A 115,343-nucleotide genomic window follows, 5' to 3' on the forward strand; every position below is an offset into this window, starting at 1 on the left:
GAGCTTCAGGTTGCACTGGACAAGCTCGGCAGCAAGGAACTGTCGGTGTTACTGTCCGAGCAACAGCCGGAGCAACTGGCTGTGAAACTGGACGTAGGTGTGCCTACATTGCGTGACATTCTGGACAGCTTGCAGCGTCCGGGTCGTGACCCGCGTGAGGAGATGCCGTTGCCAATCTTCCGTACAGATGTATTGAAAATTGAGGATCTGGTGGAAGGCATGGAGCTGCAAGGTACAGTTCGGAACGTTATTGATTTTGGTGCCTTTGTTGATATTGGGATTAAGAGTGATGGGCTTGTCCATATCTCACAGCTCAGCAACGGATATGTTAAACATCCGATGGATGTTGTATCTGTCGGGGATAATGTAACGGTGTGGGTCATGAATGTGGATACCAAAAAAGGCCGTGTCGGCCTTACGATGAAGAAGCCTGCTTCTGCGCAACAGTCTTAATAAGCAACAGAATTGGAGAACAGCCTTCCCTGAACAGGGAAGGCTGTTTGTTGTCGACAGTAATAGTCCCGTTGTCCGTTCTAATTCCTCTGATAAGTACGGTGGGAATATGTGCATTTTCTTAAAGTGCGTGTTCTAAAGGCCATCCTTCATAATCCAAAGCAGACTTTAGGAAACCTTTTAAAGTTCGTTCTCTGCACTGCGTGGTGTGCTATTTGCTGGTTTGTTGCGATAAAAGAACCAGCATTCGTTCAGCAACTTGATTTGGCGGCTATCCTTTTTGTGAAATGCACGCATCAGTTGATTGCAAAGCCATTGAGGCAAGGGTATCTCCTCCTCTTGCATAATTCATCTGTACGTTAGCATATGTGGCAATAGCCTGGACTGTGCGGCTTAAGTGAGGAGCTCCGCCAAATCATTATCTTAATCGCCAAAAAGCACAATTCCCAATGCTGGGAGTTGCGCTTCTTGAACTTGTCATTTTAAAATGATACCTCAGATGAATTAGAGAGCTTCCATCTCTTCTTCATACCATTGTTCCAATTGAGCCTGGAGCGCCCGGATTTCAGTAAGCAAGGAAATCAAGGGATAATGGCTCTCACGTAGTACTGCAAAAGATTCTTCAAGCCCATTGATATAATCAAGGCCGCCGATGATCGTAAGATTTTCGTTCAGAAGATCGAGGTTGTCACATTCGGCGATTGCCCAAGGCAGGACAGGGACATCTGCTGCCGTGAGTTTATCTATCTCCTTGTGAAGGCGCAGATTGAGCGCGCTAAGTTGATAGGCGTAATCCGCCGGCATTTCCACGAACTGCAATTGTTGTTCCTGCTGCAGGATGACATAGCGCATTGTAGGCATAACGAGTAATAATCTCCCCTCATACATTCTACTTGACAGTGTAGCCTACGAAACGGTTAAAATTCAAGTATTATGCCGGAAAAACAAATGCTCCGAGGGGGTGCAAGGAGAGGACACCGATGGAAAATGAGGAGTTGCAACAGTGGATTGAACAGGTATCACTGGATCATTTCGGAGTACCGTTCACCCATGAAGCGTTGTTTAACAGTCGTCTGACCACGACGGGAGGGCGTTATATGCTCAAAAGTCACCGGATTGAGATCAATCCGCATCAACTCGAAGCCTACGGGCGAGATGAGGTTGAAAAAATTATCAAGCATGAGCTGTGCCACTATCATCTGCATATTCGTGGACGCGGCTATCAGCATCGTGACCCGGAATTCAAGGCTTTATTGCAGAAGGTGGGCGGTTCGCGTTACTGTCAATCTCTGCCTGATGGCAAAGGCAGAAAGCCGCTACCTTATCGTTATAAGCTGGTGTGCAAGAGCTGTGGGACGGAATATTTGCGCAAACGGAAAATAGATCCGAAGCGTTACCGGTGTGGTCGTTGCGCGGGAAAGCTGGGCCTTCAGAATATCTGATGTGAGTATCATTCAATGTATTGGAGAAAGTGATGGAAGGCATGTTGACTTGGATTATTAATCATGATAAATTAATCTTATTCAAGTTAATTTTCCCTGATAGCTCAGTTGGTAGAGCACTCGACTGTTAATCGAGTTGTCACAGGTTCGAGCCCTGTTCGGGGAGCCATTTCTTGGAGAGATACCCAAGTGGCTATAAGGGGACCCTCTGCTAAGGGGTTAGACTGCGTAAGCGGTGCGAGGGTTCGAATCCCTCTCTCTCCGTTCTGAATTAAACTTCTCTGCAAAGGGATGAGAACCCTAAAGGTTCGTCGGAGCATAAGCTTCGTTAGCAATACTCCGCAGTCTCGAACGAAGTGAGAGTATCCCTCTCTCTCCGTTCTGATTCAACCCAAAATCCCCTTCACATTTGACCGGATAACGGTTCAGTGTGAAGGGGATTTTTTGCGTTCTCATCTTGGAGTATCCTTCGTATATTTTTCTGTATCGCTAAAGTGAAATATCCAGCACCTCGTATAAACCTTTCTTGCCTGCTTCCGTTACTTCGACAGAGCGACTTCCTGTTTTTTGGCGAATCCAGTCCAGTTCCGATAATCGATGTCTGAGTTGTTCCCCAAGCATGCCTGAGAGATGATGACGGCGTTCGCTCCAATCCAGACATTTGCGAGCGATGGCACGGCGTGATCCTGGCTTCATCTGAAGTTTAATTCCAAACGTAGTGAACCACTGTGTTCCTTTTTCTGTAACTTGATAATCCTTGCTGTGTGCCTCTTCGGGCTCTTCAAGATAACCCTTCTGTAGTAAGGCTTCACAGAGCGAGATTCCTAATTTCCCGGCCAGATGCCCATAACAGGTCCGTGCATAACTCAGTTGTTGAAGCTGATTGGATTGTTTGAGAGAGCGGATCTGTACAGGCGGAGCAATACTGGCCATGGTTTCAATCAGATTAGCAATTTCCTTGTTTGCAAGACGGTAGTATCGGTGACGGCCTTGCTGTTCAACTTCCAGTAATCCTCCCTCTACGAGTTTGGCGAGATGACTGCTTGCCGTCTGGGGCGTGACACCTGCCATATGAGCAAGCTCTCCTGCGGGCAACGCCCGGCCATCCAGTAAGGATGACAGAAAAATGGAGCGACTTGGATCAGCGATTAACGACGCAATAACAGTGATATTCGGGTATACATTCATACTTCGATCATATCTGAACTATTACTGTATTACAATTCGGTTGTATCGTCCCATACGGATCAGACGAAGCTTATAAACGAATGGATTGGAACAGGAGAGGTACAAAATGAACAAGGTGAACAAGATAATGAAACCGGAGGCTGCTACTGGGCAGCTGAACAAAAATTCCACAGTGGTACGACATGAAACGATTAATCCCAGTATTTTATATTATGGTACCCCTGTATTGCTGCTAAGTACATTAAACGAGGATGGGTCAACCAACGTGTCTCCACTGTCCTCATCCTGGGCGCTGGGGGACTGTCTGGTGCTAGGTATAGGTACACAGGGGAAAGCCTATGAAAATCTGATTCGACATCCGGAGTGTGTGATTAATTTACCAGATGCGACCATGTGGAGACAGGTTGAGGCATTAGGCCGTTATACGGGAGTTAACCCGGTTCCTGAGGAGAAAAGGCAGATGGGCTATGAATATTGTCATGATAAATTCACTGTAGCTGGACTGACATCCGAATGCTCCGTTCAGGTGGCTCCAGATAAAATAGTCGAATGTCCGCTCCAGATTGAAGCGGCTGTACAACACATACGCATTCCCGAACATACACCGTTCATGGCGATTGTGGAAGTGAAAGCGTTGAAGGTGCATGCACACACACGACTGATATCTGGACCAAACAAGATTAATCCAGAAGAATGGCATCCGCTGATCTATAATTTCAGACATTATTTCGGATTGGGAGAGAGACAAGGGAGCAATTTTCGGTCAGAGAATTGACCAGAGTAAAGGCTTTTTATTGTATAAGATGAATTAATCATTTACACGATAACGAAGAGGACAGAAAAAAACTGAAGAAGCGAAGCGTTCGCCTTTATCACCGGATTTTCCCTTTAGAAAAGGGAATCGAAAAAATCTGGGGATAACAGCGATTGGAAGGTTGTTCTGTCATCGTAGTGCCAGTGTAATAATCTTTAATTCAACTTATGTAGTCAGTGAAAGATTGGGTAATAGTAAAGATAGCAAATGTAAGCATATACATAGTAAAAGAGGTGATGTGCATGGAATTGGAATATTTGATGCGTGTACTCATAGCTGGAATATGTGGTGTGTTAATCGGATATGAGCGCAAGAATCGAATGAAAGAGGCGGGAATTCGTACTCATTTTGTAGTCGCTGTCGGCGCGGCCCTGATGATGATTGTATCGAAGTATGGATTCCAGGATCAGGCGGGCTGGGCCAATCTGTCGCTTGATCCATCAAGGATTGCGGCACAGGTCGTTAGCGGTGTGGGGTTCATTGGAGCAGGCATGATCTTCACACAGCGCCACACGGTCAGGGGATTGACCACAGCGGCTGGCATATGGGCTACGGCAGGCATGGGACTTGCTGTCGGTTCAGGTCTGTATTGGACAGGTGCAGGCGTGACACTGCTTATTGTCGTAGCACAGATGTTACTGCATAGGCCCACACGCTGGTTGGTATCCGCTCGAACAGAGACGTTAACCATCCATCTGCAGAATGAGGGAGAGGCCCTGAAACGTGTTTTGGCACTGCTGGGGCAAGAGAAGATCTCGGTCATCGGATTTAAGACAGAACAGCATTCAAGCACAGACTCCATAGAAGAGACTGTGCTTGAGTTCACGTTGCAACTGCCGGGTTCATATCGGGGCGAGCAACTGATTATTTTGTTACAGGACGTGCCTCACGTTCGATCTGCTGAGTTGAAATGAAACGAAGAGAAGCTGCATGGATCTACAGGCGACCATGCAGCTTCAGTATTTAATTCCGTTGCGGGATTACTGTCCTTCTCCAACAATCGTTTCCGGACGGGCTACCGGTCTACCTTCAAGCAGGCACTCAATGGCATGTGCAACGCCGTTCTCCACATTGGTCAGCGTTATGGCTTTGGCTAATGCCTGGATTTCGGGTTCGCCATTACCCATGGCGATGCCGAGTCCTGCCATTTTTAACATGGAGACATCGTTGAAGTTATCCCCGATCGCTGCTGTATCTTCCATGGAGATGTTCAGGTGAGCCGCCAGTTTGGTGAGGGCATTCCCTTTGGATACGTCCGGGTGCTGCATTTCGAAGTTGTGCTCAAAGGATACAACCATAGCGACATCCGTTCGGGAAGCGAAGTGTTCTCGTCCTGTTTTTACTTTGTCCGGATTCATGGAGAAGGCCATAATATTATAGATATAGGCTTCTGCCGGAATTTCGAGGTGGCTGTTTACCCGGTGGTAGTCTTTTTTTTGATAATGTTTCTTAATGCCCCGAATCATGCGTGCAATGTCCTCACCAGGGTTCGAACCAAGAACACGTTCCATCTCTGCGAGCAAGGTTTCATGACTGCTAAGTGGGGCATAGATGCCTTGTTGCGTTGAAGCTTCATAATAGACATCATGATCTTCCAGCCACTGCATAACGGAAGCAGCTGTGTCGCGCTCAAGCGGAAGATGGAATAGACGTTCACCGTCTGCATCATGAATCGTAGCTCCGTTAGAGCCGATAATTGGGGTTTTGATCCCGCCTTCACGGCTGATGGTCACCACATCGGAATAGACGCGTCCTGTAGCAATGGTAACTTTCATACCGGATTGCTGGGCCTTTTGGATGGCTGCGGCATTCTCCGGGCTAATCTGGCTATCTCTGTTCAACAAAGTTCCATCTAAATCTGTGGCAAATAATTTCATATATTTACAACTCCTTATCATCTGTAGGTTCAGGAATGAGAATCTCAACCTGTTGTTCGGCTAGAAAAACAAGCCATTCTTGGGTTGGCCATTGATCCGTAATCAATACATCCACCAATGACCAGTCAGCAAAACGATAACCATATCGTTTATCAAACTTGGATTGATCTGCAAGAACAATGACTTTCTTGGCAGCTTTCATCATTTGGTGTTTAATTTTACCTTCCTCTTCGGAAGCACTGAAGCCGTCCATAGTGATACCGCCAATTCCGATAAAGGCTTTATCTACATAATAGTGGGAAAGTGTCTCGATCACAGAGGTACCATAGACATAACGTTGTTCCTTATCCACTTTGCCACCGAGCAAACGAATCTGGACAGCCGTGTGATTGGAGAGAAGATCAGCGGAATGAATCGAATTGGTAATGACGGTACAGGATTTGCCGTTCAAATTCTCGGCACAAGCCTGCACGGTCGTGGAAGAATCGAGAATAATGATCTCGCCTTGTCTTACTATAGCGGCAGCGAGTTTGCCAATGGCTCTTTTTTCCTCAGATACATCGAGTAAACGGTCTTTGTAGGATCTGAACTTTTGCGGAGGAGGGGGGAGAATTGCACCGCCACGTGTTCGAATGATGGCATCCTGTTCCTCAAGCTTGATCAGATCCCTGCGAGCAGTATCCCGTGATACATCAAACAAAGTGACAATATCATCAGCTGAGATGCGATTGTGTTTGTGAAGATGTTCAACAATGAGCTGCATTCGTTCTTCTTGAAACAAACATGTCACCTCCAAGGGTATGGATGACCGTACTTATCATGATACTTTAATTATAAGTATTCCTAATGCGATTTGCAATGTTATAAGTCAACGTAAGGTTTTGTAAGTTTTTTGATGAGGAATTTACTTTTTCCCCGTACAGGTGTGACATTGGCGTGCATGTGGAGGTCGACTAAAATGCTCTATGAAGAACAGTTTGAAATGGACAAAAAAGCCTGAAAAATAAATTTTAAAAAAAGTATTGCAAGTTTAAATTGTCCTGTGGTATACTCATTCTTGTCGCCAAGAAAGACAACTTGTTATTAAGGCCCGTTGGTCAAGGGGTTAAGACACCTCCCTTTCACGGAGGTAACAGGGGTTCGAATCCCCTACGGGTCATATCTTCACCACCTCATGAGATTTATATTTTCGTTGAGAAATCCTCAAAGTCATTGCTCTTATAAACAAGAATGAAGCATGGCACATCCGGTGAAGTTTACAGCAAGAGCCATTAGCTCAGTTGGTAGAGCACCTGACTTTTAATCAGGGTGTCGAAGGTTCGAGCCCTTCATGGCTCACCATTTTTACAATTGAATATGCGGTCGTGGTGGAATGGCAGACACGCTATCTTGAGGGGGTAGTGGGTGTATACCCGTGGAGGTTCGAGTCCTCTCGACCGCATCACAGCAACAACGTTATAAGATAGACTTTCATGATCATTCATGGAAGTCTATCTTTGTGTTATACGCTATACCTTATCCTGTTCCAGGTATATAAAGGCTGAGCATTCAGGAATAATGTGGTATAATTCAAGCAGATGAGTTGATTATTACGGTTGGAAGGCGGTTCTTGTATGCAGTCGATCTATGAGCGAATTGAACACCTGATTGCCGAACGAGGAATGACCAAGAAGGCTTTCTGCCAACAGCTGAAGATTAGCACAGGCAATCTGGGTGACTGGAAACGTGGCAAGTCTATTCCGAGTACGAATAAATTAATTGAGATTGCTTCGTTTTTTGATGTGAGCCTTGACTGGCTCATGATTGGTCGTCCATCGAAGGAAGCGATGGTTCGGGAAAAACGGGAGGATTATTTTTTTGACGTTTTGCGGCAATTGAATTGCCAGGAAAGTGAATTATCGACTGTGGAACAGTCTTTTATCAGCGAATATATTGAATTCACCCGTTACCGCAAATCCAAGGAAAGCAAAGACGCAGGAGACTATCGTTATAAGTCTGAGAACAGATCAGAGATTAATTCTGAAGAGAACGAAGCGTAACTGATATGAGCAGCATCCATAGACTGAATGAACAAAAACCTCTGGACTAATCCGAACATACTCGGAGATAGTTCAGAGGTTTTTTGTATTAACCATGCATGTTTCATGCTCTTATTTACGAAAGACAAGAGTTTCTTTGCCTAGCAGTTGGGAACGGAGTGTGTTCCAGATCTGAAGACACTGCTCCTGAAGCTCCCAAGCGGCCATGCCAAGGATTCGAACGCCGATGCCTCCCGTTGCCAGTAAACTTGCACCTGCGAGCATCCGTCCATCGGGTGGCAGCGCGGATCTGACTTGTTCCAACTCCGCAGTGCCAAGCCCCGGAGCGATTATCCACAATGCAGCGGTATGTGTGTAGTGAAGGAGAGATGCTGAGTGTTTGGGGTCATCGGTTGCCGGTTCGAGTCCGAAACGATCCCAGACAGCCAGTTGCTTACCTTGCCATATCTCCGTCAAGCTGCGGTAGCGCTCGAACTGGAATGCTTCTCCCCGGTGAATCCGTCCGGCAGACCAGATATCTGCATAGGCAAGAATGGCCTGTTCATCCAGCTCAAAGGTTACTGCGAGTGAAGAAGAACTCCCTTTGAAGGGAATGACGCATTCCGGGAAGTATTCCAGCGTAGCTCCTTTTCCCAACCGAAAGTGATGATTAACGGATGAGGGAATGGAAGGTGTGGGATGAAGTCTGGTCGCTGATGTGCTGCTCAGCATGACATGTGTGCCTTCACCTAATTCCCACTCGGAATGATAATGATCCCCGTTAAGGACTCCGGGAGAGACGTCTGATGTGTACACGCATAACTCGGTCCCGCCTCCGGGAGGCCGAAAGGATCGGCTAAACCGGAGAGGGGCGCTGTAATAACGATCGGTCATAACCGTCCGCTCGCCTTGAAAGGCAAAGGTGGCCCGAAGCTCGCTGCGGCGCGTGACAGGCTCACCTGTACTTTCGTTCCGATTCATCTCTGTCCCGGTGGGCACAGAAGGTGAATTAATGTGAGTGAGTGCCATGTTCATGGCTGTGTGAATGCAGATGTGCAGCGGAAGCATCGTCATCCATGTATTGATGTTCGAGCCAGTGGACGATCTCGGATACACCTTCACCGCTCATTAGATTAGACATGACATAAGGGCGGCCTTCGCGTACCCGCTCGGTATCATTTTTCATCACTTCCAGGCTTGCTCCAACGTAAGGGGCGAGGTCGGTTTTGTTGATCAACAGCAGGTCTGAACGCGTGATGCCAGGTCCGCCTTTGCGCGGGAGTTTCTCTCCTTGGGCAACGTCGATAATGTAGATGAATACATCAGCGAGTTCTGGACTGAATGCAGCGGAGAGATTGTCACCACCGCTCTCGATAAAGATCAGTTGCAGATCCGGGAAACGTTCAATCAACTCGTCAACTGCTTCGAAATTCATGGAAGCATCCTCACGAATAGCCGTGTGCGGGCATCCGCCTGTCTCTACACCGATAATACGCTCTGGTGCCAGTGCATTCTGACGCAGCAAGATCTCGGCATCTTCCTTCGTATAAATGTCATTGGTGATGACAGCAAGGCTATAACGTGTACGCAGTGCCTTGGACAGCTTCTCGACAAGGGCTGTTTTGCCTGAACCTACGGGTCCGCCAATGCCAATTCGCATCGGACGACTCCGATCAAATGCCTTACGTTCCCACTCCGGATGATGCGTATGATTAGCTCCTCCACACATAACAATTCCTCCTAAGTTAGATAAAGTTGTAGTTAAGACATAAACAGCCGTGCGGGTAAGGTCTCGTGCCGCATAGCATAGATTTCCTGGGCGATTCCGAAGCTGTGCATATCTTCCGGGTCATTTTCCCGAATGAGTGCCCATTCTGCTTCGATATCATCGAGTAGCTTCTGAATCAACATCTGCGCCTCGGTTTGACCGATGGGCAGAAGGCGAAGTGCACTGTTCACATAAGCGTTAACTGAGGTATACAGATGCCCGGTAACGGCTTCATCCAATGCAATCTCCAATTGATAGTTGATATAACCGTGAATGGTCGTGATACCGCAATACGCGCCGTGTTCCCGTATGGCCTCATCAATCAGGGTGAAGTCCATCCATGGATAGAGTGAACGGGCCAGCTTGAGTAGTCGCTTTCCCATTTTGTGGCCGCTTTCCCTGAGTTCCCGAGGGGAGCGCTGGGCGTGGACACGTTTGTCATACAGGGCAAGTAGAGCGGCATCCTGCTGATGTATTGCCTGATAGACGCCTTTGATGGCAAGACCATCTAGTCTTACAAGACTGGAATGAAGCTGACTGCGAATAAACTGTTCGAGCTGCGCAGTATTTTGTACCGTGCCATCATGTGTATAAGCCTCTAGACCGAAGGAATGGGAGAACCCACCGATAGGCAGGGCTGAATCCAACAGCTGAACGTAACGGAGCAGCTTCGTGCCACTATTCATCATGAGTGCCCCCTTATCAGCTAATCCGTATTCAGATCAAAACATAAAGTAGCGCTGTGCCATAGGCAACTCGTCTGCGGGTTCACAGGTGAGCAGTTCGCCGTCGGCGCGTACCTCATAGGTTTCGGGATCGACCTCAATGACAGGGGTGACGTCATTGTGGATCATGTCTTTTTTGCTTACCGAGCGGCAGCCTTTAACAGGCTCAACCCGCTTTTTCAGCCCTAATGTCTCTTTGATTCCCGCATCTGCTGCGGCTTGGGAGACAAAGGTGATCGATCCGCTGGCAATGGCGCTTCCATAGGCTCCGAACATCGGTCTGCCAAATACTGGCTGAGGGGTCGGGATGGATGCATTGGGATCACCCATCTGGGCGAATGTAATCATGCCACCCTTGATGACAATCTCGGGTTTTACACCAAAGTAGGCCGGTTTCCATATGGTTAGATCTGCCAGCTTGCCGACTTCCACCGAACCGACGAGATGTCCGATTCCATGGGCGATCGCCGGATTGATGGTGTATTTGGCGACATATCGCTTGATCCGATCGTTATCGGAAGGTGAGTCTGGGTTGAGTTCAAGTTTGCCGCGCTGTTTCTTCATCTTGTCGGCTGTCTGCCAAGTGCGTATAATGACTTCGCCCACTCGGCCCATGGCCTGTGAATCGGAACTGATGATGCTGAACACGCCAAGATCATGCAAAATGTCTTCGGCCGCAATGGTTTCGGGACGAATCCGCGAATCGGCAAAAGCGACATCTTCCGGGATGGAAGGGTCCAGGTGATGGCACACCATCAACATATCCAGGTGCTCTTCTACAGTGTTGCGTGTGTACGGTCGTGTTGGGTTGGTGGATGAGGGGATAACGTAGGACTCCCCAGCGGCCCGAATAATGTCCGGTGCATGTCCGCCACCAGCGCCTTCCGTATGGTACGTGTGGATTGTCCGGCCATTGATCGCGGCCAGTGTGTTTTCGAGAAATCCGGTTTCGTTCAGTGTATCGGTATGAATAGCGACTTGAACATCATGTTCACCGGCGGCAGTCAGGCAGGCATCGATAGCGCTCGGAGTAGTACCCCAATCCTCGTGCAGCTTCAGACCGATTACACCCGCTTCAATCTGTTCGATTAAAGGTGCAGTACTGGAGCTGTTGCCTTTGCCGAGGTAACCGATGTTCATGGGAAAAGCTTCTGCGGACTCCAGCATCCGGTGAATGTGCCAGGCCCCTGGTGTGCAGGTGGTGGCTTTGGTTCCTGTTGCTGGTCCTGTTCCGCCGCCAATCATGGTCGTTACCCCGGAGGATAATGCAGTCTGAATCTGCTGTGGACAGATGAAATGAATATGGGTATCAATGCCGCCAGCGGTTACGATCATGCCTTCACCAGCAATGATTTCGGTGGAAGCGCCGATGACCAGCGCGGGGTGAACCCCATCCATTGTATCCGGGTTACCGGATTTGCCAATGGCGCAGATGTGACCATCCCGAATGCCGATGTCTGCTTTTACAATGCCCCAATGATCAATGATGATGGCGTTGGTAATAACGGTATCAGGAGTACCGTCACTGCGCAGGGCAGAGGTGGACTGGCCCATCCCGTCGCGGATGACTTTGCCACCCCCGAACTTGCTCTCATCTCCGTACACAGCATAGTCATGTTCGATCTCTGCCCATAGTTCGGTATCTGCGAGCCTTACGGCATCACCGGTTGTGGGTCCGAACATCGAAGCATATTGCTCGCGACTCATTCGTTTCATGAAGGCTCACCTCTATCCTGTATGGGAGGGGAGAACGTCTTCAGGAATGCCTCCAGTTTCTGTGGATCGGGTTGTTGATCTGCTGAGCCTTCCGTTAATCCATTGAATCCGTGAATCTGGCGTTTGCCGCCAAAGGTCGTGAGTTCGACGGGTTTCTCTTCACCGGGTTCGAAACGGACGGCGGTGCCTGCCGGAATATGCAGACGATGTCCAAAAGCTGACGTGCGATCAAAGTCCAGTGCGGCATTAACTTCATAGAAGTGAACGTGAGAGCCGACCTGGACGGGACGGTCGCCGCGGTTCAGGACAATCAGGCGTAGAGTTGGGCGATCCGGATGACAGATGATATCGTCATCTGGCTTCAAGCGATATTCACCAGGAATCATGGTTTCTCCTGCCTTTCTCAGCGTATAGGTTCATGTACAGTAACCAATTTGGTACCGTCAGGAAATGTGGCTTCTACCTGTACTTCAGGGATCATATCAGGAACACCATCCATACAGTCTTCGCGTGTCAGGATGGTACCTCCGTGTCTCATTAAATCGGCAACACTCATTCCATCCCGTGCCCGTTCCATGAGTTCGGAGGTCAATAAAGCGATGGCTTCGGGAACATTTAACTTGAGTCCGCGTGCTCTTCGTTCGCGGGCGAGGTTAGCGGCCACGGTAATCAGGAGTTTTTCCTTTTCCTGTTCAGTCCAGTGCAAGGCAATCCGACCTTTCGCTTATAATGTCTGATATATTCGTGGAACATATTGTATGTTAAATATACTCACACAGGGTGGATCCTTTGTCAATAAGCTTCAAAGCTTATTAGCAACATGCATGAAATGAGTAGGCATGAAATAAAATTATGTAAGCTATATTGACATGAAGAGTGTAACACTCCATAATTTGGATCAACGAACATTTCAGGTGTAAATGACCTTAATGTTCGGCAATAGACTAAAAAAAGGGAGTGTAGGCTATTGAAGAAGAGGTCGGTCAAGTTATGGAGTGTTTTGCTCGGTGCGGTCATTGTCATGACGGGATGTGTGGAGGGTGCTGCGCCGCCTGAAGCCTCAGGTTCGGGTGGTACAGGAGAGCCGGCTGCATCCAATGATACGATTAAAGTTGGCATTCTTCACTCCCTCAGCGGAACGATGGCAATCAGTGAGGTATCTGTTAAAGATGCCGAGATGCTTGCTATTGAAGAGATTAACGCCGCGGGCGGAGTTTTGGGTAAGCAGATCGAGCCAGTAATTGAGGATGGCGCTTCGGATTGGCCTACTTTTGCGGAGAAGGCTGGAAAGTTGCTGCAACAGGATAAGGTCGCTGCAGTATTTGGTGGATGGACCTCTGCAAGTCGGAAGGCTATGCTCCCGGTGTTCGAACAGAACAAAGGTCTGTTGTTTTACCCGGTACAATATGAAGGATTGGAATCGTCGCCAAATATTTTTTATACAGGAGCAACAACCAATCAGCAGATCGTTCCATCCGTAACCTGGTTACTGGAGAACAGGGGCAAGACGTTTTATCTGCTCGGTTCGGATTATGTTTTCCCGAAAACGGCCAATCAGGTCATTAAGGCACAACTCGCAGCTGAGGGTGGCGAAGTGGTGGGTGAGGAATACACACCGCTGGGACATACGGATTACAGTACCATCATTAGTAAAATCAAGGCTGCGAAGCCGGATATTGTATACAATACACTGAACGGGGATAGCAATGTGGCCTTCTTCAAACAATTGAAGGACGCAGGAATCTCATCGGATCAGATGACAACCCTGTCGGTAAGTGTAGCGGAGGAAGAAATCCGTGGTATTGGCGCAGACGTATTGAAGGGGCATCTCGCTTCGTGGAATTATTATCAGACAACGGATACACCTGAAAATGCCACATTTGTTGCCAAGTACAAAGAAAAATACGGTGCTGATCGGGTGACAGCAGATCCGATTGAAGCGGGATATGTGGCAGTTTATCTCTGGAAGGCAGCGGTGGAAAAAGCAGGATCAACCGACGTGGAGAAGGTTAAGGCAGCTGCGAAGGGTCTGGAGTTTGATGCACCGGAAGGTAAGGTGACTGTGGATGGAGAGAATCAGCATATCTACAAAACCGTACGGATCGGTGAGGTACAGGAAGATGGACAGTTCAAGGAATTGTGGAATTCTGGTGCGCCTGTCAAGCCGGACCCTTATCTGAAAACGTATGAATGGGGAGCTTCCCTTAGCGCCAAATAACATAGAAACCCCGTAATAAACATAGATAACTCGCTTCAAAGCAGCCGAAACAGAAACGAGGGTGTGACAACACATCCTCTAACCGTATCGCGGTAAAGCGTTGATGTGATGAGTGTATGTATTGGATGTGTAGTGACTGAGACGGATTGAAATCATGCGCATTAGCGAGAGTCACGGTATGGAGGAGGGGATCACGATGGATATGTTTATCCTGCAGGTGTTCAATGGTCTGAGTATCAGTTCAATTCTATTGTTGATTGCACTCGGTCTGGCGGTAACGTTTGGGTTGATGAATGTCATCAATATGGCTCACGGTGAACTGATCATGATCGGTGCATATGCAACGTATGTAACACAAAATCTGTTCATGTCCTATGCTCCAGCGGCGTGGTTTGGTGCCTACTTTGTTGTGGCTTTGCCGATTGCGTTCATTGTAGCTGCTCTGATTGGCTGGTTGCTAGAAGTCGTACTGATCAGGCATCTATATGGTAGGCCGCTGGACAGTCTGCTTGCGACATGGGGCGTAGGGATGATGCTGCAACAGCTGGCCCGCACGATATTCGGAGCGCCGAATGTGGGGGTATCCAGTCCGGCTTGGCTCAATGGGGGATTGGCGATCTCGGATGGCATTGTATTTCCGTACAAGCGAATTTTCATTATCGCATTGGTTGCGGTTGTGCTGTTGTGTATGTATCTCTATATCTATCGAACATCATCCGGAAGACGAATGAGAGCTGTGATGCAGAATCGGAGTATGGCAGGATGCCTTGGAATTTCGACTCGGCGGGTGGATGGCATGACCTTTGCCATTGGTTCGGGCATCGCGGGTATTGCTGGCTGTGCATTAACGCTCATTGGTCCGATTGGCCCTTCCCTTGGCACGTATTATATTGTGGATGCATTCATGGTCGTTGTTCTGGGTGGCGTAGGGAAATTGGTCGGAACCGTGTGTGGTGCACTGGGAATTGGTATGTTCAACACGCTGTTCGAAACGTATACCTCTGCCTCCATTGGCAAGGTGCTGGTATTTGTGTGTATCGTTGCTTTTCTGCAATGGAAACCACGTGGCCTGGTTGCAATGCGTACACGGAGTCTCGATTAACGTGAAGAAGGGGGTTAGTTCATGTCGGCATTACTCAAGACTGGCAGTCTGAAAATGAGGATCATCTGGGCGGTTGTGCTCATCATGATGTGTCTTGCTCCACTGATCTCCACGGAGTTTCGTCTGAGTCTGTTAGCCAAGTTTTTGGCGCTGGCGATCCTGGCCATTGGTCTCGATCTGATCTGGGGATATGGGGGTGTGCTGAGTTTAGGGCACGGTGTGTTCTTTGGACTGGGTGGTTACGCGATGGCAATGTATCTGAAGATCCAGGCCAGTGGAGCAACGCTTCCTGACTTCATGGGATGGAGCGGTCTCAGTGGTCTGCCATGGTTCTGGGAACCATTTCGCTCTTTCCCCGTGGCCCTCCTATTGGGGATAGCCCTTCCAGCATTGCTCGCCTTTGCTCTGGGGTGGTTTACGTTCCGTAACCGGATCACTGGTGTTTATTTTACCATCCTGACTCAGGCTTTGGTTCTGATCACAGTGACATTATTTATTGGTAAACAGGAATGGACGGGTGGGACGAATGGCATTACCGGATATAATTCAATCTTTGGTTTTACACTTCATTCCGCTGGAACAACAATTGCTCTCTACTATATAACCCTTGCTGTTCTGGTGATTGCTTATGTGCTCTGTCGTCGAATGGTGAACAGTCGGTTCGGCCAAGTGCTCGAAGCTGCGCGTGATGGAGAAAATCGGGTGCGATTCCTCGGATATGATCCGGCAGGATATAAAACGCTGGCTTTTGCTTTTTCTGGTGCGCTTGCAGGCATCGCGGGCATGTTGTTTGTTCTTCAAGTCGGTATTATCTCGCCATCCATGATGGGGATTGTGCCCTCCATTGAGATGGTTCTGTGGGTTGCGTTGGGTGGTCGCGGTACGCTTATCGGTGCGGTCATCGGAGCGGTGGTACTGAATGCAGCCAAAACAGGTATAAGCGAGGCTTACCCTGAAGGATGGTTGTTTGTCATTGGTGGGCTCTTTGTAACGGTAGTTTTGTTCATGCCGAACGGTATTGTGGGTGTGTATCGTCATGTTGTTCGCTTGCTGAAGCGGAGAGGAGAGAGTGCGCATGTCCAAGTCACTCGGGAAAAACCTGAAGTCTACTAAGGATTCGGCAGTCCTTGTAGCTGAGGATATTACAGTGGCCTTTGGCGGGTTCGTTGCTGTCAAAGGCATGAATCTGAAGCTGCATGAGCATGATCTGCATTTTCTGATTGGACCGAATGGTGCAGGGAAAACGACGATGCTGGATGTGATCTGTGGTAAAACCAAACCGTTGTCCGGCTCGGTGAAGATGGGGGATGGCACGGACTTGACGAAACTGAGAGAACACCAGATTGTTCGCAAAGGTGTAGGGCGCAAATTTCAGGCGCCATCAATCTTCGCGGGTCTGACGGTGCAGGAAAATCTGACGCTGGCGGCGGAGACTCGACGTTCCCCTTTGCAAGCCATTGGTATTCGTCGATATGGGGAAATGAGTGCTGCCATGGAGCGTGTTACCCTCCAGATTGGTCTGCAAGATCGCGTTGAGACTCGTGCAGGAGCGTTATCGCATGGGGAGAAGCAGTGGCTGGAGATCGGCATGTTGCTTCTGCAGGAGCCACGTGTGTTGTTGCTGGACGAACCAGCCGCAGGCATGACGGATGAAGAAACGCACAAGACAGGGCGACTCCTGCAAGAGATTGCGCGTGAACGCTCAGTTGTGGTGGTGGAGCATGATATGGAGTTTGTGCGAGAGTTCGCATCCAAGGTAACGGTAATGCATGAAGGGAAACTGCTGAAGGAAGGTACGATGGCGGAGGTGCAGGCAGACCCGAAAGTGGCAGAAGTGTACCTAGGCAAAAGGAGGGATGACCATGCTGTCGCTGCAACGAATTGAATCCGGCTACGGGGAGAGCAATGTGCTCCGCGGTGTGAACCTTGACGTACAGCCTGGACAGGTGGTGTGTCTGATGGGGCGTAACGGTGTGGGTAAAACCACGTTGATGAAAACATTAATGGGGCTGCTCAAAACACGCAAGGGCAGTATTCAGTGGCAAAATCAGGAGTTATGCACCTTGGACACAGCCAAGCGGGCAAGGGCAGGGATCGGTTATGTACCGCAGGGGCGGGAGATTTTCCCGCAGCTTACGGTGAAAGAAAACCTGTTGCTTGGTCTGGAGACAAGTGCTCCGGGATTAAAAACGTTCCCGGAGGATGTGCTGGCGATGTTCCCGGTGCTTGCTACGATGTATGGACGGCAGGGCGGGGATCTGAGTGGTGGACAGCAGCAACAATTGGCATTCGCCCGGGCATTGGCTTCACGTCCGGGGTTGTTACTGCTTGATGAGCCGACAGAAGGCATCCAGCCTTCTATCGTGGAGGACATTCGGCAGGTTATTCTGCAGCTCAAGGCGAAGGGAGACCTCTCTGTTCTGCTGGTGGAGCAAAGTATTGATTTTGTAAGGAGTGCCGCCGATTATATCTATATCATGGACAAAGGCACCATCACCCTGCATGGGACACCGCAGGAACTGGATATGTCGCAGTTTGAACATCATCTGTCCGTGTAGTGTTAATTAGCGTGTTGAGTAGTTAGGTTTCAGGAACGCTTGTCCAGGATATTCGAGTATTTCGGATATAACCGCCGGATGCATTCAGGACAGATATCATGGGTGAATTCGGCGTGGGTATGCTTCTCCAGATAATTCTCAACGGAGGTCCACTGTTCCTCTTCGTCCTTGATTTGTTTGCAGACAGCGCAAATAGGCAGCAGTCCACGCAATGTGCGCACTTCAGACAATGCCTTCTTCAATTGGTGTTCTGTCTTCCTCTGTTCGGTAATATCCATGTGTGCAATCAAAGCTAGATCGGTATCCAGAATTGTATTCGTGTGAGACAGAGGGGTGAGTTCCACGCGAAACCACCTCTCTTCGTTGTATACAGTATACACGCAGATATCATATGTATGATTTCGATTAAAGGGTATTCCGCGTTCTTTCAAATTCTGTGCGACAAGTGCCGTGTTTGCGTTCTTGCTTCGTATTGCCCAGGCTTCCGTCAGATGCAGGTAATGTGCATGATTAATATTCGCATCCGGGTATGGTGGTGATTGGCCGAGCCCCTGTTGCCAGGCGCGGTTACAACTGTGAATGATCCAATTATGATCAACGATGATGAGTTGGTGACGTATGGACTGGAACGACAGTCTCTCCAGATCGGATGTAACATGTCTCATGGATGGGACCCTCCTTTGACAGAAATCTTATCTCAGTTCATCTGGAATATCCAAAATATCAGCGACCATGTGCCTGAATCGGGTTGCTTTGCGTGTGCCGTGGATGAGATTGGATAAACGGTAGGGTGGGATGCCGTGCTGTTCACAAAAGGTCTTCTGGTCCACTTGTAGTTCGGTTAGCCGTCGTTTGATGGCCCATCCGAACGGAGTGACTGGTTTTTTCTTGTTCTTGTTCAAAAGGGTTCACCCCTGGTTAGAATGTAGTATTCAGTCGCCCTTTCTTCATGTAGAATATATAGAAATGCGAGCTGTATATTTCATTATATACGTAAATCCGTCATCTAACAATTAAAAAAGACGGAAAAAAGTGTATTTTGTGATGTTAAATGGCGTAAATACGTTAAATAAACAAATAAGATGACAAAAAACACGTCGGCAAGGAGGTTGCCGGCGTGTTTTTTAGTTTGTTTGATGAAGGGAAGGGGGCGGGTTTGTGGATCAAGAGGACTAGGCTCTGTAGGCATGAAGTCCAGCTCCAAGCATATGGAAACTGGGGAAAAATGATTTCATGGACATTGAGGTTGGCTGTGCCAGTCCATCCGCAGCCGAGGCGCTTACGGTATTCCATTCAGTCTCCAGATCTGAGGCCAGGCGTACCATCAGATCTTTGGTTATATCGTTATTCAGGGGAATGACTTTGGAGGCTTCGGTTATGCAGGCATTCATGGCTGAATGCAGGTAACCAAGGACCGCTTCCTCGACCGGGATGTCGAGGTGGTGGTTAATCCAGGCGTGAACAGTGGAGAGGCAGCCAACCGAATCATATTTGGCGAAGATCTGTTCGAGCTGGCTAAAATCAATCCAGGGGTGCAGAGCGCGTGCCAGTCTGATCAATCGTTTTCCCATGGCGGCAGCTTGTTCTCTGAGATCTCCAGGAGTTCGCTGAACATGGACCAGTTTATCGATCAGAGCTATCCGCCATGTATCCTTGTGATCTGCTGCGGTATAGATGCCTTTGATGGCCATGCCTTCAAGACGAACAATGCTGGGATGCAACTGACAACGCATGAATGATTCGAGATCTTCAGCATTACGAATGGTACCCTCCCTGATATGGATATCCATGCCGAAGGAATGGGTAAACCCTCCAACCTGAATAGAGGAATCAAGCAGTTTGACATAATCGAGCAGCTTATTCCCACGGTTCACATCATTCGCCTCCTGTGTTCGTTAAATGTCATGTTAGATGACATTTATATTCCTTTTTGTTAACTTTATGTTTGAAAATCCGAATTATATGATAGTTATCATCCCATAAACGTCCGCTTTTTGTCAATAGTATCCGTTGAATTTAATGAATAGATTCTGTTATTTAATATTTGTGTCATTTTATATAACTTATTATGTTATTTATGTGACGAAGTGCAGGGAGGAATATATATAAGGAAGGACTATATATAAATGAATCAACAAGATCGGCTCTTACCGAAAAAGAGGGGATCAAATCTAATAATATGCAGTTCATGGGTAAACATGACGAGAATATGCGTTTTTTGAGGAAAATGCCTAGCTAAAAAAGAAGGTTTAAAAAATGCTTTACTTTTATTTCTGAACCCTGTATAATCAATTCTGTTGCCGATTATTTACGACATGCGGTCGTGGTGGAATGGCAGACACGCTATCTTGAGGGGGTAGTGGGCGTATGCCCGTGGAGGTTCGAGTCCTCTCGACCGCATCATATGAACGATGAAGAAGAAGCTTTCCATTAATGGAAAGCTTCTTTTTTTGCCTTTTTGAACAGTCTGGTACCAGAAGTTGAAAAAAAGGCCATCCATTACCGGGGGTAAGGGTGCTCTACCTTCCGGCAAAGGGTGGCCGATGTACTATTTTTGCAGCAAGTTCTTGATATCTTCTTCAATCTTGTCAGGTGTTGTTTTGGGAGCATAACGTTTAACTACCTGTCCGTTCTGATCCACAAGGAATTTGGTGAAATTCCATTTGATTGCTTTGGAGCCGAGCAGGCCGGGTGCTTCTTTGCTAAGGTGTTGGAAGAGCGGGTGAGCACTTGAGCCATTCACATCAATTTTCTCAAACATAGGGAAGCTCACGCCATAATTCATCTGACAGAACTCCGCGATATCGTCGGAAGAACCTTTTTCCTGGGCAAACTGGTTGCTTGGAAATCCAAGGACTTCAAATGGCGCATCCTGGAACTTGTCTTGCAGTTCTTGCAGACCTTTGAATTGAGGTGTAAGTCCGCATGAGCTTGCCGTATTCACAATCAGTAACACTTTATCACGGTAGTCGGACATTTCAACTTCTTGACCGCGAAGGGTATTCACTTTGTAATCGTAGACTGTCATCTCAATCGCCTCCATGATATCATCTGATACCTTTCATTATATTGGTTACAATTAAATAATGCAAAACTAATATGGTGTTAAAAGAATCAAAACTGGCAAGTTGTGCAGAATGCGTGAATGAATTGCGAAGTGATTTACGCCAGAGTGAGAATTAGATAGCCTTGACGAGGTGGATAGCGTATAACCGTATTGTAAGCGTTATTATATATGAATAATGGCGAAAATCTGCCGATTCGGTGATCTGTCCGGACTTTACACCGCCATGGCACGGGTGTATGATTCATATCGTAATTTCAATTTAAAACTAAATTGTACCTGAAAAACGAAACAAACGATAATATCGCTCAATCTTAACTTAAGATATACGAACGATGTTTTAATCGCTGAGTTTCCATTCATTCATGAGTGGGAAACGGGGGAACCAACGGAATGCGCTGTCCAGGACAGTAGGCATTCATGGGGTGAATTTTCCGGTGACAGCCGGAAATAGGGCGACTCTCGCGCCCGAATCCGTCAGCTAACCTCGTAAGCGTTAAAGGGAGAGGCAACAAGCCGTACGCTGGTTCATGGCGATTTCGCCATGGATTCTTTAAGAAGCGTTCGGGAGGCCTTGGTCCCCCACGCTTCTTTTTTGTTGTCTTTTCACGCCAAGGGAGGAACGAATGATGGATAATGAGATGATCTTAGTGACTGCTCCTAATGAAGCAGGACGCAAATTTATCAAATTGCTGATGTACAAAAAAATGCCGTTTGCCGTTCTAACCAACAGTGCAGGGGAAGAGCGCAGACTCCGTAGAATCGGAGTAGAACATGTCATTCGCATGAATACGGCTGCAGCTCAAAAATGGTTTTTGCCGCAGGCAAGCGTTGGCAACGTGTTTATTTTCGAGAACAGTCTGAATCTGACCTGTCGTTATTTACAGATCTGTCGATCGTGGACATCGAAATCCCTATGCGTCATTACGGAGCAAAGCCATCCGAAGGGGATCTATCGGGGAATGGGTGCAGACCGGATTGTATATTCACTCAATGGGGAAGTCGGCTTTCTCCTCAATGGGTAATGTCATAGCTTGAGATTGCTCAGGTGTAAGGTGCCTGTTATAATTGAATGTATCGATAAACGGAAATTTGAGGAGACTCGTGCATGATGGTGAGTCTTCTTTTTTATGGTTTTAAAGGTTAAAGGTAGTTCAAAAAGTCCGCTTTTGATTACGAAGGATGCCTAGCGGCATCATCAGCATCGAATATGTAATTCAGCCGAAATGTCCGTTGCTCACGTAGTTTTCCCTACGCTCCGCTACTCCATTTCTAGCTTCATTCCATCTTCTCGATACTGAAAACCAGACTTTTTGAACACGAACTTTTAGATTGCCTGTGGCTTACAAGGAGGAATTGGCGTGCCGGATGTGGGTGGATTGAAGTGGTTGTTTTTTGATGTTGGAGATACGCTAGTGGATGAATGGGACCCCGTTGATGATATTATCGGACAGTTCGTTCGCGAAGCCGGTGCTTTGGGGTATCCGGTGAAGATTGAGGCGGTACGTGAACTGTTCGCGAACTGTTATCAGAAATATGAACAATGGCCCATGAGAGTGGCAATTCGCACATTCATTGAAGATGAAGGACATCAGAAACAGATTCAGGACAAGCTGAAGTTTAAAAAAGATCTTGAACGACCTTTTCCTTCAGCGGATTCCGTTCTTCAGCAGTTGTCGCGGTATTATCGCATTGGCATTATCGCCAATCAGAGTCCTGGAACGGAAGAAAGACTGGAGAGTTACGGACTGCGAAAGTATGTTGATGTTCTGGCATGCTCGGCTGAAGAAGGGGTGTCCAAGCCAGATCCAGAGCTGTACGCTGTAGCCCTGAAACAGGCGGGTTGTGCACCGGAGGAAGCCGTCATGATCGGGGATCGGATTGATAACGATATCATTCCTGCCCGGAAGCTGGGTATGCGTACGATTCGAATTATGCAGGGCTACGGAAGATTCCAGCCAGACCGATCGGATGACGAACGCGCGGATTGGACTGTGGATTCATTGGATGAACTCCTGCCTTTACTGGTGCCGGATCAGGAATAGATGATTATTTGTTAGAGCTCGGAGTTTTACTACAAAAAGAAACACCTCGCTGTACTGCAATAATAAAGGCTGATCAACTTGGTATTGAATACCGGAGTTGATCAGCCTTTTTGATGTTTAGTCGATATGACGAGATTAGAATAACCGGATCGTCTGAATGATCAGATATACATTCAACACAACGATAATTGCGGCAATGACCCATGAGATGATTTTGAGCCACAATTTGTTAGCGAATGCACCCATGCTTTTTTTATCACTCGTGAACATGACCAGAGGGATTACCGCAAAAGGTAATTGAAGAGACAGTACAACCTGACTCAAAATGAGCAGTTCTTCTGTGCCGTGTTCTCCTGCAATTGCTGTGACAATTACTGCCGGGATGATGGCGATCAGACGTGTGACCAGTCTGCGCAGCCAAGCCGGAATCCGAATGTTGAGGAAACCTTCCATAACAATCTGCCCTGCGAGTGTACCTGTAAGGGTAGAATTCTGGCCTGATGCTAACAGAGCCACACCGAACAGGATACTTGCAATTGTAGTCCCTAATAGGGGGGTGAGCAAGTGGTAGGCATCGGAGATCTCGGCAACCTGCGTCATGCCGGCACTATGGAATACAGCAGCTGATACAATCAGGATGGCCGCATTGATGAACAAGGCGAGTGTTAGCGCGATTGTAGAGTCCATGGTCGAATAACGAATCGCTTCTTTTTTGCCCTGTGGTGTCTGTTCGATCTGACGCGTCTGCACAATGGAAGAATGCAGATACAGATTATGCGGCATCACGGTTGCTCCTATAATACCAATGGCAATATAGAGCATGGCAGGGTTCTGCAGGATCTCCACATTTGGGACAAAACCATGGAGAACACCGCCCATATCCGGTTTTGCCAGGAACAGGTCAATCCCGAAGCAGAGGGCAATGGTGGCCATCAGCACGATGACGAGTGTTTCCAAGGCGCGGAAGCCTTTGTTTTGCAGTACAAGAATCAGGAGTACATCAACGGCGGTGATGATAACTCCGTACAACATGGGGATGTTAAATAAGAGCTTTAACGCGATGGCAGAACCGATGACCTCAGCCAGATCGGTAGCCGCAATGGCCAGTTCACACAGAATCCATAACATGACGACAACAGGCATGCTGAAGCGTTCGCGGCAGGCTTGGGCCAGATCCCGTCCAGTGACGATGCCAAGCTTTCCTGCCAACGATTGAAGTACAACGGCCATCATGTTCGAGAGCAGGATGACGGATAACAAAGTATACCCGAACTGCGATCCGCCGGCGATATCTGTTGCCCAGTTGCCGGGGTCCATGTAACCTACGGCCACGAGATACCCTGGCCCTACAAAAGCGAGAAATTTCTTCCACCATGCCGCATTCTGCGGTACTTTCATGGAACTATGTGCTTCTCCGAGTGAAGGGGCTATGCCTGCAGTAGACAATGATTCACTTGAAGGAGCGTTGAATGGATTTTTTTTACTCATACGTTTATCACCTGACTCTTTGGAATAGTGATGCGGGACGAACCGCTCAAGATATATCTAAATTTTTATGTTTATTGTTACATTGTACTCCTTCAATAATTTTTGTCTAGTGCAACTTTTATGTATTAACACAAAAAATATGTTCTAATTTGAAAATGCTCTTTTGTATATTACCCAACCCGGGAAAAAATACAGATATGTGGATAAGATGCATGAAAATAATAAAGATGTAAAAGCTGATAAAGATATAAAATGCGTTTCAAATTGAGCCAGAAGTTTAAATTGAATTGAAGGCATTTAAAACTATACGGATAAGGGAGAGATTCTTAATGGAAGCTTTATATACAGCAGTAGCGACAGTTAAAGGTGGACGTACAGGTTCGGTGACTTCTTCGGATGGCATGCTTAAACATGATCTGAAAATGCCCAAAGAGCTTGGAGGTTCCGGTGGTGAAGGTACCAACCCTGAACAGCTCTTCGCCGCTGGATATGGAGCATGTTATGAAAGTGCCCTAGCCAATGTAGCACGCAAAGCAGGCGTGAAATTGGAGGATGTGGTCGTTACAAGTAACGTATCCATTGGTAAGGACCCTGCGGATGACGGTTTCCAGTTATCTGTTCGCTTGGACGTTAGCATGCCAGGTGTGGATCACAGTCAAGCAGAAGATCTGGCTCGCAAGGCACATGATTTCTGTCCATATTCCAAAGCGACACGTGGCAATATTGATGTTGTATTAAACGTAGTCTAAGATTTGACTACCCAATCAAAGGGGAACATATAGAGCAGGGTATCTCAGATACCTGATGTTCGTTCGTTTGAGTACAAAGCCCTGCTGGCCATCGGCAGGGTTTTGTGTTGATTATAATATAAGGGCAGGATGCAGGAGATCAGATGTCCAATCGCGTACTTTTTACATAATTGCACTCCCACTTCATGCTACACATTCCATAAAGGGGGAACGAAGATGAGTATTGAAGAGATGATCGAGCGCCGATTTGTATGTACAAAATGCAGGGGCACGGATTGTAACATTAAGGAAGTTTCCATGTCAGGAGCAGGCCTGAGCAAGATGTTCGATATACAACATAACCATTACCTGTTCGTGGCTTGTGCTTCCTGCGGCTATGTTGAAGTATTTGATCCGGATGTTTTGAAAGGTAAAAAACAAGGGCAGGTAGGGACGATTCTGGATATTCTGTTTGGTGGGTAGACATGCGCGAGTTGACATTGAACTGAATTTTCTTTAATATAACTTAGTACTGAGTAGTGTCATTGCATGAACCAAATTTGAATTAAACAGGTGATATCCATGTCTTATAGACCGCGTATTGCAGATTTAGAACTAGCTTATGGTAACAAGGAAGACGGATTGTACGAATTCAAAATGAATTTGGTAGACGGTACAAAATGCCGTGTATTCTACTCCCGTTCTCCGGAATGGAAGATGACCAATATCAGCCGTCTGCAGAAAACGCCTTGTCCAGTATGTCGCAAAGATTTCATTTGCAAATGTATGGACCAGTGGGCAAGTGACCTGCATCAACAAATGATCGATGACCAATGGATGGAAAAGGCAATTGCTGAGTAATTGTCGGACAAGATACGAGCGTGGGCACAATGCCTGCGCTCTTTTTCTTTATACTTCCTAACAATGCGTGTTCAAAAGTGGACTTTTTGAACCACCTCTATAATTAAATTTTAGAATTAGGAAACAAGATGGCTCAGATTGGGTAAGTTACTCTAACCGCAACAATAGGAGGCAGCCAATATGACAGCAAATCAAACGGATGTGCATCAGGGACATCCCATCGTACTGGTGGATGGCGTCTGTCACTTCTGCCAGGGCTTAACCAAATGGATTATCAAACGTGACCCGGAAGGGAAATATCATTTTGCTTCGCTCCAATCGGATGTGGCCAAGGAACTGCTGGTAAAGGGTAACCTGTCGACAGACAGTATGGATACTTTTGTTCTGATTGAGAATGGAAAATACTATACACGTTCAACGGCCGCACTGCGATTGGCTAAAGGTCTGAAGTTTCCTTATCCATTGTTATATGTGTTCATTATTGTACCGAAATTTATTCGCAATGCAGTCTATAACTGGGTTGCTCGCAACCGTTATCGCTGGTTTGGCAAGGATGAAGCATGCATGTTGCCTACCCCGGAGATCAAAGATCGATTTTTATGATTAATAACGGAAATAATTGGGTAATGACTACAGATCATATCTAATTTGGGAGGACAACAACTTGAAGAAGTGGACTACATTATTTATCGGGGCATTATTAGCAGTAAGCTTGGCAGCATGCGGTAACGACACAGATAATACAGCAACGCCGCCAGCCACTAACAACGAAACATCCAACGAGGGCAATACACCTGCAGAGCAGGAAACAAAGATCCCTACCTTGGACGAACTGATTACCAAAACCAATGCAGCAACGAAAGAAATGAAAAGCTTCACAACTGAAGCAAACATTGATCAGAATCTGAAATTGGATGCGGGTGAACAGTCCCAGGATCAACAGGTTAAAACATCGCTCAAGATGGATATTATCAAAGATCCAATGATGATCTATCAAGAGATGAAAATGGAAATGTCGGGACAGGAAGCTCAGAACGTGAAGCAGTATATCACTTCGGATAAAATCTACTCCCAAGTTGGGGACCAATGGGTTGCGATTCCTGAAGCTCAAACTGCTGCATTAATTGAGCAGATGAAAGCAAGCATGAATCCGGAAGGTGAATTGGAGCAATTTAAAAAGATCCAAGACGATACTGAAGTAACCGAAGAAGGCGACAATTATGTGATTAACGCTGACGTATCCGGTGATAATGTAAAAGAGTTGGCCAAATCCGTAATGGAGCAAAACGGCTCGGATGCCCAGATGCAAGCGATGCTAGATCAGATGAATATCACCAGCATGAAGATGAAATACATGATCAACAAAGAAACGTATTTGCCGGCAGGTACAGATGTAGCCATGGTCATGGAGATGGAACAGAATGAACAGAAAATGACGATGGACATGAAGATGACCAGTACATTCTCCAACCATGATCAAGTGGAAGAGATCAAGATTCCACAAGAAGCATTGGATAGCGCGAAGTAAATTGGCTGGCACAACTGCCCTAATGAAATGCTGAAGAACATAAGAAGCGATGGACGTACATCCTTGTGTACCGTTTACGCGCACCTCTGAATTAGATCTGTGTGAGCCACGAGGTTCACCGGATTCAAGCAGGGGTGTTTTTCTTTTTAAAAGAGAATATGTTCAGGTGTCAAGGTGTTATAGTATAGTCATAATGAAGCAGAGAGGGGAGACAAAAGATGATCGAATATGCACACATTCACCATGTTAGTCTGGCTGTACGAGATCTGGAAGTCGCGAAAAAATTCTATTCGGGGTTACTGGGAATGCAGGAGATTGAACGTCCGGCTTTTCGCTCCACAGGTACATGGTATGCCATCGGTAGCCAGCAGCTTCATCTGTTACAGCACCCGGAGGGTCACACGTTACGTGAGGCTGGGATTGATACAACGGACGGCCACTTTGCGATCTGGGTGACCAGTTATTCAGGGACTATCGCTTGGCTGGAGCAGCAGGGAATTGAGTACGAAGCCAGACCTGATAGTGTAGCGGGATTCGCGCAGATTTTTGTACTTGATCCCGACCGTAACATTATTGAGTTCGATTCACCCTATGAATCCTAAGGATGAAGGGTTAAAATAAATCCCTTGCTCCACCAGAAATTGTATGCTATATTATCCATACATTCATAGCACGTGACGGAAGCACCGTCCATATACTGCATATTCATGCGGTTATTGGGCGGTGCTTTTTTGTGCTTTCTGACAGGGAGGGAAGGGGAATTTGATTGTACTGAAGGTTGTTCTGGTTTCGAAGGATAGAGATTACATTAGCGCATGGCTGGATTTTGTGCAGGGGAGCTCGTCTGGTTTTCATGTTCGTTTCACGGCATTCTCCCAGGGGGATTCCTTCAGGGAGCATATGAATGAGCAAGAAGGTCGGGAATTACCGGATCTGGTTATTGCGGAACCGGAGTTTCTGAATGACTGGCTGAATAACGGGGGAGAAGGATCAGGTGTACCTTGGCTGATGCTTAGTGAAGGCATGGAAGAGGTGGATGAGGCCAAGCGGCTGTTGAAGTACCAACCTCTGCCTGCTTTGCTGGATGCTGTGATGCATGCCTGCCGGCAACCACGCCGCAAGAAGGTGCATCTTCCGGGACAAGAAACTCTCTCCATCGGTGTAGTATCCGCTTCGGGTGGAAGTGGCAAAACGGCGGTAGCCCTGCATATGGCGAAGCAACTGGGACTTGCGGGATATGCTGTTCTTTATCTGAATCTGGAGACGTTGGATAGTACGCTCCCTTTTCTGGAAAAGGGACTAACTAGAAGTGGGCAGCGCCAGCCTGATGGCGAGACGGGATTGTCACGCCTGTTATACGATCTGAAGGTGGGCAGAAAGGAATCCGGCAAGCAGTTACAGGCGCTATCGAAGGACGTGGATGGATATGTGGTCCGGCATGAAGCATTGAAATCCGATGTGTTCTGGCCATTATCGAATCGTAAAGAATTGTTGCAAATGACTCGTGAGGATACGTCGAATCTGCTTCGTTATTTAACCGATAGCGGACAATATGACATGCTGATTCTGGATGGGGACTCAGGTTGGGATGGGCGCAGTGAAGGGGTGCTGGATACAGCAGATGCATTTGTCTGGTTGGTTGAGGATGATATATCTGCCATGCATCGATGGGGACAATGGTTGCAGCATGCAGAGCGAACGAAGCCGGAGGTGTACGAAAGTATCATGGACCGATCACGTTTTGTAGTTAACAAATATCGGGACAATGTTATCAATGCACTTCCACGTCCTGATCTGCATCTGGATGCAGTGTTGCCCTATATCCCTTCTTGGAAACAACTCAGTCAGGAGGAAGTCCTGCTTAGTTCACCGATCTTCCAACGTGAAGTGAAGAGATTATGTGCCATGCTGGTACAAGATGGCGAAGAAGAATTGAAGCAGACGGGACGAATTCAGAAGCAGGATCGGTGGGCACTATGACGGATTCAACCCATAGAATACTGGATCGTGAAGAACAGTTTCAGATGATGCGCAGGGAAGTCAGAGCTGGGCTCGATTTAACCTCTTCAGCAGGAGATGATGAACTGTGGCAAGGGATAGAACGCAAAGTTCTCACCGACCCGAAGCTGGATGATCTGACCTCAGGAGAGCGTCACACGCTGGTACAGCGATTGTTTGACTCCTTTCGTGGATTGGATATTTTGCAGCCACTTGTGGATCATCCCGATATTACGGAAATTATGATCAATAGTCACAAGGAGATTTTTGTGGAGCAGGAAGGTGAAGTCAGCCAGATCACCCTTGAATTTGAGTCCAGGGAACGGCTTGAGGATATTATTCAGATGATTGTGTCTGGTGTAAACCGGATTGTGAATGAGTCTTCGCCAATCGTAGATGCCCGTTTAAAGGATGGTTCACGGGTCAATATCGTGTTGCCTCCCATTGCCTTGAAAGGCCCCACGATGACGATTCGTAAATTCCCCAGTGAACCGATGAAGATGTCCGATCTGATTGAAAAGGGAGCCCTGCATGAAGAAGCGGCAGAATTATTGCAGCAATTGGTACGGAGCAAATATAACATCTTCATTGGAGGGGGGACCGGATCGGGAAAAACGACCTTCCTGAACGCACTATCCCAGTTTATCCCTGCCGATGAGCGGATTATTACCATTGAGGATTCGGCTGAGTTACAGATTGTTACGGTACCCAATCTGGTGTCACTGGAAACGCGGAATGCCAATACCGAAGGCAAGGGGCAGATATCCATTCGGGATCTGATCAAGTCTTCCTTACGGATGCGTCCGAATCGGATTGTGATTGGTGAGGTAAGGGGCGCAGAAGCGCTGGATATGTTACAGGCCATGAACACAGGTCATGATGGATCTTTATCAACTGGGCACGCGAATACCATCTCGGACATGATTAGCAGACTGGAAACGATGGTGCTCAGTGGTGCGGATCTCCCCATTACGGTTGTAAGGCAGCAGATTAGTTCAGCAATTGATATTTTTGTACATCTGTCCCGGCTACGAGATCGCTCACGGCGGGTGACAGAGATTAGTGAAGTGATTGGCATGCAGAACGGTGAGGTTTTGCTGAACCCACTGTTTCGTTTCCAGGAGCAAGAAGAGCGTGAAGGCAAAATTATTGGTGGACTAATACAGGTTGGAAAGTTGAATCAGGTGGATAAAATTCAGATGTCTGGGCTCGGAGAATGGCTGGATGGATACATAGAACAATATAGTATGGAATCGGATTCATCAGATAACAACGTGAATTAAAGTTATTGGAAGGTGATTACTGTTGGGTGAAGCCAGACAGATGTTGACGGATTACACCGTATATACGCTTTCCCGGAGACAGCGAATGGTCTGTATGCTGATTAGCGGTCTGTTGTTTTTTGGCATCGGAATTCTGTTCTACCATCACTGGTTGGCTGGGGCAATCCTGGCTGCAGGCTGTATATGGGTACCAAAACATTGGACTAAAGTGCTGCTGGAACGAAAAAGAATGACACTCAGTTTACATTTTAAACAAGCATTATATGCATTATCTTCGGCACTTGCCGCCGGAAAATCGGTGGAAAATGGATTCAAGGAATCCGTAGAGGATCTGCGAATGTTGAACCCGGAAGCAGATACCGATCTGATTCGTGAGTTCACGATATTGCGAACACGGATGGAGTATGGACAACCGATTGAAGAGGCACTACAGGACTTTTCGGATCGGGCACAGATTGAGGATATTACGAACTTTGCAGATGTGTTCATTACTTGTAAACGAACGGGCGGGGATCTGGTTGAAGTCGTGCGCCGCACCTCGGCTGTTATCGGGGAAAAGCTGGATATTCAGCAGGATATTATGGTCGCAGTGGCACAGAAGAAATTTGAATCCAAGGTCATGTTTGCAGCTCCATTTATTTTTTTGATATTTCTCAATCTGACCGCCAAGGACTTTATGGAGCCATTATATAGCGGGATGGGATATCTCATCTCTACTGGTGCACTTGCAGTGTTGGCCTGCTGCTATCTGTGGATTAATCGCATTATGGATATCAAAGTATAAGGAGCTGAAACGATGCTGCTTCCCGTTATAGTCGCAGGGATGCTCGGAGCGGGATGGCTGGTACTGGATCGAACCCGGGGACAGACCTACCGGCATCTGCGCAAACTGGATATGGAAGGATTACGACTGAAGAAATTGCATGGCCCATTCCTGTTCATACTGGACAAGTTCGAGATTGGACGCAGATTGCCTGTGCTCATGTTTCGGATGCAACATGCCATTCAGAAAATGTATGGCATACAGCACAGTGGGGAGAAAACGATGCTCTATTGCGCTGAAATGTTAACCTACACGTGGCTTATGTTACTGGCAGGTTGTCTGTTAACACTTGTTGGAGATATGGGCATCGGAGGTATGGTGGGTGGACTGGCATTAGGAATAGCTTTACCTTTTGCACTCTATAAAGACCTCAATACCAAGGTCCAGCGGAGAGATCAGGACATCCTTATGGAGCTGCCCGAGCTATTGAACCGAATTGTTCTATTAGTAGGCGCCGGGGAGACCGTTCAGCGTGCCATCGTCCACTGTGTCACAAGCCAGGGGGAACGAGATCATCCGCTGTACAACGAACTCAGAAAAACCGTGGGAGATTGGAATAATGGCTACTCGTTTCAACAATCATTTGAACAGTTCAGTCGCCGCTGCGGTGTACAGGAAGTGACGATCTTTACAACAACGGTGCTGCTGAATTTCCGGCGTGGGGGAGGTGACTTTGTATTGGCGCTGAGGGATCTGTCACATGTGTTGTGGGAGAAACGCAAGGCTGTCAGTCGGGCGAAGGGAGAACAGGCTTCTTCCAAACTGGTGTTTCCGATGGTACTTATCTTTTTTACGATTGTGGTTATGATCGGGACACCTGCTTTTATGATGATGAATATGTAGGAGGAATTGGGATGATGGAATTGATGAAAAGAAAAGTAGCTGGATTTTGGAAGGAAGAGGACGGGCTTGGCACGTTGGAGCTGATTCTGATCATTGGGGTTATTATCATTATTGCTGTGATATTTAGAAAGCAAATAGAGGCATTGGTGACTGACCTTCTTGACAAAGTAGACACAAAAAGTAATGAATTCTTCCCGAATTCTTAGGCTGAAAAAGGAAGAAGGGAGCTTCACCGTTGAAGCCTCCCTGATCTTCCCTGTTGTGCTGTTTATTTTGGTGTTACTGCTATTCTTCACCATGTACATGTATCAAAAGACATTCCTGAATCAACATGCCTATGCAGCTTCCGAACGTGCAGCTTATAGCTGGGACAACAGTCACAAACAGGCGATGACAGGTGAATTCGTCGCTGGGGAACATGACAATCTTTACTGGAGACTGACGGATGATCGGATGCTCGGAGCACTGTTTGGCTGGGCGGGAGCGGACAACCAGGTTAGCGTTTCAATACCTGCTGGTGAAGGCGGAAGTCTCTCGGAACAGAAATTGGCACAAGCAGTTCAACATATGCCCTCAGCCATGAAAGGCACGATTGAGTATCAGAATTCTCTGATTCAGCGGAAAATAACGACCAAGCTGGAACAAGTGATTTCTTTGCCTCTTCCTTCCTTTTTGTTTGATTCAGGTAACCGGGTTCTAACTCAAGGATCATCCGCAGTTGTTGAACCGGTGGAATTCATTCGAACGGTAGATTTGGTCCGTTATTACGCAGCCAAGTTTAAAGGCAAGGGTGGTGCGGCGACCAGTACAGCGGCAGAGGCCGGACAGGTTGTGCAGCATTTTGGCAAAAGCAAAAAATGAGAAAAGGAGGAGGGGGGAGCTGTTTAGAAAAAAAGACGGTGAGTTGGGAGCCGTAACCCTTTTTTTAATATTAATATTGGCGGGAGTTTATATGTTTGTCGCCATATTTATTGATTATGCTCGTATTGCTGCCTTCAAGGTGCAGACCGAACGAATGACTCATGCTGCAATGAGATCGGTCATGTCAGCCTATGACACCTCCCTGCGGGAGTACGGTTTATTCGGGTATGGTGACAGCAGTGGGGATGCAATTATGGCGAAAGTGCTGAATGATAGTGTGAAACCCTCGTCTGTAAAAGACAAATTTCCCATTCTGGATATCCAGTGGGATACAACTTCGCTGAACATGGAGCGTGAACTGGGAAGATACGATATATTTAATCGTCAGATTCAGGAGGATATGAAGTATCGGGCTCCGGTTGATTTTACCGTTGAAGTAATCAATCGGTTCAAACCGATGTCAGACGAGATGAAGGAAGCCGCGCACACGGTAGACTTGCTGAAGAAATTACAAAAGTTATATGACAAACGTGAAGAGTTGTTGGATGAGGCCATTGCCAATCAGACGGAATCGGCAGAGAAACTGAAGAATCTTCCGAAGTTGATTATGGACCCGCCTTCACAGGCTATCTACGATGAGATGCTGGAAGATACACCAGAGACTGCTGCCGAGGCAGCGGCACGTTATGCGGATTATCTGAACAAGCAAAGGGCAGATGAGGGATTGCCGTTCAGAGAACAACAATACATATTGGAACTGGCTCGTTATCGGACGGGTGTTGGGAATGTGGTCACGGGCATCAGCATGATCATACAACCGGCGTTACAGGCCCATCAAACGAAGCTGGAGGAAGCACAGGCCAAGATCGAAGAAGCACGCAAGATCAATGAGGAAATGAAACGTGTGATCACGGAGGGGGAGAACCGTTCGGAGAACGAAAGTTACGACAACGTGGGCAATTCGAATCTGCCTGGAACGAGCCCTGCATCTACAGGATCGGGCACTGAAGCCAAAAGTGCACGTTCTCTTGCTTCGGAGCTTGTGAGGGCAGATAGCCTGTTCGATCAGTTGAAGGCACGGATGGTTTCCCAGAATTCGGACTTCTCTAACGTCAGAAGAGACAACATGGAATTGAATACACAGCTTCGCAGTGTCACGGGTATGAGCGGTGTTCCGATTAAACCCGCGGTTAGACAGGCAAGCCAGATAACAGAACGATACATGGATACTTATGTGCGCAGCGGCCCTGCCAACCTCATCGAACAGAGTAAACAGCAGCTGGAGAGTGGTCGTGTTTCGGACGCTCAGCGTAAAGCGAATGATAAGGAATCCAAAGGGAAATTAAAGGAAGTTAAACGAATCTTGTCGCAGATTCAGAGTGGAAGTTCAGGTTCCATGGACGCTTTCAAACAGCTGGAGGAGTATTACAACGCTAATATAGCTTTTAATGAGGCTAGTCGTGAGGAGTCCAAAAAGGCAGAGATTGCTGATGATCCCTATGACTCTGGTGGCGATGCCATGAAGGGAATGGACAGTTTGTTTGGCGGGATGTCAGGTCTCCTGGATAGCCTGGGTGATGAGTTATTCCAGAATGAATACGCTCTAGCCTATTTCAATTCCATGGATTTTGGTCAGCTATTTACCTGGACTGAAGGTGGTGGAGATGCGGGTGATGTTCTCAAATTGGAGAATCAGGAACTGGAGTATATCGTATACGGGTTTCATAATCCATCGGGTAACATCGCAGCGGCATATGCGGAAATCTTCGGGATGCGCCTCGCTATTCGAACCGCAGAAGGATTAATTGAACACAGCAAGTTGGGAAATCCACTTTTGGTGTTATCGGCAGCCATTTTATATGGAATTACAAACGCTATTGCGGATATGGTGAAACTTGCAAAAGAGGGCAGTGTGGAACTGTCCAAATATATCAAAGTCAAATTGACGTATAGGGACCATCTTCGATTGTTCCTCTTGATGCACAGCAACAATGAACGCAAAATGTCCAGAATGCTGGCGTTAATTCGATTGAATACGGGTGTGAATCCGGATGAGAAACAGACGTATGCTTCGGGTAACATGCGAAGTAGCATCAAGTTGTGGTTTTTGCCAGGGGTGGTTAGAAGCATAGGTGCAGTTATGAGTAGTGAGGATCAGGTTGAAGGTGGGCGATTTTTCATTGAGCGGAAGGCGGATTATTCCTATTGAGTGATCGGGATTGTTTCGGTGGAGGGATTATGGATAAGCAGCAACATTACGAAAAAGAAAACGCACAATTACAGAATCGTTTAACAAGATTAATCAGATTGCAACGTTTGAAGTCTCTGAATAAGCAGATATGTCCTCCTAAAAAGGAACAGGGCAGCATGGTTCTGGAAGCCTCACTGGTGTTACCTGTTTTTCTGTTTTTTATCATGTTTCTCATCTTCATTGTGCAAATGACTTTAATCTCCACAGCGCTACAGAGCACAGCAGGGGAAGCGGTGAAGCAGTTATCAACGAAAATATATCCTGTTTCCCTTGCATTCACACCTTCTGATTCTGCCGGAGGTGAAGGCTCTGGAGGAGGGTGGAAGATACCGGAGTTGTCTCTGACGGAATGGGCAGAAGGTTATGCTTCTTCTCTGCCCGAGCCATTAAGTGATTGGGTACGTTCAGCAGCGGCTAGTGGTGAACAACCACTACAGGAGATCAAGACATCCGTCTTGGAAACCGTGCTTGATCCCACGGTAAAACCACTGCTTCAACCCTTTATCGAGCCAACTCTGCTGAACATGGAGCGTCTTCATGTGAATGGGATTTCCATACCCGATCTCAAAAACAAAACAAATCCATATTTCCGACTGGAACTGAGTTATGAATTGCCGGTTAAAGTCCCCTTTCTCAGTAAACCGCTTCGGATTCAGGCTGCTGCGGCAGAACGGGTATGGATTGGAGATACCGGAGAAGGGGCAGATGGTAGCGCAGGGAGCGGGGATACTGCCGGTTCAGCAACGGTATTGTCTAAGCCTGACCCGGCTTACATAGGCAACAATGCAACGATCAAGGTGAAGGTAGAACCAGGAGCGAGCGCGAATTTAACGATATTTTACAAGTCAGGTGAAAGTTCTGCGAAGCACATCGGATGGGCCACCGCAGATGAGAATGGAATAATTGAATGGACCTGGTTTGTTGGCACTCGGACAACAGAAGGAACATGGAGTTTTGTTGTCGAGACAGGAGACGGTACCAAGACGGAGACTACGTTTAACGTGGCCTCCAGAAAATAAGGAAGGGGATGATAGAGTGGAGTGGTTCTACATTGCCTGTGGCATATACATTATTGCAGCTTTTATTACTGACATACGATCCATGAAAATTCCAAATCGATTAACTTTACCCGTGACTGTTGCAGGTGTACTGGCCCATATCATATGGGGAGGTTGGGATGGGTTCTTATTCTCGGCTGCTGGATTTGCAGCAGGTTTTGGTATTTTGTTTCTGATGTATGTCATTGGCGCAGTAGGGGCAGGAGATGTGAAATTGTTTGGTGCGATTGGCGCATGGACGGGGTTTGCTTTTGGCATTCATGTGATTATTTACTCTGTTTTGTATGCAGGAGCTATTGGTTTAGTGATACTTCTATTCCGCAAGGACTCAGCGAAACGAATTCGTGGCATGGCAGGCAATCTTGCCGGTTTTTTCATGCTTGGTTCCCTCAAGCTGCTGAACACAGAGAAGACATTAAAGTTTCCATTTATGCTGGCCGTATTGCCTGGATTTATCACGGTGCTTATTTCAGGACTTTTCCCTTGAGTGAAGGAGTAAAGAAGTTTTGAGAGTAACAGTGATAGAAGATGGCACTACAATTGGAGTGGCAGAGTGTAACATATTGTAACTCAACTTAGATCAACTAAACTTTTTACATTTTCTTTAGTTGATCCTATATAACAATGGAAAGAGAGGATTGGCATGTATGGATTAACGAGAGATTTTATTCGTAACGGCGGAGCGTTTATGGTTTTGGAGAAAGAGGACGGATTACGAATGGAGGAATTGAGCCGGGTACAGATGGGCATGCTGTCCTCCAATCAGATTCCGCGACTTCTTCCTGTTCATATTCGGGAAGTGGACCGAAATGTAACTTTGCAGTACGACATATCGGGGTACAAGATGTTATCCCAGATGTTAAAGTCAAGTAAAATCAAATTGCGTGTTCTGTACGGTCTGTTGTTCCAATTAGCCGATGCCTTCACGGAATGCCGACAGTATATGCTGGAGCCTCGTAAATTATTGATCCAGGAAGAATACTTGTTCATCAACGGTTCATTCGAACAGGGTGAGCTTGGCATAGTCTATGTACCAATCATGGATACGGTTGAAGTTGATCCAACGCCTCAGCAATTCCGTGAGCTGGTAATCAGGCTGATGGCCCATGTACAGGAACTGCAGGGAGAAGGAATTCAGCGTGTTCTGCAGTTATGTGACAATGAACGCTGGGATATCAGACAGTTGCGAGAGCTCTTGCTGGAATTGTACGCGGACGAGCAAGAGAATGGAGGAAGTGCAGCATTTCTCTCGTCCAGAACATCGGAAAACGTGAATGATCTACGAGGTAATTTTCATTCGTCAATTACTGGGCGGGATAACAGGCAATCCGCTAGTTATTCTCGTCCAGATCAACCTGGTGCGCCTGTTCAAAAGGCTGCTGTGGAGCCCGTGCTAAATTTCCGTCAGACACAGAAAACGAGTGAATCCGAGGTTGAAGACTTTCCGATGAGATCTCGGACCTTTTCAGGCAGGCGCTCACCTGGACAATCTTCATTGGAGAGTACAAACAGCATGGATAAGAGACGAAGTAACCCGCATAATTCTGATTCGCTAGAGCCCGTTGATATGGAAGTAGAGGAAAAGCCTGCAACCTCCAAAATAACCTATGTCATATTGGGCTGCATGGTAGCCATGGCATTGGCATGGAGATTCATATACATGGAGCAACCGGGACAGACGCAGATGATCCTGTGCATGGTACTGAGCCTTGGTTTGCTTGGTGTAGCAGGATGGACTTGGAAGCGTAAGGGAATCACTCGTAATGAACCAGAAAATAAGCGGTCTTTTTCATTCAATTTAGGTAAGAACAAAGGGAAGCAGACGGAAGAAGAAGAGGAACCGTTTCAGGAGAGTTGGCGCTGGAATACAGCTGAAAGGCCAGTGGAACGCATAAACCAAACGATTGCATCCGCGTCAGAAGGTGGTAGTGAGCATTCCCATTATCAAAGCCTGCATATGACACCTGAACACTCTGATCCACCGTTCGTTCAGCGCCATGTGGAATCGGTAGCTTCAACTTCAGAGCTAATTCGACAGGATGCAGTTGCGGAGGCAACCGTGAATCTGCAGAATCTGGCCAAAGGTAACTTTAATGGGGAAGGGCCGGTGAAGGCGTCTTATTATCTTGAACGAAGATCGGGAAGCAGTGACCAACATGAACGGATGGATGTGCAAGGAGCATCTTTTGTCATCGGAAGATCAGCCGACATGGTTCAGTGGGTCGATACAGCGACCGGTGTGTCCCGTGCTCATGTGGAATTGAGCCGGAACAAATCGGGCTATGTCATTAAGGATCTGGGTTCAGTGAATGGAACTATTCTTCAGGGTAATATTCTTGCTCCTTATAAGGAGTATCCCTTGGCGGATGGAGATACATTTACACTGGCGGAGTCTGTCTACATTTATCGGTCGGTTGGATAAGCAAAGATCAGTCCCGCAGTTGTATTAATCAGATAATCCACGATGTTTCAAGTCTTCCAGCGCTTGAGTTAACGTAGGGAAGGTGAATTGGAATCCGTGGTCGAGTGCTTTTTGCGGAATGACTCTCTGCCCTTGAAGCAAAACAACGGATAGTTCACCAACTAAGGTTTTAATTAAGAAACCGGGTACGGGGAACCAGTGAGGGCGATGATATACCTTGCCCACCGTGCGACCGAATTCATCATTGGTGACAGGGTTCGGGGAGGAAGCATTGACCGGACCTGCCACTTGTTTATTTTGAATGCTAAAATCAATGAGTCTTACGATATCCATAATGTGAATCCAGCTGGTCCACTGTCTGCCACTGCCGATTTTGCCGCCAAAACCCAGCATATAAGGAAGTTTCATCAATGGAAAAGCACCTTTTTTATGACCGAGAACCAGACTCACCCGGATTTTAACGAGTCTTACATTTTTGATTGCATCTGCAGCAACTTCCCACTGTTCCGAGACCCGGGACGGAAAATTCATGGATTTTTGCGGACTGCTTTCGTCAAAGGTTTCGTTCGGTGAGGTTCCATAGATGGCCATGGCAGAAGCCTGAACGACCACTTCCGGCTTTTGCTCCAGGGTTTCTACCAATCGGGCTACCCGCGCTACGGTCGTTACTCGGGATTCAACAATCTCCAGCTTTGCCTTGGTTGTCCAGCGTTGATTCAGCGTTTCTCCAGCAAGGTTAACGAGAGCGTCCATACCTTCAAGCAAGTGAGGTTGTTCTTCGACTTGCTCCCATGATATATATGTAAGATTTTTACTTGGATTATGCAGGTCAGGCAGTTTTCGTGTAATAACTTTCACATGGTGTCCGGCTTGCAGCCAGTAATCTACAAGTGCTCCTCCCACAAATCCGGTACCTCCACAAATGGCAATTTTCATATCAAACATCCTCTCTATATTTCACTGCCCTGATATTCACCCATGAATCGACAAACAGCCCCGTACGGTAAGCAATGCTTGTTGGGAACGACTTACCTGACGGAGCATATCTGTACATTAACCAAATCTATATATGGCTTAACTTATCTTTGTACTTTATTTAATCAAATGTTGATAAGGGGAATAATCGATTTTGTTTTTCTCCAAGAATTTTACCAAAAACTTATTATCCCGCTTCGGGGTGGCAATAATGTATCCTTTGATACAATGATCTCTCGATACTTCCGTGGCGTTGTCTTCAACTGCAATTTTACCGATCTCTGCAGCAATGGAATGTTTGGCGATGTCACGAAATGGCCCAGGTACAGGCTCGACGAGCTGATCCAAAAAAGCTTTGGCTTCATCCGTCCATAAATGACGGCTGGTTTCCACCCAATAATTTTGCCAATCCAGTTTGGACTTTCCGTCTGCTTTGGGTAGCACTTTCAAAAACTTGCGCATCATGAAAAATCCACCGATACACATGCTGCCAAGCAATAAAAAAGTCCAGAATGCGATCGTATTCATAAACCAGTTGCTGGGGGAACTGCTGGTCAGTATCATCGTGTAGGAGTCGAAAATCATTGCGGAGTCACCTCGGTTCATTGATTTTCACGGAAAGACGGATTCCGCCTACCCATGTTCCATAAATTAGCTGTCAAAAATAGCCTCTATCCCGAATTATAGCGCATTTCTAGATTTATTTCGATAATCGCGTTAGAATAAGGGATAATTCAGATTAAGGGGGATCAATAATGCTGAAAATCGGCTCCCACGTGTCCTTTTCGGACAAGGGATTATTGAGTGCAACGAAGGAAGCGTCCTCGTACGGTTCCAGTTCGTTTATGATATATACGGGTGCACCACAGAATACACGTCGCAAGCCAATTGAATCCATGTATATTGAAGAAGGTAAGCTAGCCATGCAAGAGGGTGGAATGGAAGATATCGTTGTCCATGCACCGTACATTATCAATCTTGGCTCATACAAAGACAACACGTATAGACTCGCTGTAGATTTCCTACAGGAAGAGATCCGTCGTACTCATGCCATTGGTGTCAAAAACATCGTATTACATCCCGGCGCTTTTACAGATAAAGATGCCCATTATGGGATCGGACGGATCGCAGAAGGGTTGAATGAAGTGCTGGAAGGTGTGAAAGAGACAGATGTGAACATCGCTCTGGAAACCATGGCTGGCAAAGGTACGGAGATGGGTCGCAGTTTTGAAGAGATCGCCCAGATTATCGAGAAAGTAACGTATAACGAGCGCCTGACAGTGTGTATGGATACGTGCCATATTCATGATGCCGGATACGATATCGTTAACGATTTTGACGGTGTATTGGAACAATTCGATCGCACGGTAGGACTTGACCGCATTGCCGTAATGCATATTAATGATAGTAAGAATGCTGTGGGTGCGCACAAGGACCGTCATACTCCAATTGGCTCCGGCTGGATTGGGTTTGAAGCGATTAACCGCATTGTTAACCATGAGAAGCTTCAAGGACGTCCATTTATTCTGGAGACACCTTGGATTGGCAAAGAGGCTAAAACACAGCGCCCAATGTATGAGGTGGAGATTGCATTGCTTCGTGGGGATGTTGCCGGTCGATTCGGCCAGGAATTCCTGACAGAAGTAGAACAATTGCAACACTTTTTCAAAGGTAAAGAGATTGAGTCCCGTTCGTATATTCTGGATGTGTGGACGCTGCTCAAAAATGATGCTAAAGCCAAAAAGGCAGACCCGCGTGAACCGCTGGAACGCCTCTATGACATGGTGACTGAAGCTGCGTTGTTCCCACATCTGAATGAAGAACAACTGAATCATCGCTTGATTGCATGGCTTGCGGGTTAACCCCGCAGGTCATGGCTTATATTGAAGGAGGAAGAATAACCCGATGGAGATCCACGCTAAACAAGTACGCCCTGATTCTAAAAACCGCGCCGATCGTGCGCGCATGCTCATTTCCTGTCCGGATGGTCCAGGAATTGTAGCTGCGGTATCTCATTTCCTGCATCAGCATGGAGCAAATATTGTTCAGTCGGACCAGTACACCATGGACCCTGCTGGCGGCATGTTCTTTATGCGAATTGAGTTTGATCTTCCGCAATTGTTGGTCAATTTGCCGAAACTGGAAGCAGACTTTGCAGAAGTGGCAAGCCGTTTTCAAATGGAATGGACGCTATCAGCGGTTAGCCGCAAGAAGAAATTAGCTATCTTTGTATCCAAAGAAGATCATTGTCTGGTGGAATTGTTGTGGCAATGGCAGGCAGGCGATCTGGATGCAGATATTGCGCTTGTGGTCAGCAACCATCTGGACATGAAAGAATATGTAGAATCATTCGGCATTCCATATCATCATATTCCGGTTACAGCAGATACCAAGAAAGAAGCGGAACAGCGTCAACTGGACGTGATCGGCAACGATGTGGATGTGATCATTCTGGCTCGTTACATGCAGATCATCTCTCCAATGTTCATTGAGCACTATCGCAATCGAATCATTAATATCCATCATTCATTCCTGCCCGCCTTTGTGGGTGGTAAACCGTATGCACAAGCGTATAACCGTGGTGTCAAAATCATCGGTGCGACAGCGCACTATGTTACGGAAGAACTGGATGGCGGCCCGATTATTGAACAAGACGTGCAACGTGTAAGCCACGGGGATGATGTCACCGAACTGAAGCGTATTGGACGTACCATTGAGCGTGTTGTGCTTGCACGTGCCGTGAAATGGCATGTTGAAGACCGGGTTCTCGTTCATGAAAATAAGACGGTTGTATTTTAAGTTTATACTTTAATACTGTGCAAGGTTGATTCGGAACCACATAACAGATTGAGTAAAAAGCGACCCCATTCGTTTACGAATGGTGAGTCGCTTTTTTCGCGCTGATATACTTTCCGCACAAGCCGAGCACAATACCGAATAACAGATGTCCGATTATCCAGTAGATAATGGCTGTTATATCGTAAAGGTCGGGTACACGTGAAGATAGTTGAGAGAGCGGGATGTAGAGCAGGGACGATCCAGCTCCAAGCAAGATTCCTTTGAACATCGGGTGACCTGAACGCCCTACCCACCATAGATAGAAGATGCCGATGAACACGGAAACGACGAGATGCAGAGAGAATTCAATCCATTCGGGAAGGGTTGGCGGAAGTCCAGGTACAAAATCAATATTCAGAAGCAGGGTATATACCTTTTCACCAGTGTAAAACTGAATTGTTTTGAGAAAGAATCCAAGGACAACGCCCGAAACCATACCTGTTAAAATACCCGGGAACCAGGGTAATGAACGATTTGAGTACCTAGTAGGGGGAGCAGCGGGTACAGACATGATAACAACCTCCTATGATTGATACTTACTTTGAAAAGTAAACCACAGTCCCGCTTTCGAATCCATATTCAGGATATGTTATGTAAATTTAACTTGGATATCTAAAAAGTGTATGGTTTTCGTGTTAAAGGTTATACTTCATGCGATGGATTTGCGAGGCTTAATAGGTCTGTTTATGGAATTTAATGCCTTGTCCTGATACGGTTTTTGCTTGATTGGCAAGGGATTGTTCATCACAAACAACCAATTTTTCACGAACTTCTAAAAGAAGGTTATGGAAAAGCTTCACGCCAAGTGATACAATACAAAAGTGAATAAGTCAAAATGAAACACTCAAGCGGATTCACTTATTGTGAAATTCGGTTTGCTTGTATGATGAGAGGGATTCGCTTGCGCACCCGACTTATCTAAAGACATGAGGAGGACAAACCATGACTGACAAGAACGAAGCGATTCAAAAGGATGAAAATACTACAATCGACAACCTGTCGATTACGACCGTACGTACTTTGGCGATTGATGCAATTGAGAAGGCAAATTCCGGACATCCGGGTATGCCTATGGGCTCCGCTCCAATGGGGTACCAACTTTTTGCAAAAACGATGACTCATAACCCGGACCACCCAACTTGGGTTAACCGGGACCGTTTTGTCCTGTCTGCAGGACACGGCTCCATGTTGCTGTACAGCTTGCTGCACCTGAGCGGATATGATCTTCCAATGGAAGAACTGAAACAGTTCCGTCAATGGGGAAGCAAAACACCGGGTCACCCGGAATTCGGACATACTGCAGGTGTTGATGCAACTACAGGCCCACTGGGTCAAGGTATTGCAATGGCTGTAGGTATGGCGATGGCTGAAGCTCAACTGGGCGCAACTTACAATAAAGATAAGTTCAACGTCGTTGACCACTACACTTACGCAATCTGTGGTGATGGTGACTTGATGGAAGGCGTATCGCATGAATCAGCTTCCCTGGCTGGACGTTTGCACCTAGGCAAATTGATCATGTTGTTCGACTCCAATGACATCACACTCGATGGTAAATTGGATCTGTCTTCTTCCGAAAGTATCGCGAAGCGTTTTGAAGCTTATGGCTGGCAAGTGCTGCGCGTAGAAGATGGTAACGATCTGCCTGCAATCGAAAAAGCAATTCAGGAAGGTCAAGCAGATACACTGCGTCCTACACTGATCGAAGTTAAAACGGTTATTGGTTATGGTAGCCCGAACAAACAAGGTAAAGGCGGCCACGGCGGTACTCACGGATCTCCACTGGGTGCAGACGAAGCCAAATTGACTAAAGAGTATTACAAATGGGTTTATGAAGAAAACTTCCACGTACCAGCTGAAGTTCGCGATCACTTTGCACAAGTGAAAGATCGTGGTATCTCTGCTAATAAAGCTTGGGACGAGAAATTTGCCGAGTACAAAAAAGCATACCCTGAGCTGGCAGCTCAATTCGAAACAGCGATTAACGGCGACCTTCCAGAAGGATGGGACCGTGATCTTCCTAAATATGCAGCAACAGACAAAGCGCTCTCCACTCGTGTAGCATCCGGTAACGCTCTGAACGGTCTGGCACATAACGTGCCACAACTGACAGGTGGATCTGCTGACTTGGAAAGCTCCACAATGACTCACTTGAATAACCTGGAGAACTTCACACCTGAAGATTACTCCGGCCGTAACATCTACTTCGGTATCCGTGAATTCGGTATGGCTGGAGCAATGAACGGTATGGCACTGCACAGTGGTGTGAAAGTATTCGGAGGTACGTTCTTCGTATTTACCGATTACCTTCGTCCGGCTGTTCGTCTGGCTGCCCTGATGGGATTGCCTGTAACGTATGTTCTGACTCACGACAGTATCGCTGTTGGTGAAGACGGTCCTACGCACGAACCGATCGAGCAACTGGCATCCCTGCGTATCATCCCTAACCTGACGGTTATTCGTCCGGCTGACGGTAATGAAACTTCGGCTGCTTGGGCTTACGCGCTTGAGAACAAGAGCAATCCGGTTGCACTCGTACTCACTCGTCAAAACCTGCCGATCCTCGAAGGTACCGTTGAAGGTTCACGTGAGAACGTGAAACGTGGTGCTTATGTTGTGTCTGATGCAAAAGATGGCAAACCGGTAGCACAAATCATCGCTACAGGTTCTGAAGTGCAATTGGCTGTTAAAGCTCAAGCAGCACTTGCAGAACAAGGCATTCAAGTTCGCGTAATCAGCATGCCAAGCTGGGATCTGTTCGAGAAACAGGACAAAGCTTACAGAGAGTCCGTTCTTCTTCCGGATGTTAAAGCTCGTCTTGCAATTGAAATGGCTTATCCAATGGGCTGGGAGAAATATGTTGGAGATCAAGGTGACATTCTCGGAATCAGCACATTCGGTGCTTCCGCGCCTGGCGACCGTGTTATCCAAGAGTATGGCTTTACAGTGGACAACGTGGTTAGCCGCGTAAAAGCATTGCTGTAATAGTTTCATAAGCGCTGCTATGGTTGGGAGGGCACCATGCTCTCCTGATCCATGGCAGTAAGTTATTTCCGCAGAACATGGGCGGTAACTCATTATCGCCCTGATCTGTTTTGCCTTTTGTTTTCATTAACTTCAGGGGAGCGGGTACGCATGTCACAATTCGATCAAGTCAGTGTAGTGAAAGAGGCCAACATTTATTATGAAGGTCAGGTAACCAGCAGAACGGTTATTTTGGGGGATGGCAGCAAAGTGACTCTGGGCATCATGCTTCCAGGCAGTTATGAATTCGGTACGGATTCCCGTGAAATTATGGAGATTCTGTCCGGAGATCTGAAAGTATTGCTTCCCGGAGAAGAAGAGTGGCAAGAGATTCAAGGCCAAGCTACGTTCCACGTGCCTGCCGAATCCAAATTTAAACTGGAGATACGCAGCGTTACTGACTACGTCTGCTCGTACCCGGCGGAATAACATAAGAAGGGTAAGCAGAACCGCAACCTGCGGATTCGGTTTACCCTTTTTGCTTCTTGAATACGAACGACAAAGTTCGAGCGGCAAGCTTGTCAGCCCCGTGGATTTGAAGTATCCTTAAGGCAAGTTGTTTAGAATGGAATACGGAAAACACGCACTATAACCGAAATCAGGAGGTATTTGAGATCATGGCAAAAAAAGTGACATTTGACTATAGCACAGCATTGCAATTTGTAAATCAGCACGAAGTGGATTATTTCGCAGAACCAATTCGTTTGGCTCATGAGCAGCTCCACAACGGAACAGGAACAGGGTCCGACTATCTGGGCTGGATTGACCTGCCAACGGCTTATGACAAAGAAGAGTTCGCCCGCATTCAAAAAGCAGCTGCCAAAATCCAAAGCGACTCCGAAGTACTGATCGTTATCGGTATTGGTGGATCTTACCTGGGTGCACGTGCAGCGATTGAAATGCTGACACACTCTTTCTATAACAACCTGCCAAAAGATAAACGCAAAACGCCTGAAATCTATTTTGCAGGAAACAATATCAGTTCCACATATGTAACTCACTTGCTGGATCTGGTTGAAGGCAAAGATTTCTCCGTAAATGTTATCTCCAAATCCGGTACAACAACAGAACCGGCAATCGCTTTCCGTATCTTCCGTGCAGCATTGGAAGAGAAATACGGTAAGGAAGAAGCACGCAAACGCATCTATGCAACAACAGACAAAGCGCGCGGTGCATTGAAAGAACTGGCGAATGCTGAAGGGTATGAATCTTTCATTATTCCGGACGATGTAGGTGGACGTTACTCCGTTCTGACAGCTGTAGGTTTGCTGCCTATCGCAGCAGCGGGTATCAGCATCGAAGAAATGATGCAAGGTGCGGCTGACGCATCCAAGGAATACAGCAACCCGAACGTAGCAGAGAACGAAGCATATCAATATGCAGCTGTTCGTAATGCATTGTATCGTAAAGGAAAAGGCACAGAGATTCTCGTAAACTATGAGCCATCCCTGCACTTCGTGTCCGAGTGGTGGAAACAGTTATTCGGAGAGAGTGAAGGTAAAGACTACAAAGGGATCTACCCAGCATCTGTTGATTTCTCTACAGACTTGCACTCCATGGGTCAATTCATCCAGGAAGGTAGCCGGAATATCTTCGAAACCGTGATTCAGGTTACTGAAGTTGCAGAACATATCTCGATCAAATCCGATCCGGATGACTTGGATGGTCTGAACTTCCTTGAAGGTAAAACGATGGACTTTGTTAACAAAAAAGCGTTCCAGGGAACACTGCTTGCACATACAGATGGTCAAGTACCAAATCTGATTGTGAACATTCCAGATATGACTCCATATTCTTTCGGATATCTGGTATACTTCTTTGAAAAAGCATGCGGCATCAGTGGCTACCTGCTGGGTGTCAATCCATTTGACCAACCGGGCGTGGAAGCGTACAAGAAAAATATGTTTGCATTGCTGGGCAAACCAGGCTTTGAAGAAGAGAAAGCAGCGCTTGAAGCGAGACTTTCCGAATAATTCATCGGTCTGCTCATATAGTTAAATAAGCTAATGTAACTCTATCCGGGGATGACTGTTGAGTGTAATGCAGGGTTCCCGGATATAGATAACCAGGGCAGTTCGTCCGCGTTCACGCGGGGAACTGCTTTCTTGTAAAATGGGACTTAGGAAAAGACTAGAAAGTTGGATTTGGGATGATTGAACGTTATCGCACGGTTCGAGGACCGGGCAATCTGGAAATTGTAATCAAGAAGTCGCGATTTATCGGACATATTATGCCGGTCACGACAGAGGAAGAGGCCGTTGCCTTTATTGATGATATCAAGAAAAAACATTGGAATGCGACTCATAACTGCTCTGCGTACATGATTGGGGAGCGGGATGAGATCCAGAAGCAATCCGATGACGGGGAACCTAGCGGAACAGCAGGGAAACCCATTCTTGAAGTAATTAAAAATCAGAAGTTAAAAAATGTGGCAATTGTGGTTACACGATACTTTGGGGGAATCATGCTTGGAGCCGGTGGGTTAATTCGGGCTTATACGGATGGAGCTGTAGCAGCCATTGAAGCCGGAGAAGCCATTACCAACGTGCTGCATCGTGAAGTGTTTGTTGAACTGGATTATACATGGTTGGGTAAAGTGGAAAATGAGTTAAGGAGCCGGGAAGTCCGTACAGGTGAAACTGGATTCACCGATAAGGTTACGTTGACTTGTCTTCCGCCGGATAGTGAAACCGAGGCTTTTGTAGCCTGGATCACGGATTTGACGCAAGGGCAATCCCGGATCACGGAGGGACAGCGGCTTTATTTTATTGAAGGGGAATAAAATATATGGCTAGAAGAGCAGTCGAACAGGAGTTGTCGAGGGAGCGGATACTGGAGGCGGCGAGGCACCTTTTTATTACCAAAGGATACCGCGCCATTTCGATGCGAAGCATCGGCCAGCATCTAGGCTATAGTCATGGGTCGCTGTATTATCACTTTAAGGAAAAGGCAGAGCTGTTCTATGCCATCGTGGTTGAAGATTTCAATTATCTGGGGCATTTGCTGCTGCAAGCTATGGTCAGGCCGGTTCGTGATGATGTGAGCAAGGTAGAGCACATTATGATGGAGTTTATTCGTTTTGGTCTGGAGAATCCCTATCAATACGAGATTATGTTTATGATCAGGGACGAGGAACTGTTGTCTTATTGTCGTACCGAACAGGGACGCTGCTTCGAATTATTTGCATCGATTATAAGGCAGTATATGAACGAAGCGAACTGTACGGAAGAGGATATTCAAAGGGTACCGCGTACGCTATTTTTGGCTATGCACGGATTCATTTCTTATTACATTCAGGACCGTTTAACGTTTGAGGAGATTGAATCGTCTGCGCTGTCTCATGTCAAAGTGCTGTGCCGCAATCTGGGTCAGCAGCCTGAGTCTGGCGTCCAATAATGGCGCAATTGTTGCACCCCTACACTTCAGGGCGGTGATTTGTCATAACTTTAATTCTTTATCACATTGTCTCGCGAAAGTTAATGAGCGCAGAAGACCAAGTCAGGCGGCTCCGACCCGGTAAGAGGGTGGACCGCCTGTTTGTGTGTGCAAAAACGAAAGAACAGATGCAGGCCTGTTGGCCTGGAACTAGCCTTCCATGATTTTGAGAAAGTACTCCCGCTCACGTGGTCCGTCAAATTCGCAAAAATAAATGCCTTGCCAGCGGCCAAGCAGCAACCTGCCTTCGTGAATAATCACCGTCTGTGATGGCCCTGTTGTGATTGATTTGAGGTGAGAGGCTGTATTGCCTTCGGCATGTCGGTACTTGGGATGCTCCCAAGGATACACTTCGTCCAGACGTAACAAGACATCGTGTTTTACATCCGGGTCTGCATTCTCGTTGATGGCGATACCCGCGGTTGTATGTGGGCAGTAGATGAGCACCGTCCCGTTCTGCACACCGCTACTCTGGACAACCTGCTTCACGTCCCGTGTGATATCCTTCATTTCATCTCGTGTGGAAGTGGATATATTCTTCGTATATAACATGTTTAATTCCTCCTTATCATCTCTGTTCTTACCCTCGATTGTACCTTAACCACTACATACCAAACAAACCACATATGTAAGGTGAAAAAAGAAAATTGCCTCATAACGGAGAGGATAGAAATAACCTGAAGAAGCGGAAGCTAAAAGCTTTCTGTAAGAAAGCTGCTTCGGAAGCATAAGCTTCACCTTCATCACCGGATTTCCCCTTTAATAAAAGGGGATTAAAGAAATCTGGGGATAACAGTGATCGGAAGGTTGTTCTGGCCTCGCAGTGTACAGGTGCGATTTTAATGAATTGATCTTATATCTGGCCTAATTATATTCAATAAAAGCATTGACGATTAGCACTGCAAACTGGTAAAGTATCAGAAAAGCAAAACCAAGTAGACTAATGGGAATAATAATAAAGTAATATCATCCAACTTAGGAAAATGTCATATTGAAGCCAGGAAGACTGCCGACCGGAGCTAAAGCCGGAGGCTGGGAGGGAACGCAGCAATGAATACCGTTCTTCGTCATAAGGGATGGACTTGGGGATTCCGCAGTACCGTATTGTTATATTTTATCGTACTTATTGTACTTCCAATCATCGGTGTGTACGTCAATTCCTTCTCTGAAGGATGGAGCAACTTTGTTCAGAGCATTATGGACCCCATCGCGTGGAAAGCCGTACTGCTGACGATTCGGTTGGCCGTGATTGCTACGCTGATTAATGTGGTTCTGGGCACGATGATTGCCTGGGTGCTGACAAGGTATCGCTTTGTAGGCCGATCGTTTCTTAACAGTCTGGTTGATCTCCCGTTTGCACTGCCAACAGCGGTGGGCGGCTTGATGATTATGCTGCTATTGGGTCCGGTCAGTGCCATCGGGAAACTGGCAGAATCCATGGGGTTTGAGATTGTATTTCACCAGCCCGCAATTGTTATCGCGATGACTTTTGTCACGTTTCCGTTTGTGATCCGTGCGGTGCAGCCTTTGCTGGAAGAAATCGATCCTTCCGAGGAAGAGGCCTCGTACACAATGGGGGCATCCAAGGCTCGCACGTTCATGCAAGTTATTCTGCCATCCATGGCACCTGGCATGATCAGTGGAGGGATGCTCGCTTTCTCCAGAGGACTGGCTGAATTCGGGGCTGTCGTGCTGGTGGCTGGTAACATTCCGGGAAGAACACTGACTGCTTCCGTATTTATCTACGGGGAGATTGAAAGTGATAATCCCACGGGCGCCGCTGCTGTATCCGTGTTGCTCCTAACGCTCTCCTTCCTGATCCTCTGGCTGATCAATCTGGTGCAGATGCGGGGGAGAAGACGATGAGACGACTCTTAATCGGATTGACGTTTGCGGTATTTATCGTACTGCTGATCATCCCGCTTGGACGCATTTTTATAGGTGCATTTGAAGACGGGGCAGGTGGATTCCTGACGGGGCTGATGCGCCCTGAGGCGTTACATGCTTTGATGATGACCGGACTGGTGGTCCTGGTGGTCACCCTGTTAAATACATTGTTTGGCATCATGATGGCTCTGTATCTGGTTCGTGCCGGATGGTTGAGTGAACGGATAAAAGGGCTGCTGAACAGCATTGTAGACCTGCCTTATGCTGTATCTCCTGTCATTGGCGGTTTGATGATTGTGTTGATGTTGGGACCTAACAGCATTATGGGCGCTTTTTTTGAAGGGATTGGATTCAATGTGGTCTATGCCTTCCCGGGTATGGTGATCGCAACGTTATTTGTTACCTTTCCACTAATGGTAAGAGAGGTTATGCCTGTCCTGCAGGAACTTGGTTCTCAACAAGAGGAGGCTGCTTCTACACTGGGCGCCTACGGCTGGAGAACGTTCTGGAGTGTGACATGGCCTTCGATCCGCTGGGCGGTAGTGTATGGTCTGGTCTTGACGGTTGCGCGCTCACTTGGGGAATTCGGTGCAGTGCTGGTTGTATCCGGTAATATTATGAACAAAACGCAGACAGCAACAACCCTGGTGTATCAGGATGTTGAGAATTTTAATGTGGCTGCCGCAAATGGTGTTGCATTGGTGCTGGTCACCTTCTCCGTCGGGCTGCTGCTCATGATGGAATGGGCCAAGAAGCGAAAGGAAGTGCATTGATATGCATGTAGAAGTCCGTGATCTGAACAAACATTTCGGTGATTTTCATGCGGTAAAAGATGTCTCATTCGATATTGCCAAAGGCCATCTGATCGGTCTGCTTGGACCCAGCGGAGGCGGGAAGACTTCCATTCTGCGGATGCTTGCGGGTCTGGAGAATCCAGGTTCCGGAGAGATTCGCTTTCATGGGAAAGTCGTGAACCATCTGCCTCCACAGGAGCGTGGAATCGGATTTGTATTCCAGAACTATGCCCTGTTCAAACATATGACGGTATTTGAGAATATTGCTTTTGGACTCAAGGTCAAGAAGACACCGAAGGCCCAGATCCGTGATCGGGTTATGGAACTTGTTGAACTGACCGGGTTAAAAGGTTTCGAACAGCGCTATCCACATCAGTTGTCTGGTGGTCAGCGTCAACGTGTGGCTTTTGCCAGAGCACTCGCCCCGGAGCCGCAGCTGTTATTGCTGGACGAACCGTTCGCGGCCATTGATGCCAAAATCCGTCAGGAACTGCGTTCATGGTTACGGGAGCTCATCGAGCGAGTGGGAATCACTTCGATCTTTGTAACGCATGACCAGGATGAAGCAATTGAAGTGGCGGACGAGATCATGATTATCAGCCAGGGTCGTCTGGAACAGAAGGGCACACCTTGGGATATCTACAAAAACCCGCAGACACCGTTTGTCGCTACATTTATCGGGGAGTCTACGGTTGTGGAGGATGCTTCCCAGTTGAAAGGATTCGAACATGCCGTCGAGGGTGAACACACCAAAGCGCTAATTCGACCGGAGTATATTGAGATCGGCTTGAAAAACGAGTTCACCATGTTGTCTGCAACGGAAAAAGGTACAGTCAAACATCTTCATTTCCGCGGTAGTCAATGGATGGTAGAGGTGGATGTACAAGGGCACAAGTTAATCACCTATCGTTCCCTGGAGAAAACGACCTTGGAGATTGGTCAACAAATTCGCGTTCTTGTACACCGTGCATACCTGTTCAATGACTCCAACAGTTGGGTGGTTGAGAACCGACTGAAGGAAGATCCGATGCCGGTGATGATTTAGTCAAGTGGAAGAAAGGGGCTGCCCATGCAGATGAGGAAGAAGAAAGTCATACTCTTATATGTTGCCCTCATGCTTCTGCTCGTCTGCATGACCGCTGGATGCAGCAAGCAGGAGGAGTCAAGCGAACAGAATGAGCCCGCTGGTACCGATTCATCCAATACGCTAGTGATCGGTGCTTATAGTGTAGCAAAAGACGCTGTAGGCGAGTTGCTGCCCAAGTTCCAGGAAGAGTGGAAGGCAAAGACCGGACAGACGATTAACTTCCAGGAGTCCTATGAAGCTTCGGGTACACAGGCAAGAGCCATCGTCGGTGGATTCGAGGCGGATGTGGCCTTGCTCGCGATGGAGAGTGATATCGACAAGCTGGTCAAAGCCGATCTGGTTAGCCCCGATTGGAAACAGACCCCTCATGAGGGCATGATCACCCGTTCGATTGTTGTTCTGGGCACCAGAGCTGGCAACCCGCTTGGAATTCATGATTTTCAGGATTTAACCAAGCCGGGAGTGAAGGTACTCTACCCTAATCCAAAGACATCTGGGGGCGCACAATGGGACATTAATGCCATTTATGGTGCCGGATTGAAACTGTCGGAGGAGCAAGAGGGGAAGAAAGATCCTACCGCAGCCAAAGCTTTTCTCGAACAGGTACATCGTAACGTTGAGTCATTGGACAAGAGTGGGCGTTCTTCGATGGCGGCTTTCGAATATGGCGTAGGTGATGTAATCGTCACATATGAAAATGAATTGCTTGCCCGGATCGCCAAAGGTGTAGATTACGACATCGTTATTCCGAAAAATACGATCCTCATTGAGAACCCGGCAGTCGTGGTGAATAAGTATGCCGACAAACATGGGAATCGTGAACTGGCTGAAGCCTTTGTCGCATATCTGCGTACACCAGAAGCACAGCAGATTTTCGCGAAGCATGGTTTTCGTTCCGTAGACCCGGATGTATTTGCACAGACGGAGTCGACATTCCCAACACCTGAAGGGTTATTTGATATCAACTATCTGGGTGGATGGGACGAGGTACGCAGTACGCTGTACTCCAAACGTGGCGTGTGGTATCAGGTGCTTGCGGGATTATGAGTATTGCTGATGTAATCGAATAGATAACCGAGCATGTGGATACTAAACCTTCATTTCAATGGAAGTAGAGATGAAGGTTTTTTACTGCCAATAGGATATAATAGAGGTATACTGAATCATGATTGTTACATAGTACTAACAGGAAGGCGTGAATTGGATGAGTTCAGAGATTAAATTATCCCAAAGTACAGCGATTCGACTGGAGCAGGCCCGCGGTAAGGGGATGTCCGAGGAAGATATTTTAAAAGCCATTCAAGCCAAAGACGTTTCCGCTTTTGACGCAGTGTCTGAAGAGGAATACCGATATAATGAATTTTTCTCGTATGCGGACGAGCACGGTGAAAATCTGGAGACAGCAGTGAAAGACGGCTACCGGATTACCTTTAACACGCGTGGTGGGCTCGGAATTTGGTTGGAAAAGGCCTTTAAGGTGCAGCCAGAGAAAGACTTCACGGTGGGTGAAGGAATCGTTACCGGATTACAGTTGAAACCGGAGCAGGCAGAGGTGCTGGCGAAGCGACTTGCGTCGAACTGGGTGATTACGGAGTCGAAGGATGTACCTGCGGGTAAGGAATTGACATTGAAGCTGCGCGCACTGGTGTAGTTCGAGCATTGAATTCATATGAGTTGAACGCTCCCGAATGGAGCGAAGCACGGAGATGAAGTCTGACGGTGAACAGTCAGACCACAGACTGTCCTGAATTGCAGTGCATAACTGCTGCGGGATGGTCTTTTTTTTGCAAAAATAGAGGTGCACGATTACAATTTACATATCATGAATTCAGGGGGGAATGCAGATTGAATCAGCTAACATTTCTGGGCACTGGCGATGCGATGGGCGTTCCACGTGTGTATTGCGATTGCGAAGTGTGTACAGAGGCGAGGCTTACGGGAGAGAATAAACGGAAACGTTCCTCTGTTCTGATTGACTATGATGGCGATGGTGCGAGTGAACAATTCATGATCGACTGCGGGCCGGACTGGAGATCACAGATGGAGGATCAGGGATTGCGTATGGTGCATACGCTGCTCATCACGCATGCCCATTTTGACCATATTGGAGGATTGCCGGAATGGGCAGATGCGTGCCGCTGGTTGGGTGTAAAGGGACGTTTGTATGCACCACGTGAAGTGATATCCACCATTCAGGGACAGTTTCCCTGGTTGGGGCGTCATATGGACTTTCTGGAAACGGATGATGATATTGAACTCGGGGGATGGAAGGTGAATTCCTGGAAAGTGTGCCATGGGCATAACGGGTATTCGTACGCGTATCGGCTGGATCGGGTTGGGTATAGCTGGGCGTACTGTTCAGATGCCATTGACCTGAAGGAATCCGAGAAAGAGCCGCTACACGGATTGGATATGCTGGTGCTGGGAACAAGCTTTGTACATGAACATGCGGAATTCTCCACACGTTCCGTGTACGATATGCGCGAGGCACAGGAGCTGCTGCGGGAACTGAAACCGGGTCATACCTATTTTACACATATGTCCCATGACGTTGATGTACGCCAGAATTATAATCTGGATCAAGGCATTACGATTGCTCTTACCGGGATGAAAGTGCCGCTTGGAACCCTTCGTACTTAAAAGTGGGAGCAGGGAAAAAATGATTTTAGAAGAGCGTATCCTTTGGAGGAGGTTCTTCGTTTACATAGTGTGAGTCACAATAATCAGGAACCAGCAAAGGGGGGCCCCCGATATGGCCTTTGTGAAGTCCGTGAATTGCCGCATGAACAGACCACAAGAGGATGAACTAAAAAATAAACCTGATCTGGAATCCGGTGATATCGCCGGACATCCAGTTAACCAGGACATTCATGCCGTCTTAACCGACCTGATGGGTCCGTTATATGCGTATTGCTTATCCCTGACCAGATCTGTACCCGAGACCGAGGACTTGGTTCAGGATACCTGTCTCAAAGTATTGTCGTCCACGGCGGTGCAATCTTCCGAGACGACGAAAGAGATGAACTGGGAAGCTTATCTGATCCGAATTGCTCGCAACAGCTGGATTGATATGCTTCGGAAGCAACAGAGATTGCATTCCATATTGGATGGCTTGAAGCCTGTTATGCGAGAGTTCGCAGAGGAAGAGCATTTTGAAGAGCTAGAATCTGCTGTTCAGTTATTAATTAGTGAATTACCACCCTGGCAGCGAGCCATATATGTATTGCGTGAATTAATGGGTTATAAGGCGGCAGAGACTGCGGATATGCTGGAGACGACAGAAGGCGCTGTGAAAGCAGCATTAAGTCGTGCCCGTTCAGCCATCGCTGAGGTGAGGCACAGGTTGGAACAATCGGACGCTGAATTGCAGTATGGAGAGGGCTCAGTGGAGGACAATCAACAGGAGCTGCGCAGCTATCTGCTGGCATTCCGCACGGAAGATACCGCGCGCATCATTGATCTGTGCCTGAATCGGACCGATGATCCGATGGCTGTGGCCGGCAGCATTTTGCAGCAGACTCTGCCGTCTCCATCCATGCAGCCAGTGATGTACGGGTACGCCGCTTCCGGAACGAATGCGATGTCGTATGGAGGTGGGTACACGGTCAACATGGTTGCCTAAACCAAGGAGGCGACACACATGAATGTAGTACCCTATGTAGTGGAACAGACCGCTCGTGGTGAGCGGAGTTATGATATTTATTCACGTTTGCTCAAAGACCGAATTATTATGGTTTCCGGGGAGATTGAAGATCAGATGGCAAATGCCATTGTGGCTCAGTTGTTATTTTTGACTGCCGAGGACCCGGAGAAAGATATTCAGATGTACATTAACAGCCCTGGTGGGTCGGTGACCGCGGGATTTTCGATCTATGACACGATGCAATTCGTGAAGCCGGATATCTCCACGATCTGTACAGGTATGGCGGCAAGTTTTGGTACGATATTGTTGGTGGGTGGAACAAAAGGCAAACGTATGGCGTTGCCCAACAGTGAGATCATGATCCATCAGCCACATGGCGGTACGCGAGGGCAGGCGTCGGATATGCTGATTCATGCTAACCGCATCATTCAACATCGTCAACGTCTTAACAAGCTGTTAGCCGATCATACAGGACAGTCTATTGAGCGGATTGAGAAGGACTCAGATCGAGATTATTTCCTGACTGCTGCTGAAGCAGTCGAATATGGATTGGTGGATAAAGTCATATCCAGCTCATAACAGTAGCCCGGAGGGTCATGTGACCTTTCGGGCTTGATTAACCAAGAGGACGAACAGGAAACTGACGTCCTCTTTTTTGTCGTCCAGATTTGCCAGCCCATGTCTATGGATCGAATCAGAATTGAGAATAATGTGAAAAAAGATTGACCATCGGTAGGTATAGTGTATATATTATATATACACACTATACCTACCGAAAACTATTCAACATCAATGAGGTGAGGAAAGATTAACATTTTAATATCGAACGCATCGAGCGATCCGATCTATATGCAGATTTTAACTCAGATCAGACAGAGCATCTTGAGCGGAGAATTGGTTGCTGGAGATAGTCTTCCTTCCATTAGGCAGCTCGCCAAGGATCTGCAAGTCAGTGTTATTACAACTAAACGTGTCTATGAAGAGCTGGAGAAGGAGAAGCTGATCGATTCAGTTGTAGGAAAAGGTAGCTTCGTATCTGGAGTCAATCAGGATTTTATTCGGGAGCGACGGATGAAACAATTAGAAGAGAAAATGCTCGAAGTAATTGGGGAGAGCAAAAAACTGGGTATGAGTGCACAGGATGTAATCCAACACTTTACATTGTTGTATGAGGAGGAGTAAGCATGATGAACGCCATCGAATTACGTAATGTAACCAAAACGTATCCCTTATTTAAAGTGGATAATGTATCTCTGGATGTCAAAAAAGGATATATCACAGGACTCATTGGCCCCAATGGGGCGGGAAAGAGTACAATTATCAAAATGATCACGGGGCTGATTGGTCCCGATAAGGGAAGTGTCCGAACATTGGGCAGCGAGATGTCCAATCATGAAGTTAACATCAAGCAACGCCTTGGCATTGTGTCTGATGAATGTTTTTACTATGAGCATCTAACAATCCGTGAAATGACACAAATGATCGCTCCTTTCTACACTAAATGGGACGATAAAGCGTTTAATGGCTATCTGGATCAGTTCGAACTATCTCCCAAAAAGAAGATCCAGGATCTTTCCAAAGGCATGAAGATAAAATTTTCTCTTGCCGTAGCTCTGTCACATGAAGCAGATCTGCTGATTATGGATGAACCGACATCTGGGCTTGATCCTGTGTTTAGGCGGGAACTGCTCGATCTTCTTGCGGATATGATACAGGACGAGACACGGTCCATTATTTTCTCTACGCATATTACAACCGATCTGGAACGTATTGCAGACTACATTACGTTTATTCATCAAGGAAAACTGGTGTTTAATGAAGCCAAAGATGATGTGTTGGAAAGATATACGATTGTAAAAGGGGATATGGATCTGCTTGATTCCGACATTCGGAAACATTTCATTGGAATACGCGAGACAGCCGTTGGTTTTGAAGCGTTGTCGGACCATAAGGCAGAGGCGGAACAGTTGTTTGGTAGACTTGCTCTTTTACAAAGACCTACGTTGGAAGACCTCATTTACTTTACCGCGAAGGGAGGACGCAAATATGCTTAATCTACTTCGTAAAGACTTTATTGTACTGAAAAGTTCGCTATGGACGATTGGATTATACCTTGTGGTGTTTAGTCTCGCATTTATACCAAAGAGTGAAATGTCGATGTATTTTGTAGGCATCTACACAGCTTTTGGATCGGTCATGCTGGCAACCATGATTGATATCAAAAACCATAATCATAAATTTTTGGTTACGCTCCCGATTAGCCGCAAACAGATTGTGAAAGCCAAGTACCTCTCTGCTATAATCTATACAGTATTCGGGGTGCTCGCCTCGTATGGAATTCACAAGCTTGTGAAGCTAAATTATCCTGAACTGAACAAACCGAATTTTTCACTAATGGATATTGTCATTTCGGTAGGTATGGTGCTTTTGCTAGTCTCCATATACATGCCTCTTTTCTACGGACTTAGCAAAAAAGGGGCAGGCATCATCAATGCGATCTTTATGCTCTGCATGATTATACTGGCGCAACCGGTTGCTTACCTTATGAGTGTGGCGAGCGAGAAGGGCGTGATTACCACGTCGACAATGACATTGGTTTTCGTAGGCATTATTGGCTTGTTTTCTGTGTCCTATCTCATTACGATTCGCTTGTTTGCAAGAAAAGACCTTTAAGCGCAGAGCGGATACGTATAGAAAGTATAAAAAAAGTAAAGTCGCCATAAGGCGACTTTTTTGATGTGGCTCATGTTCAAGGAGATCAAACTTTACATTTCGTTGGCTAACGTAATAAGCCTGTTCATGCCTTCCCGAATCTGCTGCTCATGTGCATAAGAGAAGGACAAACGCAGCTTGCGACTGGCTGAATGATCCGAAGAATCGAATACGGTTCCGGGTACAAAGGCAACGGATTGTTCCATGCATCGGTGAAGCAGTCTTCCGGTATCCACGCCCTTCGGAAGCTCCACCCAAAAGTTGAGTCCGCCCTCGGGTCGGGTCCACGTCCAGTCCGTTTCCAGCAGATATTGTTCCATCACTTCCATACGTAGTTGAATGGCGGTCCGCAGCTTGGACAGATGCTGATGCATACGTTCTGACTGAAAATAACGGAGAAAAAGCTTCTGATTCAGGAGAGGCGATCCGTTATCTGTCAGTGATTTTACGGCCTGTAGTCCTGGCATGAAACGCTGACGGCATATGATGGCTGCAATCCGCAGCCCGGGTGCAACATACTTGCTATAACTGCGAATGTACAAGGTGTGTCCCGTGGTGTCATAGGTGAAAATGGGTGCAGGGGGTTTCTCCTTAAAATAGATATCATAGGTGCTGTCGTCCTCGAGCAGAAAACAACCGTACTGTTCTGCAAGTTCGGGTAACTGTTTGCGCTGTTCTACTAGAACATTAATACCGGTTGGATTCTGAAAGGTCGGTGTCATATAAAAGAGGCGTGGCTTCTCACTCTTCATCAGCTGTTCGATCTGCTCCAGATCATAACCCTCGGGATGAATGTCGGTGAAGATGAGCCGGGCACCTTGTTTGCGGAAAATCTCCATTGCCGGTCCATACGTAGGCCGTTCCATCAAGACCCGATCTCCGGGCTTGACCAGTGTCCGCGAGATGACGTCAATCGCTTGCTGGGCACCCGATGTAATTAACACCTCGTCTGCGGAGAGGTAGAAGCGTTCCTTGGTTGTCAGATGGCTTGCCATCGCACTACGCAATTCCAGATCTCCTTGAATCGTGGAGTACGTTCCAAGCAGACGTGGATATTGATCCAACAGATCGCGCATCAGTTCTCCCCAATACCGATTGGGAAGCAAGGCGGGATCAATCAATGATTTGGAAAACTGGAATTCGGCTTCAAGCGATTGTACATGTGCGAGGGAGTCCCAATGCAACCAGGCAGACACGGCGGGATCATCCGCCTGATCTGTTACTGAGAATGGAGTTGCTGGACTCACATAATAGCCGGACTTGTCCTTCACATAAACATTCCCGCGCTCCTTTAACTCCTGATAGGCTTTGAAAACGGTCAGCCGATGTACGCCGAGCAGCTCGGACAGGCTTCGTACAGATGGCAGTTTTTCATGTTCAGCCCACTCTCCCGCTTCAATACGTACAACGAGATAATGGATGACTTGCTCATATAATTTCAGGCTGTTATCTGTCATCATCAAGGTTTTGCCCATCCGGCTCACACTCCTTTTGAACTCTATTGTAACAGCTAATCGGCGACAACTGTTCTGTTTTGTTCATTCTGTTCTGTAGACCATGAGATATGATGAAGAACAGATAAAGGAGTGGTTTTCATGGTGGGTATTGCATTTACGGTCATGTGTCTTATTTTCGGTACAACGTTTCTGGCTATTAAAATTGGAGTGGAGGCTGGCATGCCGCCTTTTATGTCAGCCGGACTGCGTTTTGTAATCGCGGGAGCGCTGATGTTTGCATGGATGTGGATGAAGGGCAAAGTGAGCTGGTCCCTGCTGTTCCGCAAGGAGATGCTGTTGACGGGAGCGGGTCTGACCTTCGGCACCTTTGCCACATTATATTGGGCTGAACAGCATGTGAGCTCGGGTGTAGGTGCCATTTTGTCAGCGACAGGGCCGCTGATGATTATGCTAATGCAGACGGCGCTGTTACGGCAAAAAACATCTGCCCGTATGATGGTGGGCTGCCTAATCGGGTTCACCGGTGTGGTTCTGGTTGTGCTGCCAGGTGTATCGCTTGGTGCAGGTTCCCTGTTCATGTGGGGCTGTATTGCGGTATTGGTGGGGGAAGTCTGTTATTCGGCAGGCGCATTGTACTCCAAAAAGGTCATTCATCAGTTCAAGGAGGCTAGTCCTGTAGCCATTAATGCGGTGCAGATGATGTACGGGGGATTGCTGCTGACTCTGCTCTCTGCTGGAACGGAATCGTGGAATATGTCTGTTCTGGATTGGGTGCCTGCAGTCTCGTCGGTCATCTATCTGACGGTCATTGGCTCGATGGTGGGGCATAGTCTGTTCTACTGGATTATGTCGCGTACCAATCCGTTATTCCCGGCAACCTGGTTATACATCTCACCGCCCATCGCCGTTGGGCTTGGCGCTGTTGTCTATGGTGAGCATGTCAGCTGGATTACGTGGATCGGTGTGGTACTGGTCGTTTCAGGTCTGCTGGCGATGAATGAGAAGGTGAGCGGCTGGTTGAAAAAAGGAAAGCGTGCGAGGGTGACAGTGCAGGCTTCCGAAACTGTTTTAAAATAGGTAAAGACTAATAGTATGCAGCTCCATCTCAAAATCAGTTCTTGATTTTAGGTTGAGCTGTTTGTTATTCCAACATAATGTTCTCGTTAACCAGTTGGTAGTAGTATTCATCCATCTGTTCTGCTGTAACATTTTCTTCGAAATGTTGTATCCACCACGTCACAAGTAAACGAATTACCCCCGAGCGAAACTCGGCTACCAGTTCTATGGGAAGTGAAAATTGTTTACCTCTTCTCTTCAATTCCAGAAAATCTCTTCTGAATATCTCTCCGATAAAATGTATGAAAAAGTTGTTAAAGCCCTCATCCTTCTGTTGGTTCTGCACGACGGTCTCCAGTACATTGCCAAACAAAATTTTAGATACGCTTTGCAAAGGCTGCTGTAGTCGATCTTCTACATTCATTTGTAAATAATCCCGAAGGACCCAAGTTAGGGTGGAGGACAGTAGAGCAAATTTATCCTTAAAATGTTTGTAAAACGTGGTCCGGTGAACCATAGCTTTGTCACATATTTCATTAATCGTGATGTTGCTGAATAGCTGGCCTTTCTCGCATAACAGATCGAGTAGCGCCATTGTTAACAATTTATGAGTTCGGGTAACTCTCAAATCCACCTTTTTACCAATCATTTTCATCTACATCATTTCCTTATTGTAGTTTAGCTATATAGTATCCTGATATTGATTCTTACTTGATAGGAGATTTCGAGTGTATATTGGTATTATAAGTAATTTTTTGATATAGCTATAAGTATGGATGGATTATAATGGATTAGAGAGGATGAAGTGGCGATGTCCGACATGAAAAAAGCTTTAGTAATTGGGGCAGGTATTGCAGGGTTAATCACTGCAAGGATGTTATCTGATTATTATGATGAAGTATGTATCATTGAGCGAGATGAATTGCCTTCTGAGCCGGCGAATCGGCAGGGTGTGCCTCAATCCTTTCATCCACATCGTGTATTACCGCGCGGCGGACTCATTTTGGAACATTACTTTCCCGGATACAATGATGAATTGGTCGCACTTGGCGCCATTCCTTCACAGGAAGAGAAAGTTGTGATTGCCAATCGCTACGGTACATTGGTGAATAAGGCGAATGCTGCTTCCTCATTCAAAATTGCATCGAGCAGTAGAGCCTTGCTGGAATGGGTACTGCGTCAGCGAGTCCGGAACATAGATCATATAAGCTTTTTAACGAATACAGAAGTTACGGGATTAATGGCATCAGAAGATCAGCGTTCCATTACAGGTGTGTATACCAAAGAAAGAGGCCGGGATCATCAGGAAGAAATGCTTGCAGCGGATATGGTTATAGATGCTGCGGGACGTTCTTCCAAATTAAATAGATGGCTTGGTAAGATAGGGCTGTCCGTGCCTGAGCCGGAAGTACTAAAGGTGTCTCTTGGTTACAGCACTCGCTATTATAAGATACCACCCTCTATTCAAAATAACTGGGCAACGGTCATAACAGAATCCGATCCTGCGCAAGGAATGCGTGCAGGCATGTTGTGGCGCATTGAAAATGATATCGCTGGACTATTACTGTTTAACGCAGGAGGAGATGAATATCCTTCAACCCATCCAGATGAATTCCAAGAACAAATCAAGCTTCTGTTTGCTTCGGATGATAACATAGCGTTGATAGACCAGCTGGAGCCTTTTCAAGGACCGCGGGGATACCGTATTTCCGAATCTGTCCGTCAACATTTTGAACTCATGGAGAATTGGCCCTCCGGATTACTCGTACTTGGCGATGCATTTTGCAGCTTCGATCCGATCCATGGCCAAGGCATGACGGTCGCTGCAATTGAAGCCGAGACCATAGGGAAATGTTTGGATGAGCAGCGAATGCACCTTGAGCCACAGTTTGAACGCCAAGTACTGCATCGTATGCAGCAGGCAATTGAACCGGCCTGGTGGCTTAGTTCTGTGGCTGATCTGCGTTGGAAAGGGGTCGTACATATCGGGCATTCCCGAATGAAAGGGGTCGCCTTTGCGCAGAAATATATCAATTTGTTCAACAAGCAGGCCATGAAAAAGGCGAGTCACGAAAACAATAAGCATCTCTTTATTTTGCAGTTCCTGATGAATGCTTTAATTCTTCCACCAAGAGAATTTTTTAAAGCGGACGTTCTGAATATGATCCTGAATGATAACGGTTCCGAAGAAGAATTGGAGTTAAGAGCAGAGCTTGGTGTACAGGATCCTGAGCGGTTTCAGCAAAGAATTGATGAGCTCCTTCCGTCTTTTCAGTTGGAGCCTGATGGCCGAATCAAGAAACTGCTGGAGTCTATTCAACATGCCTTGAGCAAGTAAGCAGTTTAAAAGTGGGGGGGGAGTCGGGGAGGAGGCAAAACATGAAACAAATCATTCTTAATTTCTTAGCTAGCATTGTAATCTCATTCATTGTATTTTTTATTGTTTTGTTTTTTGACGATGTCCCAGATACAGGTCGTGTCATCTTAGCTATGGCGATTACGATTTCACTACAGTTATCCCTGATCACCGCATTATTGCTCTCAAAACATAAAAAATAACAGAGAAAATATACCAAATATAATCTTATAAACAGCAAAATGACTTATTTTTAAACATCAAAAAAACAGCCCTGCACAGTGAAATTCACTGACCGGGCTGTTTGTTGACCTTATCTACTCTGCGTTCAATACAAACTTCTCAATAACCTCTTTTACACCGTCTTCGTTATTACTTGCGGTAATGTAGTCTGCCAGCTCTTTCAACGCAGGGATGGCATTTCCCATCGCTACACCAAGACCAGCAACTTCAAGCATCTCATGGTCATTCCAGGAGTCGCCGATGGCAATACACTCGCTGAGCTGGTGACCAAAGTGATCAGCCAGGAACGTAAGGGCGTGGCCTTTAGTTCCTTCATTGTGCATAATCTCGAGGAAGTAAGGTTTGGATTTGGTAATATGCACTTGAGGTCCGAGCAATTCACGCAGTTCAACAGCAACCTTATCCAAGTAGTCAGGCTCATCGATAATAAGCAGCTTCGGTGTCTTCTGTTCGATGACTTTGATGAAATCAGATTCGATATAATATTGGGTGCCGTTTAGTTTGGCATAATCACGCAGCTTGTCGTTTTCCTCACGGGCATACAGCTTGTCGTCAATGTATGTTTGAAGGTGGAGATTGTTCTCCAGGCAGTAATCATACAATTTGCGGGAAGCTTCCTGTGGAACGTAACGCTCATAAAGTACTTTTTCGTCCAGCAGGTTTTTCACCAAAGCGCCTTGATACGTAATAATTGGCACGTTAAGTCCGGTTTGACGAGCGAGGGCTTGTGCGGAAGCATAAGCACGTCCAGTCGCCAGCGTTACCGTTACACCATGGGCAACTGCTTGTTCCAGTGCAGTCTGTGTAGCAGGGGTAACTTCCTTGTTGTCGTTGATCAGGGTGTCATCAATGTCGATTGCAATCAATTTGTAGGTCATCTGTGTTTCTCTCCTTTTTTATCTGTATCTATACTAACGAACGAAAAAATAAGTTTTACACGAGGCCACTCCGAATACAGATTCATCTTTCGATCGCTGTTATCCCCGGATTTTTGATTCTATTCCCCTAAGGGGAAATCCGTTGATAAGCGTATGCTTCCGATGTAGCTTTTTTTCAAAAAGCTTTAAGCGAACGCTTCGCTTCTCCCGATAAATTCTGTCTTCTCCGTTAACGTGTAATCTTAGACTCCGTTCTAAAACTATACTTCCATCTAAATCTTACTCTTCCAGGAAAACAAGGCCAATAAAGTCTTCCAGCTCAAGGTTGCCGAAGTAATGTTTTACATCCAGGCCCTCAAGTGCAGTACGCACCTCGGATTCCTCATAACGCTTGCCGCGCAGCATATTTTCGATATCCGCCACATCGCCTACACCGAAGAAGTCGCCAAAGATTTTGATATCCTCAATGCGTCCATCCTTGATGTTCATGCGCAGATCGATGATGCCGACAGGGAATTTGCGAGTGTGCTTCACATTGCTTTCCGGAGACAAGCCATAGTTCCAGTCCCAGTTGTTATAACGCTCAGCAGAGATTTCCTTGATTTTGTCCCAGTCCTTCTCAGTGAGCGTGTACTGTGGAACGTCCTTAGGCTCCATTCTGAAAATGTGACGCAAAAGCTCATCACGGAACTGCTCGATCGTCAGGTTGGTGTCAATCAGATCCCGTATGTTGGCGACCCGGCTGCGCACGGACTTAGTGCTCTTGGATTTGAATTTCTCGGGATTGACGTTCAGGGAAGCCTGAACATGCTCCAGATTCAGATCAAACATCAAGGTGCCATGACTGAACATGCGCCCACGTGTGGAAAACTGGGCGTTGCCCGAAATTTTCTTTTCGCCCACTTGCAGATCATTACGCCCGGTCAACTCGGCATTTACACCAAGCTCGTGCAAAGCTTCAACGACAGGCTGGGTAAACTTGCGGAAATTGTGGAAGGATTGACCGTCATCCGCTGTAATAAAACTGAAATTCAGGTTGCCCAGATCGTGATATACCGCTCCGCCGCCGGAAAGACGACGAACCACCTGCACACCGTTATCCTGAACGTACTCAATATTAATTTCTTCAATTGTATTTTGGTGCTTTCCGATGATGATCGACGGACGGTTGATGTAGAACAGCAGATAGCTGTCATCCTCCATCGGCAGATGCTTCAGAATGTACTCCTCAATGGCAAGGTTTACAGAAGGATCTGTAATGCCCTGGTTGTCTACAAACAGCATGGTCATTCCTCCATTAATGTATGTGAGGGATTGCTAGTCCCTTATGTAGTGAACCTTGGATATCAAACGGAACCGAAATTCCTCTTCTATTGTAAACGAATTATGGTTGGGACACAAAGAAAACAGGATTGACCCACACCTCCCGTGCCATCCATAATAAAAAGGACATACAGAAAGGATGACGGAAGAATGACCGGTTATATCGAAGTGTTCGGACATGGCGGGGACGTGGAGACGGCTGCGTCACGATTTGGGGGGGAAGCCGCTGAATTTCTGGATTTCAGTGCCAACATTAATCCGCTCGGTCCGCCCAGAGAAGTGCTGGAGTCTATACAGCAAGGGTTGCAGTCCGTGATTCGGTACCCCGATCCGGGGCATCGAAGATTCAAAGCACTGCTGAGCGAGCGTCTTGGTGTGATGCAGGAGCAGATTTCCGTGGGCAATGGTGCAGCCGAAAGTATGGCGCTCATTCTGCTGGGGCTTTCCCCGCGCAAGGTGGGTACGGTGGAACCGGGATTCTCAGAGTATAGGGCGTTGGCACAACAATTCGGTGCCGAGGTTGTGCATACAGAGGGAAGAGAAGAGCTGGCGTGGCGAGCGGAACCCGAGGACATCGAACAGCTCATGGAAAAGGTAGACCTGTTCTTCCTCGGTCAGCCCAACAATCCGAACGGTGTACAATATCCGCTTGAGGTATTGCAAAGGCTTGCCCGCAAAGCGGAAAAAACGGGAACCGTACTCGTCATTGACGAGGCCTTTATGGATTTTATTCCGTTAGCCCGGCGCCAGTCCCTGGCAGCACATCTGAATGACTATCCCAATGTGATTATCATTCGTTCGATGACGAAGTTTTATGCCATTCCGGGCTTGCGTCTCGGATATGCTTTGGGCCGTGCGGAATACATCCAGGCACTGACGAAGAAACAGGTGACCTGGAGTGTTAACGGTCTGGCGCTTATGGCAGGTGAAGCCTGTCTGCGCAGTGGAGAACGGTACGAACAGGAGACCCTATCACAGATCACGCGGGAACGGGAACATCTCATCGCTGGACTGCAGGCGTATGGATGTGCGGTGACACCGGGAGAAGCGAACTTTATTTTGGCACGTGTACCGGCGCCTTGGACAGCAGCATCCATGCAGGAGGCGCTGGGCCAAAGGGGTATCCTGATTCGCAGCTGTGCGATGTATCCGGGACTTGATGAAGGCCATGTACGTTTCGCGGTCAAGGATGCAGACGCCAATGCCACATTACTCGAAGTGCTGGGCAGCGTGCTGGAAAGCAAGGGAGATCCGAATGCTGATCAGACTTCCATTCATGAATCAAGTCAGCAGGAGCAGACGAAAGATTCGGAACAGGAACAGGGAGGGAAACGGCAGTGACACTCCCGTTTTATAACTACTTCGCGAATGGAAAAACAGACGAGAATGAATATGCAGCCTCTTCCTGGCCGGGACTAAACATATCTGCATCTGAACGACATATCAAAGCACAGAGCCCAAGGGCTGCCCAAGCGTTGTCGAGTGCGGTATATGGCGGTGGGATGCTTGAACTGGATCGCATATTTAATATCTATGTGGACAAGCATTACCGCTGTGATGATCCGCCGCGTGATATCGAACAAGCACTGAACGAATGGCATGAGCCAGAAGATCAATGTGCCGGATTGTTGACAGCGGTAAGGCTGGAGCATACCTCCATTCAGGAATTTACAAGTGATGAATTTGGTCTTCTGTGCTGCACCACTGCGGGGGTATCGAATGCAGCACGCGCGGGTTCGGAGAGAACGGTATTTGATGCAGCGGGAAATAAGAAGATGGCTTCCGACATGAAGCGTTCTGCTCCTTCAGCACGGAATCTAACGAAGCAGCCCTATGTCCCGGGTACAATTAACATCATGCTCTGGTTGAATGGACGCATGACCACCGGGGCGATGGTGAATGCGGTGCAGACGGCGGTGGAAGCCAAAGCGGCAGCGCTGGCGGATGCAGGTGTTTTGGATTCGGAGAACGGGTTGCCCGCCACCGGCACCACAACTGATGCCATTGTGTTTGCAGTACGTCAGGCAGTGGAGGAACCACAACCGATGATCACTTATGCCGGGACGGCGACTACGGCGGGGGCGGCGATTGGCAGATTGGTATACGACACGGTGACGGAGAGCCTTCAGGCCGGACTGTTATGGAAAGAGAGGATCAGGCACAAATGACTTTTGAGATAGAGCATCTATGGACCTGGCCGTTCTGGACAGGCATGGCTGGAGCCTGGATTATTATACTGGCGTACCTGTTAGACCGATGTATCGGTGATCCGCGCTGGATTCCCCACCCGGTGATTGGCATGGGAAAAGGCATCTCGGCGTTGGAGCGTGTTATTCGCTCGCGTGTGAACACAGATTCGGGGCTGAAGAGAGCAGGGCTGTTGTTCCCGCTTGTGGTTGCGGGGGGTTCTTTTGCCATCACTTGGGGACTTGTATATGTGCTTGGATTGATTCATCCTGTCATTGCGGCGGCAGCTGAAGTGGTGCTCATCGCAACGACCATTGCTTCAAAAGGGCTGAAGGATGCAGGTATGGAAGTGTATCGTCATCTGAAGCATCAGGATTGGCCGGCGGCCAGACGTTCACTGAGTATGATTGTAGGACGTGATACGGCGCATCTGGATGAACCGGAGGTTGTGCGGGGAACGGTAGAGACGGTTGCCGAAAATATCGTGGATGCCATTGTATCCCCGTTATTCTATGCGCTTATTGGAGGCGCTCCGCTAGCCATGGCTTATCGTGCCGTCAACACACTGGATTCCATGGTCGGATATAAAAATGACAAGTATCTGCATCTTGGTTGGGCCTCGGCCCGTCTGGATGATGTGGCGAACTGGATACCCGCCCGGCTCACCGCAATGCTGTTAATCGTGGGTGCCTGGGTCATGAAATTTGATGCCAAAGGAGCAGCACGGATGGTCGCTCGGGATGCAAGACTGCATCCAAGTCCGAATAGCGGGTTTCCCGAATCAGCAGTGGCTGGAGCACTGGGCATCCGACTTGGCGGACATAACGTGTATCACGGAGTTGCTTCGTTTCGTGCCTATATGGGCGAGGCCACACGGCCGATGGAAGCCGAGGATATTGTGCGAACATCACGCCTAATGTTCTGGTCCGCAGGGGCTTTTGTTGCACTTTGTGTGTTAATATCGCTGGGTGGCTGGCTGGCAGGAGGGATGCTGTTATGGCCCTAAATGAGGGGGATGCAGGCAAGGACATACATACGGATCAACCGGCTTCAATGAAAAGAAACATTCTGTGGGTCCGTCACGGGACAACGCTATGGAATGTGGAAAAAAGATACCTGGGGCATACCGACATCGGTCTGCTGCCAGATGCCAAAGAAGAACTGGCTCCGCTTCATGAACAATTGAGCCGTGTTTCGTGGCACGAGGTATATTGCAGTGATCTGCTGCGCTGCCGACAGACGCTGGAACAGATTCTTCCTGATGCCAGCGGAGAGGTGAAGTTCGATTCGCGTCTGCGTGAAATTGATTTTGGACAGTGGGAAGGGCTAACATATGAGCAGCTCAAGGATAACCCTGAGTACCGAAACTGGATTGATGCGCCGCAGAAGGTCACTCCGCCTGATGGGGAATCGTGGCAGGAGTTTACGGGACGGTTGGATTCCTTTCTCCAAGAGATGTTGTTGGAGGGTCGTCCTTCGATGCACGTTGATGAGGGGCGCGAGTCAACCATAGTTGTGGTTACGCATGGTGGTGTCATCCGGTATGCCTTGTCCCGTCTGATTGCCGGGCTTGGATTCTGGGATACACATGTTGTCCCGGGACAGGCGATTCAGGTTCAGCTTGATCAACAGGGGAATGAGTGGTTTGGAAGCAGAGTGACTTTTCCGCCAATCGGGTTGTAAGGATGTACAATATACCCTATAATCACAACAGAAGTGTGACTTCAGCATGGATACAGATACGGTGCAGGCTGTGAAGGCTAATGCGTATATAACATGCAGAAATTACATGACAATGATATACCATATCAGCGACCAAGGGTCCCGCGTGTGAAGGCTGTTTTCATGGCAGATTAGTACGAGTCGTGAAACACACAAGGGTGAAATGGGGAAGCCGGTGCAAATCCGGCACGGTCCCGCCACTGTAAAACAGGATGATTCCTGTAAGTCAGGTTACCTGCCCTGGACGTACAAACCGGTGTTCCTTCGAGGAAAGGACAGCGTTTCGGGCTATTCTATGCGCATGGACAACCCTTGGTTGAACATGTACAGATCGCCATATGCGAGACGTCATCCCTGATCCTGGACGTATGGATTGGGGATTTTTTATTGTTCATGTAAAAGAACCGAACTTTTACACGTTAACGAAGAGTGCAGAACCGATCTGAAGAAACGAAGTGTTCGCTTAAAGCTTTCTACAAGAAAGCTACATTGGAAGCATACGCTTATCCCCGGATTTTCCCTTTCGAAAAGGGAATCAAACAAATCTGGGGATAACAGCGATCGGAAGATGGTACTGCAATCGGAGTGGATTTGTGTAAAATTGATGGGTTTAACTTGTACAGGAACACCAAGGCATGGGAGCAGGAGTTTGAGCACGATGCAAGAAAATAGCACAAATAGAGAAGGGGAGAATAACAGAATGAATTTCAAGAATTGGAAAAGCGTAGCGTCCCTGCTAAGTGCAGCGGCACTCGTACTGGCTTTGGCCGGATGTGGCAATGCAACAACGAACGAGGGCACAGGTACTTCACAGCAACCGGCACAGGAGCAGTCCGAAGGCCAGGCGCAGACGGACCTCAAAACACAATATCCACTGACCGTTACGGATGCAACGGGTGAGTCTTTCACTTTTGAAAAGGCGCCAGCCAAAATTGTATCCGTGTCTCCGGCTGAGACGGAATCCCTGTTTGCCCTTGGATTGGACGATCAAATCGTTGGTGTATCCGACTATGACGATTATCCGGAAGCAGCAACAACCAAAGCGAAAATGGGTGGCATCACCAAGCCCAACGAAGAGTCCATCATTGCATCTGAAGCCGACATTGTCTTTACAGGTATCTCGATGAGTGAGGATGCCGTGAAGAAGCTGCGCGAACTCGGTATTACCATTTTCAAAACGGATCCTAAATCCATTGACGATGTGATGAACAATATCGAAACCTTCGGTAAAATCACCGATCATCAGGAAAAAGCACAAGAAATCATCACTCAGATGAAACAGGACGTGACGGATGTAACCGAAGCGGTGAAGGCAGTTAAACCGGAAGAGAAGAAAAAAGTATACGTTGAATTCTCCCCAGGTTGGTCGGTAGGTAAAGGTGAGTTCATGGACGAACTGATCACTGTAGCCGGAGGAACCAATATCGCCTCAAACGAAAAAGGCTGGTACCAAATCAATGAAGAAAACGTGATTGCCTCCAACCCCGATGTAATCTTGTATGCCAACGATGTAATTGATGAAAACTCCAAAACACTGGATCAGATCATCAAGGCGCGCAGCGGCTGGGATCAAATTACGGCTGTGAAAAATGACGCGGTTATTGGCCTGGATGCCAACCTGCTGAGCCGTCCGGGTCCACGGGTAACTCAAGGGTTGAAAGAAGTAGCCAAAGCGATCTACCCTGACTTGTTCCAATGAGTAAAAAGCTGATCCTGTTCGGAACGACGGGCATGGTGCTGCTGGTGCTCACTGTGCTCATCTGCACGGGCATTGGTTCAGTAGCTTTGCCAATTCGGGATATTGCCGGAATCCTGATTCACAAAATTCCCTGGGTGGGCGACTGGATTACACCGGATTGGAATAAGGCAGCCGAACAGATTATCTGGAAAGTGCGTTTTCCGCGTGTACTGCTTGCTGTGCTCGTGGGGGCTTCACTGGCTATTGCGGGTGCGGGCTTCCAGGGTGTGCTGCGTAATCCGCTGGCCGATCCGTTTACGCTCGGTGTATCATCCGGTGCGTCGGTAGGGGCGGCTTTCCTGATTTTTTTCGGATTGCAGTACGCACTGATCGGAATCTGGACGTTACCTCTAATTGCATTTTTAACGGGTGTAATCACGTTATGGTTTGTGATGGCACTAGCTCGTGAAGGGCGTAAAATACCAACACACAGCCTCATTCTGGCTGGTGTGGTCATGCAAAGTTTCCTGGGAGCAGTTGTTTCCTTCCTGTCGACCATGTCGAAACAGACGATTAATGAAATTATATACTGGACGATGGGAAGTCTGGCATTACGCGGGTGGTCGTATACGGCCATCCTTTTCCCGTATTTTCTGCTGGGGCTGGTCTTTCTCTGGAGCCGGGCACGCTCGTTAAATGTGCTTGCGCTGGGAGAACGTCAAGCGGCACATATCGGGATCGGCGTGGACAGGCTTAAGCTCTCCGTGCTGGCAGTAGGCACACTGCTGACCGCAGGGGCTGTCTCGGTATCCGGTGTCATTGGTTTCGTTGGATTGGTGATCCCGCATATGTTACGGCTGCTGGTGGGGCCGGATTATCGACTGCTGGTACCTTTGTCTGCCATTGGTGGAGCGATCTTCATGGTGTGGGCCGATACCATCGCAAGGTCGTTGCTGGCGCCCACTGAAATTCCGCTCGGGGTGGTCACCGCCTTTGTTGGTGCGCCGTTCTTTGCTTACCTGCTGCACCGGAATAAAAAGTTGCAGAAGGGGATGATGCCATGAATTCCAGTACCGGTTCAAACTCAACTTCACTTATTTCCATTAAGGGAGCAGGAAAGTCATATGGTAATCATCAGGCATTGCGTACTATAGACTGGCATGTTGATGAAGGTGACTGGTGGGGAATTGTTGGTCCAAACGGTAGCGGCAAGTCCACTCTGATCCAGCTTATTGCTGGTACGGAACAGTTAAGCGAAGGTCAGATCCGTATCGATGGTCGGGATATCAGCTCATACAGCCGTAAGGACTTGTCACGCATGATTGCTGTATTGCAGCAGGACGGTTTGCCACCTATCTCCTATCCCGTACGGGACGTGGTGGAGATGGGGCGATATCCGTACCAGAACTGGCTGGGGCGGGAAACGGGTGATGGTGCACTTGTGGTAGACAGGGTACTTGAAGATCTGGGATTGACGGAGCTCGCGGACAGACCACTGGATGCGCTCAGCGGCGGACAACGGCAACGGGTCGCACTAGCAAAAGTCATGGCTCAGGAGCCACGGTTGTTGTTGCTGGACGAGCCGACCACGTTTCTGGATATTAAGTATCAATTGCAATTCATGGAATTGTTATCGGCCTGGCGACAGAGAAATAACATTACGATTGTGGCTGTGCTGCATGATCTGAATCTGGCCGCATTATTTTGCGATCACATTCTGGCGCTGCGTGAGGGCATGGCGGTGGGAAAGGGCACACCTCATACGTTAATCAACGAAGCGAATATTCAGGACATATTTCGCGTCAAACCCGCAATTGTCTCCCATCCCGACCATGCCATACCTCAACTGCTGCTACGGCGGGACATCGATTAATTGAAGCGGGGCAACCCATATTTTGATGAAGGAAGTGCTGGTTGTATGAATAATGAACAGATGTTGGAGCAAATAACCAAAAGGATTACCGCTCCTGATCAGGAAGTGGCGGCAGAAACCTCTGCGCACGTGGATTCGTTGACGAAGCCGCCAGGGAGTCTGGGCAAATTGGAAGAGCTGGTGATCCGCCTGGCTGGCATAACGGGTAATGCACGTCCGCGTTTTGATCACAGGGCGGTCATTGTCATGGCCGCAGATCACGGCGTAGTGGAAGAAGGCATCAGTGCTTTTCCTGCTGAAGTAACTCCGCAGATGGTCCAGAATTTCCTCGCTGGGGGCGCTGCGGTGAATGTGCTTGCCCGTCACGCCGGAGCTGATGTGATCTGTGTGGATATCGGTGTGAATGCCGATCTTGAACATCCAGACCTGCTTTCCCATAAAATTCGCAAAGGCACGGCCAACATGGCCCGAGGTGCAGCGATGACCCGGGATGAGGCCGTTCGGGCTATCCTTGCAGGAGCCGAAGTTGTATCGGCAGAGGTGGCGAAGGGAACACAGCTGTTTGTCACCGGAGAGATGGGAATCGGCAACACCACTGCAAGTGCTGCGGTAATGAGCGCACTTACCGGAGTTGCACCTGCCGCCGCCGTGGGGAGAGGTACCGGCATTGATGATGCAGGCTTGCAGCGCAAGGCTGCTGTAGTCAGCCGGGCACTTAGCGTAAACGCTCCGAACCCGGAAGATGCACTGGATGTTCTATGCAAAGTGGGTGGACTGGAGATTGCTGGACTCACGGGGGTTATCCTCGCAGCAGCTGCTCATCGTTGCCCGGTTGTTGTAGACGGGTTCATCTCTACCGCCGCGGCGCTGGTTGCGAGACAACTTGCACCCCTGAGCACCGCTTATATGATCGCTTCTCATACTTCACATGAAAATGGACATGGAGCGCTGCTGCGTGAACTGGACCTGAAATCGATGCTGGATCTGGACATGCGTCTGGGTGAAGGCACAGGTGGTGTGCTCAGTCTTCATCTGATTGACGCAGCATGTCTTATTCTGAACGAGATGGCGACCTTTGCAAGCGCGGGTGTCTCAGACGGGACAAGCCCTGCTTCGGACTCTGCGTCGGATGACTCATCCGTGCAAAGAGAGGGTTCCCGATGAGTGTACTGGTGACGGGCGGGGCACGCAGTGGCAAAAGCTCCTTTGCCGAACGTCTCTGCATGCAGCGTTCCTCGGAGGCCTGGTATGTGGCGACAGCCCAGGCGTACGATGATGAAATGCGTGAGCGTATCGCCATGCATCAGCAGCAGCGCGAGGCATCGGGGTATCTGTGGCATACGATGGAAGAGCCGATGCATCTGCCTGCTTTGATTAATTGCATGGGTGAAGGGCACACAGGGACTTCTGCACCCACCATTCTGGTGGATTGCCTGACGCTTTGGCTGACGAATGTTTTGTTAGCACATGAGCATGACGAGAAGCAGGTGTTACAGGGACATTTGGATGCGCTGGTTGAAGCGATTCGAATCTATCCCGGTTTGCTCGTTCTTGTTACAAATGAAGTGGGGGACGGGATCGTACCGGAATATGCCCTTGGCAGGAAATATAGGGATTTGGCCGGTGTATTAAATCAGCGCATTGCGGCGATATGCGGTGAAGTGTTTCTGGTGACCGTAGGCATTGCGACTGAACTGAAAAGCAAGGAGTATCGCTTATGAAGGATGGCACGCCTGCTCCTCAGCGCAAACATGCCGCGGCAGCCGCTTTTCAATTTTTGTCCCGTTTCCCTGTCAAAATGCACATCGATTTTGTCCCGCCGCTGCTGCGTGAAAGTGTTGTTTTTTATCCGCTGGTCGGTGCTGCAATCGGTCTGTGTGTCTGGCTCGCGGGAGCCTTAAGCGGTGCAGTGCTTCCCGCCTTTCCGGCTGCCGTCCTGACCTTGACGCTATGGGTGTGGCTCACTGGTGGGCTTCATCTTGACGGATGGATGGATACGGCAGATGGTTTGCTCAGTTATTGTACTCGTGAGCGAATGCTGGAGATTATGAAGGACAGCCGTGTGGGGGCCATGGGCGTGATCGCCTGCGTCTTGTTGCTGATGATGAAAGCGGCGCTGATCGCCGATTTCATTGCCCGGGGCCACTGGGTGTATGGTGCGCTGTTGATCCTGCCCATGATCTGGAGCCGCTGGTTCATGGTGTATGCGATGTCTGCATGGCCGAATGCGCGCGGAGATGATGGACTTGCCGTATTGTTCAAAGGACTCGGTGAGCGGAAAGAGGTCCAGCGTGCACGCAGCTCAGCCGTGGGGCTGACCTTGATCGCAGGGGCAGTTACGTTTGCCGCGGTGTGGCTTTTCAAGCCGGATATGGGGATTGCAGATGCAATGCTGAGTGGTCTGGGAACACTGCCATGGTGGCTATACCCGGTGACGGCCGTTATTATACTGCCTGTGGCGTGTTATTACATCGGCCGATTCGTGGCTGCGCGGATCAGTGAACGACTCGGCGGTTTAACCGGGGATACGTATGGTGCCATGAATGAGCTACTGGAGGCGGCTTTGTTGACCGTGCTGAGCGTGCTTCAAGGACTGTTCTGGCTTTAACTTTTGAAGTGTGAAGCAGTTTGGAGAGCGTTACGCATGAGGTTGGCAGCATGGTGATCTGGAGATAACACGTAGACAGGGGGAGAGATCGTGGAGGGTAAGCTTGTACAGCAAACAGCAGCAGTACTCATGCTGCAAGGGACGGCTTCCGATGTGGGTAAAAGTGTCATCACAACGGCATTATGCCGTATATTCAAGCAGGATGGCTTCAAGCCAGCCCCGTTCAAGTCACAGAATATGGCGCTGAATTCCTATGTGACGGAAGATGGCAAGGAGATTGGTCGGGCCCAGGGGGCACAGGCCGAAGCCTGCGGTATTGAGGCGACTACCGACATGAACCCCATCTTGATCAAGCCGGTGCGGGACATGCATTCGCAGATCGTGGTGCATGGGGTACCTTTTGCCCAGATGAGTGCTTCGGACTACCGTCAGCATTTCCTGCCAGAAGCAAAGCAGACGGTTATGGATGCGTTGAACCGGCTACGGGACACTTATGATATTGTGCTGATGGAAGGGGCGGGCAGTCCTGCCGAGATCAATCTGAAGGATCGGGATATCGTCAACATGAATCTGGCAGGTTGGGCTGATGCACCGGTAATTCTGATCTCTGATATTGATCGGGGCGGGGTATTTGCTTCCATCGTTGGCACACTGGAGCTGTTAGAGCCGCATGAGGTCCAGCGTGTGAAGGGTTTTATCATCAACAAGTTTCGCGGTGATCTGTCCCTGTTGCAGCCTGGACTCGATTGGCTCGAAGAACGGACAGGCATTCCAGTATTAGGTGTATTGCCTTACATAAGAGATATTCAGATTGAAGCAGAGGATTCAGTGGTGCTGGACTCCATGCGTCATGGGAAATCCGGCAAAACCGAGCTGGATCTGGCGGTGATCCGATATCCGCGAATTTCCAACTTTACAGACTTCGATGCACTTTCCCGTGAGCCGGATGTGAATGTGCGTTACGTGACATCGCCAGAGGAATTGGGCAGTCCGGATGCCATTCTTCTGCCGGGTACGAAGGATACGATAGGGGATCTGGGATTTCTGCGTGAGTCTGGTCTGGAGCAGGCAATCGCCAGCCAGACCGAGCGTGAGCATGTCCAAATCGTAGGTATATGTGGCGGATACCAGATGCTGGGACGTCATCTGAAGGACCCATTTGCTGTGGAGGCAAATCAGATTCAGGAAGCGAAGGGACTTGGCTGGCTTCCGCTATCGACAACGTTTCTTCAGAACAAACAGACGGTTAGAGCTTCCGGTCGAGTGCAGCCTGATCATCCTGTTCCTCTGTATAGTGAACAAGATGCAGCTGACGCTTCATTACCTATAAACGGATATGAGATTCATATGGGTGTTACGGAGTGCCACGAGCCGGAGCATGTCACCGGATTGTTTGAAATCTCCCATCCAGGTGGTGAACCATTCCATGAAGGCTGGGGCACAACGGATGGCAGGGTGTGGGGAACTTATCTACATGGTTTGTTTGAAAGTGATCAATTCCGACGTTCATGGCTGAATGGTTTGCGTGTTGGAAAAGGACTGGTTCCGCTTCAGGAGACATACAGTGCGCATGAACGTAAAGAGATGGAGTTCGATCGGGTAGCCGAATCATTGCGTTCGGCATTGGATATGCAGCGTGTGTACGAGATAATGGGTATTAAGTTACCGGAGTGAGCAGGAGAACAGAGTCAACAGCCGATCTGAGCGAGAAAACATCAAGTGATATATCAGTATGGGAATGTAATTAATACGCTCAGGTATTGATTATGAAATGGATTAAATGCATTTCATAATCGTCATAACACAGTTCTTATACAACAATACCCCCATGTCCGACAAACCGTTCTCTGGAAACGGAATGTTAGCGGCATGGGGGTATTGTATATCCTATGATTAAATAAGGTTTAAATCAGGTGATGATGGGTTAATGGTTTACCTGTTAGTTTATTTTGAATTTCTTCATGGCGGATTGCAGCTCTACAGCTTGTTCATGCAGATGGCGAACCGTATCCGAATGTGAATCCATCTCGCTGAGTTGAAGATCTGCTGTTGAAGCAATCTGTAACATGCTCTCACGGGATTTGGACGTAATCTGTGCCGTTTCTTCCACGGACGCACTTACTTCTTCAGCACCAGCGGATACTTGTTGTGTCGAAGCAGAGACGGTCTGAATGGTCAGATTGACGTTCTGGATCAATTCATTCAGTTGCTGGAAGGCTGAGCCTGCTTGTTGAACAACAGTTGTACCTGAACCAATCTCCTGGGTAACACGGTTCATGGCATCAACAGACCGTTCAGCGTCTTCTCGAATGGTGCCCAGATAATCCGAGATTTCCTCTGTGGCTGTTTTGGATTGTTCGGCAAGTTTGCGAACTTCTCCGGCAACGACAGCGAATCCGCGGCCATGCTCTCCGGCACGTGCTGCTTCAATGGAGGCGTTGAGTGACAGCATGTTGATCTGTTTGGTGATTTCAAAAATGGAAGCAACAATGGTACCTACGGCTACCGAACGTTCATTCATGGTCTCCACATACCGTAGTGATTCACTTGCTGTCTGGCCTACACGTTCCATCTGCTCAACGGCATTCTGAGCCAATCGGTTACCGTTAACTGCTTCATTGGCTGCTTCCCCAATCTGCTCGGATACTTCGGCAGAAGATGAAGCAATATGCATGATGCCCTGCGTAATTTCCTCCATGGCTCTGGCGTTCTCGGATGCGCTTGACGCAATGCTGATGCTGCCTTTCTCTGCATCTTCTGCAGAGCGGCTGGAGTTCCGTACCATACCAGACATCGATTCAACCCGTTGAAGCAGGTCATTGGAGCCTGACACCACTTCATTGGACGTGGACAAGGCACGGCTGATCATTTCTTTCAGATTATGTGTCATCGTCTGGAAGCTTGAAGCGAGCTGGGCAATTTCATCTTTGCCTTTGATCTGGAGTTCAGCGGTCAGATCACCTTGGGATATTTGTTTACTATGTTGGACAAGCTTGATGATCGGTTTGGTTACTCTTTTGATCATACTAGTGGAGATCAGCCAACCGAGCACAAAGACTAATGCTGTAATCCCAAGACATAGCCAGAAAATCTGGGTAATCTTATCCTGAATGAATTGGGCGTCCATGCTCACAGCCATAATCATATTACTACCTGCAATTGGAATGAATGCTGCTTTATGTACACCAAAGGAGTCCGAATAGACTTCGCTGATTACCATTTCTTTGCTCTCGATGGCTGTGTTCATTGCTGGCTCTACAGTGATCTCATCCTGGGCTTTCATACCTGAGGAAGAGTTGGCTACAACGACTTTGGCTGAGCCGTCCTGAATAGCAACAACGTAAGCCGCATCTAGATTATGTTCTTTTGCTTTTTCGGCCAGATACGATTCCACGGTCATGGCAGCACCTTCTGAACCGGCTCCGCCACTCTGTACCTGTAGGATTTTGGAGGCAGAAGTATTCTTGTATATATCCTGAATGGACGTGTTTAGGACTTTGTCGAACTGCGGTAGAACGTAACTTTGAATAATATTCATCGACACGGCATAGAAACTAATACTGAACAACAGAGAAGCAACCAGCAGAACGAGGAACAAGGTGCCTCTGATTTTACCGGCAACGGTGCGATTACGAAACATATGATCATCCTTTCACGTCAAGTTCATTAACATTATCGCTTTTCCGTACTCATAAGACCTATCTACCAATGAAGAAAGACCTAAATTATATGTTGAGAAAACTTGGGAATAAGCGGATATACCTATATTACAAAATTAACCGGAGGTTGAATAGAACAATTTTCACGAATTGGTGTATTTTTTTCAGAAATTGATGAATCTGTTACATACATATTACATAATATCAATTAATACCTACCAGAATAGTTTGTTATATGGTATATTGTAAAATGTCTTGTTGGAAGTACAAGAAATAGAAGAGAAAATCGGATATGTTCCGGTTACACACATGCCTGAGGAGGATTTAAAGAAATGGATACTTTTCTAATCATATTGAATGTAGTGGTGATGCTTGCTTTACTTGGCATCCTCTACTGGATGCAGAAAAAGCATATCTCCTTTACGAAACGCGTATTTGCGGGTCTTGGACTGGGGGTTGTGTACGGGGTTATTCTTCAATTGGTGTACTCATCAGGTTCTGATGTAGTTACGAAATCAGTCGATTGGTTCAATCTGGTCGGTTCAGGATATGTTCGTTTGTTGCAAATGGTTGTGATTCCATTGATCATGGTGTCGATCATCTCAGCCATCATGAATCTGAAGGGCAAGCAAAATCTCGGTAAGATGAGTGTTTCCATCATTGCCATTCTGTTGATCACCACAGCGATTGCTGCAGGGGTCAGCATTGTAACGAGCCTTAGCTTTAACCTTACTTCCATTGAAATTGAAGGTGGAGATCGTGAGATCGCCCAGGGTCAGAAGATGGAGGAACGTCTTGTTGATGTGAAGGATCAGACCATTCCGCAGCAAGTGCTGGAATTTATTCCTTCGAATCCATTTGCAGATATGACAGGAGAACGTCGTACATCCACACTGGCGGTCGTTATCTTCTCCGCGTTCATCGGTGTAGCTGTACTTGGACTGGATCGCAAAAAACCACAACAGGCGGAAACATTCCGAGGTATGGTTAATGCCGTATACGCGGTGGTTATGCGGATTGTAACATTGGTGCTCAGGCTTACGCCATACGGGATTCTGGCCCTTATCACCAAAGTGACGGCGACCACGAATCCGGATGAAATTCTCAAGTTGATCAAATTCGTCATTGCGTCCTACGTGGCCCTCATCGTGATGTTTATCATTCACCTGATCATCATCTCACTGTCCGGGTTCAATCCGATTACGTATGTGAAAAAGGTTCTGCCAACACTGGTATTTGCCTTCACCTCCCGTTCAAGTGCAGCGTCGATCCCGCTGAATGTGGAGACACAGACGAAGAAACTGGGCGTATCGGACGGTATTGCGAATCTGTCTGCAAGCTTTGGTGCTACAATTGGGCAAAACGGCTGCGCCGGGATCTATCCGGCCATGCTGGCGGTGATGATTGCTCCAACGGTCGGAATCGACCCGCTGAGCTGGGACTTCATCGTGACGTTGATCCTTGTTGTTATGATCAGTTCGTTTGGTGTGGCAGGTGTTGGCGGCGGGGCAACGTTCGCTTCCCTGATTGTATTGTCCACCATGAACCTGCCTGTAGCTTTGGCAGGATTGCTGATCTCTGTTGAACCGCTGATCGACATGGGTCGTACAGCGCTTAACGTGAACGGGTCCATGACTTCTGGACTTGTAACCAGCAAAATTTTGAAAGAAAATGATCATGACACATTCAATGATCAGAGCCGTGAGCTGGATTCAGCTGTTCAGGCTTAATAGACTGGATTGGATAGAGGCTCGTGGAAAGATAGCTAGAGCCTTTTGCAAGCCAAGTGAGAAAAGCCGTCCTTCGGAGGAATCCGGAGGGCGGTTTTTTTTGTAGCCATCACATCATCAAACCTGTGCATGTTGTGTGAATCCGTATACTTTTTGATGCTCGTGGTAAGAGAGATGGAGGTAGGAAAAGCGTAGTATGGTCGAGAGGAACACATGGAATATAGGAGGGTCGTAGTGACTCATGCACACTTGGAGTTATTTAGTTCTGTTCATGGGACGAGAAATGTGATAGAGTATTCATGTTTTGGCCCTGAGCCAAACCGCGGTTCGTAACCATCCCGCGTAATCAAAACTAGGAAGGCAGTGTATGTATTTATGTTTAACTTAGGGTGGGGAGCGGTTTTCGTTCTCGTAACTTATGGATTTTTCCTGTTGTGTTACCGCTTGTTCGGTAAAAAAGGTCTCTATGCCTGGATTGGTGTGGCTACGGTTATAGCCAACATTCAGGTGACCAAAACGATAGATATCATGGGCATTGTACTGACGCTTGGCAACACGATGTATGTCAGCATGTACCTGACCAGTGATCTGCTCAATGAGAAATATGGACCAGGTGAAGCGCGCAAAGCTGTATGGTTCGGATTCTTTACGCTCATCATGACCACGGTTCTGATGCAGATGGTGTTGTTCTTTGAGCCGGCACCGACGGACTTTGCACAGGATTCGATGAAAACATTGTTCGGTCTGCTGCCACGTCTGGCTCTCGGAAGTTTGACCGCCTATTTCATCAGTCAGTTCCTGGATGTACGATTATATTCCTGGTTACGCAAGGTGGCCCCAGGGCGCAATCAGTTGTGGATTCGTACCAACGGCAGTTCGATCATCAGTTCATTTGTGGATACACTGGTGTTCTGCACAATCGCGTTTGCGTTCATCTATCCTTGGGATGTATGGCTGGAGATCTTCCTGACCACGTATATTATCAAATTTGTATTAACTGCGGTTGGAACACCGTTCCTGTATGCTGCACGCAGCTTTAAGTTTAAGGAAGAAGTTTAAAGAATATTCAAAGAGGATCACTTAAAATCACCCTTTGTGCAGTCCATTATAATTCGGACTCTGCAAGGGGATTTTTTATAGAAAACACATGTCCCCGAAACAAGATAAACCCTTTTTACATTATTATGAAAAAGTTATAATATAAACAACCTGTCGTTATGAGCATGTATCATTATCCAACGATGATATCAACCAAAGGGGAATCGCATATGTACTCTACACTGCGTTATACACTGGAAAGCAATGGCACAACCTACGAGAATGATAGCATGAATGCCTCGTTATTGGTGGACTTGATCACCAATCTGGAATTGCAGGAATACGTAGTACTTGTACCTTCGGAGCTGGTGGAGGGAAGTATGTATATGCAGGCTGCTGCGCTTGAGGAACCAGGGCACATGGTGGCGGAGATTCGTTTGCAGGAAGGTGAGGACGGTTTCCGTCATTACAGCTACAGCACAACAGATCCGACTGCGATTATTCAATGGTTTCTGGATTATTGGGGGAAGCAACAGCTGCCACAGCTGGAATCCTGGCAAGATATCACGCATGAGTTTGACTAATGCTAAATGAGTAAGCAGGAATAAGACACGTAGGATGCCGACGGAGTAACTTAGGATATGCTTCGTATAAATAAAATCCCGCAACCCATGATATCATGGATTTGCGGGATTTTGCATTCGCGATTGTACTTGCTACTCTTTCTGTATATAGGCCTGAGGCGTACGCCTAAGGAGTATATTATTTTGAAGATACAGCTCAGCGCAGTTTCGTGCAGTGCGGTTCATGATGCATAAGATCGGCTGAACATAGATGGATATGGTGTTGTTTTGACATAGATCCAATTGGATTAGTCGCTAAGGATTTGCAGTTCTTTTGGATATGTTGTCAGAACTTCGATACCCGTCTCGGTCACAATCACATCATCTTCGATACGCACGCCGCCTGCTGCGGTATATATGCCCGGTTCAATCGTGAATACGGTACCTTCATTCAGGATGTCCATATTCTCTCCATGGAGAGAAGGATACTCATGTACGTCAATACCCAGTCCATGTCCTACTCTATGCATAAAGCGCTCGCCGTATCCTGCTTCTTCCGTGACCTGACGTGCCGCACGATCCACTTCTGCGCAGGTGATGCCTGGTTTCACGATTTGGATGGCAGCTTCGTTGGCTGCGAGCACCGTGTTATAGATGGTTTTGAGTTCGGGTGAGATATCCCCAAAGGCGAATGTACGCGTGATGTCCGAGGCATATCCACCAGCATATACACCCATATCAAACATCAACAGGTCACCATGTTGCAGTTTCCGTTCACCCGGTGTCCCGTGTGGCAGACCTGTTTTGGGTCCCGTGAGCACCATGGTATCAAAGGAAGGGCCGTCAGCTCCCAGTTTTTTCATCTGATACTCCATCTCGGCGACAAGTTCAATCTCGGTTACGCCTGTGCGAACATGAGAGAGGCCTTGACGGAGAGTTTCTTCAATCAGATGAATGGCATGGCGAATGCGGGCGACCTCATCGGGTGTTTTTTTCACACGTAATGTGCGAAGCAACGGGCCTACATCTTGGAAGCTGGCAGCACCAAGAGCGGCAGTAAGCTGCTCATAACGTGCGACCGTCACGTATTCTTTTTCAAGACCGACTCGGCCCAAGCGCCCCTGATAACGATCAAACAAAGCATACGGATTATCCGTATCCGTGTGAGTTGCAATGTTGGATACCGAAGAAGCGGCTGCCGCAGCTTCAGCGTCAAGTGCGGGTACAATCAGCAGGGGCTCTTCGCCGCGTGCGAGAACCAGACCAAGGAAGCGTTCATGCGGATTGCTCGCAAATCCAGTTAAATAGTAGATATGTTTCGGATCTGTGATCAGCATGGCGTCCAATCCTTGCCCGGACAGATCGGCTTCAAGACGGGATAAAGGGTTTTGATTCATAAGTGTAGTTGTCCACCTTTCGATTCTTACTATCTTTCTATTATAAAAGAATATGATGGAATTCCAAACTGTAGTGATTTCAGATCGGTTGAATCCCTTGAATTCTTCGTTTGAGCGGCTGGTGTGAAGGGTAATACAGGGCGAAACCGCTGTACATGAATAATAGCATCACAACTATAGAGAACAACATAAAAACAACAGATTAACCATACGTTGAGGTTTAGCTTCGTTATTTTATACAAAAGTACGATCTGCGAAGGGAGATGTAATCATGAATAATCGAGGAACCGTTCCACTGTATGCTTCATTATTAAGTGTGGCACTGTTAACAGCATCATGCTCTTCAGCCGATCCCTCTGTTAGTGGAACAGAGCAGACGTCGTCTCAGGGACAGGGAACCGGTCAGGGACAGACAGCCAATGGAGGCAACTCCGGTTCGAGTGGAAGTGAGGGTGGAGCGCAGGGAGAGGCGGTTATTCCGTATCAGGCTTCCGTTCTGGTTGAAGGATTGAATGCACCCTGGGAGATTGTAAGTGTGCCTGATGGTCGGATGTTTGTAACGGAGCGCCCTGGTGCAATTCGGATTATTGAGGATGGAAAACTGGCCCCTGAACCATTGATTGAATTCTCAGCTCCGTTTAATGAAGAAGGTGAAGGAGGGCTGTTGGGTCTTGCAGCTGATCCGGACTTTGAGGAGAACGGTTATTTGTATGCGTACCACTCCTATCTGGAAGGCGACGACATTGCCAATCGGGTGTTACGCCTCAAGGTGACTGAGGGGAAAGCCGTTATAGACAAAGAACTGCTTGGTAACATTCCAGGCGGAACGAATCATAATGGTGGGCGGATCAAGATTGGCCCGGACAAGTTGCTCTATATCACAACAGGTGAGCGGTATGAACCGGAACTGTCACAGAACAAAGATAGCCTTGGGGGTAAAATACTGCGGATTGGTCTCGATGGATCGATCCCTGCAGACAACCCGTGGCCGAATTCACCTGTGTACAGCATGGGGCACCGCAATGCACAGGGACTGGCCTGGAACCCGGACAACGGTTATCTCTATGCGACTGAGCATGGTCAACGTAATCATGATGAGATTAACCGGATTGTAGCGGGTGAGAATTATGGCTGGCCCGAGGTGGAGGGAGACGACGATGACAATGGTGCATATCAGGCTCCACTCGCACATAGTGGGAATGATACGTGGGCGCCGTCTGGTGTAGCTTTTGTTGAAGAAGGACCTTGGGCCGGCTCACTGATTGCCGCAAATCTGCGTGGAGAGCAGTTGCTGAAGATTACTCTTTCGGAAGACGGTACACAGGTGGAGAAGGTGGAACCGATCTTCGAAGATGAGTGGGGACGGATTCGCAATGTGAGTGCTGGAGAGGACGGAAAGTTATATGTGCTTACGAACAATCGGGATGGACGAGGATCGCCACGTGATGGGGATGACAAGTTGATTGTACTTACTCCGGAGAGTTAATTTATTCTAACAAACCTGACACACCTTAAATAGAGGTATAGTGGCGTTTGTAGAATGTAACGAACCTCAGCCCCGTTATAACGCCAAAATTCACTCGAAACCTGCGAGGAAATCAACGAAATGAGTAAATAAGGTGTCTGGAGTTCGTTAGAAAATCTTAAAGCTCAAAATACTACGTATAGGGTGTCTGAGATTCGTTACAAACAATTAGAGTGTTTAAAGTCTGTCTCAGATTTGTTAGAGGTGGAACCTAATCAATAAGCTTGACACTTACGTTACGAATTTTTCGGTGGATTGTTTTGCCAAACGGGAAGGAGAAAGATTCTGTGCACATGCGTGGTGAAATATAGCGGTGTAATATAAGATACTGCGTGCATATCGTGCGCAATAGGATCTGCCATACGTCAATACCAGTATGGAAGTAGATGTACATGCTTAATTAATCAAAGGAGCTGTCCCGTCAAATTCATGACTTATGGGACAGCTCCTTGATTGTAAAGGATGTGTCATCCTAATCCTGAAGAGGGTACAACGTAGGTGTGCCACACCAATCTACAAGATTTAAAAGGATGCGTTATGGTCGCCAGAACATTCACAGTTCCGCGTTCTTATTTATTCTGCGCTCTCCGCAAGTGTGGCAATACGCTGAGCCGGATCATTGTTGTACTCTCCGCCGTGATAACAGAGAACTTTATCAAGTTTAAGGTCTGTCAGTTTCTTCAAGCTTCGGAGTGCTTCAGGCATGTCCGGTGTCGCAGGTGGCGCAGGGCCAACGAGTTCATCATCAACCACACGAAGTTCATCGGCAGCAAGCAGGAACTGCTGCTCTCCGAAATACAAGCAGATATGACCTGGGGTATGTCCAGGTGTATGAATGACTTGTGTGCCTCCTTGCAGAGGTAACAGGTCTCCGTCTGCGAGCGTTCTGCTGATGTTCACTTCGGGCAGCTGCAAGAGAAGTTGGTCTGCCAGTGCCAGAACGGGCGCAGGCAGCAGAGCACGACGTTCAGGAGTGAACTTGATCAAAGGTTTCTCACCAGTTAGATATGGAATCTCATCGGCATGTGCCCAGATTTCCAGATCGGGGATAGCATCCAGAAGAGCGCCCAGATTACCGATATGATCGATGTCCTGATGTGTAATAATCACACGTTTGACGTCCGAGAGATGTACGCCCTCGTGTTCCAATGCGGATTGAAGTTCAGCAAATTGGCCAATCATGCCCGTATCCACCAAGGTCACGCCATCTTCATCACGAAGCATGACGGGGAATATGGGGCTGTTCCCGGAAGGTGTGGGAATCTGAAGATGTAGCACAGTAATCGAATGGGTTGGTTGGCTCATGGTAATCCGGACCGTAGTCCGGTACACCTCCTTTTCTTTTTTAGCGATAATTGTTGTTATTCAGGGCGATTATATTTTAAGTGTTTTCTATATTTTTTGACCGTATGGAGCAGTGATTCGAACGTTTCTTCTTCATTACTGCCATCCTTAATGATGGAGACAAACGAAAAGTTATCATGAACAAGTTTGTTCCTTGTCTGAAATACCAGACCGAGGGCTTCAGCGAAGTGTTCTTTTTCGGATTCCAGAGCAATGAACTCTTTACTCAGTTCAGCTTGAATGATCTCCATGTTGGAACGTGCCCGATAGGCAGGAGTTTTCATCAGCTGGGTCGAATTAAACTTTTTCTGATATACGTGTCTGTACAGTTGATGTAACATCTGTTCAATGATGGCGCATAGTTCGATAACCAGTGAAGCATATCTTCGGTTTTTGCGTTTTCGGGTGAACTCACGTGTTTCTTCTTTGTCCAAAATACCGTATTTTTCATACAGCGTTGAATCAACGTTTTGCAAGATCTCCTGATATTCCTGTTCGAGTAGTGCGATTTCAAGTTTGGCTTGTTTTTTAACTTTTTTGAAGTCATCTTTGGTCAGCATACTTGTCCTCCCATGGAAACCGAGATGTGATCCTATCATTATCTCATATTGTCCGTCGTCGCGCCTCTAATTTCAGAACCTTTGGTTCAGAAGGGAAGTACTCATGTCCATTCAGACAGCAATTGTAACAGGGGCCAACTCAGGGATGGGTTTGGCAACCACCATTGAACTTGCAAAGCAAGGATATCACGTAATTATGGCATGCCGCAGTGAGAAGCGCGGACAGGATGCTCTTCAGGAGGCTGTGCGTCAGTCCGGCTCTTCTGCAATTGAATTGATGTTATGTGACCTCGGCTCACTCGAAAGTATACGCCAGTTTGCCCGCACATTCCGCGAGCGTCATGATCGCCTTGACGTTCTGGTGAATAATGCGGGAGTGGTGATGATTAAGCGGAAGGAAACCTCAGATGGGTTCGAACAGAGTATCGGCATTAACCATCTGGGTCATTTTCTGCTGACTTTGCTTTTGATCGAACCTCTAAAAGCTGCAACGCAGGGACGGGTTGTAAACGTGTCGTCAGGTGCATACAAAGCCGGCAAAATCCACTTCGAAGATCCACATCTGCACAAAGGTTATAATCCTATCAAAAGCTATGCCCAATCCAAATTGGCTAATGTGTTGTTCACTCGAGCGCTGGCCCGTAAACTGTCAGGTACCTCGGTTACGGTGAACTGTCTGCATCCTGGTGCGGTGGGCACGAGTATTGGTGTAGATCGCAATACCGGATTTGGCACACGCATTATGGCGTTTGTAGGCAAGCTTCCCTTTTTTCTGTCCCCTGAAGAAGGGGCGCGAACGGCTGTTTATCTGGCTACAAGCCCAGATGTTGTCGGCATCACCGGGCGTTACTTCTATCAACAGAAAGAGCAGCAGCTGAAGGCGCATGCCGTTGATGATACTTCAGCTGAGCGTTTCTGGATGTGGAGCGAAGAACAAGTCGGGCTAAAGCCTGATGAGAAATTGTAATGCAACACAAGCTGATGATTGACCAATGAATCAGCTTGTGTTGCATTAACATTTATATTTTTGCCTTCACAGCTTGTTGAACCAGTTCAATAAAAGCTTCAATACGTTGAATGCCTTGATCTCCCTGACCGTATGCACGGACAGAGGCAGATGAGGCATTTTTCTCATTCTCACCAAGCACGAGCGAATAAGGTACTTTTTCCATCTGGGCTTCACGGATTTTGTATCCAAGTTTCTCGCTGCGCAGATCTGTTTCTACCCGAATGCCCGCAGCCCGGAGCTGGCTCTGGACTTGGAGCGCATAATCTGCGTAATGATCCGATACAGGCAGCAGCTTCACTTGCACAGGTGCGAGCCAAAGTGGGAACGCTCCTGCATAGTGCTCAGTCAGGATACCGATGAAACGATCGATGGAACCATAGATGGCACGATGGATCACGACTGGACGGTGCTTCAGGCTATCCTCACCAATGTAAGTGAGGTCGAACTTCTCCGGCATTTGAAAATCAAGCTGGATTGTTCCGCACTGCCAGCTGCGCTTCAGTGCATCAAGGATATGAAAGTCAATTTTCGGTCCATAAAAGGCACCGTCTCCTTCGTTAATGCGATACTCCACGCCCCGGCGATCCAGTACATTTTGCAATGCACGTTCCGCCTGATCCCACAGTTCTTCCGATCCCATGGAATCTTCCGGTCGAGTGGATAACTCAATCTTATATTCGAATCCAAAGATATCATACATACGGCCGATCAGTGAGATCGCCTGATTAATCTCGTCCTCGATCTGCTCTGGCATGACGTAGAGATGCGCATCATCCTGGCAGAATGTCCGCACACGCATCATGCCATTCAGGGCACCTGAGAATTCATGACGGTGAACTTGACCGAATTCCATCATGCGAATTGGCAATTCGCGGTAGGAATGGAGTGTATTTTTGAAGATCAGCATGTGCCCGGGACAATTCATTGGTTTCAGTGCAAACGTTGCATCGTCCACTTCCGAAAAGTACATATTGTCCTTGTAATGCTCCCAATGGCCGGATTGCTCCCACAGCCGGTTGTTCATCATGAGCGGAGTCCGTACTTCCTGATAACCTTCCTGTAATTGCAGCTCACGCGAGAATTGCTCCAGTTCAGTACGAACAGTCATGCCTTTAGGCAGATAGAAGGGCATGCCGGGCGCTTCTTCGGAGAACATGAATAGTTCAAGCTCTTTACCGAGTTTGCGGTGATCCCGTTTTTTCGCTTCTTCGAGCATGTGCAGATGTTCATCCAGCTGGGCTTTGTTTGGGAAAGCAGTGCCGTAGATACGTTGCAGCATCTTATTATCCGAGTTACCCCGCCAGTACGCACCAGCCACATTCAGCAGCTTGAACGCTTTGATCCGGCCAGTGGATGGGAGATGGGGACCGCGACACAGATCGAAGAACTCTCCTTGATCATAGATCGAAAGCTCGGCGTCCTCCGGCAAATCCTGAATGAGTTCAAGCTTGTAGGGGTCCTGGATTGCTCCGAAGATGCGGAGGGCTTCCTCCCGGCTAACGACCCGCCGACTGATCTTATGATTCTCCTGAATGATTTTGTTCATTTCCCGCTCAATGGCAGCTAGATCACTGATGGACAAGGCATGTTCCAGATCAACATCGTAATAGAATCCATCCTCAATGACTGGGCCGATACCCAGTTTCACTTGTTCTGCACCGTAGATGCGTTTGAGCGCCTGTGCGAGCACATGTGCTGCGCTGTGACGGTAACGATACAGGCCTTCCGCACTGTCCAAAGTAACAATGACGAGTTCGCAATCTTGCTCAAGCACCCCATTGAGATCGATATTCTGACCATCTGCAATACCGCCGATCGCCTGTTTTCCAAGACTTGTGCTGATGGATGAGGCGACTGCACCCACAGTGATGCCTGCTTCGTAAGAACGAACATCTCCACCTTGCAGACGAACCTTAATGGATTGACTGGATGGTGGCAGATCATTGGCTTGATTGTTAATTTCGTTACCTGATTTGTTGCTTGCGGAGTTACTGTTTTCCTGTTTGCTCATGTGAACCACTCTCCATTTCATCAAATGAAAGCGCAAAAAACACCCGTCCCGGAAAAGGGACGAGTGCGCTTGGCTCGTGGTTCCACCCTAATTTGGTTATGGTGCACTCTGTTCTCGGCCAGCCGCCGTGAACAGGAAACATCATAACCCTCATTGGAATCCGCTATCGGGGATCAGGCGGTGAACTCTACTGGCAACAAGCCGAACATCCCAAGGGGAGTCCGAGATGCTGAGGTTCGAGTTCACGGCTGCAGAGGGGTAATTCCGGTCCGTTCGCTGAAGAAGGTTTCACCAATCCCTTCTCTCTCTGGGCAGCACGCAAACGAAATCTTGTCTCTGGTCATCGCCAAATATGTTAGATTAACTCATTAAAGTTATCCTGAAATGTGTTGCATTCAATATCAATATATGGGAACAGGTGTTATTGAGTGTCGATTATATAGACTGAAAATGGAAAGGTCAAGCGGAACATTTTAATTCGTTACGGACGGCCCATCCCATACTAAACGAATGATCGTTCCTTCACCAGGGGTGGACTGTACCTCAATATGCCCTTTCATCGCCTCAATCAACCCTTTGGTTACGGCCATGCCCAGCCCTGATCCAACGTCCGATGTACCTGTATCTGTACCGCGATAATATCGTTCAAATAACTTCCATACCGTCTCGGGGTCCATGCCTCGTCCATTATCGGCAAACTGAATACTGAATGCATCTGCATGTTCACCAGAGTGCACACTGACCACGAGGATGGACTCGGGTGGATTATGAAGAAGGGCATTGGCGGTCAGGTTATCCACAATTCGTTCAAACGAAGGGATATGGACAAGTCCATACACAGGCACTTCGGAAGGTTGGAATATGATGCGACCTTCCCCATAAGCCGGGTTTCGTTCAGCGCGTTGGATCAGATCACGGAGTAACGTATTTACGTCAGTCTCTTCCACCACAGGTTGATATCCGCCACTGCGTAATCGATAGGTCATGGCAAGGTCATTGATAAGCCTGTCCATATACATGGATTTATCGAGCATAATGCCTGCAAATTCCCTGACTTCTTCCACGGTCCAGCTATATTTATCTGCTTCAAGCATATGGGCATACCCCTGGATGGAGGATAGAGGCGTCTTCAGATCGTGAGTTATGCCAGCAATCCATTCCTCCCGAAGTGAATCGGTCTGTTTCCGAAGTTCTTCATCTTGCTTCAACGTGTAGGATAGGGCCTGCATGGAGCGAAGCACTTCAGCATACACGTTGTATTTGCGCTTCCACTTACCGTTACGACGCTGACTGCGAGGCACTCCGAAGGCTCCGGTAGGTTCCTCGTAATGACCTCGCTCCAGACGCTGTAACCATTGGAGCATATGCAGCATGGGCGAGCCGAATCGGTTGGCATACCAGAAGGCAAGCAAGACAAGCAGAATGATGATGGACACGATCAATATAACCAATGCCGGTTCCAGAATAAAACGGTAGGGATTCGAATTCCCTGTACCATTTGCCTCGCCAGGGATGCTAATCAACCAAGTGGTTCCATTCTTCTCATCGTACCATGTAGCAGTAGACTTGCCTGATCGACTTGGATAGCGAATCTGCAAGACCAACTCCTGAAGGGTGTATTCGCTTGGTACACCCACAGCTGGTTTGTTAAAGGAGGAGAGTTCTCGTCCTGACGCATCCAAGACTTGAAGATAGGCATGAGCAGCAAGAAGGGCTTCCTGTCGGCCCGGTTGAAGAGTAAACTTCCCGTTGGTCAGAATGAGGTCTGAACGAATATTATTGATGAGCGATTTGGCCGGGTTACTCTCCCCATACAACAAAGTGAAATTCTTCCCGTTCTTCTCCCGGATGAGTATGACAATCTGATAAGGGAAAGGCTTTTGATTTTCCCAATATGCAATCAATTCTCCCGGTTTATAGTGAGTAGGAACATCAGCAGGTGCGTGGTAATCATCAATGACGTTGCCTTGTTCATCCAACACCTGGAGCCAGCCTTGATATTTATCCACTTGCTTTAACAATTTGGGGTCATATTTGATGGTATTGTCTGGCATGAATTCTGCTGTATTAATCAATTGATCCAGACCGTTAAGCGCAAAATCATCCACCAAATTCACTTCATTAACCTTTTGCACGACCCAGTAAGTGGCTACAGACCCAAGAAGAATGATCAGAATGACGGCTCCCGCAAGCATCCCGATAAACCGGGTCATTAATCTGCGACGAATACTCATGGGCGTGACACATGTTCCGGCTGAATGAGCTTGTATCCCAGACCTCGGACGTTAACGAGATACACTGGATTGGAAGGATCTGCTTCAATGCGTTCCCGAATGCGGTGAATATGAACCATCACGGTATTGTCATCACTGATGGCCTCTGAGCCCCAGACCCGCTCATACAGATCTGACTTGGTGAAGATGCGATTGGGATGTTTGCAGAAAAAGAGCAGCAGTTGAAACACAAGCGCCGGACAGGATACGGATTCTCCTTCAACTCGAAGCTCAGCGGCCCATTCCAGCACCTGAAATCGTCCAAAGTCGTACACACCTTCCGGCATGCTTGGAGATGACGTATTTACGTTCGATGGGATGTGCTCCGAGATGGCAGCTGTTTTTGAAGGCAAATAACGCTTCAGTAAGGATTTAATTCGTGCAACGACTTCTAGCGGATTAAAAGGTTTGGCCACATAATCGTCGCCACCAACAGCGAATCCCGTTAATTTGTCGTAATCGGTTGTCTTGGCCGTCAGGAACAGGATGGGCGCATCGGTGACCTGCCGTAGAAAAGGACAGATTTCCAGTCCGCTTTTGCCAGGGAGCATGATGTCGAGCACGATGCAATGATACGTCTTGTTGTTGCAAGCCTCAATGGCAGCTTCACCTGTTGTTACGGTGTCGATATCGAGAAACTGTTCTTTGAGCAGAACGGTTTTGAGCATATGCAGAATCGCTTGTTCATCATCTACAAGCAGTATTGAGACGTTATCCATAGTTAGAAAATGACCTCCTGGTACTTCCGTTGTGTGTATTGATAATCATACCATCCTATGGGGATGTATAGCGTACATGCTATCTTAACGGAGTCTTAATTATGCAACCTAAGAAGACATGGTGAGTTTAACTACTGGTAAGTTGGGGTTAGACGAAGGATAAGACTCATTCTGTACACTTAACTGGAAAGTATAATGAATTAGCAGAAGGGATGTTGAAAGAAAATGAACTGGGAAGGTCATATGAAAACAGAGCAACAGACACATCAGATCGTTAAGCATAGAAAGGGCTGGAAGGTCCTTGCAATAACCCTTGGAGCGTGCGTGATATTGTCTGCTTGCGGCAATGGCAACGCGATTACTTCCGACCAGGCGGAGCAGCAGTCAGCCGAACAGGCGTCCAATCATGAAGCGAGCGAGAACACCAATCAGGAGCAGAACTCCACTTCAGAGGTGAGCTCAGTGGTTACACCGGACAATTTCATAGATACGTTGATGAACGGTTCAAAGGATGCAATCTATAGCCAGTTTTCCCCGGAATTGAAGGAAACGGTAACGCTTGAGCAGTTTAAAACGACCGCTGATCCTTTTCTGGAGGGTGTTGAATCGTGGGAGCAAGTGGTAGACGCCGAAATGAATCAATTAACCGAGGTTGCCTGGAAGGATCAGACAGGGACGAAAGGAATTCGCGCCTATTTTTCCGACGAAAATCTGATTGAGGGTCTGTCAATTCAACCGTTGGAAGCTCATGAAGACACAGATGACAAACTCACCAAAACCGAGTTCCAATTCCCGATGAAGGGGGAATGGTATGTATTCTGGGGAGGTCAAGATGTAATGTCGAATTATCATTATGAGCATGAAACCCAGCGCTATGCACTGGATATCGTTCGGACAAAAGAACAATCAAGTTATCATGGTGATGCTAAGGAAAATGAAAACTACCATGCTTTTGGTGAACCACTCTATGCTGCTGCGGATGGAACGGTCGTCGAAATCAAGAACGATATTCCGGACAATGTACCGGGTGTGATGAATCCGGAAGAGCCGGCGGGTAACTATGTAGTTATTGACCATGGCAACGGTGAATACAGCATCACAGCACATTTCAAGAAAGGCAGTGTTTCGGTCAAAAAAGGAGATAAGCTCAAGCAGGGAGACCCTATCGGTGAGCTTGGCAATTCGGGTAACTCCAGTGAAGCCCATCTGCACTTCCAGGTATCGGACGGCCCCGATCTGTTCACATCTCGCTCGATGAACATTCGCTGGGCTGACCAGAGTCAGCAGTTAACTCGTGGCAACACCATTCAGGGACTTCCAGAGTAATTCTATATATAAGTTAAAGCATTGATTTTACACTTAACTACTACGCGGACAGAACCATCTTCCGATCGCTGTTATCCCCAGATTTTATTGATTCCCTTGTATAAAGGGGAAAATCTGGGGATAAAGGCGCACGCTGCGCTTCTTCTGATTAGTTCTGTCCTCTCCGTTGTCGTGTAAATATTTACTTAAAAATATAAAGATTTCTCTGTCAGAATGTAAGAGATGACGAAAACTTCTATTTTCCATTATAATATCCTCTATGATATAGAACGATCTGGATTAATGGAGGAGTATAGATGAAGCTGGAAGATGTGCAGATTGAATATGCGCGCCTGGAGGACTTGCCGAGGATTGTAGAAATTTATAATTCCACCATTGAGAGCCGTATGGTAACAGCGGATTTGGAACCGGTGACAGTGGAGCAACGTGTTCCGTGGTTCGAGGACCATTCACCGGATCATCGTCCACTTTGGGTGATGAAGCAGGCAGGGCATGTGGTGGCTTGGGCAAGTCTCAGCTCGTTCTATGGGCGCCCTGCGTATAATGGAACGGTGGAAGTCAGTGTATACGTGGATCAGCAATGCCGCGGAATTGGGGCTGGTGGACGTTTGCTTGAAACGGTATTTGCGGCTTGTCCTGCACTTGGAATTACGACCATTCTCGGATTTGTCTTCGGGCATAATGAACCGAGTCTGGGATTGTTGCGCAAGCATGGTTTTGAACAGTGGGGATATTATCCCGAAGTGGCCGTGCTGGATGGTGTGAACAGAGATTTGGCTATACTAGGCAAAAAAATATAAGTACCGTTCTTATTTCGTAACATAATTTATCGGAACATAAGAACACTGAAGATAACCTCCAACCTATTTTATAGGATTGGAGGTTTTTTTGTCGTACATATATTCTTCACTATGTGAAAGTGTAGCTAGTGCTTATACGCCAAGTTGATGCTTAATCTCTTGAATCTGTCCCAGATGGCGTTCCTCATGATAACTTGCGAAGTCAATCCATTGGGTAAGATCCATCTCACCGAATACGGGATGAGGAAAGGACTTGCTGCGCAGCAGATCAGGATCATGATCCAATGCAAAGTTATTTAACGCTTGGTGAGATTCGTCCAGATCGGTGCGTACGTCTTCGAGTGCTTCAGGCGCTGCTGGAGGTTGAAGATGGGGTGGTGCCTCGACGGAGCGGCTGCGGTCCAACGATAGTTCATATGGTTTTTTGTCCACAGACACCACCTGTTCCTTTTCGAGTGCAAGGCGGGCTTGCTTTCCAATTACATTTTCCATCAGATTCAGATGACGTAGTACTTGCATAATACTCCATTGTTTGGGTGAAGGCTTCCGGTTCAATTGTTCTTCTTCGAGCCCCGAGACGGCTTCCCAGATTTGGCTGCGTATATCGTCATTACGAGTAAACATCGTGTAATCCTCTCCTTATATACGTTTTCTGTGATGAGGGTGTCTGTGTATGTTCATTACCCCAAATGTGGATGCTTATTCTATAAGCATAGGGGATGGAATAAGTGAATGCGAATCCAGGCAAGATTCGCCTTGTTAGATGTATTATGTGCCCAATAAAAAAAGCCGTTCTCTCTGAACGGTTCATTTCAATCTATGCCAAGTCCAAAAAAAGATTGACGGGCGAACCCCGGCAAACTATAATCGGTACAAGTAACTTGTTATGTAAGGAGTCCTGACATGATATGTTAGTAATCGACGAGGTTTATCACCACACAGCATTGCAAATATCATCGTCCGATTTATTGTACCTTATCGAACGGCTGAAGGTCAAAAAAGAAAATGAGATTCAAACGCTCAAGCAGAAGATCGAACAGTTCGAACAGAAGCGTCGAGCGGAAGAGGTCGCTTATCAATCGTTGTCGACCGTGCGCAAATGGTTTGCGGGACGCCCTGCAACCCATCATCAGGCGGTGGAATATATGGTTCAGGTGAAGGAACGTTTTCGCAAGATGGAACAGATTCGCAGACGCATACGTGAATTGGATCAGATCGCAGAACGAATCAAGCATCCGGACAGCATTGAGCGGGACGAGATTGAGCTAGCGCCCGATACCATCCGTGAGCTCAGACAGCTTAGTGAAACGGAGGATGTACAAGCATGACTTTGGAAACGTTAAGCACCGGAATCGATACGGTCTGGGTCGTACTGAGTGCAGCGATGATTTTATTGATGGAGGGTGGATTCGCCCTGCTCGAGGCTGGCTTTGTTCGTTATAAAAATAGTGTGAACATTATTATGAAGGTTTTTGCTGACATTACAATTGGAACGTTGCTGTTTTATGCCATCGGTTTTGGACTGATGTATGGTTCGGACGTTGGTGGTTTTGTGGGAGTAACGGGATTTTTCCTGAATGGGGATTTGTCTCATCTGGACGTACCGGTATCGCTGGAGACATTCTGGTTGTTCCAGGCTGCTTTTACGATTGCTGTTATCTCCATCGTTTCAGGAGCGGTAGCTGAGCGGATCAACTTCCGTGCCTATCTACTCTATATCATATTGATGACGGCGATCATCTACCCAATTGGTGGACACTGGGCATGGGGCGGCGGTTGGCTTAGTCAGCTGGGGATGCAGGACTTTGCCGGTTCGGCTGTCATCCATGCACTCGGCGGATTCTCAGCACTGGCTGCTGCAATTATCATTGGTCCGCGTAAAGGGAAATACACGCCTCTTGGCGTAAGTGCTATTGCACTTCCGAGCAATCTGCCACTAGCATCTGTGGGTGCATTTCTGTTATGGTTCGGCTGGTTTGGCTTCAATGCGGGTAGTACACTCAGCGCCACGGATGTAAGAATTGGTCACATTGCGATTGTTACGATGTTATCCGCGGCCTCAGGTGGTGCAGTTACGTTGCTGTACACGTTATTCCGCTTCAATCGTTCAGATGCACCCTCGGTCATTAACGGTTCGCTTGCGGGACTGGTCGGAATTACGGCAGGTTGTGCTTTTGTTGGCGATGTAGCCGCGATATTCATTGGAGCAGTATCCGGCTTATTGATGATGGCTGCCACCAACTGGCTGGACCGTCGACAGATTGATGATCCAGTTGGTGCTTTCCCGGTGCATGCCGTATCCGGAATGTGGGGCACGATTGCTGTAGGTCTGTTTGCCACGGATGGTGGATTATTCATGGGCGGCGGCTGGAGGCTGCTGGGTGTTCAGGCACTTGGCCTTACAGCACTGGTTGTCTGGGGGTTCGCCATGACCTGGATCGGGTTAAAGTTGATTGGCAAAATTGTGCCTGTACGATCGACAGAGGAAGAGGAAGAACTGGGTTTGGATATCAGCTATCATGGTGTGATGGCAGCTCATCAAGCCCATGAATTCCTGGACGGTGAGGAGCATATGCGTGCTTACCAGGAACAGTCCTCTGATCCAAATCGTTAAATGGAATATAGGGTAAAGAAGTAGACTGACAAGCAATGTCAGTCTCTTTTTTTGCTAGAAGCAGGGAAAGACGGCCGGGCGGAAGAATATACAGGTGTGAACCTGAATATGTCTCAGCATAGGTGTATTGTCAAAAGGGGAGGATCTATATGATTAAGCCAGAACAATGTGAACGTCTGACCAGAAAAGCCCGTAAAACACTTGAGGAGTATGGTTTGGGAGTTGCTGCCGATCTGCTGTTGTCCTCAAGCCGCTGGGGAATTCGCCTCGATGTGTCCACACTGGACGAATATCGCAGGACAGGAAACTCACGTGTGGGTGGACATCCGGATTTGCCGAGTCACATGGAATGGCCCGTAACAAAAGAAGGCATTCCAATGACTTTCCTGGCCCAGTTAAACCTGGTGGATTTGTCGCCGTATACGCCGAATGATGGGCGCGGGACTTTGCCTGAACGTGGAATGTTATACTTTTTCGTTGGCACGGACGAATCTGCTTGTCCCATTGAACATCGTGTGATTTTTGAGCCAAGTTCTCATAATCTGATAAGGCGAGAACCTGAAGGGGATACCGCGCTGGATGGAGCACCGTTTGTTGCACATTCGGTGACTGTGCTGCCTAATCTGGAGTTTCCTACATATGCATATATTGACACCGCCGCACTGAACGAGCTCTCGCCGTCTCTGCTTGAGACCGATGAGACCGAAGCGGAAGTAAGTCTGTATGACCGATACCTTGAATTCGAGTCGAGCTGGAATCATCCAAGTACGCTGAACTGGGGTGGTATGTTTGGATATCCTGATGGGCAGCATCCGGATGCCGAGCATCGGGCCTTATTACAGATCGCACTGGGCGAAGAATATGATTATAATGAGCAGGCGTGTGAAGATAAGCTGACCAAGCATTACGGCGGAGATGAGGATCGGACATGGCAGGAATTATCCGATACGCTGCTGCTGTTGAAGATAGATACACATGACGCCATAGGTTTTCAATGGTGGGATTGCGGGGAACTGCAATTTTTCATTCGCAAGTCTGACCTGGAGGCTGGACGGTTCGAACATACGTATTGTTCGTTATACTCAAGTTGAGCAAAGATTTGAACTCATATAAGCAACAAAATGTCCTGAATCCCGTCTATAAGAAGGAGGAAGGACTTTTTTGTTCGTAGATTGTTATATAAATTGAACTAAAGAATATTTAAACTGCACACTCCGATGACAGAACAATTTTCCGATCGCTGTTATCCCCAGATTTTTTAAATTCTTTTTATAAAGGGGAAATCCGAGGTAGCGTATGCTTCCGATGTAGGTTTTTTGCAGAAAGCTTTTAGCTCCGCTTCTTCAGATCCTTTCTGTACTCTCCGTTTTGTGTATATGTTTTGTTCAATTTATATAGATTTGGGGTATATATTAGGGAGGGATATCTTGGTTGATAATAGAACATATGTTCTGTATAATGGAGTAAAAAGGAAGTGGGCTGTTGATTCAATCTGCGTTCAAACATATTGACGTGGCTGTAACATCGTTGATAGATATATGTGATCAGCTGTCGGAAGAAGATTTGGCTTTGACTCCAATTGAAGGTAAACGGCCTATTGGAGAACTACTGGCTCATCTGTCTATGATCTGCCGAGCGGATGTGTATATTTCGGAAGGTGCATCGAAGGAAGAGATGGCTCAATTCTATGCTGAGAATCAGGTGCATTCGCTCCGTGAGATCAAGCAGGCTCTGATTGATAACCAGATGTATCTATACGAACGATACAGGCAGTTTAACACGGAAGAGTTACTGCATGTGACGAATTCATATTGGGGAGCATCCTATAGTCGGCTGGAGTGGTTGCTTGAGATTATGGGACATGTATACCATCACCGAGGACAACTGTATACGATGCTGACCCTGACAGGCAAAGAACCCGAATCAGTTCTTTTTAAATAGAAATGAGTAGAATACATACTAGCATGTTATAGGAAACATTACGGGTTAAAGTAAGAATAGACCGACGATACTGCACGTTATACGTGAAATAACGGAGGATTCGGGACGTGGAACAACACAATACATGGGATGCATCGATGAACAATACGTTGATTGACAGGTTAAAACTGATTCCTGAACTTGGTCAGGCTACGCAGATGGAACCAGTTATGAAGGGGTATTCAGCGGATGCCAAATTCAAAATGTTTGTCCCTGGCCAAGGTCATGTGTTGGTGAGGGTATATGATGTTGCTGAGGAATGGATGAAGCAAAAGGAATATCAATGCTTGAAGAGCATGCAACAATTAGGTGTACTATGTCCAGCAACGTTCGGCACAGGTAGATTGGATGAGAAGAACGGTTATATGATTCTTAGCTACATTGAAGGCGAAGATGCGTCCGAGAGACTGCCTCAATTGAATGAACAGCAGCAGTGGGCCGTTGGCTTGGAAGCAGGAGCACAGTTAAGGCTGATTCACCAGTTGCCGATGGAGGAACAGGTCGAATCATGGTACACACGCAAGAGCGCGAAGCATCAACGTTACATGGAGCGCTATAAACAGTGCCCTATCGTGATGAAAGAGGATCAGGCTATTCATACGTTTATCGCAGACCATCTCGATTGGATGAAAAATCGTCCAGATGGATTTCAGCATGATGATTTCCACCCGAGCAATCTTGTCGTTCAGCAGGATAAGCTCGCAGGAGTAATTGATTTTAATCGTTATGATCAAGGTGATCCCATTCATGAATTTTTGAAGCTGGGTTTGTTTGCTTCGGAGATCAGTATTCCATATTCCATAGGTCAGATTCAGGGTTACTTCGATGGCAAAGAACCGGATGAGTTATTCTGGAGATTGTATTCACTGTATACGGCTATGGCGCTAGTGTCTTCTGTGGTATGGATTCAGCAGGTGAAGCCGGAAGAGACACATGAGATGATGACCAGGATCGAGCGTGTCCGTGAAGATCATGATGATTTTCGCAGTTTCATCCCTCGGTGGTATACTTTGAACAGATCATGAATTATGGAAGGGAAAGGAATAATGCCGTGGCACAGCCAGCAACCATTCTGCTTGTCGATGATGAGCAGGAGATTATTAAACTGATGGAAATTTATTTTGGCAACGAGGGTTATCGGATTCTCACCGCGAATGATGGGCTTGAAGCGCTGGAACAATTGAAAAGAGAGTCGATTGATCTCATTATTCTGGATGTCATGATGCCGAATATGGACGGAATAGAAGCTTGTATGAAAATTCGGGAAGAGCAGAAAATGCCGATTATTATGCTGTCCGCCAAAAGCATGGATATGGATAAAATCACAGGGCTAAGCATCGGTGCTGATGATTATGTAACCAAACCGTTTAACCCGCTTGAACTTGTCGCACGGGCGAAATCTCAGCTGCGCAGGTATCATACCTTCAATGAAGGTCGGGAGAACAAAGAGCATGAGTGGATTATTGATGATCTGGTCATTAATACCGATACACATGAAGTCTGGGTGGATGAGCAGCCGGTTCGTCTGACTCCGCGTGAATTTGCTGTTCTCGAATTACTGGCACGCCATCAGGGTTCAGTACTCAGTATGGAACAGATCTATCGTCAAGTCTGGAAAGAAGATTTCATGGAGTCTAACAATACCGTCATGGTGCATATTCGCAAGATTCGTGAGAAAATTGAACTCGACAGCAAACATCCCAAGTTCATTCAGACCGTATGGGGTGTTGGTTATAAAATGATCAAACCGCAATAAACATGCACATTCACAGGATGTCATGTGACATGAACACAGGCAGGGAGTTCCGACTATGAATTCAAAGCTGATTAATACAGTCCGATGGAAATTTATCTATGCATTTCTGCTGAGTGGCATACTGACTGCAGTTATTTTGTACGGGGGCAGTCAAGTGGGGCAGACTATTCTGGAAGCTCAGACGTATCCCGATTATTCCATTCCAGCCAAAGGGATTAGGTGGTTGGTGAATAATATCGGTTCGGTGCCTTTAATGATTGTGGTAGGTGTGCTTAGTTTTGTGCTGTTTTTTTTCCTGTTCTCTCGCAAGGTGATGCGGGTTCTGGACGAAATAACGGCAGGAATTCAGGAAGTTGCCAAAGGCGAGTTATCACATCGCATTGAAGTGAAGACCTCGGATGAATTCGGAGTGGTGGCTGCAAGCATTAATCAGATGGCTGAACAATTGCAGTTATCGCTTCAGGAAGAACGTAATGCAGTTGCTGCCAAAAATGATCTGATTACAGGGATATCACATGATCTTCGTACACCGCTCACTTCTATTCTGGGATTTCTGGAGTACATTGAGAAGGATCGCTACCAGGATGAGATTGAGATGCGCTATTACGTTAGCATTGCCTATGAGAAATCCCTGACTCTTCGTAAGCTGATCGATGACTTATTCGAATATACGCGTGTGAGTGGCGGGAGTCTTCCATTGTCTTTGCAGGCGTTGAACCTGAATTCGTTTCTGATGCAGTTGGCTGAAGAGTTTGCTCCCATGCTGGAGGATGCTGGGATGACCTACAATTTTGTTGGTGGGCAAGAGCCACTATGGATACAGGCTGCTCCGGGGGAGCTTGTAAGAGCGTATGAGAATCTGTTCAGCAATGCTATAAGATATGGTTCGCAAGGGAAACGAATGGAGATTGGAATGGCTCTTGAAGGTAAGGAGGCTGTAATCCGCATCAGTAATTATGGTGAATCGATTCCGGCACAAGATCTGCCCCATCTATTTGAACGATTCTATCGTGTGGATAAATCCCGCTCCCGTGAAACGGGAGGCACGGGTCTCGGCCTGGCGATTGCCAAATCGATGATTGAATTACATCGAGGAAGTATCGTTGCCTATAGTGAAAATGGCAGAACAGATTTTGTTACCCGATTCCCTGTCACGGCTCCTCCCCCAAGTAATTACTCAGAGGAATAATAATTAAGAATTTGGTAAGAAGTTAACTACTTCCTCATTAAGAAATATTCGGTATTCTACCTCTATTACCATATTGTTGTATAGAGGAGGATACCGAATATGAAGTCCCGATTCAGTACTGTAAGACTAAGATACATATACATTGGAGGAGCAAGCGCGTTACTGAGCGCAGCCCTCCTTTTTGTCGTCTATCACATGCTGCGATTTGCGCATAACCATGTCCTTCCTGATACAGCATGGATAACGCGTATGATGAACTGGGGAATCAACCATATCGGTACAAAGCCGTTCTTCATCTTCATTGGGGGAGCTTTGTTTGCGATCTTTTTCTGGATTCGATCCCAGAAGATTGCGGAAGATCTCAGTCAGCTTGCACGCGGAACAGCCGAACTTGCATTGGGCCATAACCCTGGAAGAATTGATGTTCTCAGTGGTGGTGAACTAAGACAGATTGCTGCCAATCTGAATACGATTGCGTCTCTCCTGCATGAGGAAGGGCTGAGCATACCAGAACGGAAACATGAGACCAGAGATATAGAGGGAGCGTCTATGTACAATGAGCAACCCGATCTAAAGCAACATGTGGAAGAAGACAAGGAGAATGCTCAGACTAGTTATGCACAGGTTGATTTACCGATAAAGCTTACCCTATACGGCGTCCGTTCCTCTCTGGATGAGATCATCCAAGGGCGCTGTCAGGACGAGGTAGAAGTTCAGCATTGGGTCAGGTTGGCGTATGAACAGACATTGCTGCTTCAACATGCTCTGGAGAGTACACAACGGGATGGACTGGAACGCGGAGTTTTAGATGAACAGGTACACAAGGAGCCTGAATGTTGAAGCACAGGGGCAAGCGATGGATGTATTACGTATTTGATGCAGCAGTGGTTGTAGTTGTGATGTTGGCGCTTTTCTATCTCTATCTGATTACTTATGGTGAAGGAGTGCTTCGCAATCGTCCAGAGGCTATGCAGGTGGCTGCTTCAACCATAATTACGAATGCAGAGGGAACCGAAATTTCGAGGTTGCTTACTCAGACCAAAGGGTATTCGGAATATGCTGAACTGCATGCCATGCCGGATTTATTAAAGAAGGCTTTTTTGGCTACAGAAGATCGACGTTTCTTCAACCATGATGGACTGGATTTCATCGGTCTCGGCAGGGCCATTGTGCAAGATATTATACATATGAATCTGAGTCAGGGAGGAAGCTCCATCACGCAGCAATTGGCAAGAAATCTGTATTTGAATGGGGATAAAACATTAAGTCGAAAGGTGAATGAGATATCAATTGCGATGGCCCTTGAGAAGAAATACAGCAAGGATGAAATTCTGGAGATGTATCTGAATCAGATCTACATGGGACGCCAGCAGTATGGTGTAAAAGCGGCAGCCTGGCGGTATTTTGGGATGAAGGATATGCACCAGTTGGAACTATGGCAGATGGCTACATTGGCTGGAATGCCCAAAGGTCCGTCTCTATACAATCCAGTAGATCATCCTGAACTTTCCAAACAAAGACGTGCCGTTATCCTTGGACTCATGCATGAACAGGGATTAATTACACGAAAGCAGATGCTTGAAGCTCGTAGCGTCGATTATACGCCGCCTGAAACCGTATTGAACACAGCAACTTCATCGGGCTTGAGCGAGCCCGCATATGTGTCTGCCATAGATGCTGTGGTTCAGGAGGCTTCCCGGATCACAGGCAGAAGTGAAGTGGAGATTCAATCGGCAGGTTGGGTTATTCAAACCGGGCTAGACCAACAGGCGCAACTGGCGATGGAAGACACATTTGCAGACACAACCCGATTCCCCGATGATCGTCAAGACGAGCAAGTTCAGGCAAGTATGGTTATTATCGACCAGCATAACGGTGAAGTGAAAGCGATGATGGGTGGACGCAATCCCTTGAAAGGGGACATCAACCGGGCGATTATGGATGCCAGGCAGCCAGGCTCTTCTTTTAAACCGATTATTGCATATGGCCCTGCGTTGGAGTTAGGGAAGTTCAAGCCAGAGAGCATACTGCCGGATAAACGCATGAGTTATGGCAACTATCAGCCCAGCAATCTGGGTGGGCGTTACAGCGGTTCAATATCGATGTCCCAAGCTCTGCAAAAGTCCATCAATGCCCCAGCCGTATGGCTGCTTCATGAAACCGGACTGAAATATGCACATCAATTTGCGGCACGACTCGGTATTGAACTGGGGAAAGAAGACCTGAACCTCTCGATTGCCTTGGGAGGTGTGCATCAGGGGGTGTCTCCAATGAAGATGGCACAGGCCTATACCGTGTTTGCGAATAATGGCAAGTTGAACAGAGCCCATCTGATACGCCAGATAACAGATTCCCGTGGACGAACAATCTACGCTCATAAGTCGGAAAATAAGCAGGTAATCTCCTCTAGCACGGCGAATGCCATGACCAGAATGCTGCAAAATGTAGTCAGTCAGGGAACAGGGAGTCGGGCACAGTTAGGTCAGCACAAGGTAGCGGGTAAAACGGGAACAACACAGGCTGCATTACCTGGTGTGGGAAAGGAGGCCAATCGGGATCTGTGGTTTGTTGGCTACACGAGTAACTGGACTGCGGCGGTCTGGATGGGGTTTGATCATACGGATGCAGAACATTATATGAGGTCAGGAAGTGGTGCTGCAGCGGATTTGTTCGCAACGGTAATGAAACGTGCGATACGATAACGTCTAAGCGAGGAGATCCTAGGCCAGACGCTCCGTTCGTCCTCTAAAATATACAGAATCCAGATTGTAATATATAATATGTTCTCTTATCTAACATAACGCGTAAACAGGAGGATGACATGGACCATAACTACAATAACTCGGATACAGATGCGGATATGAACTCGCTGCAACCTAAAACCGGTATAAGACCGGAACGGCCTGGTATCTCCGGATTAGGTGGATGGCTTATTTTAATCCAGATCAGTCTTTGGCTTGCCCTAGTGTTTCTTATCTCGGATGTATCGCAGGTGAATGTCATCATGGACCCTGCTCGATGGGAAGTCGGCCGTGGTGTTGACCCGCAGATCTACACGGAGATGATTCGTCCACTCCTGTGGTTTGGCTTCATAAGCAGTATCATTTTATTGATAATCGTTATCGTGAATCTCATTCTTTTATATAAACGGAAGCGACAGTTTCCACGTATGATGATGGTGATGTACGTGATGAATGTGATCATAAGCATCGTGACCTGGATTCTGATTGCGCGAAATGAAATCCCAAGAGAACAGCATGTGCTTGATGCAACTCCGGCTTTTCATCTGATCGTACGATCCATTCTGGTGTGTTGTATCTTCATTCCGTATTTCCTGAGGTCGGTGCGTGTGAAGAATACGTTCGTGGTAAAAAGAATAGTTTGAAAAGAAGTGATACGTAAGGCCCGCTGGCATACAAGAGTTCATCCTGTGTGCTAACGGGCCTTACGTGTGTTACATATGTGGGGAAAATAATCATTTCGATGATGATTTGGTCCGGATCGAGGCGGGAATTCGGCGTATCATCTGGTTTAACACCTCGGATAACACTAGGCCTACGGCAATAGCGCCGGATAACATGAGTGCTTTGGCGGCCATCTCCATGGCGGCACTGTAGTCATTTTGCACAAAACTCCGCATCGCATTATACGCCAGCCCACCAGGAACCAGAGGAATGATGCCTGCGACGCTGAAGATAATGACGGGTGCACGAAACATGCGAGAGAATACCTGGCTGATGACACCTACGGCTATAGTCGCTGCAAGGGTAGCAGGCACCGCATCCGCTGCATATTCAAGCACGATATAGATCATCCAGCCGATCATGCCGACAAATCCGCCGTGGAGCAGCATGCGCCGTGGTGCGTTGAAGATGATCCCAAACGCGGCTGATGCGACAAAACTGGTTAAGGCTTGTTCAATAAAATGGAGCATATCCTGCATTCCTCCGTCTTACATAAAAAGTGAAAATACAACTGCAATGCCGGTCCCTATGGCAAAGGCGGTCAGAAATGCCTCGGCTCCCTTGGATAGTCCGGAGACGAGATGTCCGGCCATCAGGTCACGTACAGCATTGGTAATCAGCAGCCCCGGAACCAGCGGCATAACCGAACCAATAATAATTTTGTCCCGTTCATGGCCCACTCCCATATAGATCAGGAGAAACGCGAGTACGCCAATAACGAAGGATGCTGTAAGCTCGGCAAAAAATTTGACCCGTACCAGCCGGTGAAAGGCAATAACGGCTGCATAACCTATGCCCCCACAGATCAGCGCAGGAAGAAAGTCGCTCCAGCCTCCGCCAAACATAATGGTAAAACAACCACTGGATAACGCCGCGGCCGTAAGCTGTACAGCCGTTGAGTAGGAGGAAGGCTTGCCTTCGATCTGTACCAACAGTTCATGGGCTTCCTGCGCGGATAGCTCACCATGTCCAATACGGCGGGAGACCGCATTCACCTCGGATACCTTATCCAGATCCGTCGTACGCTCGGAGATACGAATCAGCTTGGCGGGTTCGGTTGCATCAACAGAGAAGAAGATGCCTGTAGGCACAACGTAACTGTGTGAATGGGGTAAACCGAGCGCTGCGGCCATACGTTTCATCGTATCTTCCACACGGTAGGTTTCACCACCACTTTGCAGCATGATTTTGCCTGCGAGCAGACAGATTGCAATTACGCGGGATTGTTCAGTAGGGTTGTTGCCAATCATACCCGTCTCGACTTGTGATACGGGTGATGAATCATGACGTATGTATTCCAACCGGATCAAGCTCCGTTTCATAAGTGATATGGGGTGGTGCGACACCATTGTATCATATTTCACACGCCCGCAAGGAATCATACCGCACCATCCCCAAGACCATAAAAAAGCTTCGTTCCCAAGACTTGAAGATCTCAGGAGCGAAGCTTCTTTGAACAGGTTCGGATATAAACGGATTAACAGGAACAATATCCTACATCAACAGGGTAATAACCAACAATTCATACAGCACCAGCGGCAAAATCGTAGGTCCAAACAAGGCGCGCGGTTCAGGATATCCATGCATCGGGGTAACCTGGAGATACAAAATCCCCCGGTCTGCACTGATGATGACACCTTCCCACACTTGACCATCGATATTCTGGACTTGTACCTTCTTGCCTATATGCTGTCGGGCTGTATGATGAAGCATATTCCGCACACTTTGCACGGATTGAAGCATCGGTTGATTGGCTTGATACACGACACGCATGGATGGCGTGGATGTGGATTCAGACATGATGCACAACCCTTCCTCAAAATAAGTTCTTACTTCAAGGTATGCATCTGCCTACAAAGGGTGATTACACAAACGCCATCTCCAGGCTCCCGCGTCCATTTTCATAGGCGACTTTGCCCAATGCTCCATTCACAAAGGTTAACTGGGGCGGCATATGGCCAAGATCCACGTCATACAGTACAGGAACATCCAGATCCCCAAGTGCAGAGGAGAGAGCATCAGTGAAGTTGAAATCCGCCGTATCGGAATAACCCGCAGGTCGGCCGAACATGAAACCTTTCACGCCTGCAAACCAGCCAGCCTGTCTCATCTGCCACAGATGACGGTAAATATCCCCTGCGCTCATCTCACAGCTCTCCAGATACCAGATGGTTCCTTCTTCTGCACAATACTGATCCAAAAACGATTGCACGGGTGCATACGGGGTGCCGATCAGACAGGTGATGGTATCCATACAGCCACCGATCAGTCGACCGGAGAACGATACAGCGGTAACTGCATCTTCCGAATGGCCGAGCTGTTTCCAGCGTGAGGGTGTATCCAGGTTAAATCCAGGTAGTTCCATTTTCCATTCCGATTGATAATGCGTGGAAGACGATTGTGTAATCTGTCCGCCGTAAGGGGTCTGTAATACATCGATCCAGCGCGCAGTTACGGGATCAAGGGCGTGTGATCTTAAATCCACATAATTGGTGCCGTGCGCTGTCGCTGTGCCGGTGAGCAGGGTGTATGCGAATAAAAAGGTGCTGATATCCGAATAACCCATGACCCATTTGGGCGGCAATGTTTTCAAAGTTTCCCAATCCAGCAGGGGCAGGATATCCATGAGAAACTCCCCGCCCCATGGAGGGATAATGGCTTGAATAGTCGGATTGCGAAGAAATTCATTCATCTCTTCGGCGCGTTGCTCTTTGGAGGCACTCACACATTTGATGTTCTGGCGGAGCGATGGGCTTTCTATCACGCCAAAACCAAGGCGCTCCATGTTGCGTTTACTCTCCTCAAGATAATGGTGCAAGGATTCGCCTACACCGCTGGAGGGTGCAGCTACACCGATGGTATTTCCCGGAGCGAGTGGCTGCGGATAACGGATAGAACGTTGATTCATTGAGAAAACACCCTTTCCTGTTCACTTTGCTCATCTTCATGAATATTTCCATTATATAGATTAATCCATTTATTGAAAGCACATTGCGTTTAGATTAAGGATTCACAGGAATATCAATAGAGAACGGTGCGCGAATTTGATCAGGATAAGAGAATATTTCCATTGTCAGATTTCCTTTGGCTGCGGCCCCATTTTTAATGACAACTCTTGCTTCAAAGACGGAAGGGCTCCAGCCTACTTCACTTATGTCGAATGGGTTCCCTTTACTGTCTTCGACATTGGTAAATGATAGCCCCGAAGTAGCATTTTGAGCGTCTGCAATTGAAAACTCGAGGATCAGATTTTTGCCCTGGACTGAGCTTTTCAAAAATTTCAAATTTGATGGGCCACCTTGGATTTCACCCAATAATGGATCGATACTAATAACTAATTCATTCTTATCCACTGCTGAAAGACCAGACCCTTGGAGCGTCAGTTTTTTCGGAGTGGAAAAATACATGCTTTCGAAAAAGACGGAATTTCCAGAGCCAGAGATGGAAGATGAATCCGTTCGCCATGCTCGGCCTTGCTCATCTACCAAATGCAGATCAGGAATGCCGAAGATTTTTTTGGGGTTGTTGCGATCATATTCGATGTCAAGTACAAGGCGAGTGGGATACAGAACGCCCTGTTTTACATGAATACGCTGCCCGTCCACGGTCATTGTTTGGTTTACGGGGATGATTTTTTTCATGTCTTTCGTTAAGCTGTGATCCACTGGGAAGGTGACCTTCCACTTGTTATTCGTTTCCTTATCCTGTTCTTTAAATATAATGGTTAGCTCTTGTGGCGGTAAAGATTCGGTGAATGAGACATCGATTTTATCCTCATAAACACCACTTTCTGAAGCTGGTTTAGGTGAAGCGTAACTAAACGCAACAGGCAGATCTTTACCGTTCTCATCGAGCAGATCGATATCATAGTTGAATTTCTCGGGATCTTTCATGCCTTTCATCGTGTAAAAAATGACCATACGTGACTCGTCTGTGATAATGCCTTCAACGGTCAAGGAAGTACCATCATGCTCGTCGGTGACACCGACCTTCTGCAAGAGAGACTGATCGATCGCCATCATTAATCCTTTGTCCTGGCGAATCATGCTCACAATGCCTTCCATGCCAGGCAATTGCTCCACAAAGGATGCAAAAGCGGGAGAGACACGGATACATCCCGTAAACAGCAGGATGAGGGCAGCAGCCGAGATGGAGCTCATATACCAGCGCAGCCGGGACTTTCGCTTACGGGCAGCTTGACGAATTCCCGCTTGCACAGCCTGGGAGGCAGCATCCGGTACTGGCATGGTTTCGTATTCCGTCTTACGAGCATTCAGACGTTCTTCCAATGCGTCGAATGATTTTTGTTCATCCGTCATGAAGATGCATCTCCTTTCATTTCAAGTTGATCCCGGAGCTGTCCGAGTGCCCGATGTAATCGGGATTTGACGGTTCCGGTCGGGATTTCCAGAATATCAGCAACTTCGGTTAGGGAGAAACCTTCAAAATAACTCAGGATAATAATTTGTTTACAATCCCGATCAAGGTTGGATACGGCGGCAGCAAGATCAGGATCAGCAGGACGATCCCAGCTGCTGGGTTCATGAATCGCCGTATCGGGGCTGAAACGGCTTTTGCGTTTGCGTTCGTCTGCGCAGTAGTTGAGCAGAATGCGGATGAGCCAAGTGCCAAAGTAGGATGGCTCTTTTAATTTTTTGAGTTTACGAAATGCCCGGAAGGTTGATTCCTGAATGGCCTCCAGTGCATCACCTTCGTTGTGCAGGTAGGCATAGGCGATACGGTACAGTCGACTATGATGCAATTCCATCAAGGCTGCAAAAGCCTCGGCATCCCCTTTTTGTGCGGCGATAGTGAGCTGAGTAGGGGTCACATGGCTCCTCCTTTCATGGTTGTGTTGAGTATTAGACCGTGTAAGGTGTCAAACGGTTCTTGTTTTCTGAAAAAAATATGATGTATTGTGATTTCTATAGAAGTTGAACTACATATGTATATGAGAACGTGGAGGACAACACAAATAACCGTCAGACCTTCTCTTTGTACTCCAAAAAGAGTCCTGACGGTTATTCATGTTATTGTCCAAGCTAGCTAAACATTATTGCTGCTGAGCTGCAACGGCTGCTCGCAGACATGAAGCTGTAGACGTATTACCGCGCTCAAGTGCAATGTCCAATGGGGTCTGACCCGCTGAGTTCAGCGCATGTGGATCTGCACCATACTGGATTAACATCTCGATAAGTTCGATCTGATCCGTATGAAATGCTGCCGAGTGCAGTGCATATTGTCCATCACTGTCCAAAATGCTCGTGGATGCCCCATGTTGAAGCAAAAGGCCGATTACTTCGGAAGAACGTTCCCCCGCAAGAGCAGCGTGCAGTGCAGTATTGGACGGAATAAAGGAAATTTTCGAATGAGACAGGGCGTTAACATTGGCTCCGTGCTCCAGAAGAACACGAACTGCTCCTGCTTGTCCATAATGAGAGGCATACCCCAGCGGAGTTAACCCATCCTGATTCTCCGTATTGGTGAGTTCCGGCTGAGAAGCGAGAATTGCTGCAATGGTTACCGCATCTCCGGCCTGTGCAGCCTGAAATAATTGATTCATCTGTTCTGCATGATCCATAAGGATTACCTCCATCTGATGAGATAATTTAATTACAGGGATTCATTATATAGCTTCTTCACAGCTTCCAGCCCAGGTACGGCAAAACAAGCGAGTGGAGAAGGCAGATCATGGAGCGGGAACCAGCCGATCTCACCGATGGCTCCGCCTTCTTCCAGATTACGAGCATGGCCGCCAATCACCTTGGTGGAATAGAGCACGGATATCCAATGTTCCTGCTGTTGTGGCTGGATTGTCTCCGCCGTGCAGAGCAGGCTGTCGATGGCGATATCCAGGTTCACTTCTTCCTTGATTTCACGGATGACGGCTGTCTCCAGGGACTCATAGGGATCTACTTTCCCGCCAGGAATACTCCAGGTGTGCTGTTCAGGCTGGCGGTTCCGCCAGGCGAGAAGCACTTCGCCCCGATCATTCAGGATGACCGCGCCTACGCCAATGCGAGGTGAAAAATCAGCAGCTACCCTATTTCTGGATTCGGCAGCAGGGGCAGAACGATTAGATCCGAACGACAATGGAAGCCCAGACTGTGCCGACCATTCTTCCGCAAGGATACTCATCGAGATCAGGTCATAATGCATGCCATCCCGCAGAACTGCAGAACGCTGACGCCCCTCTTCCCGAAATCCGGCTTTTAGGTATGCGCGTCTCGCGGCTTCATTGTATTCGATGACTTCCAGCGCAATCCGGTTGAGGTTCAATTCATGGAAGCCATATCGGAGAATCAGAGCAAGGGCATCGCTGCCATATCCTTTACCCCGATCATTTTCTTCACCGATGCCAATGGCCAGACGGGCGGAGCGATTGTTCCATTCAATCCGGTAGAGGGCGGTGAAGCCAATGAATCGATTTCCCTCCAGTGTACGTAATGCAAATTCAAAGCCGTTGTCTCGACGGACAGAGGAGGAGCCTGTCTCATCCGGCGTTAATGGAACAGCAATATCGGTATCCATGTTGCGCAAATATTCGTAATCGTCCGTGAAGCGGGAGAGACGCATGCAATCTTCCGGGCATGGGGCTGCGAGTCTGACTTTTGAACCTTGAAAAGCATTTAAATGACGTGGAGCCATGTTGCACCTCTTTTGTACGATATGAAATCTTTCATTTCATTCCATTATACTACGAACAGGAGCAGATACCGAAAAATGGCACTAAACCGTCTACATTCATTGAAAAACAACAAAAAAAAGCAGCCATTTCGGGCTGCTTGTACATTCATTATTTCAGATCATTCAATAAATTCTTCATTTTTTTGTAATGTCCACTGACCCGGTCAACCATGTAGTTATACATGAGTTGGTTCTCTGAAAGGTCCGCCATTTCCTTGTCAATGTCAACGTTATTGTTGTTATTGTTCATCGTGGTTTCGTTGTTCTCGACAATTCGGTACTGTACGATGGAAGAATGGGGATCACTGACAGGGAAGTGTTTTTCATGAGTCCGCTTCATGGCGAGCTGATCTGTTTTGCCATTCTCAACGATCCGTCTCAGCTCTTCCTGAAACTCTACCGTTTTCTTTTTGTAGTTGGGCGTGTCTGCATTGGCTATGTTGTTGGTAATGGCATTGTGCTGTGCAGTAAGCGCTTGTAACAGTGATTCGTTACGTCTTGTGGTATTCGTTTCGATCACAGGCTCAGTCTCCTTCACTGCATATTAATACAGTTACTCCTATAATAAAAAATAAAGTTGCACACTGTCAACATAACATAGAAAAAGACAAGCACATGCCGGAGGCTCTTGAAGAGAACCTTGCCTTCATGAAATCTTGTCTTAGACCTTGGCTGGCTTTCTGGATCAGCCTTCCAGCAGACTTTTAAGTGGGACGATTCATATTTTTGCCGTAATAGATCTCGTCCATCTCTAGCTTCAGCCACTCCGTAATCTCCTGTTGTTCCTTCTT

The 115,343-nt window shown here is 47.5% G+C and carries 119 protein-coding genes, 6 tRNA genes, 1 pseudogene and 2 riboswitches (2 of these 128 cut by a window edge); of the genes and pseudogenes, 83 read left to right on the plus strand and 43 right to left on the minus strand.

Features of this window, described 5'->3' with window-relative positions:
* A protein-coding gene (locus MKY85_RS06975) for a Tex family protein (protein ID WP_339240369.1) crosses the window boundary here: on the plus strand, positions 1-453 show its 3' portion. 1,767 nt of this gene lie to the left of the window's left edge; 453 of the gene's 2,220 nt are visible here — the last part of the coding sequence; its start codon lies off the left edge, out of view; it ends in the stop codon at positions 451-453.
* Positions 454-633: 180 nt separating this feature from the next.
* On the opposite strand, the gene cmpA is transcribed toward MKY85_RS06975, so the two are convergent.
* On the minus strand, positions 634-777 hold the full coding sequence (cmpA, locus tag MKY85_RS06980; protein WP_342572192.1) for a cortex morphogenetic protein CmpA: 144 nt from the start codon (positions 775-777) through the stop codon (positions 634-636).
* 180 nt (positions 778-957) lie between these two features.
* Complete coding sequence (locus MKY85_RS06985) at positions 958-1,314, minus strand: hydrolase/acyltransferase (RefSeq protein WP_342572193.1); 357 nt, start codon at positions 1,312-1,314, stop codon at positions 958-960.
* Positions 1,315-1,433: 119 nt separating this feature from the next.
* On the opposite strand from MKY85_RS06985, the gene MKY85_RS06990 reads away from it, so the two are divergent.
* The 3 genes from MKY85_RS06990 (at position 1,434) to MKY85_RS07000 (ending at position 2,159) form a co-directional block, all read left to right on the plus strand.
* Complete coding sequence (locus tag MKY85_RS06990; RefSeq protein ID WP_036669054.1) at positions 1,434-1,895, plus strand: SprT family protein; 462 nt, start codon at positions 1,434-1,436, stop codon at positions 1,893-1,895.
* Between the two features lie 93 nt (positions 1,896-1,988).
* A tRNA-Asn gene (locus tag MKY85_RS06995) sits at positions 1,989-2,064 on the plus strand.
* A 6-nt stretch (positions 2,065-2,070) separates the two neighbouring features.
* Positions 2,071-2,159, plus strand: a tRNA-Ser gene (locus MKY85_RS07000).
* A gap of 225 nt (positions 2,160-2,384) precedes the next feature.
* Here the strand turns inward: MKY85_RS07000 and MKY85_RS07005 are convergent.
* The gene (locus MKY85_RS07005) at positions 2,385-3,083 is read right to left on the minus strand and encodes a winged helix-turn-helix domain-containing protein (RefSeq protein WP_339240371.1); all 699 of its coding nucleotides are present in this window, start codon (positions 3,081-3,083) and stop codon (positions 2,385-2,387) included.
* 127 nt (positions 3,084-3,210) lie between these two features.
* On the opposite strand from MKY85_RS07005, the gene MKY85_RS07010 reads away from it, so the two are divergent.
* Together MKY85_RS07010 and MKY85_RS07015 are read left to right on the plus strand one after the other, a co-directional pair.
* A complete protein-coding gene (locus tag MKY85_RS07010; protein WP_339242956.1) occupies positions 3,211-3,858 on the plus strand; it encodes a flavin reductase family protein in 648 nt (215 codons plus the stop codon).
* Positions 3,859-4,139: 281 nt separating this feature from the next.
* Positions 4,140-4,811, plus strand: coding sequence for an MgtC/SapB family protein (locus MKY85_RS07015; protein WP_342572194.1), 672 nt, complete (start codon positions 4,140-4,142; stop codon positions 4,809-4,811).
* A gap of 66 nt (positions 4,812-4,877) precedes the next feature.
* Here the strand turns inward: MKY85_RS07015 and MKY85_RS07020 are convergent, their stop codons facing one another.
* A complete protein-coding gene (locus tag MKY85_RS07020; protein ID WP_342572195.1) occupies positions 4,878-5,774 on the minus strand; it encodes a Cof-type HAD-IIB family hydrolase in 897 nt (298 codons plus the stop codon).
* A gap of 4 nt (positions 5,775-5,778) precedes the next feature.
* Positions 5,779-6,555 carry a DeoR/GlpR family DNA-binding transcription regulator gene (locus MKY85_RS07025; RefSeq protein ID WP_339259497.1) on the minus strand — a complete coding sequence of 259 codons (777 nt, stop codon included), beginning with the start codon at positions 6,553-6,555 and terminating at the stop codon, positions 5,779-5,781.
* Positions 6,556-6,861: 306 nt separating this feature from the next.
* On the opposite strand from MKY85_RS07025, the gene MKY85_RS07030 reads away from it, so the two are divergent.
* The 4 genes from MKY85_RS07030 (at position 6,862) to MKY85_RS07045 (ending at position 7,813) form a co-directional block, all read left to right on the plus strand.
* Positions 6,862-6,933 (plus strand) — tRNA-Glu (locus tag MKY85_RS07030).
* A 106-nt stretch (positions 6,934-7,039) separates the two neighbouring features.
* Positions 7,040-7,115, plus strand: a tRNA-Lys gene (locus MKY85_RS07035).
* 17 nt (positions 7,116-7,132) lie between these two features.
* A tRNA-Leu gene (locus MKY85_RS07040) sits at positions 7,133-7,215 on the plus strand.
* Between the two features lie 172 nt (positions 7,216-7,387).
* On the plus strand, positions 7,388-7,813 hold the full coding sequence (locus MKY85_RS07045; RefSeq protein WP_339240376.1) for a helix-turn-helix domain-containing protein: 426 nt from the start codon (positions 7,388-7,390) through the stop codon (positions 7,811-7,813).
* Positions 7,814-7,924: 111 nt separating this feature from the next.
* Here MKY85_RS07045 and MKY85_RS07050 read toward each other — a convergent pair whose 3' ends face one another.
* The 6 genes from MKY85_RS07050 to MKY85_RS07075 are packed head-to-tail and all read right to left on the minus strand — an operon-like array spanning position 7,925 to position 12,707.
* A complete protein-coding gene (locus MKY85_RS07050; protein WP_342572196.1) occupies positions 7,925-8,908 on the minus strand; it encodes an urease accessory protein UreD in 984 nt (327 codons plus the stop codon).
* Positions 8,802-9,521 (minus strand): urease accessory protein UreG, encoded by a 720-nt coding sequence (gene ureG / locus MKY85_RS07055; RefSeq protein WP_017690021.1) that lies wholly within the window; start codon positions 9,519-9,521, stop codon positions 8,802-8,804. Before ureG ends, MKY85_RS07050 begins: the two co-directional genes overlap by 107 nt.
* Before the next feature lie 32 nt (positions 9,522-9,553).
* Entirely contained in the window at positions 9,554-10,249 is a 696-nt protein-coding gene (locus tag MKY85_RS07060) for an urease accessory UreF family protein (protein ID WP_339259500.1), read from the minus strand.
* 33 nt (positions 10,250-10,282) lie between these two features.
* Positions 10,283-12,001, minus strand: a complete 1,719-nt coding sequence (ureC, locus tag MKY85_RS07065) for an urease subunit alpha (RefSeq protein WP_339240379.1) — start codon at positions 11,999-12,001, stop codon at positions 10,283-10,285.
* Positions 11,998-12,387 carry an urease subunit beta gene (locus tag MKY85_RS07070; RefSeq protein ID WP_339240380.1) on the minus strand — a complete coding sequence of 130 codons (390 nt, stop codon included), beginning with the start codon at positions 12,385-12,387 and terminating at the stop codon, positions 11,998-12,000. Before MKY85_RS07070 ends, ureC begins: the two co-directional genes overlap by 4 nt.
* A gap of 17 nt (positions 12,388-12,404) precedes the next feature.
* A complete protein-coding gene (locus tag MKY85_RS07075) occupies positions 12,405-12,707 on the minus strand; it encodes an urease subunit gamma (protein ID WP_253431836.1) in 303 nt (100 codons plus the stop codon).
* A gap of 261 nt (positions 12,708-12,968) precedes the next feature.
* On the opposite strand from MKY85_RS07075, the gene urtA reads away from it, so the two are divergent.
* The 5 genes from urtA to urtE all read left to right on the plus strand — a co-directional run bounded on the left by urtA (position 12,969) and on the right by urtE (position 17,879).
* Positions 12,969-14,219, plus strand: a complete 1,251-nt coding sequence (gene urtA, locus MKY85_RS07080; protein WP_339259502.1) for an urea ABC transporter substrate-binding protein — start codon at positions 12,969-12,971, stop codon at positions 14,217-14,219.
* 196 nt (positions 14,220-14,415) lie between these two features.
* Complete coding sequence (gene urtB / locus MKY85_RS07085; RefSeq protein WP_342572197.1) at positions 14,416-15,321, plus strand: urea ABC transporter permease subunit UrtB; 906 nt, start codon at positions 14,416-14,418, stop codon at positions 15,319-15,321.
* 21 nt (positions 15,322-15,342) lie between these two features.
* Entirely contained in the window at positions 15,343-16,434 is a 1,092-nt protein-coding gene (gene urtC / locus MKY85_RS07090; RefSeq protein WP_342572198.1) for an urea ABC transporter permease subunit UrtC, read from the plus strand.
* Positions 16,397-17,206: an urea ABC transporter ATP-binding protein UrtD gene (gene urtD, locus MKY85_RS07095; RefSeq protein ID WP_342572199.1), complete on the plus strand. Its 810-nt coding sequence runs from the start codon at positions 16,397-16,399 to the stop codon at positions 17,204-17,206. Before urtC ends, urtD begins: the two co-directional genes overlap by 38 nt.
* Complete coding sequence (urtE, locus tag MKY85_RS07100; protein WP_339240386.1) at positions 17,184-17,879, plus strand: urea ABC transporter ATP-binding subunit UrtE; 696 nt, start codon at positions 17,184-17,186, stop codon at positions 17,877-17,879. Before urtD ends, urtE begins: the two co-directional genes overlap by 23 nt.
* Positions 17,880-17,908: 29 nt before the next feature.
* On the opposite strand, the gene MKY85_RS07105 is transcribed toward urtE, so the two are convergent.
* The 3 genes from MKY85_RS07105 to MKY85_RS07115 form a co-directional block, all read right to left on the minus strand.
* Positions 17,909-18,544, minus strand: a complete 636-nt coding sequence (locus tag MKY85_RS07105; protein WP_339240387.1) for a hypothetical protein — start codon at positions 18,542-18,544, stop codon at positions 17,909-17,911.
* A 27-nt stretch (positions 18,545-18,571) separates the two neighbouring features.
* Positions 18,572-18,781, minus strand: a complete 210-nt coding sequence (locus tag MKY85_RS07110) for an XRE family transcriptional regulator (protein ID WP_253431853.1) — start codon at positions 18,779-18,781, stop codon at positions 18,572-18,574.
* Between the two features lie 270 nt (positions 18,782-19,051).
* Complete coding sequence (locus MKY85_RS07115) at positions 19,052-19,753, minus strand: urease accessory UreF family protein (protein WP_342572200.1); 702 nt, start codon at positions 19,751-19,753, stop codon at positions 19,052-19,054.
* Positions 19,754-20,196: 443 nt separating this feature from the next.
* On the opposite strand from MKY85_RS07115, the gene MKY85_RS07120 reads away from it, so the two are divergent.
* A tRNA-Leu gene (locus tag MKY85_RS07120) sits at positions 20,197-20,279 on the plus strand.
* Between the two features lie 148 nt (positions 20,280-20,427).
* Here the strand turns inward: MKY85_RS07120 and MKY85_RS07125 are convergent.
* Positions 20,428-20,907, minus strand: coding sequence for a glutathione peroxidase (locus MKY85_RS07125; RefSeq protein WP_215076520.1), 480 nt, complete (start codon positions 20,905-20,907; stop codon positions 20,428-20,430).
* A gap of 371 nt (positions 20,908-21,278) precedes the next feature.
* Positions 21,279-21,454: riboswitch (cyclic di-AMP (ydaO/yuaA leader) on the plus strand.
* A 115-nt stretch (positions 21,455-21,569) separates the two neighbouring features.
* Between MKY85_RS07125 and MKY85_RS07130 the strand changes: the two genes are divergently transcribed.
* Both MKY85_RS07130 and MKY85_RS07135 read left to right on the plus strand, forming a co-directional pair.
* Entirely contained in the window at positions 21,570-21,968 is a 399-nt protein-coding gene (locus tag MKY85_RS07130) for a hypothetical protein (RefSeq protein WP_342572201.1), read from the plus strand.
* Between the two features lie 336 nt (positions 21,969-22,304).
* The gene (locus MKY85_RS07135) at positions 22,305-22,988 is read left to right on the plus strand and encodes an HAD family hydrolase (RefSeq protein WP_339259509.1); all 684 of its coding nucleotides are present in this window, start codon (positions 22,305-22,307) and stop codon (positions 22,986-22,988) included.
* A 135-nt stretch (positions 22,989-23,123) separates the two neighbouring features.
* Here MKY85_RS07135 and MKY85_RS07140 read toward each other — a convergent pair whose 3' ends face one another.
* Positions 23,124-24,476, minus strand: a complete 1,353-nt coding sequence (locus tag MKY85_RS07140) for an Nramp family divalent metal transporter (RefSeq protein ID WP_339240391.1) — start codon at positions 24,474-24,476, stop codon at positions 23,124-23,126.
* 329 nt (positions 24,477-24,805) lie between these two features.
* Here MKY85_RS07140 and MKY85_RS07145 point away from each other — a divergent pair, with 329 nt between their 5' ends.
* The 16 genes from MKY85_RS07145 (at position 24,806) to MKY85_RS07220 (ending at position 39,132) form a co-directional block, all read left to right on the plus strand.
* Entirely contained in the window at positions 24,806-25,225 is a 420-nt protein-coding gene (locus MKY85_RS07145; RefSeq protein ID WP_339259510.1) for an organic hydroperoxide resistance protein, read from the plus strand.
* Between the two features lie 216 nt (positions 25,226-25,441).
* Positions 25,442-25,687, plus strand: a complete 246-nt coding sequence (locus tag MKY85_RS07150; RefSeq protein ID WP_036610816.1) for a zinc ribbon domain-containing protein — start codon at positions 25,442-25,444, stop codon at positions 25,685-25,687.
* Positions 25,688-25,786: 99 nt separating this feature from the next.
* Positions 25,787-26,065: a hypothetical protein gene (locus MKY85_RS07155; RefSeq protein ID WP_253431871.1), complete on the plus strand. Its 279-nt coding sequence runs from the start codon at positions 25,787-25,789 to the stop codon at positions 26,063-26,065.
* 180 nt (positions 26,066-26,245) lie between these two features.
* Positions 26,246-26,668 carry a thiol-disulfide oxidoreductase DCC family protein gene (locus MKY85_RS07160; RefSeq protein WP_339240394.1) on the plus strand — a complete coding sequence of 141 codons (423 nt, stop codon included), beginning with the start codon at positions 26,246-26,248 and terminating at the stop codon, positions 26,666-26,668.
* A 61-nt stretch (positions 26,669-26,729) separates the two neighbouring features.
* Positions 26,730-27,593: a DUF6612 family protein gene (locus MKY85_RS07165; protein WP_342572202.1), complete on the plus strand. Its 864-nt coding sequence runs from the start codon at positions 26,730-26,732 to the stop codon at positions 27,591-27,593.
* Between the two features lie 218 nt (positions 27,594-27,811).
* Complete coding sequence (locus tag MKY85_RS07170; protein ID WP_339240396.1) at positions 27,812-28,195, plus strand: VOC family protein; 384 nt, start codon at positions 27,812-27,814, stop codon at positions 28,193-28,195.
* A 160-nt stretch (positions 28,196-28,355) separates the two neighbouring features.
* Positions 28,356-29,573, plus strand: coding sequence for a ParA family protein (locus MKY85_RS07175; RefSeq protein ID WP_342572203.1), 1,218 nt, complete (start codon positions 28,356-28,358; stop codon positions 29,571-29,573).
* On the plus strand, positions 29,570-30,874 hold the full coding sequence (locus MKY85_RS07180; RefSeq protein WP_342572204.1) for an ATPase, T2SS/T4P/T4SS family: 1,305 nt from the start codon (positions 29,570-29,572) through the stop codon (positions 30,872-30,874). Before MKY85_RS07175 ends, MKY85_RS07180 begins: the two co-directional genes overlap by 4 nt.
* A 40-nt stretch (positions 30,875-30,914) precedes the next feature.
* Entirely contained in the window at positions 30,915-31,658 is a 744-nt protein-coding gene (locus MKY85_RS07185) for a type II secretion system F family protein (protein WP_342573292.1), read from the plus strand.
* 12 nt (positions 31,659-31,670) lie between these two features.
* Positions 31,671-32,540 carry a type II secretion system F family protein gene (locus MKY85_RS07190; protein ID WP_339259617.1) on the plus strand — a complete coding sequence of 290 codons (870 nt, stop codon included), beginning with the start codon at positions 31,671-31,673 and terminating at the stop codon, positions 32,538-32,540.
* A gap of 11 nt (positions 32,541-32,551) precedes the next feature.
* Positions 32,552-32,746 (plus strand): Flp1 family type IVb pilin, encoded by a 195-nt coding sequence (locus tag MKY85_RS07195; RefSeq protein ID WP_339240401.1) that lies wholly within the window; start codon positions 32,552-32,554, stop codon positions 32,744-32,746.
* Complete coding sequence (locus tag MKY85_RS07200; protein ID WP_339240403.1) at positions 32,724-33,401, plus strand: TadE/TadG family type IV pilus assembly protein; 678 nt, start codon at positions 32,724-32,726, stop codon at positions 33,399-33,401. The genes MKY85_RS07195 and MKY85_RS07200 overlap by 23 nt, the downstream gene beginning before the upstream one ends.
* 91 nt (positions 33,402-33,492) lie before the next feature.
* On the plus strand, positions 33,493-35,610 hold the full coding sequence (locus tag MKY85_RS07205; protein WP_342572205.1) for a hypothetical protein: 2,118 nt from the start codon (positions 33,493-33,495) through the stop codon (positions 35,608-35,610).
* 29 nt (positions 35,611-35,639) lie between these two features.
* Positions 35,640-36,671, plus strand: a complete 1,032-nt coding sequence (locus MKY85_RS07210) for a pilus assembly protein (protein WP_342572206.1) — start codon at positions 35,640-35,642, stop codon at positions 36,669-36,671.
* 16 nt (positions 36,672-36,687) lie between these two features.
* Positions 36,688-37,197 (plus strand): prepilin peptidase, encoded by a 510-nt coding sequence (locus tag MKY85_RS07215; protein ID WP_339259627.1) that lies wholly within the window; start codon positions 36,688-36,690, stop codon positions 37,195-37,197.
* Between the two features lie 156 nt (positions 37,198-37,353).
* Entirely contained in the window at positions 37,354-39,132 is a 1,779-nt protein-coding gene (locus tag MKY85_RS07220) for a DUF6382 domain-containing protein (RefSeq protein WP_342572207.1), read from the plus strand.
* Positions 39,133-39,156: 24 nt separating this feature from the next.
* Here the strand turns inward: MKY85_RS07220 and MKY85_RS07225 are convergent, their stop codons facing one another.
* Both MKY85_RS07225 and MKY85_RS07230 read right to left on the minus strand, forming a co-directional pair.
* Entirely contained in the window at positions 39,157-40,068 is a 912-nt protein-coding gene (locus MKY85_RS07225; RefSeq protein ID WP_342572208.1) for a TIGR01777 family oxidoreductase, read from the minus strand.
* 156 nt (positions 40,069-40,224) lie between these two features.
* On the minus strand, positions 40,225-40,692 hold the full coding sequence (locus MKY85_RS07230; RefSeq protein WP_339259632.1) for a DUF2621 domain-containing protein: 468 nt from the start codon (positions 40,690-40,692) through the stop codon (positions 40,225-40,227).
* 170 nt (positions 40,693-40,862) lie between these two features.
* Between MKY85_RS07230 and MKY85_RS07235 the strand changes: the two genes are divergently transcribed.
* Positions 40,863-41,969 (plus strand): deoxyribonuclease IV, encoded by a 1,107-nt coding sequence (locus MKY85_RS07235; RefSeq protein WP_149846393.1) that lies wholly within the window; start codon positions 40,863-40,865, stop codon positions 41,967-41,969.
* A 43-nt stretch (positions 41,970-42,012) separates the two neighbouring features.
* Positions 42,013-42,906, plus strand: coding sequence for a formyltetrahydrofolate deformylase (gene purU / locus MKY85_RS07240; protein ID WP_339240413.1), 894 nt, complete (start codon positions 42,013-42,015; stop codon positions 42,904-42,906).
* Between the two features lie 73 nt (positions 42,907-42,979).
* On the opposite strand, the gene MKY85_RS07245 is transcribed toward purU, so the two are convergent.
* A complete protein-coding gene (locus MKY85_RS07245; RefSeq protein WP_342572209.1) occupies positions 42,980-43,456 on the minus strand; it encodes a hypothetical protein in 477 nt (158 codons plus the stop codon).
* Positions 43,457-43,887: 431 nt separating this feature from the next.
* On the opposite strand from MKY85_RS07245, the gene tkt reads away from it, so the two are divergent.
* From tkt to MKY85_RS07270, 5 genes are all read left to right on the plus strand, one after another.
* Positions 43,888-45,930 (plus strand): transketolase, encoded by a 2,043-nt coding sequence (tkt, locus tag MKY85_RS07250; protein WP_339240415.1) that lies wholly within the window; start codon positions 43,888-43,890, stop codon positions 45,928-45,930.
* Between the two features lie 150 nt (positions 45,931-46,080).
* Positions 46,081-46,398, plus strand: a complete 318-nt coding sequence (locus MKY85_RS07255; protein WP_105408176.1) for a pyrimidine/purine nucleoside phosphorylase — start codon at positions 46,081-46,083, stop codon at positions 46,396-46,398.
* A 188-nt stretch (positions 46,399-46,586) separates the two neighbouring features.
* Positions 46,587-47,942: a glucose-6-phosphate isomerase gene (locus MKY85_RS07260; RefSeq protein WP_017689982.1), complete on the plus strand. Its 1,356-nt coding sequence runs from the start codon at positions 46,587-46,589 to the stop codon at positions 47,940-47,942.
* Between the two features lie 176 nt (positions 47,943-48,118).
* A complete protein-coding gene (locus MKY85_RS07265; RefSeq protein WP_253431918.1) occupies positions 48,119-48,751 on the plus strand; it encodes a YigZ family protein in 633 nt (210 codons plus the stop codon).
* A gap of 5 nt (positions 48,752-48,756) precedes the next feature.
* Positions 48,757-49,365 (plus strand): TetR/AcrR family transcriptional regulator, encoded by a 609-nt coding sequence (locus tag MKY85_RS07270; protein WP_339240417.1) that lies wholly within the window; start codon positions 48,757-48,759, stop codon positions 49,363-49,365.
* A 189-nt stretch (positions 49,366-49,554) separates the two neighbouring features.
* Here the strand turns inward: MKY85_RS07270 and MKY85_RS07275 are convergent, their stop codons facing one another.
* Complete coding sequence (locus tag MKY85_RS07275; RefSeq protein ID WP_339240418.1) at positions 49,555-49,956, minus strand: secondary thiamine-phosphate synthase enzyme YjbQ; 402 nt, start codon at positions 49,954-49,956, stop codon at positions 49,555-49,557.
* 498 nt (positions 49,957-50,454) lie between these two features.
* On the opposite strand from MKY85_RS07275, the gene cysT reads away from it, so the two are divergent.
* The 11 genes from cysT (at position 50,455) to MKY85_RS07330 (ending at position 59,488) form a co-directional block, all read left to right on the plus strand.
* The gene (gene cysT / locus MKY85_RS07280) at positions 50,455-51,270 is read left to right on the plus strand and encodes a sulfate ABC transporter permease subunit CysT (RefSeq protein ID WP_017689978.1); all 816 of its coding nucleotides are present in this window, start codon (positions 50,455-50,457) and stop codon (positions 51,268-51,270) included.
* Entirely contained in the window at positions 51,267-52,064 is a 798-nt protein-coding gene (locus tag MKY85_RS07285) for a sulfate ABC transporter permease subunit (protein ID WP_339259636.1), read from the plus strand. Before cysT ends, MKY85_RS07285 begins: the two co-directional genes overlap by 4 nt.
* Position 52,065: 1 nt before the next feature.
* On the plus strand, positions 52,066-53,130 hold the full coding sequence (gene cysA, locus MKY85_RS07290; RefSeq protein ID WP_091015266.1) for a sulfate ABC transporter ATP-binding protein: 1,065 nt from the start codon (positions 52,066-52,068) through the stop codon (positions 53,128-53,130).
* 24 nt (positions 53,131-53,154) lie between these two features.
* Positions 53,155-54,219 (plus strand): sulfate ABC transporter substrate-binding protein, encoded by a 1,065-nt coding sequence (locus MKY85_RS07295; protein ID WP_342572210.1) that lies wholly within the window; start codon positions 53,155-53,157, stop codon positions 54,217-54,219.
* A gap of 157 nt (positions 54,220-54,376) precedes the next feature.
* Entirely contained in the window at positions 54,377-54,823 is a 447-nt protein-coding gene (locus MKY85_RS07300) for a hypothetical protein (protein WP_342572211.1), read from the plus strand.
* A 194-nt stretch (positions 54,824-55,017) separates the two neighbouring features.
* The gene (locus MKY85_RS07305) at positions 55,018-55,812 is read left to right on the plus strand and encodes an MBL fold metallo-hydrolase (protein ID WP_339240423.1); all 795 of its coding nucleotides are present in this window, start codon (positions 55,018-55,020) and stop codon (positions 55,810-55,812) included.
* A 112-nt stretch (positions 55,813-55,924) separates the two neighbouring features.
* A complete protein-coding gene (locus MKY85_RS07310) occupies positions 55,925-56,794 on the plus strand; it encodes an RNA polymerase sigma factor (RefSeq protein WP_342572212.1) in 870 nt (289 codons plus the stop codon).
* An 18-nt stretch (positions 56,795-56,812) separates the two neighbouring features.
* Positions 56,813-57,394 carry an ATP-dependent Clp endopeptidase proteolytic subunit ClpP gene (clpP, locus tag MKY85_RS07315; RefSeq protein ID WP_017689971.1) on the plus strand — a complete coding sequence of 194 codons (582 nt, stop codon included), beginning with the start codon at positions 56,813-56,815 and terminating at the stop codon, positions 57,392-57,394.
* Positions 57,395-57,622: 228 nt separating this feature from the next.
* Positions 57,623-57,997 (plus strand): GntR family transcriptional regulator, encoded by a 375-nt coding sequence (locus MKY85_RS07320; RefSeq protein ID WP_339242960.1) that lies wholly within the window; start codon positions 57,623-57,625, stop codon positions 57,995-57,997.
* A 5-nt stretch (positions 57,998-58,002) separates the two neighbouring features.
* Entirely contained in the window at positions 58,003-58,869 is an 867-nt protein-coding gene (locus tag MKY85_RS07325; protein ID WP_342573293.1) for an ABC transporter ATP-binding protein, read from the plus strand.
* Positions 58,862-59,488, plus strand: a complete 627-nt coding sequence (locus MKY85_RS07330; RefSeq protein ID WP_339259643.1) for an ABC-2 transporter permease — start codon at positions 58,862-58,864, stop codon at positions 59,486-59,488. The genes MKY85_RS07325 and MKY85_RS07330 overlap by 8 nt, the downstream gene beginning before the upstream one ends.
* Before the next feature lie 92 nt (positions 59,489-59,580).
* Here the strand turns inward: MKY85_RS07330 and MKY85_RS07335 are convergent, their stop codons facing one another.
* Entirely contained in the window at positions 59,581-61,002 is a 1,422-nt protein-coding gene (locus tag MKY85_RS07335; RefSeq protein WP_342572213.1) for a PLP-dependent aminotransferase family protein, read from the minus strand.
* Between the two features lie 120 nt (positions 61,003-61,122).
* Between MKY85_RS07335 and MKY85_RS07340 the strand changes: the two genes are divergently transcribed.
* Entirely contained in the window at positions 61,123-62,061 is a 939-nt protein-coding gene (locus tag MKY85_RS07340) for an EamA family transporter (RefSeq protein WP_342572214.1), read from the plus strand.
* Positions 62,062-62,125: 64 nt separating this feature from the next.
* On the opposite strand, the gene MKY85_RS07345 is transcribed toward MKY85_RS07340, so the two are convergent.
* Positions 62,126-62,695: a TetR/AcrR family transcriptional regulator gene (locus tag MKY85_RS07345; protein ID WP_342572215.1), complete on the minus strand. Its 570-nt coding sequence runs from the start codon at positions 62,693-62,695 to the stop codon at positions 62,126-62,128.
* 156 nt (positions 62,696-62,851) lie between these two features.
* Here MKY85_RS07345 and MKY85_RS07350 point away from each other — a divergent pair, with 156 nt between their 5' ends.
* Both MKY85_RS07350 and MKY85_RS07355 read left to right on the plus strand, forming a co-directional pair.
* Positions 62,852-64,378, plus strand: a complete 1,527-nt coding sequence (locus MKY85_RS07350) for an FAD-dependent monooxygenase (protein WP_342572216.1) — start codon at positions 62,852-62,854, stop codon at positions 64,376-64,378.
* A gap of 41 nt (positions 64,379-64,419) precedes the next feature.
* Complete coding sequence (locus MKY85_RS07355) at positions 64,420-64,599, plus strand: hypothetical protein (protein WP_342572217.1); 180 nt, start codon at positions 64,420-64,422, stop codon at positions 64,597-64,599.
* Positions 64,600-64,713: 114 nt separating this feature from the next.
* Here MKY85_RS07355 and MKY85_RS07360 read toward each other — a convergent pair whose 3' ends face one another.
* On the minus strand, positions 64,714-65,517 hold the full coding sequence (locus MKY85_RS07360) for a Cof-type HAD-IIB family hydrolase (RefSeq protein ID WP_192134328.1): 804 nt from the start codon (positions 65,515-65,517) through the stop codon (positions 64,714-64,716).
* A gap of 279 nt (positions 65,518-65,796) precedes the next feature.
* Positions 65,797-66,801 (minus strand): lipoate--protein ligase, encoded by a 1,005-nt coding sequence (locus tag MKY85_RS07365; RefSeq protein ID WP_339240444.1) that lies wholly within the window; start codon positions 66,799-66,801, stop codon positions 65,797-65,799.
* Positions 66,802-66,990: 189 nt separating this feature from the next.
* Here MKY85_RS07365 and cobD point away from each other — a divergent pair, with 189 nt between their 5' ends.
* The 11 genes from cobD to MKY85_RS07420 all read left to right on the plus strand — a co-directional run bounded on the left by cobD (position 66,991) and on the right by MKY85_RS07420 (position 78,582).
* On the plus strand, positions 66,991-68,181 hold the full coding sequence (gene cobD / locus MKY85_RS07370; RefSeq protein ID WP_342572218.1) for a threonine-phosphate decarboxylase CobD: 1,191 nt from the start codon (positions 66,991-66,993) through the stop codon (positions 68,179-68,181).
* Positions 68,178-69,008 carry an adenosylcobinamide amidohydrolase gene (locus tag MKY85_RS07375; protein ID WP_342572219.1) on the plus strand — a complete coding sequence of 277 codons (831 nt, stop codon included), beginning with the start codon at positions 68,178-68,180 and terminating at the stop codon, positions 69,006-69,008. The genes cobD and MKY85_RS07375 overlap by 4 nt, the downstream gene beginning before the upstream one ends.
* 44 nt (positions 69,009-69,052) lie before the next feature.
* The gene (cbiB, locus tag MKY85_RS07380; protein WP_342573295.1) at positions 69,053-70,033 is read left to right on the plus strand and encodes an adenosylcobinamide-phosphate synthase CbiB; all 981 of its coding nucleotides are present in this window, start codon (positions 69,053-69,055) and stop codon (positions 70,031-70,033) included.
* Positions 70,024-70,710 carry a histidine phosphatase family protein gene (locus tag MKY85_RS07385; RefSeq protein ID WP_342572220.1) on the plus strand — a complete coding sequence of 229 codons (687 nt, stop codon included), beginning with the start codon at positions 70,024-70,026 and terminating at the stop codon, positions 70,708-70,710. The genes cbiB and MKY85_RS07385 overlap by 10 nt, the downstream gene beginning before the upstream one ends.
* A gap of 178 nt (positions 70,711-70,888) precedes the next feature.
* Positions 70,889-71,007: riboswitch (cobalamin riboswitch) on the plus strand.
* A gap of 442 nt (positions 71,008-71,449) precedes the next feature.
* Entirely contained in the window at positions 71,450-72,448 is a 999-nt protein-coding gene (locus tag MKY85_RS07390; RefSeq protein WP_342572221.1) for an ABC transporter substrate-binding protein, read from the plus strand.
* Positions 72,445-73,491, plus strand: a complete 1,047-nt coding sequence (locus tag MKY85_RS07395) for an iron chelate uptake ABC transporter family permease subunit (RefSeq protein WP_307414522.1) — start codon at positions 72,445-72,447, stop codon at positions 73,489-73,491. The genes MKY85_RS07390 and MKY85_RS07395 overlap by 4 nt, the downstream gene beginning before the upstream one ends.
* Positions 73,488-74,300 carry an ABC transporter ATP-binding protein gene (locus MKY85_RS07400; RefSeq protein ID WP_342572222.1) on the plus strand — a complete coding sequence of 271 codons (813 nt, stop codon included), beginning with the start codon at positions 73,488-73,490 and terminating at the stop codon, positions 74,298-74,300. Before MKY85_RS07395 ends, MKY85_RS07400 begins: the two co-directional genes overlap by 4 nt.
* A 45-nt stretch (positions 74,301-74,345) precedes the next feature.
* The gene (cobT, locus tag MKY85_RS07405; protein WP_342572223.1) at positions 74,346-75,464 is read left to right on the plus strand and encodes a nicotinate-nucleotide--dimethylbenzimidazole phosphoribosyltransferase; all 1,119 of its coding nucleotides are present in this window, start codon (positions 74,346-74,348) and stop codon (positions 75,462-75,464) included.
* Entirely contained in the window at positions 75,461-76,021 is a 561-nt protein-coding gene (gene cobU / locus MKY85_RS07410; RefSeq protein ID WP_342572224.1) for a bifunctional adenosylcobinamide kinase/adenosylcobinamide-phosphate guanylyltransferase, read from the plus strand. The genes cobT and cobU overlap by 4 nt, the downstream gene beginning before the upstream one ends.
* Entirely contained in the window at positions 76,018-76,908 is an 891-nt protein-coding gene (gene cobS, locus MKY85_RS07415; RefSeq protein WP_342572225.1) for an adenosylcobinamide-GDP ribazoletransferase, read from the plus strand. Before cobU ends, cobS begins: the two co-directional genes overlap by 4 nt.
* 129 nt (positions 76,909-77,037) lie before the next feature.
* Entirely contained in the window at positions 77,038-78,582 is a 1,545-nt protein-coding gene (locus MKY85_RS07420) for a cobyric acid synthase (protein WP_342573297.1), read from the plus strand.
* Positions 78,583-78,847: 265 nt separating this feature from the next.
* On the opposite strand, the gene MKY85_RS07425 is transcribed toward MKY85_RS07420, so the two are convergent.
* On the minus strand, positions 78,848-80,548 hold the full coding sequence (locus tag MKY85_RS07425) for a methyl-accepting chemotaxis protein (protein ID WP_339240457.1): 1,701 nt from the start codon (positions 80,546-80,548) through the stop codon (positions 78,848-78,850).
* Between the two features lie 351 nt (positions 80,549-80,899).
* Here MKY85_RS07425 and MKY85_RS07430 point away from each other — a divergent pair, with 351 nt between their 5' ends.
* From MKY85_RS07430 to MKY85_RS07440, 3 genes are all read left to right on the plus strand, one after another.
* Positions 80,900-82,297 carry an L-cystine transporter gene (locus MKY85_RS07430; RefSeq protein ID WP_342572226.1) on the plus strand — a complete coding sequence of 466 codons (1,398 nt, stop codon included), beginning with the start codon at positions 80,900-80,902 and terminating at the stop codon, positions 82,295-82,297.
* A 375-nt stretch (positions 82,298-82,672) separates the two neighbouring features.
* Positions 82,673-83,356: a queuosine precursor transporter gene (locus tag MKY85_RS07435; RefSeq protein WP_339259662.1), complete on the plus strand. Its 684-nt coding sequence runs from the start codon at positions 82,673-82,675 to the stop codon at positions 83,354-83,356.
* Between the two features lie 209 nt (positions 83,357-83,565).
* Positions 83,566-83,919, plus strand: coding sequence for a hypothetical protein (locus MKY85_RS07440; protein WP_342572227.1), 354 nt, complete (start codon positions 83,566-83,568; stop codon positions 83,917-83,919).
* A gap of 287 nt (positions 83,920-84,206) precedes the next feature.
* Here MKY85_RS07440 and MKY85_RS07445 read toward each other — a convergent pair whose 3' ends face one another.
* The gene (locus MKY85_RS07445; RefSeq protein WP_342572228.1) at positions 84,207-85,295 is read right to left on the minus strand and encodes a Xaa-Pro peptidase family protein; all 1,089 of its coding nucleotides are present in this window, start codon (positions 85,293-85,295) and stop codon (positions 84,207-84,209) included.
* Positions 85,296-85,566: 271 nt separating this feature from the next.
* Here MKY85_RS07445 and MKY85_RS07450 point away from each other — a divergent pair, with 271 nt between their 5' ends.
* Complete coding sequence (locus tag MKY85_RS07450) at positions 85,567-86,781, plus strand: PQQ-dependent sugar dehydrogenase (RefSeq protein ID WP_339259669.1); 1,215 nt, start codon at positions 85,567-85,569, stop codon at positions 86,779-86,781.
* 612 nt (positions 86,782-87,393) lie between these two features.
* On the opposite strand, the gene MKY85_RS07455 is transcribed toward MKY85_RS07450, so the two are convergent.
* Entirely contained in the window at positions 87,394-88,125 is a 732-nt protein-coding gene (locus MKY85_RS07455; RefSeq protein WP_342572229.1) for an MBL fold metallo-hydrolase, read from the minus strand.
* 56 nt (positions 88,126-88,181) lie between these two features.
* On the minus strand, positions 88,182-88,724 hold the full coding sequence (locus tag MKY85_RS07460) for a hypothetical protein (RefSeq protein ID WP_339259673.1): 543 nt from the start codon (positions 88,722-88,724) through the stop codon (positions 88,182-88,184).
* Between the two features lie 103 nt (positions 88,725-88,827).
* On the opposite strand from MKY85_RS07460, the gene MKY85_RS07465 reads away from it, so the two are divergent.
* Entirely contained in the window at positions 88,828-89,691 is an 864-nt protein-coding gene (locus tag MKY85_RS07465) for an SDR family oxidoreductase (RefSeq protein ID WP_342572230.1), read from the plus strand.
* A gap of 52 nt (positions 89,692-89,743) precedes the next feature.
* On the opposite strand, the gene thrS is transcribed toward MKY85_RS07465, so the two are convergent.
* From thrS to MKY85_RS07480, 3 genes are all read right to left on the minus strand, one after another.
* Complete coding sequence (gene thrS / locus MKY85_RS07470) at positions 89,744-91,744, minus strand: threonine--tRNA ligase (protein WP_342572231.1); 2,001 nt, start codon at positions 91,742-91,744, stop codon at positions 89,744-89,746.
* Between the two features lie 473 nt (positions 91,745-92,217).
* Positions 92,218-93,978 (minus strand): HAMP domain-containing sensor histidine kinase, encoded by a 1,761-nt coding sequence (locus MKY85_RS07475; protein WP_342572232.1) that lies wholly within the window; start codon positions 93,976-93,978, stop codon positions 92,218-92,220.
* Positions 93,975-94,736, minus strand: a complete 762-nt coding sequence (locus MKY85_RS07480; protein ID WP_339259681.1) for a response regulator transcription factor — start codon at positions 94,734-94,736, stop codon at positions 93,975-93,977. The genes MKY85_RS07475 and MKY85_RS07480 overlap by 4 nt, the downstream gene beginning before the upstream one ends.
* A 225-nt stretch (positions 94,737-94,961) precedes the next feature.
* On the opposite strand from MKY85_RS07480, the gene MKY85_RS07485 reads away from it, so the two are divergent.
* Together MKY85_RS07485 and MKY85_RS07490 are read left to right on the plus strand one after the other, a co-directional pair.
* On the plus strand, positions 94,962-96,062 hold the full coding sequence (locus MKY85_RS07485) for a M23 family metallopeptidase (protein ID WP_342572233.1): 1,101 nt from the start codon (positions 94,962-94,964) through the stop codon (positions 96,060-96,062).
* A gap of 296 nt (positions 96,063-96,358) precedes the next feature.
* On the plus strand, positions 96,359-96,862 hold the full coding sequence (locus MKY85_RS07490; RefSeq protein ID WP_339259684.1) for an N-acetyltransferase family protein: 504 nt from the start codon (positions 96,359-96,361) through the stop codon (positions 96,860-96,862).
* 132 nt (positions 96,863-96,994) lie between these two features.
* Here MKY85_RS07490 and MKY85_RS07495 read toward each other — a convergent pair whose 3' ends face one another.
* A complete protein-coding gene (locus MKY85_RS07495) occupies positions 96,995-97,486 on the minus strand; it encodes a DinB family protein (protein WP_339240480.1) in 492 nt (163 codons plus the stop codon).
* A gap of 284 nt (positions 97,487-97,770) precedes the next feature.
* Between MKY85_RS07495 and MKY85_RS07500 the strand changes: the two genes are divergently transcribed.
* The 10 genes from MKY85_RS07500 (at position 97,771) to MKY85_RS07545 (ending at position 107,786) form a co-directional block, all read left to right on the plus strand.
* Positions 97,771-98,190, plus strand: a complete 420-nt coding sequence (locus tag MKY85_RS07500) for a hypothetical protein (RefSeq protein WP_339259688.1) — start codon at positions 97,771-97,773, stop codon at positions 98,188-98,190.
* Positions 98,187-99,476: an ammonium transporter gene (locus MKY85_RS07505; RefSeq protein WP_342572234.1), complete on the plus strand. Its 1,290-nt coding sequence runs from the start codon at positions 98,187-98,189 to the stop codon at positions 99,474-99,476. Before MKY85_RS07500 ends, MKY85_RS07505 begins: the two co-directional genes overlap by 4 nt.
* 149 nt (positions 99,477-99,625) lie before the next feature.
* Positions 99,626-100,567: a YwqG family protein gene (locus MKY85_RS07510; RefSeq protein WP_339259692.1), complete on the plus strand. Its 942-nt coding sequence runs from the start codon at positions 99,626-99,628 to the stop codon at positions 100,565-100,567.
* A gap of 391 nt (positions 100,568-100,958) precedes the next feature.
* Positions 100,959-101,417: a DinB family protein gene (locus MKY85_RS07515; protein ID WP_339303503.1), complete on the plus strand. Its 459-nt coding sequence runs from the start codon at positions 100,959-100,961 to the stop codon at positions 101,415-101,417.
* 107 nt (positions 101,418-101,524) lie between these two features.
* Positions 101,525-102,481, plus strand: coding sequence for an aminoglycoside phosphotransferase family protein (locus MKY85_RS07520; RefSeq protein ID WP_342572235.1), 957 nt, complete (start codon positions 101,525-101,527; stop codon positions 102,479-102,481).
* Positions 102,478-103,212, plus strand: coding sequence for a response regulator transcription factor (locus tag MKY85_RS07525; RefSeq protein ID WP_342572236.1), 735 nt, complete (start codon positions 102,478-102,480; stop codon positions 103,210-103,212). Before MKY85_RS07520 ends, MKY85_RS07525 begins: the two co-directional genes overlap by 4 nt.
* Positions 103,213-103,267: 55 nt before the next feature.
* Complete coding sequence (locus tag MKY85_RS07530) at positions 103,268-104,401, plus strand: ATP-binding protein (RefSeq protein ID WP_342572237.1); 1,134 nt, start codon at positions 103,268-103,270, stop codon at positions 104,399-104,401.
* A 99-nt stretch (positions 104,402-104,500) separates the two neighbouring features.
* Positions 104,501-105,241, plus strand: coding sequence for a hypothetical protein (locus MKY85_RS07535; RefSeq protein WP_342572238.1), 741 nt, complete (start codon positions 104,501-104,503; stop codon positions 105,239-105,241).
* A gap of 20 nt (positions 105,242-105,261) precedes the next feature.
* Positions 105,262-107,103 carry a PBP1A family penicillin-binding protein gene (locus MKY85_RS07540; protein WP_342572239.1) on the plus strand — a complete coding sequence of 614 codons (1,842 nt, stop codon included), beginning with the start codon at positions 105,262-105,264 and terminating at the stop codon, positions 107,101-107,103.
* A 119-nt stretch (positions 107,104-107,222) separates the two neighbouring features.
* Positions 107,223-107,786: a DUF2569 family protein gene (locus MKY85_RS07545; protein WP_342572240.1), complete on the plus strand. Its 564-nt coding sequence runs from the start codon at positions 107,223-107,225 to the stop codon at positions 107,784-107,786.
* 90 nt (positions 107,787-107,876) lie between these two features.
* On the opposite strand, the gene MKY85_RS07550 is transcribed toward MKY85_RS07545, so the two are convergent.
* From MKY85_RS07550 to speD, 11 genes and pseudogenes are all read right to left on the minus strand, one after another.
* The gene (locus MKY85_RS07550) at positions 107,877-108,335 is read right to left on the minus strand and encodes a threonine/serine exporter family protein (RefSeq protein WP_342572241.1); all 459 of its coding nucleotides are present in this window, start codon (positions 108,333-108,335) and stop codon (positions 107,877-107,879) included.
* Positions 108,336-108,353: 18 nt separating this feature from the next.
* Positions 108,354-109,115, minus strand: coding sequence for a threonine/serine exporter family protein (locus tag MKY85_RS07555; RefSeq protein ID WP_342573298.1), 762 nt, complete (start codon positions 109,113-109,115; stop codon positions 108,354-108,356).
* 244 nt (positions 109,116-109,359) lie between these two features.
* Positions 109,360-109,665 (minus strand): hypothetical protein, encoded by a 306-nt coding sequence (locus tag MKY85_RS07560; protein ID WP_091015194.1) that lies wholly within the window; start codon positions 109,663-109,665, stop codon positions 109,360-109,362.
* A 64-nt stretch (positions 109,666-109,729) separates the two neighbouring features.
* Positions 109,730-110,773 (minus strand): S66 peptidase family protein, encoded by a 1,044-nt coding sequence (locus tag MKY85_RS07565; protein WP_342572242.1) that lies wholly within the window; start codon positions 110,771-110,773, stop codon positions 109,730-109,732.
* Between the two features lie 94 nt (positions 110,774-110,867).
* Positions 110,868-112,184, minus strand: coding sequence for a DUF4179 domain-containing protein (locus MKY85_RS07570; protein WP_342572243.1), 1,317 nt, complete (start codon positions 112,182-112,184; stop codon positions 110,868-110,870).
* On the minus strand, positions 112,181-112,696 hold the full coding sequence (locus tag MKY85_RS07575) for a sigma-70 family RNA polymerase sigma factor (protein WP_342572244.1): 516 nt from the start codon (positions 112,694-112,696) through the stop codon (positions 112,181-112,183). Before MKY85_RS07575 ends, MKY85_RS07570 begins: the two co-directional genes overlap by 4 nt.
* Positions 112,697-112,918: 222 nt before the next feature.
* Positions 112,919-113,446, minus strand: coding sequence for an ankyrin repeat domain-containing protein (locus MKY85_RS07580; protein WP_342572245.1), 528 nt, complete (start codon positions 113,444-113,446; stop codon positions 112,919-112,921).
* Between the two features lie 32 nt (positions 113,447-113,478).
* Positions 113,479-113,883, minus strand: coding sequence for an NUDIX domain-containing protein (locus MKY85_RS07585; protein WP_339242972.1), 405 nt, complete (start codon positions 113,881-113,883; stop codon positions 113,479-113,481).
* 141 nt (positions 113,884-114,024) lie between these two features.
* Positions 114,025-114,513, minus strand: a pseudogene (locus MKY85_RS07590) (GNAT family protein); the annotation flags it as partial.
* Between the two features lie 148 nt (positions 114,514-114,661).
* Positions 114,662-115,072 carry a flagellar basal body rod protein FlgB gene (gene flgB, locus MKY85_RS07595; protein ID WP_253432078.1) on the minus strand — a complete coding sequence of 137 codons (411 nt, stop codon included), beginning with the start codon at positions 115,070-115,072 and terminating at the stop codon, positions 114,662-114,664.
* A gap of 184 nt (positions 115,073-115,256) precedes the next feature.
* On the minus strand, positions 115,257-115,343 hold the 3' portion of the coding sequence (speD, locus tag MKY85_RS07600) for an adenosylmethionine decarboxylase (RefSeq protein WP_253432081.1). The gene runs 729 nt beyond the window's last position; the window shows 87 of its 816 coding nt (coding positions 730-816); its start codon lies beyond the right edge, outside the window — the gene reads right to left on this strand; it ends in the stop codon at positions 115,257-115,259.

It is taken from the genome of Paenibacillus sp. FSL R5-0749 (genome assembly GCF_038595085.1).
In the GTDB taxonomy this organism is placed as follows: domain Bacteria; phylum Bacillota; class Bacilli; order Paenibacillales; family Paenibacillaceae; genus Paenibacillus.

Bases quoted from the DNA above. Each gene is read 5' to 3' on its own strand.
- MKY85_RS07010 (WP_339242956.1), top strand. From the start codon at position 3,211: ATGAAACCGGAGGCTGCTACTGGGCAGCTGAACAAAAATTCCACAGTG.
- MKY85_RS07550 (WP_342572241.1), bottom strand. From the start codon at position 108,335: ATGCTCCATTTTATTGAACAAGCCTTAACCAGTTTTGTCGCATCAGCC.
- MKY85_RS06990 (WP_036669054.1), top strand. From the start codon at position 1,434: ATGGAAAATGAGGAGTTGCAACAGTGGATTGAACAGGTATCACTGGAT.
- MKY85_RS07225 (WP_342572208.1), bottom strand. From the start codon at position 40,068: ATGAAAATTGCCATTTGTGGAGGTACCGGATTTGTGGGAGGAGCACTT.
- MKY85_RS07425 (WP_339240457.1), bottom strand. From the start codon at position 80,548: ATGTTTCGTAATCGCACCGTTGCCGGTAAAATCAGAGGCACCTTGTTC.
- MKY85_RS07015 (WP_342572194.1), top strand. From the start codon at position 4,140: ATGGAATTGGAATATTTGATGCGTGTACTCATAGCTGGAATATGTGGT.
- MKY85_RS07245 (WP_342572209.1), bottom strand. From the start codon at position 43,456: ATGTCTGTACCCGCTGCTCCCCCTACTAGGTACTCAAATCGTTCATTA.
- thrS (WP_342572231.1), bottom strand. From the start codon at position 91,744: ATGAGCAAACAGGAAAACAGTAACTCCGCAAGCAACAAATCAGGTAAC.
- MKY85_RS07235 (WP_149846393.1), top strand. From the start codon at position 40,863: ATGCTGAAAATCGGCTCCCACGTGTCCTTTTCGGACAAGGGATTATTG.
- MKY85_RS07390 (WP_342572221.1), top strand. From the start codon at position 71,450: ATGAATTTCAAGAATTGGAAAAGCGTAGCGTCCCTGCTAAGTGCAGCG.
- MKY85_RS07260 (WP_017689982.1), top strand. From the start codon at position 46,587: ATGGCAAAAAAAGTGACATTTGACTATAGCACAGCATTGCAATTTGTA.
- MKY85_RS07285 (WP_339259636.1), top strand. From the start codon at position 51,267: ATGAGACGACTCTTAATCGGATTGACGTTTGCGGTATTTATCGTACTG.
- clpP (WP_017689971.1), top strand. From the start codon at position 56,813: ATGAATGTAGTACCCTATGTAGTGGAACAGACCGCTCGTGGTGAGCGG.
- MKY85_RS07440 (WP_342572227.1), top strand. From the start codon at position 83,566: ATGTACTCTACACTGCGTTATACACTGGAAAGCAATGGCACAACCTAC.
- MKY85_RS07400 (WP_342572222.1), top strand. From the start codon at position 73,488: ATGAATTCCAGTACCGGTTCAAACTCAACTTCACTTATTTCCATTAAG.
- cobU (WP_342572224.1), top strand. From the start codon at position 75,461: ATGAGTGTACTGGTGACGGGCGGGGCACGCAGTGGCAAAAGCTCCTTT.
- MKY85_RS07395 (WP_307414522.1), top strand. From the start codon at position 72,445: ATGAGTAAAAAGCTGATCCTGTTCGGAACGACGGGCATGGTGCTGCTG.
- MKY85_RS07210 (WP_342572206.1), top strand. From the start codon at position 35,640: ATGGATAAGCAGCAACATTACGAAAAAGAAAACGCACAATTACAGAAT.
- MKY85_RS07365 (WP_339240444.1), bottom strand. From the start codon at position 66,801: ATGCTGTTTGTAGACAACCAGGGCATTACAGATCCTTCTGTAAACCTT.
- MKY85_RS06985 (WP_342572193.1), bottom strand. From the start codon at position 1,314: ATGCCTACAATGCGCTATGTCATCCTGCAGCAGGAACAACAATTGCAG.
- MKY85_RS07020 (WP_342572195.1), bottom strand. From the start codon at position 5,774: ATGAAATTATTTGCCACAGATTTAGATGGAACTTTGTTGAACAGAGAT.
- MKY85_RS07265 (WP_253431918.1), top strand. From the start codon at position 48,119: ATGATTGAACGTTATCGCACGGTTCGAGGACCGGGCAATCTGGAAATT.
- tkt (WP_339240415.1), top strand. From the start codon at position 43,888: ATGACTGACAAGAACGAAGCGATTCAAAAGGATGAAAATACTACAATC.
- MKY85_RS07565 (WP_342572242.1), bottom strand. From the start codon at position 110,773: ATGAATCAACGTTCTATCCGTTATCCGCAGCCACTCGCTCCGGGAAAT.
- MKY85_RS07340 (WP_342572214.1), top strand. From the start codon at position 61,123: ATGGTGGGTATTGCATTTACGGTCATGTGTCTTATTTTCGGTACAACG.
- MKY85_RS07540 (WP_342572239.1), top strand. From the start codon at position 105,262: ATGTATTACGTATTTGATGCAGCAGTGGTTGTAGTTGTGATGTTGGCG.
- MKY85_RS07270 (WP_339240417.1), top strand. From the start codon at position 48,757: ATGGCTAGAAGAGCAGTCGAACAGGAGTTGTCGAGGGAGCGGATACTG.
- MKY85_RS07350 (WP_342572216.1), top strand. From the start codon at position 62,852: ATGTCCGACATGAAAAAAGCTTTAGTAATTGGGGCAGGTATTGCAGGG.
- MKY85_RS07545 (WP_342572240.1), top strand. From the start codon at position 107,223: ATGGACCATAACTACAATAACTCGGATACAGATGCGGATATGAACTCG.
- urtD (WP_342572199.1), top strand. From the start codon at position 16,397: ATGTCCAAGTCACTCGGGAAAAACCTGAAGTCTACTAAGGATTCGGCA.
- MKY85_RS07465 (WP_342572230.1), top strand. From the start codon at position 88,828: ATGTCCATTCAGACAGCAATTGTAACAGGGGCCAACTCAGGGATGGGT.
- MKY85_RS07195 (WP_339240401.1), top strand. From the start codon at position 32,552: ATGATGGAATTGATGAAAAGAAAAGTAGCTGGATTTTGGAAGGAAGAG.
- MKY85_RS07045 (WP_339240376.1), top strand. From the start codon at position 7,388: ATGCAGTCGATCTATGAGCGAATTGAACACCTGATTGCCGAACGAGGA.
- MKY85_RS07255 (WP_105408176.1), top strand. From the start codon at position 46,081: ATGTCACAATTCGATCAAGTCAGTGTAGTGAAAGAGGCCAACATTTAT.
- MKY85_RS07505 (WP_342572234.1), top strand. From the start codon at position 98,187: ATGACTTTGGAAACGTTAAGCACCGGAATCGATACGGTCTGGGTCGTA.
- MKY85_RS07445 (WP_342572228.1), bottom strand. From the start codon at position 85,295: ATGAATCAAAACCCTTTATCCCGTCTTGAAGCCGATCTGTCCGGGCAA.
- ureC (WP_339240379.1), bottom strand. From the start codon at position 12,001: ATGAAACGAATGAGTCGCGAGCAATATGCTTCGATGTTCGGACCCACA.
- MKY85_RS07130 (WP_342572201.1), top strand. From the start codon at position 21,570: ATGATGGATAATGAGATGATCTTAGTGACTGCTCCTAATGAAGCAGGA.
- MKY85_RS07420 (WP_342573297.1), top strand. From the start codon at position 77,038: ATGCTGCAAGGGACGGCTTCCGATGTGGGTAAAAGTGTCATCACAACG.
- ureG (WP_017690021.1), bottom strand. From the start codon at position 9,521: ATGTGTGGAGGAGCTAATCATACGCATCATCCGGAGTGGGAACGTAAG.
- MKY85_RS07580 (WP_342572245.1), bottom strand. From the start codon at position 113,446: ATGGATCATGCAGAACAGATGAATCAATTATTTCAGGCTGCACAGGCC.
- MKY85_RS07570 (WP_342572243.1), bottom strand. From the start codon at position 112,184: ATGACGGATGAACAAAAATCATTCGACGCATTGGAAGAACGTCTGAAT.
- MKY85_RS07155 (WP_253431871.1), top strand. From the start codon at position 25,787: ATGTCTTATAGACCGCGTATTGCAGATTTAGAACTAGCTTATGGTAAC.
- MKY85_RS07360 (WP_192134328.1), bottom strand. From the start codon at position 65,517: ATGACCTACAAATTGATTGCAATCGACATTGATGACACCCTGATCAAC.
- MKY85_RS07460 (WP_339259673.1), bottom strand. From the start codon at position 88,724: ATGCTGACCAAAGATGACTTCAAAAAAGTTAAAAAACAAGCCAAACTT.
- MKY85_RS07170 (WP_339240396.1), top strand. From the start codon at position 27,812: ATGATCGAATATGCACACATTCACCATGTTAGTCTGGCTGTACGAGAT.
- MKY85_RS07455 (WP_342572229.1), bottom strand. From the start codon at position 88,125: ATGAGCCAACCAACCCATTCGATTACTGTGCTACATCTTCAGATTCCC.
- MKY85_RS07105 (WP_339240387.1), bottom strand. From the start codon at position 18,544: ATGAGACATGTTACATCCGATCTGGAGAGACTGTCGTTCCAGTCCATA.
- MKY85_RS07450 (WP_339259669.1), top strand. From the start codon at position 85,567: ATGAATAATCGAGGAACCGTTCCACTGTATGCTTCATTATTAAGTGTG.
- MKY85_RS07140 (WP_339240391.1), bottom strand. From the start codon at position 24,476: ATGAGTAAAAAAAATCCATTCAACGCTCCTTCAAGTGAATCATTGTCT.
- purU (WP_339240413.1), top strand. From the start codon at position 42,013: ATGGAGATCCACGCTAAACAAGTACGCCCTGATTCTAAAAACCGCGCC.
- MKY85_RS07525 (WP_342572236.1), top strand. From the start codon at position 102,478: ATGAATTATGGAAGGGAAAGGAATAATGCCGTGGCACAGCCAGCAACC.
- MKY85_RS07180 (WP_342572204.1), top strand. From the start codon at position 29,570: ATGACGGATTCAACCCATAGAATACTGGATCGTGAAGAACAGTTTCAG.
- MKY85_RS07325 (WP_342573293.1), top strand. From the start codon at position 58,003: ATGAACGCCATCGAATTACGTAATGTAACCAAAACGTATCCCTTATTT.
- cobD (WP_342572218.1), top strand. From the start codon at position 66,991: ATGACCGGTTATATCGAAGTGTTCGGACATGGCGGGGACGTGGAGACG.
- MKY85_RS07355 (WP_342572217.1), top strand. From the start codon at position 64,420: ATGAAACAAATCATTCTTAATTTCTTAGCTAGCATTGTAATCTCATTC.
- MKY85_RS07220 (WP_342572207.1), top strand. From the start codon at position 37,354: ATGTATGGATTAACGAGAGATTTTATTCGTAACGGCGGAGCGTTTATG.
- MKY85_RS07430 (WP_342572226.1), top strand. From the start codon at position 80,900: ATGGATACTTTTCTAATCATATTGAATGTAGTGGTGATGCTTGCTTTA.
- MKY85_RS07300 (WP_342572211.1), top strand. From the start codon at position 54,377: ATGAGTTCAGAGATTAAATTATCCCAAAGTACAGCGATTCGACTGGAG.
- cobS (WP_342572225.1), top strand. From the start codon at position 76,018: ATGAAGGATGGCACGCCTGCTCCTCAGCGCAAACATGCCGCGGCAGCC.
- MKY85_RS07385 (WP_342572220.1), top strand. From the start codon at position 70,024: ATGGCCCTAAATGAGGGGGATGCAGGCAAGGACATACATACGGATCAA.
- MKY85_RS07510 (WP_339259692.1), top strand. From the start codon at position 99,626: ATGATTAAGCCAGAACAATGTGAACGTCTGACCAGAAAAGCCCGTAAA.
- MKY85_RS07560 (WP_091015194.1), bottom strand. From the start codon at position 109,665: ATGTCTGAATCCACATCCACGCCATCCATGCGTGTCGTGTATCAAGCC.
- MKY85_RS07295 (WP_342572210.1), top strand. From the start codon at position 53,155: ATGCAGATGAGGAAGAAGAAAGTCATACTCTTATATGTTGCCCTCATG.
- cysT (WP_017689978.1), top strand. From the start codon at position 50,455: ATGAATACCGTTCTTCGTCATAAGGGATGGACTTGGGGATTCCGCAGT.
- MKY85_RS07205 (WP_342572205.1), top strand. From the start codon at position 33,493: ATGTTTGTCGCCATATTTATTGATTATGCTCGTATTGCTGCCTTCAAG.
- urtE (WP_339240386.1), top strand. From the start codon at position 17,184: ATGCTGTCGCTGCAACGAATTGAATCCGGCTACGGGGAGAGCAATGTG.
- MKY85_RS07145 (WP_339259510.1), top strand. From the start codon at position 24,806: ATGGAAGCTTTATATACAGCAGTAGCGACAGTTAAAGGTGGACGTACA.
- MKY85_RS07530 (WP_342572237.1), top strand. From the start codon at position 103,268: ATGAATTCAAAGCTGATTAATACAGTCCGATGGAAATTTATCTATGCA.
- MKY85_RS07535 (WP_342572238.1), top strand. From the start codon at position 104,501: ATGAAGTCCCGATTCAGTACTGTAAGACTAAGATACATATACATTGGA.
- MKY85_RS07500 (WP_339259688.1), top strand. From the start codon at position 97,771: ATGTTAGTAATCGACGAGGTTTATCACCACACAGCATTGCAAATATCA.
- MKY85_RS07005 (WP_339240371.1), bottom strand. From the start codon at position 3,083: ATGAATGTATACCCGAATATCACTGTTATTGCGTCGTTAATCGCTGAT.
- MKY85_RS07070 (WP_339240380.1), bottom strand. From the start codon at position 12,387: ATGATTCCTGGTGAATATCGCTTGAAGCCAGATGACGATATCATCTGT.
- urtC (WP_342572198.1), top strand. From the start codon at position 15,343: ATGTCGGCATTACTCAAGACTGGCAGTCTGAAAATGAGGATCATCTGG.
- cobT (WP_342572223.1), top strand. From the start codon at position 74,346: ATGAATAATGAACAGATGTTGGAGCAAATAACCAAAAGGATTACCGCT.
- MKY85_RS07345 (WP_342572215.1), bottom strand. From the start codon at position 62,695: ATGAAAATGATTGGTAAAAAGGTGGATTTGAGAGTTACCCGAACTCAT.
- MKY85_RS07190 (WP_339259617.1), top strand. From the start codon at position 31,671: ATGCTGCTTCCCGTTATAGTCGCAGGGATGCTCGGAGCGGGATGGCTG.
- MKY85_RS07230 (WP_339259632.1), bottom strand. From the start codon at position 40,692: ATGATTTTCGACTCCTACACGATGATACTGACCAGCAGTTCCCCCAGC.
- MKY85_RS07310 (WP_342572212.1), top strand. From the start codon at position 55,925: ATGGCCTTTGTGAAGTCCGTGAATTGCCGCATGAACAGACCACAAGAG.
- cbiB (WP_342573295.1), top strand. From the start codon at position 69,053: ATGGCTGGAGCCTGGATTATTATACTGGCGTACCTGTTAGACCGATGT.
- MKY85_RS07490 (WP_339259684.1), top strand. From the start codon at position 96,359: ATGAAGCTGGAAGATGTGCAGATTGAATATGCGCGCCTGGAGGACTTG.
- MKY85_RS07335 (WP_342572213.1), bottom strand. From the start codon at position 61,002: ATGGGCAAAACCTTGATGATGACAGATAACAGCCTGAAATTATATGAG.
- MKY85_RS07330 (WP_339259643.1), top strand. From the start codon at position 58,862: ATGCTTAATCTACTTCGTAAAGACTTTATTGTACTGAAAAGTTCGCTA.
- MKY85_RS07185 (WP_342573292.1), top strand. From the start codon at position 30,915: ATGTTGACGGATTACACCGTATATACGCTTTCCCGGAGACAGCGAATG.
- cysA (WP_091015266.1), top strand. From the start codon at position 52,066: ATGCATGTAGAAGTCCGTGATCTGAACAAACATTTCGGTGATTTTCAT.
- MKY85_RS07495 (WP_339240480.1), bottom strand. From the start codon at position 97,486: ATGTTTACTCGTAATGACGATATACGCAGCCAAATCTGGGAAGCCGTC.
- urtB (WP_342572197.1), top strand. From the start codon at position 14,416: ATGGATATGTTTATCCTGCAGGTGTTCAATGGTCTGAGTATCAGTTCA.
- MKY85_RS07060 (WP_339259500.1), bottom strand. From the start codon at position 10,249: ATGATGAATAGTGGCACGAAGCTGCTCCGTTACGTTCAGCTGTTGGAT.
- MKY85_RS07475 (WP_342572232.1), bottom strand. From the start codon at position 93,978: ATGAGTATTCGTCGCAGATTAATGACCCGGTTTATCGGGATGCTTGCG.
- MKY85_RS07480 (WP_339259681.1), bottom strand. From the start codon at position 94,736: ATGGATAACGTCTCAATACTGCTTGTAGATGATGAACAAGCGATTCTG.
- MKY85_RS07160 (WP_339240394.1), top strand. From the start codon at position 26,246: ATGACAGCAAATCAAACGGATGTGCATCAGGGACATCCCATCGTACTG.
- MKY85_RS07555 (WP_342573298.1), bottom strand. From the start codon at position 109,115: ATGATTGGCAACAACCCTACTGAACAATCCCGCGTAATTGCAATCTGT.
- MKY85_RS07125 (WP_215076520.1), bottom strand. From the start codon at position 20,907: ATGACAGTCTACGATTACAAAGTGAATACCCTTCGCGGTCAAGAAGTT.
- MKY85_RS07275 (WP_339240418.1), bottom strand. From the start codon at position 49,956: ATGTTATATACGAAGAATATATCCACTTCCACACGAGATGAAATGAAG.
- MKY85_RS07200 (WP_339240403.1), top strand. From the start codon at position 32,724: ATGAATTCTTCCCGAATTCTTAGGCTGAAAAAGGAAGAAGGGAGCTTC.
- MKY85_RS07435 (WP_339259662.1), top strand. From the start codon at position 82,673: ATGTTTAACTTAGGGTGGGGAGCGGTTTTCGTTCTCGTAACTTATGGA.
- MKY85_RS07150 (WP_036610816.1), top strand. From the start codon at position 25,442: ATGAGTATTGAAGAGATGATCGAGCGCCGATTTGTATGTACAAAATGC.
- MKY85_RS07485 (WP_342572233.1), top strand. From the start codon at position 94,962: ATGAACTGGGAAGGTCATATGAAAACAGAGCAACAGACACATCAGATC.